Origin of the sequence: Antarcticirhabdus aurantiaca, assembly GCF_009765365.1 — a bacterium.
GTDB lineage: Bacteria > Pseudomonadota > Alphaproteobacteria > Rhizobiales > Rhizobiaceae > Antarcticirhabdus > Antarcticirhabdus aurantiaca.
Genome location: NZ_VTOM01000004.1, coordinates 223,051 through 324,607, shown reverse-complemented (window position 1 = coordinate 324,607; position 101,557 = coordinate 223,051). Strand labels below are relative to the sequence as shown.

Sequence of the window (101,557 nt, the reverse complement as noted above, 5' to 3'; positions counted from 1 at the left end):
CGACGGCGGGCGGGGCTCACCAGTTTCCCGATGCAGCCTCCTTCAGGATCAGCTTCTCGAGCGTCAGATCCGAGACCGCCTTGCGCAGCCGCTCGTTCTCCTTCTCCAGCTCCTTCAGCCGCTTCACTTGGTCGACCTTCAGCCCGCCATACTCCTTGCGCCAGCGATAATAGGTGAAGCTCGTCGCGCCGATCGTGCGCACCGCTTCGGCAACAGGTCGACCTTGCGACACGAGAACGTCCACCTGTCGCAGCTTGGCGACGATCTCTTCCGGGCTCGGCTTCTTCCTCGGCATTCTCGGCATCCTCCAAAGGCTCAAAAGCCTACTTCAGGGAGGGCCACTTTTCAGGGGGCAGACCAATGTTCTCCAAGCACATCGAGCAGGCCGACAAGGGCTGCGACTTCGACTTTCTGCGCGCCGACTACGGCGGCCCAACGCCCGAGCCGGCGATCAACTGAAGGACACGCTCATGACGACGATGAACCAAGCGACCCGCGAGAAGCTAATGGGCGTCTCGGTCGCAACCTTGTGTTCGGCGCTCTACAAGCGCGGCCTGCGCAACCAGACGATCCAGGACGTGCGGCCCGTGGCGCCCAAAGGCCGCAACATGGTCGGTCCGGCCTTCACGCTGCGCTACATGCCGGCACGCGAGGACCGCAATCCGATGAGCGTGTTCCGCGACCCCAAGCACCCGCAGCGCCTCGCCATCGAGACCTGCCCCGAGGGCTGCGTCCTCGTCATGGACAGCCGCAAGGACCCGCGCGCGGCGAGCGCCGGCGACATCCTGATCACGCGCCTTATGGTGCGCGGGGGCGCCGGCGTAGTCACCGACGGCGGCTTCCGCGACGCGGGCACGATCGGCGAGCTCGACATTCCCGCCTATCACCATCGCCCCTCCAGCCCGACCAACCTGACGCTCCATGAGGCGATCGACATCAACGTTCCAATCGGCTGCGGCGACGTTGCCGTGTTCCCCGGCGACGTGGTCGTCGGCGACGAGGACAGCGTCATCGTGATCCCGGCGGCGATCGCCGACGAGATCGCCGACGAGGCCGTCGAGATGACGGCCTACGAGGACTTTGTGGTGGAGCGCGTCAAAGCGGGGCATACGATCATCGGGCTCTACCCTGCGACCGACGAGACCAACCTGTCCCTGTTCGCCGACTGGCGTTTGAAGGCGGGACGATGATCGGAGCCACCGCTCGCTCGATGACTGTCCGCTGTTTTTGATTAGCGCTCCGAAGCAGACCGACCGCTAACCACCCGCAGCCCCTTTCGGTGTGGATGTAGAGCGCTCGGGCGCACAGCGGGTTTTGGCTTCCCGGCTCCATGCTGCCATTGGCGACCGAACAGCGTTCAAGCTTCAGCTCGCGGTGGCCAATGTTGACGCCAGCGGATGATGGCGCCCCGCTTCTTCGACAGGCCCTGGACCCTCGAAGGGCGCGCGTGAGATCGAGAGCCAGCCGTTCGCCTTCGACCGTCCTGCCATTCACAGTTCTGGCGCACACAAACGATCAGGACGAGCCTGCGCGCCAGCGGTCGACGCGCTGCGGTCCGCGGCTGAGAATGTTGTGCGCACCAGCGCAACCGGTCGCGATACTAGAGTTCTGCATGCAGATTTGCCGAAAGTTGCATGCCAAAACCCTGCGTCGCTGACATGTCTGGATCATGAGGTGCTTCTTCTGGCAACTGCGTGATGCTATGCGCGAGGCCTGATCGGGCAATGGCGTCGGCTTGGAGGGCGAGATCGTGGACATGCAGGTGGAGCATGGCGACCGAGCGTCCGCGATCTGCCGCGCCATTCGCCGCGCGATCCTGGAGCGGGCGCTTATGCCCGGCGACAAATTACCGGAGGACCAACTCGGCGAGCGCTTCGGCGTCAGTCGCACTATCGCCCGCCACGCCCTCGGCCAGCTCGCTTCGGAAGGCTTGGTCGAGCTGCGGCGCAATCGCATCGCCGTTGTCGCGACGCCGTCCTTTGAGGAAGCGCGCGACGAGTTCGACATCCGCATTGAGCTGGAGCGCCTCGTGGTTCGGGCTCTGTGCGGCCGGCTGTCGCAGCGCCAGATCGAGGAACTAAGAGCGCATGCGCTCGAGGAGGAGAAGGCGCGCGATGGCTCCGAGGTCGTGTCGCTGCGTCTCGCCACCGAGTTCCACGTCCGACTTGCTGAGATGACCGGCAAGCCGACGCTGCTGCGCTACGTCCGTGAGACAGCCTATCGATCCTGCCTATCGCTCGCGACCTTCGGCCGTCCGCATTCCAGCGACTGCGCCATCGCTGAGCACCGGGAGGTGATCGACGCCCTGGTCGCCGGCGACGAGACGCGCGCCATGAGCGTCATGGCTGGACATCTGGATGAGGTGGCGCGGCGCGCGCTTCTCCAGACGCCAGAGCCGCGCGGCGACCTGATGGACATACTCGCCCCTTACGCTGCCGTCGACGCGCCCATCCCGGCTCCAAAGCGCCGCAAGCGCAGCGTTTGAAGGGAAAAGTGGGGCTGCTCGCCCTTCCCACTTTCTCAGCGTTTCTCCACGCCGCCTCCCGCAGTTGCCCCCACCTTTCCACTTCGCCATCCCGGCTCAAAGCGGGACGACGATTCTTGCGGGAAGAGGAATTGGACCGAGTTAAGCCGGAACAAGCCGGGTAGGCGTGAACTGGGTAGTGCGGGGAGCCAGCCCGGAGCAGCCCGACGGATTTGTTCGTTCGCCTGTTTTTTTGCTTCCAAAGTCCGACTTTCCGTCATACTTCTTGTGCAAGGAAGTGCATGCAGTTGTTGTGTGCATTTTCTGGGCAGCTACGCCTGTTCCTTCATCAGCCCGCGCGCCCTTTCGCCACGCCGGCAAGGCAACCGTCTTCACGCTACAGGAGCCGACATGATCCGCATGAAACTGGCCGCTCTCGCCGTCGCGGCTTTCTCCCTTTCGGCTAGCGGGGCATCGGCTGAGATGCTGACGGTGGGCGCCAACGTCGGTAACCTGCCCTGGGAGTTCCAGGACCAGAGCGGCGAGATCGTCGGCTTCGAGGTCGACCTCGCGACGGAAGTCGCCAAGCGCCTCGGCTATGACGGCGTCGACATCCAGAACATCCCGTTCAACGGCCTGTTCTCGGCCGTCCAGTCCGGTCGCATCGACGCCGCGATCTCCTCGATCACCATCACGCAGGAGCGCCTGAAGTCGGTCTCCTTCGCTCAGCCCTATTACGACAGTGACCAGTCGCTCTCGACCCGGACCGACTCCGAGGTGAAGGGCCTCGACACGCTCAAGGGAAAGACCGTCGGCGTCGACACAGGCTCGACCGGCGACATCTGGGCGACGGCCCACCAGGCCGAATACGGCATCGGTGAGATCCGCCGCTACGAGGGCCTTCAGCCCGCCATGCTCGACCTGGCGGGCGGACGTCTCGACGGCTACATTTCCGACATCCCGGCCGTCGCCTACTACATCAAGGACAAGCCGGAGCTCGCCGTCGTCGCCCGCATCCCGACCGGCGAGCAGTATTCCATGATGTTTGCCAAGGACAGCGAGCTGACCTCGAAGGCCAGCGAGGCGATCACGGCCCTGAAGAACGAGGGCTTCGTCGCGCAGATCCACGAGAAGTGGTTTGGCTCCAAGCCCGATGCCGGCACCTCTTCGGCCGATGTCCGCGAGACGCCCAAGCTCCAGTAGTTCGCCGCTCGCCGCCGGGCTGGCGCGCCTGACGGTGCGCGTCGGCCCGGCAATCCTCGCGGCGATGCGGACGGGCCTTCATGAACATCGTCAATACCTTCTTCAATCTGGACGTCCTTGTCCGGTCGCTGCCACTGCTTATTCAGGGGCTCTGGCGCACGATCCTTCTCGGTGCTCTGTCGATCGCGCTCGGGCTCGTCGGCGGCTTGGCGCTCGCGCTCGTGCGGCTCTATGCGCCGCGATGGCTGCGCTGGCTGGCGGTCGCCTATATCGACGTGTTCCGGGCGCTTCCCGTTCTCGTCTGGCTGGTGATCGTCTACTACGCCTTTCCCTTCGTCGGGATCAGCCTCTCGCCCTTTGCCTCGGCCTGCCTCGCCCTCTCGACCGTGTCGAGCGCCTACACCGCTGAAATCTACCGCGCCGGCATCGAGGCGATCCCGCGCGGCCAGTTCGAGGCGGCGCAGTCGGTCGGCCTCAGGGCCTTCGACGTGATGCGTGACGTGGTGCTTCCCCAAGCGATCCGCATCGTCATTCCGCCGCTCACCAACAACTCGATCAACGTCATGAAGGACACGGCGCTCGCATCCGTGGTGGCGCTTCCCGACCTCCTGAAGCAGGCGACGCAGGCCCAGGCGCTTGCCGCCAATCCGACGCCGCTGATCGGTGCGGCCGTGCTCTATCTCCTGATTCTGCTGCCGCTGGTGCGGCTCGTCGCCCGCTTCGAGAAGCGCTATCAGGGGCGCGCCCGATGAGCACGATCCCCGATCCCATCATCCGCATGCGCGGCGTCGGCCGGCGCTTCGGCACGTTCGAGGCGCTGCGGAACGTCGACCTCGATGTCGCGGCCGGCGAGGTCGTCGTGCTCCTCGGCCCCTCGGGCTCGGGCAAGTCGACGCTGATCCGCTGCATCAACCACCTGGAGGAATACGACTCCGGCGACGTCTTCGTTGGGGGCGTCAGGGTCGAGCGCGGGCCGAACCTCCTCAAGGTCCGCCAGCAGACGGGCATGGTCTTCCAGTCCTTCAACCTCTTTCCCAACCATACCGTCCTCGACAACGTCGCGCTAGGGCCCGTCCGGGTGAAGGGGCTCACCTGGGAGGCGGCGCGCACCAAGGCGCGGGCCCTCCTCGACCGGGTCGGCATCGGCAGCCAGGCTGAGAAGTATCCGGGCCAGCTCTCGGGCGGGCAGCAGCAGCGCGTCGGCATCGCCCGCGCGCTCGCCATGGAGCCGCGCATCCTCCTCTTCGACGAGCCGACCTCGGCGCTCGATCCGGAAATGGTCGGCGAGGTGCTGCAGGTCATCCGCTCGCTCGCCCATTCCGGCGTCACCATGGTGCTCGTCACCCATGAGATGGGTTTCGCCCGCCAGGTTGCCGACCGCATCGTCTTCATGGAGGCCGGCGAGATCCGCGAGGTGTCGACGCCGGCCGCCTTCTTCTCCGGCACGGCGAACGAGCGCGCCCGCGCCTTCCTCGACGCCGTCCTCAACCATTGATCTCCCGGCGCCGCCGCGCCGATACTCCAGGGCATCCCCATGAGCACCGACCTCGACCTCGACTTCGTCCGCGCGCAGTTTCCCGGCCTGAAGAGCGACTGGGCCTTCATGGACAATGCCGGTGGCTCGCAGGTGCTGGAGAGCGTCGCTGATCGCGTCCGCGACTACCTCCTCCACACCAATGTCCAGACCGGCGCGAGCTACGAGCCGAGCCAGGTCTCGATGCGCCGCGTCGCCGCCTCGCGCGAGGCCTTTTCCCGCTTCATGAACTGCGATCCCGGCGAGATCGTCGAGGGCGCCTCGACGACGGCGTTGCTTCGCTACCTCTCGGAAGCCATGACCGGCCTTCTCCAGCCGGGCGACGAGATCGTCCTGACGAATGTCGACCACGAGGCGAATATCGGCCCCTGGCTGCGCCACGCCGAGCGCGGGATCGTTGTCAGGTGGTGGCGCTGTGATCCCCAGACGTTCGAACTGGACCTGGAGGCGCTGAAGGGCTTGATGAACGAGCGTACCAAGCTCGTCTGCGTCACCCACGCCTCCAACATCCTCGGCACGATCAACCCGATCCGCGAGATCGCCGACATCGTCCATGCCGCGGGCGCCGAACTGTGCGTCGACGCTGTCGCCTACGCGCCGCACCGGGCGATCGACACGCGCGCGCTCGACGCCGATTACTACGTCTTCTCAGCCTACAAGGTCTTCGGACCGCACCACGCCGTGATGTTCGGCAAGCGCGACAAGCTCCTCGCGCTCGACAACATCTACCACTATTTCTTCGACAAGAGCCGCGTGCCCCACAAGCTGGAGCCCGGCAACATCAACTACGAGGCCGCTTGGGGCTCGATCGGCGCCGTCGACTACGTCGAGGCGCTGGGTGCGCGCGCCGGCGCGGCGGGCGGTCGCGCGGCAATCGTGGCGGGCTTCTCCGCCATCGCGCGCCAGGAGGAAGCGCTTACCGGGCGCCTCCTCGATTTCCTTTCGAGTCGCAACGGCGTGCGGATCATCGGCCGGGCCAACGCGGCGCAGGACGAGCGCGTCTCGACCATCTCCTTCACTGCCGAGAACCGCTCTTCGCGCGAGGTCGTGGAAGCCGTCGACGCCGCCAAGGTCGGCATCCGCTACGGCGACTTCTACGCCAAGCGCATCGTCGAGGAGCATGGGCTGACGGCGAGCGAAGGGGTCGTGCGCGTCTCCATGGTCCATTACAACACGGAAGCCGAGGTCGACCGGCTGATCGCAGCGCTGGAGCCGAGCCTTTGAGCGAGGCCTTCGACCTCGTCATCCACGGAGGCACGCTTGCTACCGCCTCGGACGTCTTTCCCGCCGACATCGGCGTGCGTGACGGACGCATCGTGCAGATCGGCGAGAACTTGCTCGGAGCCGCGCGCACGATTGACGCCACCGGCCGCTACGTCCTGCCCGGCGGGATCGACAGCCACGTCCACCTCGCCCAGCCCTCGGGCGAGGGCATTGTCATGGCCGACGATTTCGAGAGCGGCACGCGCTCGGCCCTCGTCGGCGGCAACACCACCGTCCTGCCCTTCTGCCTGCAGGAGAAGGGGCAGTCGCTGCGCGAGGCGCTGACCCGCTACCACGCGCTCGCGGAAGGGTGCTGCTACACCGATGTCTCCTTCCACCTCATCGTCTCAGACCCGACGCCCTCCGTCCTCGGCCAGGAGCTGCCGGCCCTCGTCGCCGACGGCTACACCTCGTTCAAGGTCTTCATGACCTACGAGGACCTGCGCCTGAACGACGCTGAGATCCTGGACACGATGGAGGTCGCCCGGCGCACCGGCGCCCTCGTGATGGTCCATTGCGAGAACGAGGATGCGATCCGCTACCTCATCAATCGCCACGAGGCGGAGGGAAACGTCGCCCCGCGAGCCCATGCCACGTCGCGGCCCGTCGCCGCCGAGCGCGAGGCGACGCACCGCGCGCTCTCGCTCGCTGAGATCGTCGACGTCCCCGTCGTCATCGTCCACGTGTCCAACGGCGCGGCGATGGCGGAGATCGCCCGCGCCCGCTCGCGCGGACGGCCCATCGTCGGCGAGACCTGCCCGCAATACCTGATGCTGACCGCCGCGGACCTCGATGGCATGGACTGGGAGGGCGCGAAGTTCGTCTGCTCGCCGCCGCCCCGAACCGAGGCCGAGCAGGAGGCCTGCTGGCGTGGGATCGAGACCGGTGTCTTCGACCTCTTCTCATCCGACCACTGCCCGTTTCGCTACGATGATCCCGCCGGCAAGCTGAACCCGAAGGGGCGCCAAAGCTTTCGCCACATCCCGAACGGCATCCCGGGCGTGGAAGTGCGACTGCCGATCCTGTTCTCGGAAGGGGTGATGAAGGGCCGCATCGACCTTCCCCGCTTCGTCGCCCTCACCGCAACCAACCACGCCAAGGTCTATGGGCTGGAGCGAAAGGGGCGCCTTGCCGTCGGCATGGACGCTGACATCGCGATCTGGGACCCGAACGAGCGGCGCACGATCCGCCATGCCGACCTTCACGACGGTGCCGACTACAGCCCCTATGAAGGCATCCATGTGCAGGGCTGGCCGACGACCGTCATTCTTGGCGGCGAGGTCATGGTGGAGGGCGGTCGCCTCGTCGCACCGGCTCCCGCCGGCCGCTATCGGTCCCGCTCCCTCTCGGCACTCGCCCGCCGTTAGCGGTTTCCAGACGGGGCGAGCAAGGGTGCGCGGCCCCACCCGTGAACGTGCGACCATCCGGCATCGTTGCCGAACTGCGCGCGGCATCCGGAGATCGGGGCAGCCGCGAGGCGCCGTCTGATAGGAACCGGAGCCTGTGGATGCTCAGCGCGCCGCCGCGATAGCTGGTGCCTCGTCGCGGGGGTGAACGTCACGCACGATGTCGCGGAAGAGGCGGCCGGGCGCCGAAAGGGGGCGGCTGCGCTCGTAGTTCAGGAAGAAGGGTGACTGATAGGCGAGGTGATCGGCCGCCTCGACCTCGTCGAGCGGGCAGAAGGGCGCGATCAGCGTCGCGTAGTGCGTCGGCAGGAGGCCGACGTGTTGACCGCCCGCGACGAGGGCCGCCACGGCTTCGAGGCCGAGCGCCTCGGAGCGTCGCGCCTCGGGCAGGAGGGCGGCCAGCCGCTCGCTGTGCGGCTCGCTCAGGCGCGTGACGATGCCGTAGCCCGCCGCGACGAGGTCGGGCAGGCGGGCGCTGGGCACGTCGTGTCGTCGCCGCGCATAAAGGCGGAATTCCTCCTGGAAGAGTGGGTGGCGGACGAAGTCCTCTTCCCGCTGCAGGGCGCCGTTGATGCAGAGGTGAAGCTGCCGGGCGGCGAGCTCGCGCGCCAGATCCGCGGGCGGATGAACCACGAGATGGATGCGCACGTTGGGCGCCGCCTTGCTGAGCCGCGCCAAGGCCTCGCTGATCCGGCAGGCCGGGTTGCTCAGGCAGTTGTCGGCGATGCCGACGTGGAGGTCGCCGGTGAGGACGTTACGGGCGCGGTTGAGGTCGTCGCGCACCCTGTCGAGCATGTCGCAGGCCGCGACCGCTGCCGCCAGCACCGTGTCGCCGAAGTCGGTCAGCTCGAAACCGGAGGGGCCGCGCAGGCACAGACATCCGCCGAGCCGATGCTCCAGCGCCTTGATGTGCCGGCTGATGGTCGAGCGCTCCATGTTGAGCCGCAGCTCAGCCGCGGTCAGGCCACCGCTTTCGGCGACCACGCGAAAGATCCGCATCAGCCGAAGATCGTTCTCGCTCAAGGTGGAGATCGGCGCATGCTTGAAGAGGTCCATGTTGCGGATCCTACAAGCATCGTTTCCATAATTGCAATTGAGGCTGATGATTTTACCGGGCATCATCTAGAAATGATCATGGATTGACCATCGATAGGTCACTTCATGAGCAATTTGTTCGATCGATGATCAGGTGCAGCGATGGCCATGCCGCTCACGATTGCTCCCCATGCGGGGCATTCGACCTTTCTCTACGCGCCCTACCAGCCCGACCTCGACGCGCTGGACGCCCACGTCGCCTTCCTCGGCATGCCCTTCGGCAACGCCTATACGCCGGATGCCGTCGCCAACGACCAGATCCGCGCGCCCGACGCCGTGCGCGCGGTGACCGACCGCATCTCGCGTGGGCTGGAGCGCTACGACTTCGACGTCGGCGGACCGATCTACGACAACCGGCCTGTGAAGGCGGTGGACGTCGGCAACGTCGCCTTCGACATCCACGACCATCACGGTCACTTCGCCCGGGCCGAGGTGGCGGTGCGCAAGATCCTCGCCGCCGGTGCCATGCCGGTGACGGTCGGCGGCGATCACGGCATTCCGATCCCGATCTTCCGGGCCCTGGAGGACGCGCCGGGCGAGGGGCCGATCACGCTGATCCAGGTCGACGCGCACATCGACTGGCGCGACCACGTCAACGGCGTCACCGACGGCTTGTCGAGCCCGATCCGGCGGGCTTCCGAGATGGCCCATATCGGCGACATCTTCCAGATCGGCATCCGATCGCAGGGCAGCGCCCGGCCGGAGGAAGTCGAGGCGGCGCTCGCCTACGGCGCCAACATCATCCCGGCCTTCGAGGTGCATGACGGCGGCATCGACGCCGTTCTCGCCCGCATCCCGGACGGCGGCCGCTACTACATCACCATCGACGCGGACGGGCTCGACCCTTCCGTGATGCCCGCCGTGGAAGGGCCGGCGCCGGGCGGCCTCACCTTCCATCAGGTGCGCCGCCTGATCCACGGCCTCGTCGCCAAGGGCCGTGTGCTCGGCATGGACATCGTCGAGATCACCCCCTCCACCGACCTCCACGGCATCACCGCGATCACCGCCGGCCGGCTGATCGTCAACCTCGTCGGGGCGGCCGTGCGCGCCGGCTACTTCGACGCCGCCGACGCCTGAACCCTCCCACCGCCTCCAACCGCAGGAGACATCCATGCCGCATGACGTGACACGCAGGCAGTTCGCGCTTCTCGCCGCCGGCGCGGCCCTCGCCGGTCTCCTGCCGGCGCGCCTCGCCTTCGCCGAGACGACGCTGGAGAAGATCCGCCGCACCGGCAAGGTGACGGTCGGCACCGAAGCCGCCTTCCCGCCCTTCGAATTCGTCGAGGACGGCAAGATCGTCGGCTATGGCAGCGACATCCTCGCCGAGGTGGTGAAGGCGCTCGGCGTCGAGGTCGAGCAACTGGACCTGCCCTGGCAGGGCATTCTGCCCGGCGTCCTCGCCGGCAAGTTCGACTTCGTCGCGACCACCGTCGGCATCAACGAGGAGCGCGCCAAGCGCTACGCCTACACGCTGCCGATCGCCGACGGCCAGCCCTACGCCGCCAAGCGCAAGGGCGACGCGATGACGGCCGCCGCCGACCTCAACGGCAAGGTCGTCGCGACCCAGCTCGCCTCCTCCACCGAGCCGGTCGCCAAGGCCTATGACGAGAAGCTCAAGGCGGAGGGCGGCGAGGGATTTTCCGAGCTGAAGCTCTTCACCGCCTTTACCGAGGCCTACGTCGCGCTCGCCAACGGCGAGGTCGATGCCGTCATCCAGTCGCTTCCGGCCCTCGCGGTGCTCGCCAAGGACCAGCCGGACACGTTCGAACTCCTGGGGCCGGTCGAGCTTCCCGGCGCCTTCACCTATCTCGCTTGGGTCACCCGGCCCGAGGACACCGATCTTCGCGACTTCATCTCCGGCGTCATCCGCGACATGCGCGGCGACGGGCGGCTCTACGCCCTGCAGGAGAAGTGGTTCGGCTTCCGGATGGAGATTCCCGACGAGGGCTACCTGCCGCCCGGCGCGGTCTGAGCCTTGCAGTCCGGCGGAGAGCGGCCCGACTCATGACCTTCCAGTTCGCGACGCTTCTCTCCGTCATGCCGGCGCTGAGCCAGGCGGCGCTCGTCAACCTGCGCCTCGCGGCGATCATCGTGGTGCTCGCCGTTCTCGGCGGCACACTCCTCACCATCCTCAGGGCGATGAAGATCCGTCCGGTCAACGCCGCGATCGCCGTCCTGATCTCCTTCATCCGCGGCACGCCGCTCCTGATCCAGATCTTCCTGTTCTTCTACGTCGCGCCCGCCTTCGGGCTCGACCTCGGCCCGGAGACGGCGGGGGTGACGGCCATCGCGCTCAACAGCTCGATCTTCATCACCGAGATGATGCGCGGCGGCCTCCAGTCGATCCCGCCGGGCCAGATCGAGGCGGGGTGCGCGCTGGCGCTTCCGCGCCGCGTGATCTGGCGGAGCATCGTCCTGCCGCAGCTCTTCCGGCGCATCCTGCCCGCCCTCGTTGGCGAGATCACCATCGTCGTGAAAGGCACGGCGCTCCTGTCCGTCATCACCGTCGTCGACGTTCTGCGCACCGCCCAGCAGATCGCGAGCTCGACCTACCGGCCCTTCGAGACGCTCGTCGGTGCCGCCCTGTGCTTCCTCGCGATCAACCTCGCGGTGATGGCCGCCGGCCGGCTGATCGAGAGCCGCGGCGCGGACGCCCGGAGCTGAACCGCCGTGACCTTTGACCCCGCCATTCTCGCCGACTACTGGCCGCTCTTCCTACAGGGCGCTTGGCTCACCGTCCGCATCTGCGCCGTCGCCTTCATCGTCGGCTACTCGATCGGCATCCTCGTCGCGCTCGCCGCGCTCGTGCCGAGCCGGATCGTCCGGGCGCTCGTCGGCGCCTATGTCGGCCTGCTGCGCTCGGTGCCCTTCATCATCATTCTGTTCCTGGTCTATTACGGCCTGCCCTTCGCCGGCATCCGCTTCCCCGCCTATGTGACCGGAACCCTCGCGCTCGCGCTCTTCGCCAGCGCCTATTACGCCGAGATCGTGCGCGGCGCGATCCTCTCCCTGCCGCGCGGGCAATTCGAGTCGGCGCGAACCGTCGGCATGTCGCCGCTCCAGGCCATGCGCCATGTCGTCTTCCCGCAGATCCTGCGCGGCCTCGTTCCCCCATCCGTCAACATGACGCTGACGATGATCAAGGAATCGGCGGTGCTCTCCTCGATCACCGTCGCCGAGCTCACCTATCAGAGCCTCGTCGTGCAGGGGAACACCTTCGCCCCCTTCGAGGCCTTCGCCGCGGTGACCCTGATCTATTGGGCGATCACCGTCGTCGTCGCCCGGCTCGCGGCGATCCTCGAAGCGCGCACCGGCACGGCCGAGCGCGAGGACGTGGAGCGCAACGCGCTCGCCGCGAGCTTCCTGACGCTGGAGGCCCCGAAGCGCCGATGACCCCAACACCCCCCGCCACTCCGCTCCTGTCCGTTTCGGCTCTGCGCAAATCCTTCCGCGGCACGCCGGTTCTAAAGGACGTCTACCTCGACGTCGCCAAGGGCGAGGTCGTGGCGCTGATCGGCCCCTCCGGCTGCGGCAAGTCCACGCTTCTGCGCTGCCTCACCTGGCTCGACCCGCCCGACGACGGCTTCATCCTCATCGACGGGCAGCCCTTCGGCCGCGCGCTCGTCGGCGACACCGTGCGGCGCCAGGGCCGGCGCGAGATCGACCGGCTCCGCCCGAAGATCGGAATGGTGTTCCAGCAGCTCCACCTCTGGCCGCACCTCTCGGCACTGGAGAACGTCGTGCGCCCGCAGGTGGTCGTCCTGAAGCGCCCGCGCGAGGAGGCCGTCGCCCGCGCGCAAGACCTGCTTGCCGGGCTCGGCCTCGGCGGGCTGGAGGACCGCTTCCCCTATGCGCTCTCCGGCGGGCAGAAGCAGCGCGCGGCGATCGCCCGCGCGCTCGCCATGGATCCGGCGCTGATGCTCTTCGACGAGCCGACCTCGGCGCTCGATCCCGAGCTCGTCGGCGGCGTCCTCCAACTGCTGCGGCGCCTCGCGGGGGAGGGGATGACCATGGTCGTCGTCACCCACGAGATCGGCTTCGCCGCCCACGTCGCCGACCGCATCGCCTTCATGGACGGCGGGCGCATCGTCGAGGACGGACCGGCGCGGCAGGTGATGGAGGCGCCCGCCGATCCCCGCCTCGCCGCCTTCCTCGACCTCATCCGCTCCGGCCGCCCCGCTGCCTGACCGCACATCCGGACGCCCAGCCATGACCCGCATCGACCGCCCCTTCACGGGCATCCCGTCCTTTCTGCGCGCGCCGGTCTGCACGGACCTTTCGGCCCTGACAGCGCCGATCGTCGTCTACGGCGTGCCCTTCGACGAGGGCTCGCCCTTCCTGCCCGGCAGCCGCATGGGGCCGCGCTCGATCCGCGAGCATTCGCTTCGCTTTGCCGCCGGCCTCTACGATCCCGCGACGCGCCGCGACCTCCTCGGTCCCGAGATGGCGCACAAGCTGATCGCCGATGTCGGCGACGTCGACATCGCGCCCACCCACGTCGAGAAGAGCTTCGCCAACATCACGGACACGGTGCGGGCGATCCTCGCGGCCGGCGCCCTGCCGGTCGGGCTCGGCGGCGACCATTCCATCAGCTATCCCATCTTCCGCGCCTTCGAGCGCCCGCTCCATATCCTCCACTTCGACGCGCACATGGATTACGCGGCCGAGGAGGACGGCATGCGCTTCACCAACGGTCACGCCTTCCGCCACATGGCCGGCCTCGACACCGCGCTCTCGCTCACCCAGGTCGGCATCCGCTCGCTGCGCTCCGACCGGCGCCAGCACGAGGCGATCGAGGCGGCGGGCAACCGCGTCGTGCCGATGCCCGAGCTGCGCCGCCTCGGTGCCGAGGGCATCGCCGCGCTCCTACCGGAGGGCGCGCCCGTTTACGTCTCGATCGACATCGACGCGCTTGATCTCTCGCTCGTGCCGGGCTGCGTTTCGGGCGAGCCGGACGGCATGACCTACTCCGAGCTGCGCGACGCGCTGGCCGCCGTGGCGCAGCGCTGCGAAGTCGCCGGCTTCGACCTCGTCGAGGTCAATCCGCCGCTCGACGTCGGGACCGGGGCCACCGCCTATCTCGCCGCGACGCTCGTGATCGGCTTTCTTGCCGAGATCTGCGCCCAGCCGCGCTGGCGCGACGCCCATCCCATCGCCTGAACCCCAGGGAGGACCGAACGCATCATGACCGACGAGATCCACACCATCCCCGCCCGCCGCGGAAAGGCGCATCGCGTCGCCAAGGGGCAGACCGTCCGGGTGATCAACACCCACGGCGACCAGGTGGTCGACACCTGGGCCTTTAACGCCGCGGACCTCCACGAATTCATGTCGATGGAGCACAGCCGGGCGCACATCATGAAGATCATCCCGGTGGTCGGCGACACCATGCTGACCAACAAGCGCCGGCCGATCCTCACATTCGTCGAGGACACGTCGGGCGGCATCCACGACACGATCATCGCGGCCTGCGACTGCCACCGCTACAAGTTCCTCGGTGTCGAGGGCTACCACGACAACTGCACCGACAACCTCCATGCCGGCATGGCCGAGTTGGGGCTTCAGGCGCCGGAGGTGCCCAGCCCGCTCAACCTCTTCATGAACATTCCCGTCAAGCCCGACCGCACGATTTCCTTCGAGGCGCCGGTCTCGACGCCCGGCAGCTACGTGGCGCTGAAGGCCGAGATGGACCTCGTCATCGCGTTCTCCGCCTGTCCTCAAGATATTCTGCCGATCAACGGCGTCGGCCACCCGCCGACCGAGGCGCACTACACGGTGACGGGATGACGCCCGTTCCCGCGTCCCCCTGTGGCTGCCCGCGGCTCGCCTTCGCCGCCACGGCCTGCGACGACACCGTGCCCGGCGGCTTCGGGCACGGCTTCGAGGCGGGCGCCGGGCAGTTCGTCACGCTGATCGACCTCTTCGGCCGGCAGGCCGGCGACTTCGTCGCGCTGAACCGGCACAACCTCAAGGAGGTGCTCTCGCCCGTCCACACGCGGCGGCACCTCATGTCGCTGTTCTTCGAGGTGGGGGACTGCCTCATGTCCTCGCGCGGCCGACCGATGTTCCGCGTCGTCGCCGACACCGTCGGCATCCACGACTCCAACGTCCCGGCCTGCGATCCGACGCGCTACGCCGTCGACTTCGGCGTGCCGGGCCATCGCAACTGCCTGGAGAACATGCACGAGCCGCTCGCGGCCTACGGCCTCGACCTTCTCGATGTTCCCGAGCCCTTCAACTTCTTCCAGAACGGCCCGGTGACGCCAGACGGGCGCATGGCGGTCACCGATCCGATCAGCCGGCCCGGCGACCATCTCGTCCTCGAAGCCCTGATGGATGTCGTCTGTGCGCTCTCGCCCTGCCCGCAGGACATCATCCCGGGCAACGGCCTCGTCGTCACCGACATGCGCGTCGTCGTCTCCGACACGCCGCCATCGAGTCAGGAGAACTGAGCCGGCCATGCCCTTTCTGATGAAATCGCCCGTCCCCGTCCCCGTCCCCGTCCCCGTCCCCGTCCCCGGCCCAGAGCCCGAAGAGGCCATGCGCGAGGTCGCGCACGGCACGGCCGCGCTGCTGCCCGTCGCGGCCGGCCAGCTCCTGACGATCACCGATGTCGGCGGCGACCGCGCCGCCCAGCTCTTCGCCTTCACGAAGGCCGACCTCGCCGAGTTCCTGTCGCCGCACCACACGCGCGTCTTCAGCAATTCCTACCGCCTGACCCTCGGCATGCGCCTCGTCACCAATCGCCGCCGCCCGATCATGGTCCTCGGCCGCGACGGCGGCGCGGGGCACGACCTCCTGATGCCCGGCGCGACGCGGGACAGCCTTATAAAGGCCGGCTTATCAAGCGAGCTCGGCCTCTCAGACCTTCTCGTCGACAGCCTCGCCGCGCACGGCCTCGCTCCGCCCAAGCTGCCCGACCCGGTGAACCTTTTCCTCGACGTCGCGGTGGAAGAAACCGGCCGGCTCGTGCCGCGGCAGGCCGCGCCCTTGCCCGGCCGGGCGATCACCTGCCGCGTGCTCATCGATGCCCACCTCGTCGTCGCGGCCGGCGCAAGCGACCTCGGCATCGCGACCGGTCGCGGGCACCTCCGCGTCGAGGTCCGCAACCATCTCCATCCAGCAGCGCAGGACACCGCGGCATGAGCGAAAGCCTCCAGACCATTCCCGCCGGCCGCGGCCGCGCCCTGCGCCTCTCGGCCGGCGAGACCGTGCGGCTGATCAACACCCACGGCACGCAGGTCGTCGACTGCTGGGCCTGGAACGCCGCCGATCTCTCCGAGCACATGTCCATGGAGGCGAGCCGGGTCTGGACGCAGCGCCTCAACCCGATCGTCGGTGACACGTTCGTGACGACCCGCCGGCGGCCGATCCTGACGCTGGTGGAGGACACCTCGCCGGGGGTCCACGACACCTTCATGGCCGCCTGCGACTGCCACCGCTACCGCCTTCTCGGCGTCGAGGGCTATCACCGCAACTGCCTCGACAACATGCACGAGGCGCTGGCCGAGCTCGGCCTCGACGCGCCGGCCCCGATCCTCGCCTCGTTCAACGTCTTCATGAACATCGCCGTCCAGCCGGACGGGCGCAGCCTCCTGACCGGCCCGACGCCCTGCCGCCCCGGCGACAGCGTCTGCCTGCGCGCCGAGATGGACTGCGTCGTCGCCTTCTCGGCCTGCCCACAAGACATCGTCCCGATCCAGGGCGGCACTGCCAACACGCCGCGCGAGGCGCACTTCATGGTGTTGCGGACGAACTTCCCGCACGTCCCCGTGCGCGCAGCTTGGGTGCCCGTCGCCGTCTGACGCCGACGGGGCCGGGTTCGGTCGTGGCCTCGGAAGAACGCCTCAACGGGCGACAGGCTGGTCGCCTGCTGTGCATGGAGCATTGCTCGACTCGGGGAAGGAGCCACGCATCGCGCGGAAATGCTTCCATTGGCGTCTACACCCCCGTCACGACGAGAAATGATGGCAAAGCGGATGCATACAGCGTTTCGCTCGGGACAGGCTTGAGTGGCGGGCGGTTCGCAGCCGCATCCCCACGAACCTCGCGGCGGCGGGTAGACTTACCCATGAGGCTCGGCCCCTCTACCGCGCTATGGGAGTCGTGTTCGGCCTCGTCTGCGCTCCCGCGAGGGCGCGGGTGCTCGCCTCGTCGTACCGGCGCCCAAGCAAGAAGGGAGCTTTGCGGCCCCTTCGCGATATGGTCGGGCTCTGCGATCTCCTGCGCCCGCCGCTCCAGGCGATGGCGGTCGCTCCGACCCGATCAAGCCGCTGACTCAGGTGACGTCAGCGACGAAGGCCGGCATCCGCCATGTCGGCCAGGCGTTCTGAGCCGTCATGATCGCGGCCTGCCGGGCGGGCGCCTGCCAGGCCGCGAGGCCGGTCGAGACGAGAACCGAGGCAAGGCCCGCGCGTCGCGCGCCGAGGATGTCGTGCTCGATGCTGTCGCCGACGCAGACGACGCGCTCCCGGTCGGGATCGCCGCACAGGCGCAGAGCGTGCTCGTAGATCTCGGGAAAGGGCTTGCCGAGGCGCATCACCGTGCCGCCCAAGCGCTCGTAGAGGTCGGCGATGGCGCCGGCGCTCGGCACGCTGCGGCCCTGCCAGAGCTTGTGCTGATCCGGATTGAGGCAGAGGCAGGGAGCGGCGCGTGCCACGGCGGGCCGCAGGAGATCGGCATAGGCGTCCATCGAGATGCGTTCGGCCTCGCTGCCGGAGATCACCACGAGGTCGGCCTCCGCGCCCGACGCGGCCTCCGCCATGCCGAGGCTCGCGCCGAAGCCCGGCGCGCCGGCGCCGGCGATCGTCAGGCACCGCCCGCCGGCCCTGGCCGGCGAGCCGGGCCACCGGAGCACGGCGAGACCGACGTCGCCGGAGGTGACGAAATGGTCGAAGCACTCGCGCGGCAGGCCGAGCGCGGCGATGCGCTCGGCGTTGAAGGCACCCTCGCGCCCGGAATTGGACAGGATGGCGACGGTCTTTCCCGCCGCCTTCAGCGCCCGGAGCGCATCTGTCGCGCCCTCGTAGAGCCCCTCGTCGTCGCGAAGGACGCCGAACTGGTCGAGGAAGAAAATGTCGTAGCGTTCCATCAGACCGGACAGGTCGATCGGGGGCGCATCGCTCATTCCGACGCCTCCAGGCGGGACAGGACAAGGGCGGCGGTGCCGACTGCGGCCTCGACGGAGCGGGCCGGCAGGAAGGGCACGCCGAGTGCCCGCTCGCGCATCCGAGTCCACACCGGGTTGCGCGCGCCCCCGCCGACGGTGCGCAGCGAAACGGGGGACGGGGCGCCGAGTTCGGCGAGGCGGCGATAGGCGAGCGCCTCGATGCCGGCGAGGCCTTCCAGCACCGCCTGGAAGAAGACGGCATCGTCCGCCGGGCGCGGCTCCAGGCGCGGGGCGAAGTTCGGGTCGGACACGGGAAAGCGCTCGCCGGGCTTCAGCAGGGGATAGTAGTCGAGGCCGGTCGGGCGGTCGGGGTCGAGCCGGGCGGTCAGCGCGTCGAGGCGCTCGTCGCCGAACAGCGCGCGGATCACCGCGCCGCCGGAATTCGAGGCGCCGCCCGCCAGCCAGGCATCGCCGACGCGGTGGCTGTAGATGCCGTAGGCCGGGGCGTTGACGGGGCGGGCCGAGGCGAGCTTGACGACGAGCGTCGAGCCGAGCGCCGTCACCGCCTCACCCGGCCGCGCCGCGCCGGTCGCCAGAAACGACGCGCAGCCGTCCGTGGTGCCGGCATGGAGGCGGCAGGCCTCGGGCAGGCCGAGCGCGCGCCCCTGGGAGCCGGCGAGCCCGAGCGGCGCACCGGCCCGCACGACCTGCGGCAGCCGGGCGCGGTCGAGCCCCGCCGCCTCGATCCACTCCGGCCAGGCTTCCGCGTCGAGGTCGTAGCCGGTCTTGAGAGCGTTGTTCTCGTCCGTCAAGGGCGCCGCGCCGGACAGGCGCATCAGGATCCAGTCGGCCTGGTGGAGAACCCGCGCGGCGCCGGGCGCGCGCGACAGATGGACGGCGCGGGCAAGGCCCGAACTCGCCCCCCGTGCCGGGCTCGACCCCGGCGCCGCGGCGTCGACGGCCGCCACCACCGCCGCGTCGGGACAGGGGTCGTTGTACATCAGGACGTCGCCCACGGGTGCGTCGGCCTCGTCCACCGCGAGCACCGTGCCGGAGGTGCCGTCGACGGCAAGGCCCCGCACAGCGGCGAGCGGACAGGCGGCCGCGAGGTCCGCGAGGCAGGCGGAGACGCCCCGCCACCAGGCCGCGGGGCTCCGCGTCTCGGCGGCGTCGGCGAAGGGCGCGGCGGCGAAGCCGACGAGGTCGCCGGCGGCGTCCAGCGCCGCGGCCCGCACGCCGCTCGTGCCGAGGTCGAGCCCGACCGCGACGGCAGTCCCACTCATCGCGCCGCGGCCTGCGGGGCGGCGCGATCCAGCGTCTGGCGGTACTGCTCGGCCTCCCAGTTCAGGAGGGCGTGGAGGTCGGCGGGCCCGAGCGGCACGAGCGGCGCTTCGGCGGGGACGCGCCGTGCCACCTCGGCGAGGCAGCGCACCATGGCCGCGCCGCCGAGGGTGAGGGTGCGGGACTGAAGCACGCCGCGGCCGGGCACGAGCACGAGGCGCGACGGCTCGGCCTCGGCCGCAAGACGGTCGAGGCCGGCGCGGTCCTCGGCCACTCTCACTCGCTCGCCGAGAAAGATGACGTGGTCGGGATAGAAAGCGCCGGCGGTGGCGAAGCGCAGGGCCGCGGGCACGAGCGCCGGGGCGTGGGCCGCATCCTCCTCGGCCGGCTGCCAAGGCGAGCCTGCCGCGAGCGCCTCCAGGGCCGCGCGGTCCGGCGCGGGCGCCGGCGCGGGCGGAACGGCGAGCGCCGCCGTCACCGCCTCGATGCGCGCGGCCACCTCCTCGACGCTCTCGCCGCAGACGACGAGGCCGTGGTTGAACAGGACCAGGACGTCCGGCCGCTCGCCCATGCGCTCGTCGATGGCCCGCGCGAGCGGCGTTCCCGGCCGGCGATAGGGCACGCTCGTCCAGGCGAGCCCGGGAAGGGCGTCCAGGCGCTCGGCGATCAGCGCCTCGCGGTCGGTGCGCACGGCGAGCGCGATCGTGTCGACGCAATGGAAATGAGCGACGACCCGCTGCGGCAGGACGGCGTGGAAGCTCGTCTCGATCGAGGGGCGCAGTCCCGCCGCGTTGCCTTCGGCGAGCACGAAATCCACCGCCGTCTCGGCCCGCGGATCGTTCTCGCGCAGCGCCCGGGCGAGCGGATCGAGGCGCACCGGAACGGTGATCGGGCGCGCCTCCGCCTCCGCGAGCCAGGTGCCGGAGGCCTTCACCCACATCACCCCATCCTGCTTGATCGAGGTGTTGCCGCCGGCTCCCTGCGTCCGGCGGATGTCGCGGCCGAGACGGGCGGAGAGACCCAGGAAGGCGGCGAAATCCTCGGGCGGCGGCACGGCGTCCGGCAAGGGCATGTCACGGTCCTCCCTGGATCTCGCTCGGACCTCGTGGATGAGCGATATCGAGCAAACAACTAGGCGAAATGATCATCATGCGTCAATGCTGCAGCTGCGAAGGGGCGAACGCTTGCAAATCAGCTCGACAGATGATTATTCTCGCTCATCGACGCGCAAGAGGCAGGGAGGCAATCTTGAGCGATCACGAGCGCCATCGCCTGATCACCGAGTTCCTGCGCGAGCAGCCCTTCGCCTCGGTGCGCGACCTTCAGCTCCATCTCGGCGTTTCCGCCGCGACCGTGCGGCGCGACATCGACAAGCTCCACAGCTTCGGGGTGGCGCGGAAGGTCTATGGCGGCATTTCCGCCGCCGAGACGCCCGGCGCCGGCCGGCTTTCCGCACGCCCCTACGACGAGAACCGCGACATGGCGGTGGAGGCCAAGCGCGCCATCGCCGCCTTCGCCGAGACCCTGGTGCGCGACGGCGATTCGATCATCGTCCATGCCGGCACGACCTGCTTCGAGCTCGGCATCCGGGTCGCCCGGCGGCCGGTCAGCCTGTTCACCAACTCCATGCCGCTCGCCGCCGCGCTCGGAGCGGGCGGCACCTGCCACCTGACGGTCGCCGGCGGCATCCTCTACCGCGAGCCCGGCATCATCCACGATCCGACGGCCGGCGCGCCCGACGTCTTCGCCTCGCGCTTCTTTCTCGGCGCACAGGGGATCGGGCCGGAGGGCGTGCTCGAATCGCATCCGCTCCTCGTCAAGGTGATCGGCGAACTCTCCTCCTGCGCCGACGAGATCGTGCTCCTCGCCGACAGCCGCAAGTTCGCGATCCAGCCCCGCAACGTCGCCCTGCCCTTGTCGCGTATCTCGACGCTCGTCACCGACGAGAACCTCGCCGATGCCGACGCGCAGGTCATGGAAGCCGCGGGCATCTCCGTCGTCACCGTTCCCGCCGGTTCCGCCGGTTCCGCCGGTTCCGCCAGCGCGGGAGAGGCGGCATGAGCGCGGCGCGGGATCCGGTCGCCGTCGTCGACCTCGGCAAGACGAACTCCAAGCTCTTCGTGGTCTCGGCCGAAGGCGCGATCCTGTCGGAGGCGCGCACCCGGCCGGTCTGGCGCATGGCCGACGGCTTCTGCGTCCTCGACGACGCCCACCTTCACGGCTGGATCCTCGAAAGCCTCGGCGAGGCGGCGGAAGCTCACGGCGCGCGCCGGGTCATCGTGTCCGGCCACGGCTGCACCTTCGCGCTCACCGACGGCGACGACCTTGCTCATCCCGTTCTCGACTACGAGCAGGAGCCCCCGGCGGGCATCGCCGCCGAGATCGACGCGCTGGCCCCGCCCTTCGCCGAGACCTTCTCGCCGGCCCTCCCGCTCGGCTTCAACTACGGCCGGCACATGCTCTGGCTGGAGGCCGCGCGCCCGCAAGCCTTCGCGCGGGCCGACGCGATCCTGTCCTATCCGCAGTTCTGGTCCTGGCGCCTGTCGGGCGAGAAGGTCTCCGAGGTGTCCTATCTCGGCTGCCACTCGCATCTCTGGGCGCCGCTCGGACACGACTATTCGAGCCTCGTCGACATAAGGGGCTGGCGCGCCAAGATGCCGCCGCTTGTTCCCGCCGGCCAGGAGATCGGCGCGCTGGAGATCGGCCTCCCCTCCGGCGGCTCGGCGCGGATCGCCGTCCACAACGGCGTCCACGACAGCAACGCCTCGCTCGCCTTCCACCGCGCGCAGCGCGAAGGGAGCTTCACCCTCGTTTCCACCGGCACCTGGGTCATCGTCTTCAACCCGGACTGCCCGCTGGAGCGCCTCGACGAGCGGCGCGACATGCTCGCCAACGTCGCCGTCGACGGGCAGCCGGTGCCGACCATCCGCTTCATGGGCGGGCGCGAGTTCGATCTCGCCTCCGGCGGCTGGCAGGGGCCGATCGGCCTCGATGCGGTGGCGTCGGTCCTTTCGTCGGGCGCGATGGCGCTGCCGTCCTTCGCGCCCGGCGGGCCGATGCCGGGCCATGCCGGGCGCTTCGACGGTCCCCCGGTCGAGGGGGAGGCCCGCGCGGCCGCGGCGCTCCTCTACGTCGCGCTGATGACGGACCTCTCGCTCGACCTCATCGGGTCCGCGAACCCGATCGTGGTCGACGGGGGCCTCGCCCGCTCCGACCTGTTCCCGGCGCTCCTCGCGGCTCTGCGCCCCGGCCAGCCGGTGCTCGCCAGCGCCAACGCGGAAGGCAGCGCGCTCGGCGCCGCCCGCCTCGTCTTCGACGCGATCGGCGTGCCCGCCACCCGCGATCCCGGCCGCCGCGTCGCGCCGGCCGGGCTGCCGGGCCTTGCCAATTACCGTGCCCGCTGGCGGGCGCTCGCCGACGCGATGGGAGACCCGCGATGACCGCCGCCCCCGCGCCCGTTTCACCCGCCGCCCCGCGCCTCCTGGAGATGCGCGGCATCACCAAGACCTTCGGCGCGGCGCGGGCGCTGTCGGGCGTATCCTTCGACGTCGCCGCCGGCGAGGTCCACGCCCTCATGGGCGAGAACGGCGCCGGCAAGTCGACGCTGATGAAGATCCTGTCCGGCGCCTACCGGGCCGATCCCGGCGGCGAGATCCTCATCGACGGGCGCCCCGCGCCGATGGGCGATCCGATCGCCTCGCGCGCCGCCGGCATCGCGGTGATCTACCAGGAGCTGTCGCTCAGCCCGAACCTGTCCGTCGCCCAGAACATGTTTCTCGGCGCCGAGCCACGCCGCTTCGGCCTCGTCGACCGGGCCGGCATGCGGCGCCTCGCCGAGCCGATCCTCAGGCGCCTCGGCATCGGCTTCTCGCCCGACACGCAGGTGTCTTCGCTCTCGCTCGGCGAGCGGCAGATGGTCGAGATCGCCCGGGCGCTCACCACTCGCGCCCGCATCATCGTCATGGACGAGCCGACGACCTCGCTGACCTCGCGTGAGACCGAGCGCCTCTTCGACGTCATCGCCGGCCTCAAGGCGGATGGAATCGCCACCGTCTACATCAGCCACCGCATGGAGGAGGTCTATCGCCTCGCCGACCGCGTCAGCGTGCTGCGCGACGGCGCCTCGGTCGGAACCCTCGACCGGAGCGAGCTGTCGGCCCAGCGCCTCGTCTCGATGATGGTCGGACGCGACCTGTCCTCGTTCTACAAGAAGGAGCACCGGCCGCCCTCGGCGACGCGGCGCGCGGTCCTGTCGGTGCGCGGCCTGTCCGACGGCCGGCGCGTCCACGACTGCTCCCTCGACGTCCATGCCGGCGAGGTGCTGGGCATCGCCGGCCTCGTCGGGGCGGGCCGCACGGAGCTCGCCCGCCTGATCTTCGGCGCGGACGCGAGAACCGCCGGCACGGTCTCGCTCGACGGGCGGGAGCTCGCGATCCGATCCCCGCGCGACGCGCTCGACGCCGGCATCGCCTACCTCACCGAGGACCGCAAAGGGCTCGGCCTCTTCCTCGACATGTCGATCTCCGACAACGTCAACATCGGCGTCCTCGGCAAGGACGCCAAGCCCGGCGGTGTCCTCGACTTCGCCAAAGCCAGGGCCCGGGCCGACAAGGCGATCCACGACCTGTCGGTCCGCACCCGCTCGGCCGCCCTCAACGTCGGCGCGCTGTCGGGCGGCAACCAGCAGAAGGTGCTGCTCGCCCGCCTCCTCGAGACCGAGCCGAAGGTCGTCATCCTCGACGAGCCGACGCGCGGCGTCGACGTCGGCGCCAAGTCCGAGATCTACCGCATCGTCGACGCGCTCGCCGCGCGCGGCATCGCGATCCTCGCCATCTCCAGCGACCTGCCGGAGATCATCGGCATCGCCGACCGCGTCCTCGTGATGCGCGAGGGACGGATCGCCGGCGAGGTGTCGGCCGCGCCGGGACGGCCCATCGACCAGGAAACCATCATGGCGCTCTCGACGGGCGGCGTGCCCGAGGCCGGCGCGCGGCCGGAGCTCGGGCCAATCGGAGGAACCCCATGACCGCCACCGACAGCGCCGCCTCCGCCGCGCGCATGGACAAGGCCCGCTTCCGCTCGGCGATGACCGCGCTCGGCATGCTGCCCGTGCTCGTGATCCTGGCGGTCGGCTTCCACCTCCTGTCCGGCCGGTTCCTGACCGTCAACAACCTGTCGATCGTCACCCAGCAGGCCTCGATCAACACCGTGCTCGCCGCCGGCATGACCTTCGTCATCCTCACCGGCGGCATCGACCTGTCGGTCGGCTCGATCCTCGCCGTCGCCGCCATGGTCGGCGTCATCGTCTCGCTCTGGCCCGACTTGGGGCTGCTCGGCATCCCGGCCGCGATCCTCGTCGGCCTCGCCTGCGGCCTCGCCAACGGCGTCGTCATCGCCTTCCTGAAGCTGCCGCCCTTCATCGTGACGCTGGGCTCGCTCACCGCCGTGCGCGGCCTGGCGCGGCTGCTGGGCGGCGACACCACCGTCTTCAACGCGGATCTCCCCTTCGCCTTCATCGGCAACGGCACGCTCTTCGGCGTGCCCTGGCTGGCGATCATCGCGCTGGCGACGATCCTCGTGTCCTGGTTCATCCTGAAGCGGACCGTGCTCGGCACCTGGATCTACGCGGTCGGCGGCAACGTCGAGGCGGCGCGGCTGACCGGCATCAAGGTCTCGCTCGTCCTCCTCTTCGTCTACGCCATGTCCGGGCTGCTGGCGGGCCTCGGCGGCGCGATGTCGGCCGCCCGCCTCTACGCCGCCAACGGCCTCCAGCTCGGCCAGGCCTACGAGCTCGACGCCATCGCCGCCGTGATCCTCGGGGGCACGAGCTTCGTCGGCGGCGTCGGCTCGATCTGGGGCACGCTGATCGGCGCCCTCATCATCGCGGTCCTGTCCAACGGCCTGATCCTCGTCGGGGTGTCCGACATCTGGCAGTACATCATCAAGGGCCTCGTCATCATCGTCGCCGTGGCGCTCGACCGCTACCGGCTGGGGGGCCTCGGCCGCACCTGAAGCCCCCCGCATCACCCGCTTTCCGCGCCGCTTGGGCGCCGGAGAAACCCTGACGCGCCGCCAACAACCGGCCGCAGATCCACCTGGGAGGAGACCTGAAACCCATGCGCATCCTGAAGACACTCGCCGCCGGCGCCGCCCTTCTGGCCCTGGCCGCCGCCACCCCGGCTTCCGCCAAGGAGCTCCAGAAGATCGGCATCTCCGTCGGCCTTCTCGGCAACCCCTTCTTCGTCGCCACCATCAAGGGCATCGAGGACCGCGCCAAGGAGATCAACCCGAACGTCGAGGTGATCTCGGTCTCGGCCGACTACGACCTCAACAAGCAGGTCTCGCAGATCGACAGCTTCGTCGCCGCCGGCGTCGACATCATCATGCTGAACGCGGTGGACGCGCAGGCCATCGCCCCGGCGGTGAAGAAGGCGCAGGACGCCGGCGTCATCGTCGCGGCCTTCGACGTCTCGGCGCCGGGCGCCGACGTCACCGTCATGACCAACAACGTCAAGGCCGGCGAAGAGGCCTGCCAGTACCTCGTCGACAATCTCGGCGGAAAGGGCGACGTCGTCATCATCAACGGCCCGGCCTCCTCCTCGATCATCGACCGTGTCCAGGGCTGCAAGAACGTCCTCTCGCAGCATCCCGACATGAAGATCCTGTCCGACGACCAGAACGCGCAAGGCTCGCGCGACGGCGGCCTCGCTGTCATGCAGGGGCTCCTGACCCGCTTCGACAAGATCGACGGCGTCTTCGCCATCAACGATCCGACGGCGATCGGCGCCGAGCTCGCGGCCAAGCAGCTCGGCCGCAACGAGTTCATCATCACCGCCGTCGACGGCGCGCCGGACATCGAGAAGGCGCTGGAGGGCGGCAGCTCGCTGATCAAGGCCTCGGCCTCGCAGGACCCCTACGTCATGGCCGGCCAGTCGCTGCAGATGGCCGTCGAAGTGCTGAACGGCAACAAGCCGGCCGAGGCGACGGTGCTGCTCGACCCGCAGCTCATCACCTCGGAGAATCTCAAGGACTACAAGGGCTGGACCGCCGCCCGCTGACATCGAAGGGAGCCGCCCCGGGCGGGCGGCTCCCATTCCAGCATCATTCCTCGAAGGCGAGGCTTTCCATGACCAAGATCGGCGTGCACTCCTTCGTCTGGAGCGCCGGCTCCTCGCGCGAGGCGCTCGACGCGGTGCTGACCCGCAGCCACGAGCTCGGCTTCGACCTCGTCGAATTCTCCTATATCGACCCCAAACAGGTCGAGGTCTCCTGGCTCGCCGGGCGCCTGCGCGAGCTGAACCTCGGCGTCGCGATCTCCATGGGCCTGCCCCCGGAGGGCGACGTGTCGAGCGAGGATCCGGCCGTCGTGACGAACGGCGAGGCGATCCTCGACGCGGCGGTCGCGCTCACCCGCGACCTCGGCGGCACCAAGCTCGCCGGCATCCTGTCCTCCTCGCACGGCAAGCAGGAGCAGGCGGTGACGAAGCGCGGCTGGGACACGAGCGTCGCCGCCGTCTCGCGCGCTGCAAACCGCGCAAAGCAGGCCGGTGTCACGCTGAACCTCGAGATCGTCAACCGCTTCGAGAGCAACATGCTCAACACGGCGGCGCAGGGCCTCGCCTTCATTGAGGCGACCGGCGCCTCCAACGTCCTTCTGCACCTCGACACGTTCCACATGAACATCGAGGAGGCCGATGTCGGTCTTGCCATCCGCCATGCGGGCGACAAGATCGGCTACGTCCACATCGGCGAGAGCCATCGCGGCTATCTCGGCACGGGCTCGATCGACTTTCCCAAGATCTTCGACGCGCTGGTCGCGATCGGCTGGGACGACGTCGTGACCTTCGAATCCTTCTCCTCGGCGATCGTCGACCGGGACCTGTCGCTGAAGACCGCGATCTGGCGCGATCTCTGGAGCGACAATGTCGCGCTGGCGGAGCATGCGCGCCGCTTCATCACGCTCGGCATGGAGACCGCCCGCCTCAAGGCCGACCTCGTGCGCCAGGCCCATCTACCCTCGTCTTGACCGCCTGCCGATCGGCCAGCTTCGCCATCGGCATGGCTCGTCGATGGAGGATGCGCCGCCCGCTCCAAGCTTGTCGGGGTGATACTCGCCGAGCGCATCGGCTTGGCGACGGAGGGCGCGCTTGAGCCGTTCGCTTCGCCCTCCTGCTGCGATTGCCGATCAGGCCGCTGGCGCCTGCCGCCGTGCCGGCAGCGTCATGGCGACGACGCTGACGATGACGAAGGCGAGGCCGATCCAGGCGGTGGGCTGCGGCGTCTCGCCGAGGAAGAGGATGCCGATGCCGACGCCGATCGGCACCCGGAGATAGGCCTGCGCCGTGGTGCCGACCGAGCCGAGGCGCTTCAGCAGCGTGAAGTAGATCACGAAGGCGAGCGCCGTCGAGAAGACCGCGAGGGCGATCAGCGCCAGCACCGAGGCGGAGGAGGGCTGCAGCGTCCAGGGTCGGTCGAGGATGAGGCTGACGGGGATGAGGACCGCCGCGCCCCAGATCAAGGAGCCCGCCGCCGGCATCATCGGGTCGAGGTTGCGAAAGGTGCGTCCGAAGGTGACGGCCGCGCCGTAGAGGGCGGCGGCGAGGACGATGGCGAGCTGTGCCGTCAGCTCCGTGCCGAAGCCGGCGAGCGCCGAGGGGCCGATCACCAGGCAGATGCCGAGAAGCCCGGCGGCGACGCCGAAGATCTTCGGGCCTGTGACCGCCTCGTGGCGGGTGATGCCGGCATTGATCAGGAAGGCGAAGACGGGAGTGAGCGAGTTGAGGATCACCGCCAGCCCCGCGTCGACATACTGCTCGCCCCAGGCGACGAGCGTGAAGGGCAGGACAGAGTTGAGCCCGGCCTGGATGAGGAAGCGCTTCGTATTGCGCGCGTCGGTCGGGAGCCTGAGGCCCCGAAGCCGCAGGATCAGGAGGAGAAGCGAGCCGGCGATCAGCGTTCGCGCGGCGATCAGCGTCACCGGCGGGATCGTCTCGACGCCGAGCTTGATGAAGGAATAGGAGGCGCCCCAGAGCGTCGCGAGCGCGAGCAGCATCGCGAGGCTGACGAGAAGGCGCGGCTGCGTGTCCGCCATGAGGAGCATGCTTTCGGGTGAGACGGGATCGGTGGCTCGGGTCTACCCGCTCGCGGGCGCCGGATGCTTCGCTCTTGGCCGAAGCGTTCCGGCCTGACAAGCACGAGGGCCGCGCCTATCCTCGCGCCATGACCGATCTTCGCACCGGCGGCGGCATCGCCGCCACCGCCTTCCTGATGGGCGATCCCGCCCGGGCCGCGATGCTGGCCGCGCTCCTCGGCGGCCAGGCGCTGACGGCGGGCGAGCTCGCGGCCGAGGCCGGCATCACCGCCCAGACCGCGAGCAGCCATCTCGTGCGGCTGGTCGAGGGCGGCCTCGTCGCCGTCGAGCGCCAGGGCCGGCACCGCTACGTGCGCCTCGCATCGCCCGCGGTCGCCGAGGCGCTGGAGGGGCTGATGGCGCTGGCGTCTCCGGCAGTGACGACGACCGCGACACGGCGACCGCGCGGCCCAAGGGACGCGGCCATGCGGCTCGCCCGCACCTGCTACGACCACATGGCCGGTCGCCTCGGCGTCGCGCTCGCGGATGCCCTGGAGCGCGACGGGCGGCTGCGGCTGGACAGCGGCGCGGGGCTCGTCACGCCGGCGGGCGAGGCCGTCTTCCCCGCGTTCGGGATCGACCTCGCCGGGCCGGCCACCGCGCGCCGGCCCCTCTGCCGGACCTGCCTCGACTGGAGCGAGCGGCGCCCGCATCTGGCCGGCCGCCTCGGCGCCGCGCTGCTCGCGCGCTCGCTCGAACTCGGCTGGGTCGCCCGCGCGCCGAAGAGCCGGACGCTGGCGATCACCCCGGCCGGCGAGCGAGGCTTCGTGGACGTCTTCCGCTGCGAGCCGGTCTGGCACGCGCCCGATGCGGCCGAGGCAAGACGCGCAGTGGAGCGGCAGCACTGAACGAGACGCGGAAGCGACGCTGTGGTGGGCCCCATGGATCGTGGGGAGGCGCTTCCGCTCTCCGGCCAACCGATCCCGATGCAAACGCCGTTTGCGGGATGGATGCTAGGTATGACGATCGCGTTCGAAGCTGTCATGCCGGGCACCATCCCCCTCGCGGCGGCCTGACGGGCCACGTCCTCTGCACGGGCATCTGGCATGCAGGCGAGCGAGGACGGCGCGTCCTGGCCGGTCACTGCTCCCGGATCGGGGCCTCCGAGCCCGCCGTTCCACATCTGAGAGCGAGGGGCGCACTGCACATCTTGGCATGACGCCTGTTCTTGCAGTGGTTGTCAGCCGTGAGCGACGCCGAGACGGCCGGCTTCATGGGTCAAAGCGGGCGCATCAGCCCATCGATGATCGCGCATCGAGCCAGCTCATGCGGGCCGGTGTCTGCCGATCGCCGTTTTCAGCCTGGCGATCCGCTCCTCCGTCGCGGCGCCGATGCCGAACAGGAGCCCCGGGCGCGGCGAACTGATATGGAACGGCGACAAGGCCATCGGACCGAGCCCTTGTGCGTGAAGAGCTCGGGCCCACGCGTCGTCGTCGTCGGCTTGGTCGCGGAACCAGATCGGCAGTTGCAAGCCGCCGCTGCCGGAGCCGACCTCGAACAGGCCGCCGCCCACGTCCCGCAAGGCGTCGCGCGTGGCCCGCATGCGTTCCTCGTAGACGGCGTGCATGCGCCGGATGTGGGCGCGCAGGTGCCCCTCGTTCAGGAAGTCGGCGAGCGCGGCCTGCACGTGGATCGGGACCGATCCGCCCTCCCGTCGCAGGACGGCGCGCACGGGGCCGACGAGGCGCGGCGGCAGCACCGCATAGGCGACGCGCAAGGCCGGCGCCAGGACCTTCGAAAAGGTGCCGACATAGGCGACGCAGCCCGCCCGGTCGATGCCTTGAAGGGCCGCCAGCGGGCGCGAGGCGTAATGGAACTCGCTGTCGTAGTCGTCCTCGATCACGACGGCCCCGACCGAGGCCGCGAACTCCAGAAGCTTCAGCCGGCGCGGCAGGCTCATGGACACGCCGGTCGGATACTGGTGCGAGGGCGTGACGTAGACGAGGCAGGGCGGCGGCCCGTGACCCTCGGCACGGCCGATCGCGATGCCCTCCTCGTCGCACGGAACGGGCACGAGCGCGGCCCCCGCCGCGCGGAAGGTTTCGCGCGCGATCCCGTAAGCTGGCTCCTCCAGCCAGACCGGGCGGTCAGGCCCGACCCGCTCGACGCGCGAGAGCATCGACAGAATGGACGCCGCGGAGGGCATGACCACGACCTGCTCGGGATCGGCCAGGACGGCGCGGGCCCGCACCACGTGCCGGAGGATGGCGTGCCGCAGCTCGGCCAAGCCGTTCTCCTCGCCATAGCCGAGATCGTGGATGCGCGGGGCGCGGGCCCGCGCGGCCAGGCAGCGCGCCCAGGTCGCGTGCGGAAAGCTGTCGAGATCGGGCAGGCCGGGGCGAAAGGGGAGAAAGCGTTCCGGCTCGTCGGGGACGTGGGCACGGGCGGAGCCGCTCTGGGTCTCCGCGCGGGCCTCGACCCGGGCACCCGCCGGAGGCGCGGACAGGTCGGCGACGCGCATGGCCGATCCGGGATGCCCTCGCACGAAGCCTTCCGCCCGCAGGCGCTCGAAGCCGCCGACGACCGTGGAGCGCGCGAGCCCGAGCGATCGCGCCAGGGCGCGCGAGGACGGCAGGCGCTCGCCCGGCCGCAGACGGCCGTCGAGGATGCGATCGCGGATCGCCGCGTGGATCTGCTGCTCGAGCTTGCCCGCGGCGCGGTCCAGGGGAAGCCAGGCGCTGGCAGGTGGAAGGATCGGGGCCGGCATGACGACCAGTGAACTGGACTGGACACAATCGCGCAAGTGGCCGGCGCGAGGCGTCCGGTTTCGGGTCATGACCTTCCAGCATCCAGCCCGAGGACGCCGCCATGCCCCGTTCCGCCCAACCCACCGACGGTTCGACCTACCCGGTCACCGCGCGCAGCCGCGCCCGGCGCCTCCACAAGCGCGTCGCTTACGAGCGGGACGCGGTCCACGCCGTCCTCGACGCCGCCCCGATCTGCCATGTCGGCTACGTCATCGACGGCCAGCCCTATGTCACGCCGACGATCCACTGGCGCGAGGGGGAGCGCGTCTATTGGCACGGCTCGGCGGCGAGCCGCTTCCTGCGCCAAGTCGAGGGCGAGCGCGTCTGCCTGACCGTCAGCCTGATGGACGGCTACGTGCTGGCGCGCTCGGCCTTCAACCATTCGGTCAACTACCGCTCCGCCATGGTGTTCGGCCGGGCTCGGCTTCTGGAGGAGCCCGACGCCGTCGCCGAGGCCCTTCGCCGCTTCACCGACGGGCTCTTTCCCGGCCGCTGGGAGAGGCTGCGCCCGATGACGCCCCAGGAGCTGAAGGCGACGAGCGTCCTCTTTCTCGACATCGAGGAGGCCACCGCCAAGACGCGCGACGCCCCGCCGGGCGACGGCGACGAGGCCGATCATCCGGTCTGGGCGGGCGTCCTGCCGCTCGAAACACGCTTCGCCCCGGCTTGCCCCGCGCCGGACCTTTCCGCCGGACTGGACCTCCCGGAGGAACTCGTACACCTCATGAGCTCGGGCCGGCTTCGATGACGCTGAACGGCGATCCCGGGATGGATCCAAGCGTCGTCCCGAGGCAGCGATTTCGAACGCCGAGAGGGGCTGAATGTCATCCGATCTGGAACGGGAGAAAGCGATGACCACGACGGCAGAGAAGCGAACGGCCTTTCGAAAACTGCACGAGAGCGGCTTCTTCGTCCTTCCCAATGCTTGGGACGCCGGCAGCGCGGCGCGCCTGACCAAGCTGGGCTTCAAGGCGATCGCCTCCACGAGTTCGGGCGCGGCGTGGGGCGCGGGCCGGGACGACGGGGAACTCGGGCTCGAGGCGACGCTCGCCAACCTTCGCACGCTCGTCGCGGCCACTCCCCTGCCGGTCAATGCCGACTTCGAGAACGGCTTTGCCGACGATCCGAAAGACGTGGCGGTGAACGTCGCGCGGGCGCTCGACACGGGCGTCGCGGCGCTGTCGATCGAGGACTGGTCGGGCAGCTTCATGTACGAGCAGGGCCTCGCCGTCGAGCGCATCGCCGCCGCCCGCGCCGCCATCGACGCGGTGGACCCGAGCGCCATGCTGGTCGGGCGCAACGAGAACTACCAGGTGCCCGATATGCCGGTGAGCGAGAGCATCGCCCGGGCCGTCGCCTATGCCGAGGCCGGGGCCGACTGCCTGTTCGTGCCGCTCGTCCTCGATCCGGGCGCGGTGGCCGAGCTCGTCGCGGCCGTCGCGCCCAAGCCCGTCAACGTGGTCGTCCACGACTACGACGACAGCATCCAGCGCTTGGCCGCGATCGGCGTCCGCCGCTGCAGCGTCGGCGGCAGCCTCGCCAAACGAGCCTGGGCCGCCTTCGACGCCGCGGCCGACACGCTGCGTCGGTGCGAGGCCTCCGCTTCGCGTTCGGCGTAGGCGGTAAGCCCGGCACTTGGAGGATCGCCGTGGTGGCCGCTCGGACACCGGGCGGCCTGTGAAAAGCGCGAGCATGCGGAGCAAGGTGGAAACCGGGCCGAAATCCGTCCGGCGGCGTCCAGCTGTTCGCTTGAACAGCGCTTGATCGGCTCGGCCGGCTGGGCATGTGACGTCAGCTCCGAAACCGAGCGTCGACGATCTGCCGTCCGCCCCTGAGGCGCCGGTCAGGCACCGTGGCGTTCCGATCCGTCGTCCCCGAACGTCTCGACCAGGAAATCCACGAAGCAGCGCACCTTCGGCGCGGTGAAGCGGCGCGAAGGGTAGACGGCGTAGAGGACCGTCTCGTTCGGGGTCCATTCGGTCAGCAGCGGCACCAGGCGCCCGGCCGCGATGTCGGGCTCGACATAGGCGCGGGGAATGAGGTGGATGCCGAAGCCGGCGAGGAGCGCGTCGCGCACCGCGAGGCTGGAGCCGGCCACGTAGCGCCCTTCGATCGCGATCCTCTGGCTCTGCCCGTCCTTCGTGAACTCCCAGACGTCGGCGTGGCCCGACAGGCTGAAGCGGACGCATTCGTGCGCGCGCAGGTCCGCCGGGGCAGCGGGGCGTCCCGCGGCGGCGAGATAGTCGGGCGAGGCGCAAAGGACGTGCCGCATGGTCGCGAGGCGCCGCGCGACGAGGCTGGAGTCCTCCAGGCGATCGCTGCCGCGGATCGCGAGGTCGAAGCCCTCGCGCACGAGATCCACGCGTCGGTCGTCCAGGTGAAGATCGAGCCTGAGCGCCGGGTGCTTCGCCAGGAAGCCCGGAATGGCGTGCGACAGCCAGGTCAGCGTGACCGTCAGCGGCGCGCTGACCCGCAAAAGGCCGCTCGGCTCGCCGCCTTCCGGCGACACGGCCTGCCCGGCCTCCTCTAGAGCGTCGAGGGCAGAGGACACGGCCTCCAGATAAAGGCGGCCCTCCTCCGTCAGCGCCATGCGCCGCGTCGTCCGTTGGATCAGCCGCACGCCGAGGTCGGCCTCGAGCTCGGCGAGGTTCTTGCTCACCGCCGAGGCGGACAGCGACAGCCGGCGCCCGGCTTCGACGAAGCTGCCGCGCTCGGCGATCGCCCGGAACACGCGAAGGGCGGTGTAGCGGTCCATGCGATCCGTTCGTCCGAGTGGATGAAGTCGTGACTATGAAGCCCATTATCCTCAAGGCGCCGCGAGGTACAGGATCGCCGACATGAGCGCCCGCGCGACCGACATCGTCCTCACCGCCCTGGCGCCCATGATCTGGGGCAGCACCTATCTCGTCACGACCAGCTTCCTCGCCGGATTCCCGCCGCTGACGGTGGCGATGCTGCGGGCTCTCCCGGCGGGGCTCCTGCTCCTCCTGATCGTGCGCCGATTGCCCTGGGGGCCGTGGTGGACGCGCTGCTTCGTGCTCGGCGCGCTGAACTTCTCGCTCTTCTGGTTCTTCCTGTTCGTCGCCGCCTACCGCCTGCCGGGCGGCGTCGCCGCGACGGTCGGCGCCGTGCAGCCCCTAATCGTGATCCTGATGGCGCGCGTCGCGCTGGCGACGCCGATCCGGGCCTCGGCCCTTCTGGCGGCCGCGATCGGGCTTCTGGGCGTCGCGCTCCTCGTCCTGTCGCCGGCGGCCGCGCTCGATCCGGTGGGCGTGGCGGCGGCGCTGATCGGGACGACCTGCATGGCGGCGGGCACGGTCCTGACGCGGCGCTGGCAGCCGCCGGTGCCGCTCGTGACGTTCACCGCCTGGCAGCTCGCCGCCGGCGGGCTCCTCCTCTTGCCGCCCGTCCTGTTCCTGGAGCCGATCCCGGCCGCCTTCGACAGGGCGAACGCCCTCGCGCTCGCGTGGATCGGCCTCGTCGGGGCGGCGATGACCTATATCCTCTGGTTCAGGGGGATCGCCCGGCTGGAGCCGTCGGTGGTCTCCTCGCTGGGCTTCCTGAGCCCGGTGACGGCGATTCTTCTCGGCTGGCTCGTCCTCGGCGAGACCCTGTCGCTCCCGCAGATCCTCGGCATCGGGATGGTGATCGCCAGCATCTGGTTCGGTCAGCGGGCGGCGCGCGCGCGATCATAGCCGCCGCGCCATCGCGCGCGTTCGAAGCGCGACGATGGGGGCCGCCCGTATGCCGGCGGTCGTGCCTCCGCCGAGGGAAACCCGGGGCCGGGCACGAAATGGTCTCAAACGGGAAGGCCTTTCGCGTCAACCGAGAGGCCGGAAGGGCGCCAGAAGCGGAAAGCCGTTGTGTTCCGACGCGCGGGGCCGCACAGCGGAGCCATGACGAAGGGGCGGTTGCATCATCTGAGCTGGCTGCACGGCGTCGAGGTCTTCGAGGCCGATCTGCGCTCGCAGACCTTCGGCCGCCATTCGCACGAGGGCTTCGCCATCGGCGCGATCTCGGCCGGCGTGGGCGGCTACAGGCTCCGGGGCGCGGACGTCCTCCTGCCCCAAGGCTCGTTGTCCCTGATGAATCCGGACGAGGCCCATACCGGCCACGCCGCGTCCGGCGCGCTGCGCTACGACATGCTCTATGCAAGCGAGGACGCGGTTCGCGCGCTCCTCGGGCTGCGCGACCTCGCCGGCTTCTCGGACGTCGCGCCGCAGGATCGCGGCGGAGAGCTGGCCCGGCGGCTGTGCCGTCTCGCTGCTGCGCTGAACGCCGATCGACGTGCGGATCGCCGCCTCGCCGTCGAGGAGGGCGTGCAGTCCGTTCTCGGCGCCGCCTTCGTTCGTCATGGCCGCGCCGAGCTTCGAGCGCCGGGACGGGAGACGCGCGCCGTGACGGAGCTGCGCGAGCGAATCGCGGCCGCCGTCGAGGACGGCCGATCGCTGTCGCTCGGCGAGCTCGCGGCCGGCGTCGGTCTCCACCCGTCCTATCTCGTGCGCAGCGTGCGCCGGAGCACGGGTCTCACGCCGCACGCGCTGGTGATCCAGCGACGGGTCGGGCGGGCGCGCGACCTTCTCGTGCAGGGCATGCCGGCGGCGCAGGCCGCGGCCGCCGCGGGCTTCAGCGACCAGACGCACATGATCCGCCTGTTCCGCCGGCACTTCGGGGTGACGCCGGGCGCGATGATCCGGCACTGAAGGTCAATTTCCTTCAATCCGGACACGCGAGGCGAGGCGCATGAGCGGGGAATAAGGAGTCTTGCCCATGTCCATCAAGCCCGTCATCGTCCTCGCCGAAACCCTGCCCGTCGGCCTGAAGGCCAACTACGCCGCCGTGCTCGCCATGAGCCTGGGCAAGCTCATGCCCGACCTCGTCGGCGCCGACACGCCGACCGCGGACGGCGTCGCGCTCCCCGGCATCACCACCGTCGCGCTTCCGGTCCTCGGCGCGCCGGCCGCCGACCTCCTCCCGCTGTTCGTCGCAGCGGACGGCCTGCCGGTGCGGCTCGCCTACATGCGATCCGCCTTCGAGGCCCGAACTTATGAGGACTACGCCGGCCGGATCGCCGCTGCGCCCCTCGCGCGGCACGAGCCCCAGGCGCTGCTTCTCGCAGGACCGCGCCGCGCCGTCGACCGCCTCTGCGGCCGCCTGCCTCCTGCGCTGAGCGTGCCGGTCGGGACGGGGGTCGCCATGTCCGTGTTCGCCCCGACCGCTTCGGCGACGCTTGGCCTCATGAACCTCGTCGGCTCGATGTGCTGCGGGCGAGGCGGATGGAAGGGAGACTGGCGGCTCAGGGTATCGTAAGAGCAGAGGCCGCCATGCCATGCAGTCCACGAGGCCCCATGTCCGAACTCCGTTCCCTCTACCCGTCCGTCGAACCCTACGAGACAGGCACGCTGGATGTCGGCGATGGACACGTCGTCTACTTCGAGAGGGTCGGGACACCGGGTGCCAAGCCGGCTGTTTTTCTTCACGGTGGGCCGGGCGGGGGCATCTCGGCGGCTCAGCGACGCTTGTTCGATCCCTCGCGCTATGACGTTCTCCTCTTCGACCAGCGCGGCTGCGGTCGCTCGACGCCTCATGCAAGCATAGAAGCCAATACAACCTGGCACCTCGTGGCCGACATCGAGCGTCTTCGCGATCATGTCGGCGTCGAGAAGTGGATGGTCTTTGGCGGGTCGTGGGGATCGACGTTAGCTCTGGCTTATTCGCAGACCTATCCCGACCGGGTCAGCGAATTGGTGCTGCGGGGCGTTTATACGCTCACGAAGGCGGAGATCGACTGGTACTATCAGTTCGGCGTGTCGGAGATGTTTCCGGACAAGTGGGCGCGTTTCCAAGCCCCGATCCCGGAAAACGAACGTCACGATATGGTCCAAGCCTATCATCGGCGCCTCGTCGGCGACGATCCCGTCGCGCAGATCGAGGCGGCGAAAGCCTGGACGATCTGGGAAGGCGAGACGATCACTCTTCTTCCCGACCCGGAGTTCTCGGCTCCATTCCGCGATGGTCACTATGCTCTGGCGTTCGCGCGCCTCGAGAACCACTACTTCGTTCATCGGGCATGGTTGGACGAGGGTCAGCTTCTGAGGGACGCTCACCGCCTCCGCGGCATCCCTGGTGTCATCGTCCATGGGCGCTACGACATGCCATGCCCGGCGCGCTATGCCTTCGCGCTCCACCAGGAATGGCCGGAGGCCGAGTTCCATCTCATCGAAGGAGCCGGTCATGCCTGGACCGAGCCGGGCATACTCGACCGCCTCATCCGCGCAGCGGATCGCTTCGCGGTGTGAAATTTTCACGACCGCCCTCCGACCTGACAAGGAACACGAACAGCTCAGGACTTGAGTTTCGGCCACGTCAGCTTCCGAGATCGCTTCGGGTCAACTGCGCGGTTCAAACGGATCGGTTGCGAAATGTCCGCTAACCGTCTCGGTATTGTAGGAAGCGGACACCCGATCGACGTATCGCCATCAAGTCCGCGGCAGCAGCGCTTCCGACAGGAGGCGCGTGCCGAGAGCGCCCATCACGGCCCCGGCGGCACGGTCGACCCAGGTCTTCGAGCGCAGGTAGGCCGAGCGCGGCCGTCGCGCCGAGAAGGCCGAGGCGACGACGGCGTACCATGATGCTTCCAGCGCCAGGACCTGCAGGGGCAGGGACAGGACCAGCCATGCCGGAGCCGGGGCCGGCAGGAGGGCGGCGAAGATACTGGCATAGACGATCGCCGTCTTCGGATTGCTGAGCTGCGTGACCAGACCGATTCCGAAGGACCGCAGCGCGGTCGAGGGGCGGGGCGCGTCGAGGTTCGAGACGTCGAGCGGCTCGGATGCTCCGCGCCAGATGCGGATGCCGAGATAGAGGAGGTAGAGGCCGCCGAGGACGCGCAGCGTCAGGTGCAGCCAGTCCACCTGGAGAAGGAGGGTGACGAGGCCGAGCAGCGCCAGCGTCGCGAAGACCGCGCCGCCGACGCCCATGCCAAGCGCCGCGGCCAGCCCGTCCCGCCGGGACGCGGTGACGGCGATGCGCGACACGAGGACGAAGCTCGGGCCGGGACTGACGGCCCCGACGAGGAGGGCTCCGAGAATGCCGAGAAGGGCGATGGACGCGGACATGGGGCAGGCTCCTTGGGAAAAGTGGAGTGCCCAGGCGAGCGGCGTCGCGAACGATCCGCGCTCCCCGATGGTGATCCATCCGTTCTCGCCAGTCACGCGGATCGACTCACTATGGGCCGAGCCGCCGGGTCGCGCAACAGGCCGGGGTCGAAGCTGTCTCGACCGCTCGCGTCTCAGCGCCTCCGGCCGGCGCCGTCACGGCCGCAGGAGTGCTTCCCGCTCTCGGCGCGAGCCCGCCATGCGCGCCTTCGCCGCCTCGACGACCGCGCCCGATGCGGTCGCGGGCAGGCCGGCGTCGAAGGGCGGGGCGGGGGCATATTCCAGGGCGAGCTGGATCGTCTCGGCTTCCTCGCGGCCGAGAAGTTCGGCGACCACCGTCAGCCCGAAGTCGATGCCCGACGTCACGCCGCCCGCGGTGATGAGCGATCCGTCCTGCACGACGCGCTCGGAGACCGGGATCGCACCGAAGGCGGGCAGGAAGTCCATCGCGTTCCAATGTGTGGCCGCGCGCTTGCCGGCAAGGAGCCCGGCCTGCCCCAGGACGAGGGCGCCGGTGCAGACGGAGGTGACGAAGCGCGCCGTCGCCGCCTTGGTCCGGATGAAGGCGAGCACCGTCTCGTCGGTGAGGAGCGCGTTCACGCCGCTGCCGCCGGGGATGCAGAGGACGTCGAAGTCCGGCGCTTCGGCAAAGGTCGTGTCGGGCGTCAGCATCAGTCCCGTCGCCGAGCGGACCGGCCGGAGGTCCTTCCAGACGAGGTGGACGGCCGCGCCCCTGGCCGAGGCGAAGACCTCGTAGGGGCCGGTGAGATCGAGCTGCTGCACGCCGGGAAAGCAGAGGATGCCGAAGCGAAGGGTCATGGGTGCGCTCCTGTCTTGACGGGAGGAGCCTAGCGCGGGACGACTTGGCCGTTGCGCCAATCATCGCTCGTTTCATGCCAACACGTCCTTCGCCTCCCCACCGCGTCGAGATCCTCGCCTTCGCCGACGCGCAGATCCTGGACGTGACCGGGCCGGCGCAGGTCTTCGCTACCGCCAACGACCTGTCGCCGCCCGGCGCACCGAGGCCCTACGAGGTCGCCCTCGTTTCGCTCGACGTCGAGATCGCCACGAGTTCCGGCCTCACGCTGAAGGCCGAGCCGGCGGCAGAGCGCAACGGCGCGCTCGGGACGCTGATCGTGTCGGGCGGCTACGGGGTGGATGCGGCGCGCCGCGACCGGGCGCTGATCGACTGGGTCCGGCGGCGATCGGCGTCGGCCGGGCGGACGGCCTCCGTGTGCAGCGGCGCCCTCATCCTCGCCGAGGCCGGCCTGCTCGACGGGCGCCGGGCGGTGACGCACTGGCAGCGCTGCGCGGAGTTCCGCACCCGCTATCCCTCGGTGCTGCTCGACCCGGACCCCATATTCATCCGGGACGGAACCGTCTGGACCTCGGCCGGCGTCACGGCGGGCATCGATCTGGCGCTTGCCATGGTGGAGGCGGATCACGGCCGGCGGCTGGCGCTCGCCGTGGCACGGCAACTCGTCGTCTTTCTCAAGCGGCCGGGCGGTCAGGCGCAGTTCAGCGCCACGCTGGCGCTTCAGTCGGCGGACGAGACCTTCGAGGAACTGCACGGATGGATCGCGGCCCATCTCGATCGCGACCTCTCGCTGGCGACCTTGGCAAGCCAAGCCGGCATGAGTCTTCGTACCTTCTCCCGCCGCTACAAAAGCGGAACGGGGCGCACGCCTGCCGAAGGCGTCGAGATGATCCGGCTGGACGGCGCCCGCCAGCTTCTGGAGGAGGGCGCCAGCGTGACCCGAACCGCCGCCCGATGCGGCTTCGGCTCGACGGAGACTGCGGTTAAGCATGGAAGAAGGACCCGGCTGACGGGCTGATCGGCGCCCAAAAGGGACCCACCCCCGGCACAATGGATGCATGCTCCCGCCGATCCAAGAAGGTGGGAGCCAGCCGGGATGATGATCGTGGAAACCATCGCCAAGATACGACGTCTGGCCAACGTCGAACGCATGACCATCCGTGAGATCTCGCGAGAGCTGCGTTTGTCTCGCAAGGTCGTTCGTAAGGCGCTGCGCCCAGACGTCACCGCCTTCACCTACAAGCGCAAGCGTCAGCCCCGCCCTCAGCTCGACACCCACATCGGGCAGCTCGAAGCGCTGCTGGCCGAGGAGCTGCCCAAGCCCAAGCGACAGCGCCTGAGCTACACGCGCTTGTTCGAGATGCTGCGCGAGAACGGTTATGCCGGCGGCTATGACAGCGTGCGCCGCTATGCTCAGCGTTGGTTCAAGGAGCGCGCCGTGTCAGCGCAAGGCGTCTTCGTGCCGCTCGCCTTCGCGCCCGGCGAGGCCTATCAGTTCGACTGGAGCCACGAGACCGCAATCATCGACGGCACCACCACGCAGATCAAGGTCGCACACGTTCGGCTTTGTCACAGCCGCTTCTTCCTGGTGCGCGCCTATCCTCGCGAGACGCAGGAGATGGTCTTCGACGCCCACGAACAGGCATTCCGCTTCTTCGGTGGCGCCTGCCGGCGCGGCATCTACGACAACATGCGCACGGCCGTTGCCACGATCTTCATAGGCCGCCAGCGCATCTTCAACCGGCGCTTCGAGCAGTTCTGCTCCCACCATCTCGTCGAGCCCACCGCCTGCAACCCAGGTGCGGGCTGGGAGAAGGGTCAGGTGGAGAACCAGGTGCGCACCGCCCGCAACCGCTTCTTCAAGCCGCCGCCTCGGTGCGGCTCGCTGGCAGAGCTGAACGAGTGGCTCGAGGCACGCTGCCTGACCTGGGCGCGAACGGCCGCTCACCCTGTCCAGCGCGATCGAACGGTGATGGAGGTCTTCACCCGCGAGGATCAGCCCGCGCTCGTGCCGCTGCGCCTTCCCTTCGATGGCTTCCACGAGGTCGAAGCGGTCGCGTCTTCGACCTGCCTCGTGCGCTTCGATCACAACCGCTACTCCGTGGCGGCTCGCGCCGCCGGGCGTCAGGTGCAGCTTCGTGCCTATGCCGAACGCATCGCCATCTTCCTGAACGGCGAGATCGTTGCCCAGCATCCACGCTCGTTCGCTCGCCACGCGACGGTCTACGATCCCTGGCACTACCTGCCCGTCCTCGCCCGCAAGCCCGGCGCCTTGCGCAACGGCGAGCCCTTCCGTGACTGGGACCTGCCCGATGCTCTTCGCCGGATCCGCCAACGCTTGGCTGTGCATCCAGATGGCGACAGGCAGTTCGTCACGATCCTCTCGGCCGTGCCGGAAGCCGGCCTTGAGGCCGTGGAAGCAGCCTGCACAAGTGCTCTGGAGGCTCGCTTGAACAGCGCCGATGCGGTTCTGAACTGCTTGGCTCGTGCCCGCGATCCAGAACCGCCAGCCCCCATCCTCACGCCGGCATCCCTGACGCTGGGCCTTTTGCCCGAGGCTGACTGTGCCCGCTACGACTCTCTTCGTGCCGCGGTGAGGGCGTGATGGAGCGTCCGGCCATTCTCGAGATGATGGTCAAGCTGAAGCTGCGCGGCATGCGGACGGCCTATGACGAGGTGATGACGCTCGCTGCCAAGCGCCATCACTCGCCCGAGCACGTCGTGGGCGAGCTTCTCGCGGCGCAACTGGCCGAAACCCAGACGCGGGCGACCGCCCATCGGCTGGCCAATGCGCGCTTTCCCGTGATGAAGACGCTAGGCGAGTTCGACTTCGCCGGCTCACCCGTGGGCGAGCCCATTGTGCGGGAGCTGCACAAGGGAGCCTTTCTGGCCGAAAGCCGCAACGCGGTGCTGATCGGGGGCACGGGATCTGGCAAGACGCATCTGGCGATTGCGATCGGCGCCAACTGCGTGCGCGAGCGTGAGGCGCGTGTGCGCTTCTTCAACACGGTCGATCTCGTCAACCAGTTGGACGCGGAGAGCCGGGCGGGCAAGACGGGCCGGCTGGCCGCACAGCTCGGCCGAACCGACCTCGTGATCCTGGACGAACTCGGCTACCTGCCGTTCCCGCGTGCGGGCGGTCAGATGCTGTTCCACCTGATCAGCCGCCTCTACGAGCGCACCTCGGTGATCGTGACGACCAATCTTCCCTTTGCCGAGTGGCCGAGCGTGTTCGGCGACGCCAAGATGACCACGGCGCTTCTCGACCGGCTGACGCACCACTGCGAGATCCTGGAAACCGGCAACGCGAGCTGGCGGCTCAAGACACGCGCTTGAGGAGCAGGCGGCGGTCTGGAGACGAGGTCGGCGCCGCTGCGCTGATTGGGAGGCTCCGCGTCGCCGACCTCTACGGAGCGGCTGGATCAGCGTTGAAGGTGGGTCCCTTTTGGACGCCGATCCTGGGTCCCTTTTGGATGCCGATTGACAACGGAGACCATGCGGCGCGTCTTCCTGCGCCATCTCGGGATCGGTCCGAGCGCTTATCGCGACCGCTTCCACGGGTGAGTCGAACGCCGGCCGGCACCGGACGCCGGCCGCTGCGCCGCCCATAACGCAGCGTCAGGTGGTCTGCTCTTGGAGCCGGGAACCGGCGGCTTCGAGGAGAAGCTCTGTGAAGGCCCCCGCTGCGGCGGTGATCTTGGGCGAGCGATGCAGCACGAGCTCGATCGATCCGAGATCGGGGAGATGCCTGGCGGACGGGCCGAACGCGCGCAGATCGGGCGGGATCATGTCCGCGCACCGCGCCGTGATCCCGAGGCCTGCCCGGACGGCCGCCCAGACCCCAACGAGGCTCGACGTCGCGAAGACGTGCCGCCACGGCAGGCCCGCCGCTTCCAAGGCGTCCGTCGCGCGGCGGCGGAAGGCGCAAGGGTCGTCGAAGGCGACGAGCGCGACCGGCTCTCCCTCGGTCGCGCGATAATCCTCCGCGGCGATCCAGGCGAGGCGCACGTCGGCAACGGTCTCGCAAGTCGGCCTGCCCAGCGTCCCCCAGGTCAAAGCGAGGTCGAGGGCGCCAGCACTCACCGCGTCGGCCATCGACGCACCGCGATCGACGCGCGCCTCCACGCGCACCTGGGGGTAGGCCCGCTGGAAGCGCGCGAGGAGAGGGGGCAGCCAGGTCTCGGCGAAGTCCTGCGGAACGCCGACGCGCACCCAGCCGTCCAGACCGGCCAGGCCGCCGAGCGCCAGGCGCGCCTCGTCGTTGAGCTCAAGGATGCGGCGCGCATAGGCCATCAGCGTCTCGCCGGCCTCGGTCAGCGCGAGTCCTCGGCCCTGCTTGCGCATGAGCGGTTGGCCGACCTGGCTCTCCAGCTTGCGCAGGTGCAGGCTGACGGCTGAGGGCGAGCGCCCGAGCCGGTCGGCGGCCTTGGCGAAGCTGCCGAGATCCACGCCGGTGACGAAGGTGCGCAGGACGTCCATGTCGAGGTTGAGCCGGGCCACAACCATTCAGCTTTCCTCGATCATGGCTTTTGAACTTCGCGATTTTCGCGACGATCGTGGCGCGGCATGATCATCCCGTCAACCAAGATCGGGAGCCGCCCTCATGCCTTTCGTCCATATCCGCGTCGCAGGCCTCGACCTCGCGCCGCCCCAGGTCGAAACCCTCCAAAGGGAGGCGACCCGGCTCATGGCGGACGCGATGGGCAAGAAGGCCGAGCTGACCGCCGTCCTCGTCGAGATTCATGATGCGGCGCGCTGGAGCATCGGCGGCCGGCCGGTTCCGGCGGCGGCCCATCTCGACGTCAGGGTGACGGAGGGCACCAACAGCGAGGACGAGAAGGCCGAGTTCATTCGGCAGGCCCATGGCCTGCTCGCCAGGGTCGTCGGCCCCGATCTTCCGCTCGCGACCTACGTCGTCGTCGACGAGGTGCCGGCCGATGCCTGGGGTTATGGTGGATCAACGCAGGCCATGCGCCGGGCGGCCGCCGCCTGAGCGTCGCACCAGGGATAGCTTCGGTCGGCGGCCGGCATGTCGCCTCGGCGACCGATCTTCCGCCCTCGACATCGCGCGTGCGGGCGGTCGACCTCAGTACGGTCGACGAGGCGCGGATGCAGCATTCCATCGATACGATGCGCGACCTTTTCGGTTGGAGCGAGATCAAGGTCTCGGACGGTTGTTCCGACACCTTCCTCACCCCAATCGAGGAGCGCATGGTGACGAGCCCCTGAGCCGCCGCGCGACGGGTCGCGTGAGGCGGCGAAACATCCATGCGCTGGACGTTCCGCCGCCTGCGTGCTGAAACGCTTGAGACAGAGCGGGGGAGAGATGCGCGAACGATCGCCCCGACCGTTCGAGCGGAACGGCTTGGTCCGCCGTCGACACCCAACCGGCCGGAAGGCGACACGACTTGGACAGCATCGCAAGGGCACCGACGCGCCCGAAGGTCTTCCTGGGCATTCTTTTCGCGCTCGGCGCCTCGCACCTCCTCAACGACACGGTCCAGTCGCTGATCCCGGCCGTCTATCCGATCCTGCGCGAGGAGTTCACCCTCGACCTCGCCCAGATCGGGATGATCACCCTGACCTTCCAACTCGCGGGCTCGATGCTCCAGCCGCTGGTCGGCTTCACCACCGATCGGCATCCGCTGCCCTATTCGACCGTCCTCGGGCTCGCCTTCAGCCTCGGCGGCGTGGTCTGGCTGGCGCAGGCACAGAGCTACGCGCAGATCCTCGTCGCCGTCGCGCTGATCGGCATCGGCTCCTCGGTCTTCCACCCGGAAGCGACGCGCTCGGCGCGCCACGCATCCGGCGGCCGGCAGGGTCTGGCGCAGGGCATCTTCCAGGTCGGCGGCCAGCTCGGCGGCGCGCTCGGGCCGCTCTTCGCCGCCCTCGTCATCGTGCCCCAGGGACGGCCGAGCCTTGCATGGTTCGCCGCCCTCGTGCTTCTCGCCATGGCTCTGATGGGCTGGACGGCCCGCCACCACGAAACGCTTCGGTCGCACGTCATGGACGCGAGCGCCGGCGGCGCGGCCGGCAGCCGCGGACCCCCCGCCCACGCGCCGCGCGTCGTCGGGCTCGGCCTCGTGGTGCTGACGATCCTGATGTTCTCGAAGATCGCCTATCTCGAGAGCTTCCGCTCCTTCTATACCTTCTACCTCATCGACCGCTTCGGCGTGTCGATCCCCCAGTCGCAGATGATGCTCTTCGTCTTCTTCGTCGCCTCGGCTGCCGGCGTGCTGATCGGCGGCATTCTCGGGGACCGGATCGGGCGCTACCGTATCATCTGGATCTCGGTGCTCGGCCCGCTGCCTCTCACGCTCCTTCTTCCCTACGCGGACCTCGCCTGGACGGGCGTCCTGACCGTGGCGATCAACCTCGTCATGGCGAGCGCCTTCGCCTCGATCATGATCTACGCCATGGAGCTGGTGCCGCATCGGATCGGTCTCATCGGCGGCCTGTTCTACGGTCTCAACTTCGGCCTGAGCGGCATCGCGGCCGCCCTGCTCGGCGGCTGGGCGGACAGCGTCGGGATCGAGGCCGTTTATACCGCCTGTTCCTTCCTGCCGGTGGCGGGCCTTCTGACCATCTTCCTGCCGAAACTGGAGACGCGACGGTGACGAGTTCGATGCATTCCGATGGAGGATCCATGCCCGTCGCGCTCTACGACCTCGTCGGCTCCGACACGTCGCGGCCCTTCTCCCCGCATTGCTGGAAGGTGCGGATGGCGCTCCTCCACAAGGGCTTGGCGTTCGAGTCGATCCCGACGACCTTCACGGCCATCCCCGCGATCGAGAACGGTGCCTCGAGCATCGTTCCGGTGATCCGGGACGGGGATGCGGTGGTGTCCGATTCCTTCGCCATCGCCGAATATCTCGAGCGCGCTTACCCGGATCGTCCCACCCTGTTCGGCGGCGAGGGCGGACAAGCATCCGCGCGCTTCGTGGAAGCCTATGCGAACGGGATGCTGCATCCTTTGATCGCCGCCTGCGCGGTTCCGGACATCCACGACATGCTGGGCCCGGCCGACCAGGCCTATTGTCGGCAGAGTCGCGAGAAGCGCTTCGGCCAACGGTTGGAAGCGCTGCGGGACGGACGGGCGGAGGCGCGCGAGGCGCTCGGGGCGCGGCTCGGGGTCGTGCGGGACGTCTTGAAGCGCCAGCCCTTCCTCGGGGGCGAGGCGCCGCTGTTCGCCGACTACATCGTCTTCTCCGCGCTGCAATGGGCGCGCGTCACCACCTCCTTCAAGATCCTGGCTGTCGACGACCCCGTTCTCGCCTGGTTCGAACGATGCTTGGACCTGCATGGCGGCGCGGGCCGAAGCGTCAGCGAAGCGCCCGATCGGGAGGCGGCTTAGTTTTCATCGGCTTCGCCTGCTGGTCCGCTTCGGATCGACCGGCTCGACAGGCGCCGCGCCGAGCGGGGTTGAAGCTGGCCGCCGGTCGAGGCGGTCATGCGGGCTGAACGGTCGGGATCCTCAGCCGCTCATGCGCACGAAGCCGGCCTCGTCGCGGCCGCCATCGGAGTCCAGCGCGGCGCCGCGCGCAGGATCGGCGGGGCGGCGCGCCGGTTGGAAGTTCACTGCCCGTGCCTGAAGCGCGCGAACGTCCTGCCGGGGCGCAGCGCCGGCGCGCAGCGGAGCGTCCGGGCGACGGGCCGGAGCTCCTGGCGCCATGACCGAGCCCATGCCGCGGGCCGTGTCGAGCTTGAAGAAGGCGGCGCGCTCGTTGAGGGAGACGGCCTCGCCCGACAGCGCCTCGGCGGTCGCCGTCATCTCGTTGGCAGCCCCTGCGTTCGCCTGCGTCACCTGGTCGAGCTGAACCACGGCCTGGTTGATCTGCTCGATGCCGATCGACTGCTCGCGGCAGGCGGCCGAAATCTCCGAGATCAGTTCGGCGGTCCGGCGGATGTCGGGAAGCAGGCGGTCGAATTCGCGCCCGGCTTCCTCCGAAATCTGCAGCGTCGAGATCGACATCTCGCCGATCTCGGCCGCCGCCTGTTGGCTGCGCTCGGCGAGCTTTCGCACTTCCGAAGCCACGACGGCGAAGCCCTTGCCATGGGCGCCGGCACGCGCGGCCTCGATCGCCGCGTTCAGGGCCAGAAGGTCGGTCTGGCGCGCGATCTCCTGGACGACGCGGACGCGCTCGGCGATCGAGCGCATGGCTTCCAGCGAGCCGGTGATGGCCGCCTGGCTCTTCTCGGCGCTGGTGGCGGACTGGGCGGCGATCGTCTCCGCCTGGGCCGCGTTCTCGGCGTTCTGGCGCACGTTCGCCGTCATCTCCTCGACGGCCGCCGAGGTTTCCTCGGAAGCCGCGGCCTGCTCGGTCGAGCCCGACGAGAGCTGCTCGGCCGTCGCCGCCGACTGACGGGAGCCGGACGCCACCTGAGCGGCCGAGCCGAGGACGTCGCCGACGATCTCCGACAGCTTGGCGCTCATCGTGTTCATCGAGCGCAGGAGGTCGCCGAGCTCGTCGGCGCTCGTGGCTGCGGCGCGCTGCGACACGTCGCCCGCGCCGATGGCATCCGCCAGGCGCACGGCCCGGGCGACCGGCCGGCGCACCACGCGATCGATGATCAGCGCCAGCAGAACGAGCGTCGAGATGAGAATGGCGATGCCGCCGGCGACCATCGTCCAGATCTGGTCCCGAACGGGTCCGGTAGCGACCGACAAGGGAACATCGACGGCGACGACCCAGCGCGCATTGAGGCCCGGCAGGTCGAACGGAAGGAACGTGCGCTCTGCGGCCTCCGACAGCGTGTCGAACATGCCTTCGGCCGTGTGGGGCTTTCCATCCGACAAGGCTGCAGCCAGTGCTTCCGCCCCAGCTTCGCTGCCGTAAGGCTTGGTCAAGCGCGTGGCGTCGGGATGAGCAATCCAGCTGCCATCGCCCGACAAGAGTGTGACGCGCCCGCTGCCGAAGGGTCTGACATCGGCAAGCTTCTCCGAAATCTTGCCGAGACCGATATCGATGCCGGAAACGCCCAGAAACGTATCCCCCGACATCACGGGAAACACGACGCTGAACATGAGCTGCGGCTGCTCGGCGGACGTATCCAGATAAGGCGGTGTTGCGGCTCCCTTCCGCGTCTCGGCCGGCAACCTCCAGAAGGAGTCCTGGTAGGTGTTGTCGTAGGCTCCGTAGGCGACCGCTCCGTCCGGCGTGCGCGTCCAGATCGGGTTGAAGTAGCCGTCCTTGTCCGCGCCGAGTTCCGCGACGTCGGTGATGGTCTGGCCGTCGAAGGGGCGATCGTCCGCCTCCATGAACCAGCTGCCGACCGAAAGCGGGTGATCCACGAGGTTGGGACGCAGGCTCAAACCCAGCGCCTTGCGATCTCGATCGCCGAACGCATGGCGCTCGCCGATGGAATTGGCCATGGAGCGCGCCGCCCCGGCGAGCTCGACGACCGGCGTCGTTATGATGCCCGCCATTGCTTGGGCTTCGGAATGGGTGGCCGTGGCGACCATCTCCCCGGCCTGGCCGATCGCCTCGTAGGCGATGAAGCTCATCGTTGCGCCGACCGTGAGGGTGATGCTGGCGGCGGCGGCGACGAGGATCTTGGTGGTCACGGTCAGGCGCATGGAGGCTCCGGGCGATCGAGCGGACCGCCTTCATCAGCAATGGACGTCATCGGGGAGCAGGCGATGATCCGCTTCATTCGGCGGAGGTCGAGCTCACATTCATGTCCGAGCTCTCCTCGAAATCAGCCGCGCCCCTCTCCCCAGGGCGCGATCACCGTGATTGAATATGGATAAAAACAGCTTAAAATCTTGCCTAGTCGACCGTTCTAAAGATTGGCTGGCGCTCAAAATCGACGGTGTCGTCGTATCGGCGTCCTCGATATTGTCGATATACTACCAAAAGGTGTAGTGGCGACGATCCGAAAGCTTCCAGGGCGCTGACGGCCATCGGCGCGCCGCCGCGGCGCGAAGCCGAGGGCGGCGGCCTTCGGCACCAAGGCTGAACACCTTCTCGCAGGCGCGGTCGGAGCATTCGAACCGCCAGCGGCTCATCTCGCAGCAGCGCGGCGTCCCGCATTCGGTCAAGGTCGACCCGAGGCCAGCGCGTGACGTTCGACACGCCGCCCAGGCCGCACGGAAAAGGCCCGGAGGCATTGAGCATCCGCCGGCCTGAGGGATCCGGATATCGTGCCGCCTCTGCGGACCCGCAGGCGACACCGCGAAGTGTCGCCTTGCCTCGAAGCCGTTGCGCCTGGCGTGTCCTTCACAAGACGGAAGGAGACGAGGCGAGATGGTCGTTCGGAGCGTTACCGCTTTCGTGCCTGCCGTGCGGCATAGCGTTCGTCGCGCTTCGCCTTGCGCGCGGCCTCGTCCTCGACGGCCTGTGCGATCAGCTTGTCCGTCGCGGACTTCTTCGCATTCTCCGCGGCCTCGTCATCGGCGGCCTTCTGAGCAAGAAGGGCAGCCTGTCGCTCCGCCTTCCTGGCCTCCGCCTCCGCGCGCTTGGCGGCCTCGCGCTCCGTCCGGGCGGCCGCCACGGCGGCACGCTCGCTGCGGCGAGCCTCAAGCGCGGGATCACTCTGACGAGCCTTCGCCTTCTCCAACAGCGCCGCCTTGGCGTTCTTCGCAACCTCGCGCCGCTCGGCGAAATCGTCGTTCCTGTGCTTCAAAACTGGTCCTCATGATAGCAGTCAACGGGCCTCGAAGGTGCCGCCAGTGACCTGGCGGCAGCTGCCTCAGCAGCGAGATAGCCCAAACACCTAATTCGCGTCATCCGCTTTGTCGGCAGGCGCGTCCCTGTCCTTCTTGGCGGCCTTGGCCTCGGCCTTGGCGTCCTTCTTCGCGGCCTTGGCCTTGTCGCGTTCCTGACGCTCGAAGTTGTAGTTCGGCTTTTTTGGCATCTGGCCTCCTCATGGCGACAATGGTGCGGAACACAGCATATAGGAACAAAAGTCGCCCGCATCGATGCTATAGCCGAGAGGCATCCCCATGCGCATGATCCCCGCCGCGCTTCTCCTCGCCGTGCCGGCGCTGCAGCCGGTCGTCGCCGAGAACGCCCCGTCGCGGCCGGACGTCGGCCAGTCCCGCAGCTTCAACGACTGGATCGTGGGCTGCGACAACCTGCGGGCCTGCACGGCGATCGGCACGACCGCCGACGGCGCGGCCGCGATCGCCTACATCAAAGTGCATCGTCAGGCCGGCCCCGAGGCGCGCCCGCAGGTGTCCGTCGTTTTCCTGCCGCAGGTGGACACGGCCGAGGCCGTCCTCGATCTCGAACTCGCCGGCACGGACGCGACGCTCGCCGTCGAGCACCTAAACGCGAGAGCTTCGGACAGCTATCTCGCCGCGCCCATCGGTGCGGCGGATGTCGGCCCGTTCCTCGACGCGCTCCTGACGGGCGATGCGCTTCGCGTCGGCGATGGGACGAAGGGGGAGACGGCGCCGGTTTCGCTGCGCGGCATGAGCGCCGCGCTGCGCTACATGGATGCCGAGCAGGGCCGCGCCGGGGGCGTCACGGCGATCGTGGCGAAGGGCGCCGCGCCCGCCGACGCGGTTGCCAAGCCCGCGGCATCCGCACCGGCGCGCGCGCTCAAGCTGGTGGCGCTCGACCCCGCTCCTCCGCTGCCGCAAGGCATTCCCGCGCCGAGCGACGAGTGTCCCGACGGCATCGAACCGGAAGCCTACGAGGCGTCGAACGGGACGCGCATCTTCGGCTCCTGCAGCTTTTCCGGCGCCTATAATTTCGGCGTCGACTACTGGCTGTCCGACGCGACGGGCGTGCGGCCTCTCGACTTCCGGATCCCTGGCCAACCGGGCTCCGACGCCTTTGCCGGGCTGGTGAATGCCGGGCTCGACGAGCACGGCCTCACCCTGATCGACTTTTCCAAGGGCTGGGGGATCGGCGATTGCGGCTCGACGAGCAGTTGGAGCTTCGACGGCGAGACCTTCCAGCTCGTCGGCCTGTCCAGCATGGGCGAGTGCCGCGGCGTGTCCGCGAGCGACTGGCCGGTGCTCTACACGCGCGCCATCTCGGCGGAGGAGTAGAGCACCGGCGATCGCAGACAGGATCCGGAGGGCGCGTCTTGATAAGCCGGCGAAGCGTCGCGCTCCTCTGCCTTCTCGTTGTCGGCCTCGCGGCGGGCGGCGCGTGGCGCTACCTCGAGGTCATGCCGGTCGGCACCGGCGAGACGCGCGCCTCGCCCGACGGGCGCTTCACCACCTCGGTCACCGACTGGTCGGAGCGCTCCTTCCTGACCGGCACGCCCCGCCGCTGGTTCGAATACCGGCTCGAGGGGCCGGGCGTGCGGCACGCGTTGATCGGCACTCCCGTCCCCGGCCCCTTCTTCGGCTCGCGCTCCGCGCACCGGGTGATCCGCTGGAGCGAGGACGGAAGCTTCGTGGAGTTCGTGTTCCCGGATACGACCCTGCGGATCACCACCGGCACCGGCACCGGCACCGGCAGCGGTTGCCCGCCCGCCGATCTCGCCGGCTACGAGACGGAGCGGACGGCAAGCGGCTTCCGGCTCCGTCCCCTGGGCTGGCGGACGCAGCGCGCGGTCCGCGAGATGACGGTCTCGCTTCATCCGCCCGGCGAGGCGACGCCCGGTCTCGGGCAGCGGCGCCGCGTCGGCGCCGACATCGTGCGCTACGCTCTCGCCCGCGAGAGCGGCGGCTCGGGAGGCGACGAGATCACCCTGCGGGCGGAGCGGGCGACAGCGACGGGGATCCTTCGGTTCGAATGGCGCGGCCAGGCCGAAGACGGCGGCGAGCCGGACCTGAGCGAGGCCTGGGACCTGATGGCGTCGGTGGACTGCGGGACGTAGATGGGAGGCGAGGATGGGTTGGGACAGAGCCTGTGCGACGACCTGCGCTGGGCCCGTCGATTCCGCCAGGTCCGGCGTCTTCCCGTTCCCTGGCGCTCCCCGACGCCGCAGGAGCGCCGTTCGATCTGCGCCCATCCGACCTTCGGTCGCTTCGCCGACGACGCCGTGGCGCTCGCCGACTGGGGGGAGCGGCGCTGGATCGTCATGGAACGGACCTGGAGCGGCTGGCCCGACCCGCCGACCTACGCCCTGTTCGTCCTGGAAGGGGAGGCGATATGGCTGGCGCGGGACTTCGACGGCTGGCCCTCCGCCTGGCGCGAACCTTGGTTCGATGGAGCCGAGGGGGAGGAGCGCAGGCGGATGATCGAGGAGCGGCGCGCCGCCCGATCGCGCCCCCTTCGCGAAGCCCTCCTGCTGCTTGCCGGCGCGCCGCTGGCCCTCGCCGGCTGGTGGGTCGGTGTGGTGTTCGCGAGCGGGTCCGGGCAGGGGCTCGATCGAACGTGGCTGCCGGAGGCGGGCTCGATGCTGTTCTTCGGCGCCGTGTTCGCGCTGGCGGCCGCCCTGCGCTTGTTCGGTCGGCCGGCGCGGGCCCGATGGCGCCGCTCGGCCGCCCTTTGGCGCGGCCGGGCGCGCCGCCGCTGGGGACGGGGCCGCGAGCGCGGCGAGTTCGCACGCGTCTACCGATCCGCGCTCTGGAGCGGCGGTCTCGCGACCGCGGTGCTCGCGGCGGCGATCCTGGCCGGCATCGGCATCGACGGTCTCGACCAGTCGCTCGCCCTGATCATGGCGCTGGCGACGGCGTCCTTTGCCGGCCTTGCCCTGCAGGTTTTCGCCTGGGCCGGGTTTCGCGCCGTCCTCTGCCTCCCGCTCTGCCTGGCGGCCGGCATCCTTGCGAGCATCCTCGGACCGCGATGAGCCGCGACCTCATCCCGGGCGGTCGGGGCGATCGAGGATGCCGCACGTTCCCCCGATGCTCGGCGCGTCGGGTCCGACGCCGCTTCAGGCGCGCTCCCGGGGCGGTCCGTCCGTACCCCGCGCGTTCCGGCACCGCCACCAGAGCCAGAGGGCACGCAGGGCGAAGACGCCGGGCACGCTGAACATGGAGACGAGGCCGCCGATCACCGCCGCCCAGGTCCAGCGATACCGAAACTCGATGAACTCCGCCGCCCCGTTGTCCTCGTAATAGGGATCCGCGTTCAAGGCGGCGAAGGCCAGGGCGTAGCTGGCGAGAAGCGTCAGAAGCAGCAGGAGCGGGCCGCCGCGGGCGGCCTTCCACGTCCCCGTCCGGTGCCGCGACAGGAGAAGCAGCACCGCGGCGCCGAGAACGGCCATCGGGAACAGAAGAATCAACACCATCGCATTCTCCGTCGCCGCGCCGGAGCCATTCCGGCCCGCATTTCAGGGCCAGGTCGCTGCCGCCGGAAGGAATGGTGCCAGTACCGCGCGGCTCGCGGCAAGCGCCGCCGCGTTCTTCGACCCAGCCGACGAGGCGAGGCGGGCCCCTCGTCTCGGCGCAAGGTGCCGACGGCTCCTTCGTGACGCCGGACGCGTTGATCGAGCGGTCATCGACATGCCGCCATTTTGCGAGCAGTCTCCGAGCCTGTTGATCGAAGCCGGACCGAGACGATCGACTGTCGGGCCGGGGTGATCGGAGGCTCCCGTGGAGGCAGCATTCCCGCATGGAACCGTCCACGAAGCGCAGGACGATCTTCAGGTCGCGCTGCGATCGGATCCGGTGGTCTATGCGCTCTGGCAGCGCCTGACGCCGCTCGGCCGGAACGAATTCATCTGCTGGGTTGAGGATGCGAAGCAGCCGGCGACGCGTGAGCGCCGCATCCGGCGGACCCTCGAAGAACTCTCGGAGGGAAAACGGCGGCCTTGCTGCTGGGCGGGCTGCATCCACCGGACGGACAAAGCGCCAGGCCGGTGGCAGCAGGCGGTCTTGATCGACGGAAAGGGAAGGGGCGGCGCCTGAGATGGCGCGGAGGAGCGGCCGACCGACGGCCCCGAGCCGACATGGCCTTGCCGCAAGCCCGGCCGAGCCCCGCCATGTCGGCTGTGTGCACACCGGCGGCCGGAACGGTCTTGCCGCCGATCACGACGATCGCGCGCTTGGTCATGTGATGGACGCCGCCGTTCGGTGATAGCGAGGATGGCTGGGGATGCCCGACGACGCGCGACCCTTCAAGGGACGCTCAGGCTTCGGTGTGGCGCAGGGCGTCGACCAAGGCCCGCAAGGCCGGCGGCATCTGCCGGCGGCTCGAATGATAGAGCCGGCATCCCGGGAAGACGGGGCAGTAATCGGTCAAGGCCTGGACGAGGCGGCCCGCGGCGACATCATCGGCGACCTCGTGCTCCATCATGTAGCCGAGGCCTGCGCCGGCGCGCACGGCCGCCGCCACGAGAGGGCCGTCATTGGTGATCAGCTGACCGCTGGGGCGGACATTGATGTCGCGTCTCCCGGACTCGAACTCCCATGGCAGAAGTCCGCCGCTCGTCCGCAGGCGGTAGTTGATGCAAACGTGCCGGCGCAGGTCGTCCGGTGTCTCGGGGATCGGATGGCGCTTGAAATAGTCCGGCGTGCCGACGACGGCCGTGCGAAGGTCGGGACCGACCTTGACGGCGATCATGTCCTTCGGAACCGTTTCGTTGAAGCGGATGCCGGCATCGAAGCCGGCCTCGACGATATCGGTCAGCGCGTCGTTGACGTCGATCTCGACGTTGACGTTTGGATTGGCGAGCAGGAAGGCCGGAAGCTTCGGGCGCAGGATGGTCTCGGCGGCATAGGAGAAGGTGGTCAGCCTCACCGTGCCGGACGGCATCTCGCGCCAGTCGGCAAGGCTCGTCAGACCGTTCTCGATCTCGGCAAGAGCCGGCGTCAGAGAGCGCAGCAGGTGCTCGCCCGCTTCCGTCGGCGAAACGCTGCGCGTCGTTCGCGCGAGCAGGCGCACGCCCAAGCGAGCTTCGAGCCCGCGCATGGCATGACTGAGCGCTGACGCCGACATGCCGAGGCGAGCCGCCGCGCGGGTGAAGCTGCGCTCGCGAGCAATCGCCTCGAACGCCATGAGATCGTTGAGTTCGGTTCGCTGCATTCCTGCATGCTGCTCACAAGATCATGCGGGCAGCAACCGCTAATCACGACGGGCGACGCCATCTATCTCTTCGAGCGAGCACAACTCGCACGGAGCCGATCGATGGATCTGACACATTACCGCACGCTTGGCCGCTCAGGTCTTCTCGTCAGCCCGCTGGCCTTGGGAACGATGACATTCGGCGCCGAGCGTTGGGGTTCGGGACGCGAACAATCACGCGCCGTGTTCGACGCCTATGTCGAGGCCGGCGGCAACTTCATCGATACGGCCGATATCTACGCGGGCGGGCGCAGCGAGGAGATGGTCGGTGCGTTCGTCCGCGAGACGGGCGCGCGCGACCGCACGGTGATCGCCACCAAGGCCGGGTTCGCCCGCAGTCAGGACGGCAATCCGCACAGTGGCGGCAACGGCGCGAAGGCCATCCGCGCCGGCCTCGACGGGTCGCTGCGCCGTCTCGGCACCGACTACATCGACCTGTACTGGGTTCATGTCTGGGACCGCATCACGCCCGCGGAGGAGGTTCTTCAGACGCTGGCCGGTGCCGTCAAGGCCGGCAAGATCCTGTATTACGGCTTCTCGAACGCGCCGGGCTGGTACGTCGCCAAGATCGCAACCTTGGCCGAGGCCCATGGCCTGCCCGTTCCGATCGGGCTTCAGTACCAGTACTCGCTGCTTGATCGCGGCGTGGAGCTCGACATCCTGCCCGTCGGGCACGAGTTCGGCCTCGGCTTGATGCCCTGGAGCCCGCTCGGCGGCGGCATGCTGACCGGCAAGTACGGGCGCGAGATGCTGAGCGAGGCCGGCCGCTCATCGAGCCTCCCCGACAAGGGAGCGCCGAGCCAAGGCGAGGCGGAGCAGGGTCGCGAACGACTGAAGGGCGACAACCCGTTCGGCGGCATGCTGTTCACGGCGCGCAACTTCGACGTGGTGGACACGCTTCGAGCCGTTGCCGGCGAGATCGGTCGCTCGATGGCCGAGGTCGCGCTGGCTTGGACTGTCACGCGTCGCGGGGTTTCCTCCGTGCTGATCGGTGCGAGCCGTGCCGAGCAGATCGCCCAGAACATCGCCTCGCTCGACATCACCTTGACGGAGGATCAGGAACGACGCCTCGACCAGATCAGCGCCGTGCCGATGCTCAACCCCTACTTCATCTTCCAGCTTCCGCCCGCGATGCGCTTCGGCGTCGCCTCGGCAAAGGGTTGGCGATAGGCGCGAAGCACCTGTTGCAAGTCGGGGCCGATGGCCGCGTGCCGCCCGCCGAGCCGGAGCGGCGGATCCGTGGCGCGGGTCTGCCAAACCGGTCCGGCGGGAGGCACGCGACTGTCAGGGCCGTCGGCGCAGAACCATGCCGCCGTGGTGGAGGGTGTTCGCGTCGACGAAGTCGCCGTCGGCGGTGAAGCCGGTATCGTCCCAGTATTCGATGTGGGTCCCGGTCACCTCGTAGCGCCCGCGATAAGCGCTCTCGCGCGTGCCCCGCGCCTCGTCGTAGCGCCCGTTCGGCAGGAGCGCGTGGCGCACATGGCCGTCGTCGGTCACCCAAAGGCCGACATAGGGATGGTCCGTTGCGGACATGGTGGTCTCCTCCGCCGTCGACGGGTCGATCGAGGCCGCCGCGAGAGCGAGGCCGATGAGGGCGAGCCGGCGCATCAATGGGCCGACCGAAGCGGGCGCACGACGATCTCGTTGACGTCGACGTCCTCGGGCTGCTCCAGCGCGAACCGGACGGCCCGGCCGATCGCGTCCGGCTTGAGGGCGATCGAGCGATAAGTTTCCATCAGCTCGGCCGCCTGCCGGTCGGTGATGGTGGAGGCCAGCTCGCTTTCCACCACGCCCGGATGGATGCAGGTGACGCGGATGTCCTGCCGCTCCTGGCGCAATCCGTCCGAGATCGCCCGCACCGCGAACTTCGTCGCGCAGTAGACGGCGGCCGTCGGGGAGACGGCGAGCGCGCCGATCGAGGCGATGTTGACGACGTGGCCGGAGCCGCGCGCCGTCATCTCCGGCAGAACGGCGGCGATGCCGTAGAGAACGCCCTTCACGTTGACGTCGATCATCTGGTCCCACTCGTCCACCTTGAGCGAGGCCATGGGGGACAGGGGCATGACGCCGGCATTGTTGACGATCGCGTCGACGCGCCCGAAGGCCTCGCGCGCGGCGTTCGCGAAGGCGGACACGTCGGCGCGGTCGGTGACGTCGAGCCTGCGCGTGGCGACGGCGGCGCCGTTCTGGCGGAGTTCGTCGGCCAGGGCGTCGAGCCGGTCGGTGCGACGGGCGCCGAGCATGAGGGTGGCGCCGGCCGCGGCGAGCTCGCGGGCGATGCCCACGCCGATGCCAGAGGACGCGCCGGTGATGAGAACGACCTTGTCGAGTGCCATGGGAAGTCTCCTTGGTGGTCTGGTTGTTCGCTGGCCCGTCGCGGGAGCGATCGATGACGCTCCGCAGCGGTTGCCGTGGATGTAGACCTGCGCCATTGTCGTCGGAAGACGCCTCATGCTTGACAGGCTGGAAAGCAGAACTAACCGATGCGCGCCGATCTCAACGCCCTCGCCGTGTTCGCCGTCGTGGCCGAGGAGACGAGCTTTCGCGGCGCCGCCGACCGCCTGGGCGTGACGCGCTCGGCGGTCAGCCAGACCTTGCGGCGCCTGGAGGAGGAGCTCGGCGTGACGCTCGTGCGGCGCACGACCCGCAGCATGAGCCTCACCGAGGAGGGGGCACGGCTGCGCGAGTAGATCGCGCCGGCCATCGCCGAGATGCGGGCGGCGCTGGACGGCGCCCGCGCCCATCGGGCCGAGGTGCGAGGGCAGCTGCGGCTGGCCGTGTCGTCGATCGCCGAGAGCATCCTGTCCGGCACGCTTCTCGCCGAGTTCTGCCTGGCCTGCCCCGACGTGCAGCTCGACGTGCTCGTGACGGACGAGGAGTTCGACATCGTGGCCCACGGCTTCGATGCCGGCGTGCGGCTCGGCGAGGTGATCGAGCAGGACATGATCGCCGTGCCCGTCTCGGCCGACCAGCGCCAGGCTGCCGTCTGCGCGCCGTCCTATCTGGCGCGCGCGGGCGCGCCGTCCCATCCGCGCGATCTGGCGTCGCACCGCTGCATCGGCTGGCGGCCGGCGCCTCGCGCCGCGCCCTATCGATGGGAGTTCACGGACGATGGCCGCGACTTCGCGGTGGCGGTCGAGCCGGAGGTCACGACGAACGACATGCATCTGATGGTGAAGCTGGCGCGGGCCGGGGCGGGCATCACCTTCGGCATGGAGGACACCTTCCGGCCCGACCTCGAAAGCGGTGCTCTCGTCTCCGTGCTCGATGCCTACTGCCCGCCCTTTCCCGGCTTCTTCCTTTACTATCCGAGCCGCCGGAACATGCCCTCGAGACTGCGCGCCTTCGTGGACCATGTCAGGAGACACCGCCCGGAACGATCCTGAGCGGCGGCTCCGCCCCGGCGGATGCAACGCGCCTTCAGGCTCCGACTCCGAAGATGAGCGGGCACGACGATCCTCTGAAGCCCGGCATCGGCGGTCAGGCCGCTTGGAAAGCGCAGCGACGCCGGTACGCTGCGCTTCGGCCTCACCGCGGCAGCCGGCTGCGCGTGAGCGCGGTCGCGTCCAGTTCGCCGACGCTGTTGATGCCGAGGAGCGCCATGTTTCGGTGGATCTCCTCCTTGAGGATGGCCCCGGCGCGGTCCGCCCCGGCTCGGCCGAAGGCGGCGGCGGCGTAAAGGAAGGGGCGGCCGACGAAGACGAAGTCGGCGCCGAGGGCGAGGGCCTTCAGGACGTCGCTGCCGCGCCGCACGCCGCCGTCGATCATGACGGCTGCGTGTCCGGAGACGGCATCGGCGACGGCGGGAAGCGCGTCGAGAGGCGCCATCGTGCCGTCGAGCTGGCGCCCGCCATGGTTCGACACGACGATGCCGTCGACGCCCCGCTCGACGGCGGCGACGGCGTCCTCGGCGCTGATGATGCCCTTCACGACCAGCTTGCCCGGCCAGCGTCGGCGGATCTGCTCGAGATGGCGCCAGTCGAGATGGTCGCGCTTCCCGAAATCGCGCATCACCGAGCGGGCGAGGATCGGCGCGCCGCGCGTGGCATAGGAATTCTCGAAGTGCGGAACGCCGTGGCGCGCGATCGTTCGCAGGAAGGTGAGGGCCGTCCAGCGGGGGTGCGAGACGCCCTGCCAGGCGAGCGCGAGGCTCGGGCGCAGCGGCGTCGAGAAGCCGGCCCGCACGTTGTTCTCGCGGTTGGCGAGCGTCGCCGTGTCGACGGTGAGGACGAGCGTTTCGAAGCCAGCGACGGCCACCCGGTCGACGAGCGCGTCGATGCGGTCGGGCTCGCCGGGAAGATAGGCCTGGAACCAGGCCGAGGGTGCGGCCGCCGCGACCTCCTCCAGGGGGATCAGGGAGGAGCCGCTCATGATCATCGGGATGCCCGCGGCCTCGGCCGCCTCGGCGAGAACGAGGTCGCCGCGATAGGCCATGAGCGCGCTGATCCCCATCGGCGCGATGCCGAAGGGGGCGTCGTAGTCGCGGCCGAGGAGGCGCGTGCGCTGGCTGCGCTTCGACACGTTCGTGAGGACGCGCGGGCGAAAGGCGTGTCGCTTGAACGAGGTGGCGTTCTCCCGCAGCGAAGCGCCCGTCTCGCTGGCGCCCGCGATGTAGCCGAACAAGGGCCGCGGCAGCATCCGTCGGGCATGCGGCTCAAAGTCCTCGAGGCACAGCACATCCCGCAAGCGCCCGGGCAACCGCTTCCCGGCTCGCGGAAGGACCTCCCGGCGCGTCTCGACGAAGGTGCTCGGCCCGCCAGGCGTGCTCGTCGTCATTCCTCATGCTCCTTCATCGTTCCGGGCGCCGAAGCGTCCCGTCTCGCATGCGGCGGCCTGCGGGCATCGGGCACCCCCCGCAGGCCGCGTCGTTCGAAGCGGGCGGCGCGCCCGCCCCGCCGGATCAGTTCTCGCTTTCCTCGAAGGCGACCTTCCGGCTCTTCCGGATCGAGGGCAGCACCAGCATCAGGAGCATGACCGCGGTCACGGCGAGGAGGATGCCGCTGATCGGACGCTCGACGAAGACCAGGGGGTCGCCCTGCGAGAGGAGGAGCGCGCGGCGCAGGTTCGTTTCCAGGAGGGGCCCGAGCACGAAGCCCAGAAGCAGCGGGCCGGGCTCGCACTTGGCTTTCCGCAGGACGTAGCCGAGGACGCCGAACAGGATCACCAGGGCCACGTCGAAGCCGCGATTGCTGACGGAATAAACCCCGATGCAGCAGAACATCAGGATCGCCGGATACATCAGCCGGTAGGGCACCTTCAGGAGCCGGACCCAGAGGCCGATCAGCGGCAGGTTGATGACGAGCAGCATCGCGTTGCCGAGCCACATCGAGGCGACGAGGCCCCAGAAGAGCTCGGGCTGGTTCTGGATGACGCCCGGCCCCGGCGTGATGCCGTGGATGGTCATGGCGCCGAGCATCATGGCCATGATCGAGTTCGACGGAATGCCGAGGGTGAGGAGCGGGATGAACGAGGACTGGGCGCCCGCATTGTTCGCCGCCTCGGGACCGGCGACGCCGGCGATCGCCCCGTGGCCGAACTTCTCGGGCGTGCGCGAGATCTTCTTCTCCACCGAATAGGCGGAGAAGGCCGAGAGCGTCGCCCCGCCGCCCGGCAGGACGCCGAGGATGGTGCCGACGCCGGTGCCGCGCAGGACGGCCGCCCAGCTCTCCTTGAACTCCTGTTTGGTCGGCCAGAGCCGGCCGATGGTGCTCTGGAGGATGCCGCGCTGCTCCTTGGATTCGAGGTTCACCGCGATCTCGGCGACGCCGAAGAGGCCGACGGCGATCACCACGAACTCGATGCCGTCGTAGAGCTCGGTCGAGCCGAAGGTCAGGCGCGTCGAGCCGGAATTGACGTCGATGCCGACCATGCCGAGGAGGAGGCCGAGGCAGACCATGCCGATCGCCTTGATCACCGAGCCGTGGGCGAGGATCGTCGCGGCGAGCAGGCCGAAGATGCAGAGCGCGACGTATTCCGCCGGCCCGAAGGACAGGGCGAAGGAGGAGAGCGTCGGCCCCGCGACGGCGAGCGCGATCGTCGCGACCGTGCCGGCGAAGAAGGAGCCGAGCGCGGCGACGGCGAGGGCGGCCCCCGCCCGGCCTTTCCGCGCCATCTGGTAGCCGTCGATGGCGGTGACCACCGCCGAGGCCTCGCCGGGCAGGTTGACGAGGATCGCCGTCGTCGAGCCGCCGTACTGCGCGCCGTAGAAGATGCCCGACAGCATGATGAGCGCGGCGAGCGGCGGCAGAAAGAAGGTGATCGGCAGGAGGATCGCCACCGTCGCCGTCGGGCCGATGCCCGGCAGGACGCCGATCAGGGTGCCGAGAAGCGCGCCGATGAAGCAGAAGAGAAGGTTCGTCGGCGTGAACGCCTCCGAGAACCCCAGCATGAGGAGGTCGAGGAACTGCATGGGTTCGAATCCGGTCGGTGGCGGAAGAGGGCTGTCAGAACGGCCAGATCGGCATCTGGACGCCGAGGCCCTCGATGAAGACCAGCGCGCCGGCGACCGTGAGGAGCGCCGTCGAGATGGCGATCTCCTTCCATCGCGACTCCTGGTCGGCGAGGCTGCCGATGACGAGGAGCCAGACGGTCGCCACCACGAAGCCGAGCGTTTCGGAGGCGAAGGCGAAACCGGCGATGGCGACGACGAGGATCGCGAGCGGCTTCATGTTGAGGAGGCCGAGCCCCTCGGCCGGCTTGGCGATGCCCTTGAGGAGGACGAAGCCGCCGATCAGGATCAGGAGGCCGCACATCACCCCCGGCAGGAAGCCGGGACCCATCATCGCGGGCGTGCCGAAGGCCAGGCTGCGCCCGGCCCAAAGGCCGAGCGCGCCGATGCCGACCATGAGGCCGCCGGCGAGAATGTCGGGACGGTCGCGCTTTCCCGTCGCTCCCGCCGCGCGCATCACTGCACCCAGGGCGTCGCCGCCCAGATCTTGCGGAACTCCTCGAGGCGGGCGGGCATCTGCGCCTCCCACTCGGCGCCCGGCAGGTAGGCGAGCGGCAAGGCGAGCTGCTCGGCCTGCTTCTGAAACTCGGGATCGTCGAGCGTCGCCTTCACGGCGTCGGCGAACTTCGCGGAGATGTCGTCCGGCGTCGCGCGCGGAGCGGCGATGCCGCGCTCGGAGGTCATGAAGACCTCGTAGCCCTGCTCGGCCGCGGTCGGCACGTCGGGAAGCTGCGCCGAGCGCTCGCGGCCGAAATGGGCGACCATCCTGAGGCCCGAGGTGTCGTTGCCGCCGAACTCGCTGACGTTGAGGCCGCCGGCGGTGATCTGCGAGCCGAGGATCGCAGTCCGCGTCTCGCCCGCGCCGCTGAAGGGGATGTGGGTGAACGTCGCGCCGGCCTGCGCGCCGAGAAGGATGATCGCGAGGTGGTCGTCGGTGCCGACGCCCGAGGTGCCGAAGGAGACCGAGCCCGGAGCGGCCTTGGCCGCCTCGACGAAGTCCTTCAGCGTCTGGATCTCGGAGCCCGCCGGCACCACGACCGCCGAGGGATCGTCGACGATGCGCGCGATCGGCTTGATGTCCTGCGGATCGTAGCCGAGCTCGCGCTGGACCTGCATGGACAGGAAGCCGGGCGTGTTGATGAAGGAGAAGGTGTAGCCGTCGGGATCGGCCTTGGCGAGCGCGGTATAGGCGATCTCGCCGGACGCGCCGGGGCGGTTCTCGATGACGATGTCGGCGCCGAGCCGCTTCTCGAGATAGGGCTCCATGGCGCGGGCCATGACGTCCGTCGAGCCGCCGGGGGCGAAGGCGACGATCATCTGGATCGGACGGTCGTTCGGCCATTCGGCGCGGGCGGCGCCCGCGGCGGTGGCGAGCATGGTGGCGGCGAGCAGCGCCGTCTTCATCAAGGTCTTCATGCATGTCCTCCCAGACAGGGGTGGATGCGGCGCCCCGGCGCGCCGCTATTCGGTTTCCGGGCTTGCTCCCATGGCCGCCGACAGCTTGGCGGCGCCTTCGAGGAGAATGGGCAGGTGGCTCGCGACCGCTTCCTCGGTGAAGCGGCTCGGCGGGCCGGTGAGGGCGAGCGAGCCGAACAGGTCGCGCCCGTCGCGGAAGACGGGCGCTGCGAGGCTGGCGACCTGCGGGTCGCGCTCGCCGTGCGTGCAGTGCCAGCCGCGGGCGCGGATCTCCTCGGCCTGCGGATCCGGCTCGCCCGCGAAGACGAGGATCACGCGGCCGGGGGCGCCCCGGTCGAGCGGAAACGTGTCGCCGACCCGCGCCGAATGGCGGATCGATTGGCTGGAATCGTGCCGGAACAGGCAGACGCGCTTGTCGCCCTCGCGGGCGTAGAGGGCGGCGCTCTCGCCGGTGCGCTCGCTCAGGTCCGCCAGCAGCGGCTCGACGATGGCGGCCGGCTGGAAGGTCGACTGGTAGATCGCGCCGAGCCGCATGAGCTTGGGCCCGAGGCGCCAGCTCGCATCCTCGTTGCGCACGAGCATGCTGGATTTCGCCAGCGAGCGCGCGATGCGCAGCACCGTCGCCTTGTCGAGCTCGACGCGGCGCGAAAGCTCGCCGAGCGACAGCGACGCGTCGCGCTCGGTGAATGCCTCCAGAAGCGAGACCGCGCGCTCCACCGCGGCGACCCCATTCGCGTTTCCCGGCATGTTGACCTCCCAAGGTGATGTACGCTGTACTGAGTACAACATCTTTTCAGCTAGTACAATAGCTGTTATCCGGTACGCGTCAACCCGAGGGAGGAGGTCGCGTGCGGATGGTCGAAGCTTGTCAGGACGAAGGGCGCGGAGAAACGGGCGCGTTCACCGTGCTCGTCACCGGCGCCGAACTGGTGGAGGAGGCGCGCGCGCTTCTGGCCGACAACGGCGTCCGCGCGGTCTACGCGAACGGCTACGCCTCGCCGGCGGACCTAGCCGCGCTCGCCCGCGCCGAGGCCATCGACGGGCTCCTGGTGCGCCAGGGCAGGATCGACGCCGGCGTGATCGGCGCCTCGCCGCGCCTCAAGGTGATCGCCAAGCACGGCAGCGGTGTCGACAACATCGACCTCGCCGCCGCCAGCGCCCTCGGCATTCCGGTTCTTCGCGCGCTCGCCGCCAACGCCCAGTCGGTCGCTGAACTGGCGATCACCCTGTCCGTCGCCCTCATGAAGGACATCCGTCCCCTCGACGCGGCGGTGAAGGGCGGCACGTGGCCGAAGACGACCTATGTCGGCCGCGACCTCGGCGACGCCGTCTTCGGCATCGTCGGCTTCGGCGAGATCGGCCGACGCGCGGCCGCCCTTGCCCGGGGCCTCGGCATGCGCCCGCTTGCCTACGACCCCGTCGCGGCGCCGGGAACGGCGGCCGACGGCACGCCGGTTCTGGGCGACTTGCCCGAGCTGCTGCGTCAGGCGGACGTCGTCAGCCTCCACTGCCCGCTGACGGACGAGACGCGCCACCTGATGAACGCGGAGCGCCTCGCGCTGATGAAGCGCAACGCCTTTCTCGTGAACACGGCGCGCGGCGCCGTCGTCGACGAGGCGGCGCTGGTCGCGGCGCTACGGGAGGGCACCATCGCCGGCGCCGGGCTCGACAGCTTCGAGGAGGAGCCGCCCCGCGCCGATCATCCGCTCTGGTCGCTGCCCAACGTCCTCGCCACGCCCCACGTCGCCGGCGCCAGCCGCTCGGCCCTGCGCAACATGGCCGTCGGGAGTGCCGGCGCGATCATCGGGGTGCTCCAAGGCCGCGGCTTCGATGCGCGCGCCTGCGCCAACGAGCCGCGGGCCGCCGGCTGAGCGGGCCGGCACCGCCGAAAGATCACCCAAGGGAGAATGGATATGATCGGTTTCCGGGTACTGCCCGTTCGTCGCCGCGTCGACGCCGCCTGGGTCGCGAAGTTCCGCGACCTGCCCGTCGCCAACCTCAGCGACGTGATGTCCCGCATGACGGCGGGCGGCGCCTCGCTCCACGCCATGCATCGCGGCGGCCGGATGATCGGCCCGGCCGTGACGGTGAAGACGCGGCCGGGCGACAACCTCATGGTCCACAAGGCCCTCGACATCGCCGCGCCCGGCGACGTCGTGGTGGTGGACGCGGGGGGCGACCTCACCAACGCGATCATCGGCGAGCTGATGGTCGCCCATGCCGAGACGCGCGGCCTCGCGGGCATCGTGATCTTCGGCGCGATCCGCGACAGCGAGGAAATCGCCCAGGGCTCCTTCCCCGTCTTCGCCGCCGGCGTCACGCATCGCGGCCCCTACAAGGACGGTCCCGGCGAGGTGAACGTGCCCATCGCCATCGACGGCATGGTGATCGAGCCCGGCGACCTCGTCTGCGGCGACGGCGACGGCCTCCTCGTCGTGCCCTTCGACCACGTCGCCACGATCCATGCCGCGGCCTCGGCCAAGCACGAGGCCGAGACGCGCCAGATGGAGGCGATCAGGGCCGGTCGCAACGACCGCGCCTGGGTGGACGCCGCCCTGCAGAAGCTCGGCTGCGCCGTCGAAGGCTGAAACGCGGTCCGACCGTCCGGGCGAAGGGGTCTTCGCCCGGACGCAGGAGTGACCCCGCGGCCAAGCTGCCCCCATCGTCTCCAAGCGTCCGCTTCCCACGATGTCGTGTCCGGAAAGCTGCCGGGCCGCTTAACACCCGTCCAGCGATCGGAACGGCCGCGACGGCATCTCGCAAGCGGTCCCGCATTCGCGATCAGGACCGCAGGTGCCCGGCCTTTCCGCGCGAGGGCGTTCTGAGATGCTGCGGGCGAGCTTCGCGCACGTCCCCGTGCCCGCCGGCGGCTGATGCCGGGCAGGGCGGGTCCGGTCAGTCATGGAGCCGGAGGAATGTTTCGACGCGCGACAGGCAGGCCTCCTTCTCCTCGACGTGGGGCATGTGGCTGGACTGCGGGAAGACCTCGGATTCGACCTTCGGAATACGATCGATGAAGGGCTGGACGCACTCGGCCGTCGCCTCGTCATAGGCGCCGCGAAACACCAGGGTCGGGGCCTCGATCCGGTCCAGACGATCGATCACCGTCCAGTCGCGCATGGTGCCGACGACGTGGAACTCGTTCGGACCGTTCATCGTGTGGTAGACGGTCGGGTCGCTCTCGACGGCCAGGAAGGTGCGGGCGACCTCCTCCGGCCAGGGCGTCACCCGGCAGACGTGGCGGTCGTAGAAGACGCGGGAGGCCGTCAGATATTCCGGGTCCTGCGTCGTGCCCGCCGCCTCGTGGCGGTCGAGGGCCTCCTGAACCGCCTCGGGCAGTTCCGAGCGCAGCTTGTTGCAGCCCCGAACCCAGAGCTCCATCGAGGCGAGCGAGTTGGCGAGGATCAGCGCCTTCAGGCCCGCGCGCCGGCGCACCGCGTGCTCGGCGGCGAGCATGCCGCCCCAGGACTGGCCGAGAAGCGCGTAGCGGTCCTGGATCCCGAGATGGGCGAGGAGGTTGTCGAGCTCGCCCAGGAAGAAGTCAACCGTCCAGAAGTCGCCGCCCTTGTCGGGCAGGTGGGTCGAGCGGCCGTTGCCGATCTGGTCGTAATGGATCACCGCCCGGCCGTGTCCCGCCAGCTCCTTGAAGCTGTCGACGTAGTCGTGCGTGCAGCCCGGCCCGCCATGGGCGACGACGAGGGGCAGGCGCGGCGAGGCGAGATCCCCCGTCACGCGGTACCAGGTCTGGTAGGAACCGTGCGGCGCGAAGCCTTCGGTCGCGGACGGCGTGGCGGCGGTTGCAGCGGCGGCGGACATGGCAGGGCCTCCCTCGAATGGTCCTGCGAGCTTTAAGCACCGAGCCGGTTCGCCGACAGCTATCGAAAAGAAGAGGGGTGAGCCTCGCGCGGCCGGCTCTTCTGCCCGTTATCTGGGCGCGCATAATTGACGGGCAGGCGGGAAGGTGCCAGCATCCCCGTCATGCCGCCTGTCCTCGAAGCCTCATGCCACACCTGCCCGATATCCAGACTCGCCTGACGCCCGGCATGGGCTTCGACGCCGCGCTCGACGCCGCCCTCGGGCTCGTCGGGGATGCGGGCTTCACCGCCGTCATCTACGACTACACGCCCGTGCCGCGCACCCATGACGGGGTTCTGATCACGCCGAACATCCTGGAGGCGCGGCGCGTGCCGGCCGACATGATGCAGCTCTGGCGCTCCGGCTTCTATCAGCTCGATCCGGTGCAGGACGCCGCGCTCGCCACCGCCGCGCCCTTCGTCTGGTCCGGCCTCGGGCGGCAGAGCCGGGTGATGGAGACCGTGCTGTGCCGGCGCCACGATCCCGTGCTCGGCTACATGCGCGACATGCGCTTCTCCTGCGGCGTGACGGTCCCGATCCACCATCCCGGCGGGGACCTCGCAACCTTCACCGCCATCTGCATCGATCCGGACACCGACTTCTCGGAGCGCGCGGGCGCCCTCGCGCCCCTCGTCGGCGTGATCGGCCAGAGCTTCCACGAGATCGCGCGCGCCGGCTTCTCGGGGGAAACGCGCCGCTCGCGCCACATGCGCCTGTCGCCGCGCGAGGCGCAGTGCCTCAGCCTCTGCGCCGAGGGCCTGACGGCCAAGGAGATCGCGCGAAAGCTCGACCGCTCGGTGCCGACCGTCACCCTCCACCTCAACAGCGCCGGCCGGAAGCTCGGCGCGAAGAACCGCTTCCAGGCCGTCGCGCGCGCCGCGCATTACCGCCTGCTCGACGCGGCGCTCTGACCCTATCGCTTTTGATAGCTAGCTCGAACGCCCTGCCGGATTAAAGCTTCGGAACCGATCCGGGCCGCGCTCCGCCGCCAGGACGTCCGCGCCACCAGGAGACACGCCCGATGCACCGGCTGAGACTTCGAGCCCTTGCCGCCGCCCTGGCGGGCGGTGCCGTCCTCTTCGGCGTGGCCATCGCGCCCGCGAGCGCGCAGGAGAAGGGCGGCTCGCTGCGCCTGCTCGCCCGCGCGGCCTCCGGCACGATCGACCCGCACATCAACTACACGCTGCAGCAGTGGCAGGTCTTCTACATCGCCTATGACGGCCTCGTGACCTTCCGGAAGGTCGGCGACGAGACGGGCTTCGAGGTCGTGGCGGATCTCGCCGAGGCGCTGCCCGAGGCGACGAACGAGGGCAAGACCTACACCTTCAAGCTCCGTCCGGGCATCAAGTTCTCGAACGGGCAGGACCTGACGACGGACGACGTCGTCGCCTCGCTCCAGCGCATCTTCAAGGTCTCCGGCCCGACCGCGGGCACCTTCTACAACGGCATCGTCGGCGCCGACAAATGCCTCTCGGCGCCCGCCGACTGCACGCTGGAGGGCGGCGTCGTCGCCGACAAGGCGGCGGGCACGGTCACGATCAACCTGACCGCCCCGGACGGCGAGTTCCTCCAGAAGCTCGCCGTGCCCCACGCCTACATCCTGCCGGCCGCGACGCCGGCCAGCGACCAGGGCACGACCCCGATCCCCGGCACCGGCGCCTATGCCGTCCAGTCCTACGACCCCAACGCCTCGCTGAAGCTCGTGCGCAACCCTCAGTTCAAGGAATGGAGCGCCGATGCCCAGCCCGAGGGCTTCGTCGACGACATCTCGTACGATTTCGGCCTGACCGAGGAGGCGGCCGTCACCGCCATCCAGAACGGCGACGCCGACTGGATGTTCGACCCGCCCCCGCCCGACCGCCTCGCCGAGATCGGCACGCAGTACGAGAGCCAGGTGTCGCTGCACCCGCTCTCGGCCATGTGGTACGCGCCGATGAACACGAACCTTGCGCCCTTCGACAATCCGAAGGTGCGCCAAGCCGTGAACTTCGCCATCGACCGCGACGCCATCGTCAAGCTCTTCGGCGGCGCCAACCTCGCCCAGCCGGCCTGCCAGATCCTGCCGCCGGGCTTTCCCGGCTATGAGCCCTACTGCCCCTACACGGCCAATCCCGGCACGACCTGGAGCGCGCCGGACATGGAGAAGGCGAAGGCCCTCGTCGCCGAATCCGGGACGGCGGGCCAGGAGGTGAAGATCATCGCCGAGGACACGGTGGTGTCGCGCGCCATCGGCGTCTACCTCCAGGACGTCCTGACCGAGCTCGGCTACAAGGCGAGCGTCCAGCCGATCTCGCAGAACCTCCAGTTCACCTACATCCAGAACACCAACAACAAGGTGCAGATCTCGATCTCGCAGTGGTTCCAGGACTATCCCTCGCCCTCGAACTTCCTGAACGTCCTGTTCTCCTGCGGCTCCTTCCACCCGGGCTCGGACGCCTCGGTCAACATCGCCGGCTTCTGCGACGAGGCCGTCGAGGCCAAGATGAAGGAGGCTTTCGCCGCCGCCGTGACGGATCCGGCCTCGGCCCTGCCGATCTGGACGGAGGTCGACAGACAAGTCACGGACGCGGCGCCCGCCGCCGTGCTCTTCACCCCGAAGCGCGTCGACTTCGTCTCCTCGCGGGTCCAGAACTTCACCTTCAGCCCGCAATTCTACGCGATCTTCTCCAAGCTCGCGGTCCAGTAAGCTTTTGGCAGCGAGCGCGGGCGGTCTTCGTCCCCGCGCTTGCCGCCGCCACAGGAACACGGCGCCTCGTGACCGACCGCATCCTCGACCCGTCCGCTCTGCCCGCCGCCGCTCCGCTGCCGGACCCCGCTCTTGGGGGTGCGAAGGAGGCGTCGTTTGGTCCCTGGGCGACGGCCTGGCGGCGGCTGAGGCGCGACCGGGGCGCCATGGTGGCGCTCGCCATTCTCTGCCTCGTCGCGCTCGCCTGCGCCGCGGCGCCCCTCTACGCCTCGGCCGTTTCCGGCACCAACCCCTTCGCCACCAACCTCAACGGCGAGGTGACGATCGACGGCACGGCGCAGCCCGTGCTCGCGCCCTCGACCACCGGCCTCGGCCTCGGCGTCACGCCGATCGGCCCGACCTGGGCGCTCGGCCCCTACATGCTCGGCGCCGACAACCAGGGCCGGGACGTGGCCGCGCGCATGCTCTATGGCGGGCGCAATTCGCTGCTCATCGCCGGCGCGGCGACGGTGCTGACGCTCGTCTTCGCGGTCGCGATCGGCCTTCTCTGCGGCTTCTTCGGCGGCATCGTCGACGGGGTGCTCAACCGCGTCCTCGACGTCCTCTGGGCCTTCCCGATCTATCTTCTCGCGATCTCGCTCTCGATCGTCCTCATCGCGGAAGGCCTGACGATCGGCCCGATCGACATCCGCGCCGGCAGCCTCTGGCTGCCCATCGCCATCATCGGCGTGGTCTACGTTCCCTACGTCGCCCGGCCGATCCGCGGACAGACGCTGAGCCTCATGCGCTCGGAGTTCATCGCCGCCGCCATCGCGCTGGGCGTCCCGCCCTGGCGCATCTTCGTCAAGGACCTCCTGCCCAACATCATGCCGCGGGTCATCGTCCTCGTGCCGATCCTTCTCGCGCTGAACATGATCACGGAGTCCTCGCTCTCCTTCCTGTCGATCGGCGTCCAGCCGCCGGACGCCTCCTGGGGCACGATCATCCAGGACGGGCAGGGGCTCCTTTATTCGCGGCCCATCGTGGCGCTGGCGCCGGGCCTCGCCGTGGCGCTGACCGTCCTCTGCCTCAACATCCTCGGCGACGGCGTGCGCGATGCCTTCGATCCCCGCGCCAAGGTCAGGATCGCCTGATGCTCGTCGCGATCCTGTCCCGCCTCGGCCGGCTCGTCTTCGTGATGTTCGGCATCAGCGTCGTCGTCTTCCTGATCTTCTTCGCGACCCCCGGCAGCGACCCCGCCGCGCGCATCGCCGGCCGCAACGCCTCGCCCGAGACGCTCGCCCAGGTGCGCCAGAGCTTCGGCCTCGACCAGCCGCTGCCGGTCCAATACGCGGTCATGATGAAGCGCCTCTTCGTGACCCAGGACCTCACCTCCTTCGTGAACCGGGGTCAGAAGGTCGTGCCGGCGGTGATCAAGGCGATCCCCGTCACGCTCTCCCTCGTTCTCGGCGCCGCGGTGCTCTGGGTGATCGGCGGGCTGATCGTCGGCGTCGCGGCGGCCGCGACGCGCGGCGGCTGGACCGATCGCGGGCTGATGGCGCTCAGCCTCGTCGGCGTCTCGATGCCGGTCTTCTGGGTGGGCGAGGTGATGAACCTCCTCAGCCAGAGCCGGCTGCACCACACCTTTCTGTTCTCCTGGGTCCCGCCGCTCGGCTACAAGCCGCTCCTCACCGACCCCGCCGGCTGGTTCAAGGCGCTCGTCATTCCCTGGGTGACGCTCGCGATCCTCTATATCGGGCTCTACGGCCGGATCCTGCGCGCCGACCTCATCGAGACCATGCAGGAGGACTTCGTGCGCACCGCCCGCGCCAAGGGCCTGCCCGAGAGCCGCATCCTCCTGCGCCACGGGGTCCGCTCCTCGCTGATCGCCTTCGTCACCATGTTCGGCCTCGACTTCGGGGCTCTCATCGGAGGCGGGGCGCTCCTCACCGAGGTGGTCTTCGGCCTGCGCGGCGTCGGCAAGCTGACCTACGACGCGCTCCAGACGCTCGACCTGCCGGTGATCCTGACGACCGTGCTCTACGCCTCCTTCTTCGTCGTCGCGGCCAACGCGCTCGTCGACGCGCTCTATGCCGTGATCGATCCGAGGGTGCGCCGTGCCGGCTGAGCCGCTTCTCCAGATCCGCGACCTGTCCGTCGCCTTCCGCACCGAGCGCGGGCTGGTCCAGGCCGTCGAGGGCGTTTCCCTCGAGGTCGAAGCCGGCCGGGTCCTCGGCCTCGTCGGCGAATCCGGCTCGGGCAAGACGCAGACGCTGCTCTCCATCCTCGGCCTGATCCTCGATCCGAACGCGGTTCTCTCCGGCTCGGTGCGGCTCGACGGGGAGGAACTCGTCGGCATGCCGAACCGGCGCCTGCGCCGCATCCGCGGCGCCAAGGCGGCGATGATCTTCCAGGACCCGATGACGGCGCTCACCCCCGTCCACACGGTGGGCTGGCAGATCGTCGAGCAGATCCGCGCCCATTCCTCGCTTTCAAACCGCGCGGCCCGCGACAAGGCCGTGGCGCTTTTGGCCGAATGCGGCATTCCCGATCCGGCCCGCGTCGTCGAGCGCTATCCCCACGAATTGTCCGGCGGCATGCGACAGCGCGTCGTGATCGCCATGGCCGTGTCCTGCGAGCCCAAGCTCATCGTCGCCGACGAGCCGACGACGGCGCTCGACGTGACGGTTCAGGCGCAGATCCTGGCGCTTCTCGACCGGCTGCGCCGCGACCACGGCACGGGAATCGTCTTCGTCACCCACGATCTCGGCGTGGTCTCCGAGATCGCCGACACGGTCGCGGTCATGTATGCCGGCCGGATCGTCGAGAGCGGGCCGGTGCAGGCGCTGTTCGCGGCGCCCCGCCACCCCTACACCCACGGCCTGTTCAACTCGATCCCGCCCCTGCGCGGCCCCCGGCCGGCGCGGCTCACCGGCATTCCCGGCCTGCCGCCCTCGCGCGGCGCCCCGGAAACGGGCTGCGCCTTCGCGCCCCGCTGCGCCTACGCCTTCGCCCCGTGCGCGGCGCGCCCGCCGCTCGCTCCCGAGGGCGCGCAGCGCGTCGCCTGCTTCCTGCCGGGCGAGACCAAGCAGGGCTTCCGCCGCGCCGGGGATCTCGCCGCGTGACCGCGATGCCCGCCCTCGGCCCCCTCGCTCCCGCCGCTGTCGCTGCCGAACCGCGCCCGCTGGTGCGCGCGAGCGGCCTCACCAAGCGCTTCGTGACCGGCGGCTCCTGGTTCCCGTCCCGGCGCCGCGTGCTGACGGCGGTCGACGACGTGTCCTTCGCCGTCATGCCCGGCGAAACGCTCGGGCTCGTCGGCGAGTCCGGCTGCGGCAAGTCCACCCTCGGGCGCTGCCTGACGCGGCTCCACGACCTGTCCGGCGGCCGGCTGGAGTTCGACGGCCGGGACATCGGCGCGCTGCCCATGCGCCAAATGCGCCCGCTGCGCGCCGAGCTGCAGATGGTCTTCCAGGACCCCTACGCTTCGCTGAACCCGCGCCGGCGGATCGGCGACCTTCTGGCCGAGCCCTTGCGCGTCCACCGTCTCGCCGCCTCGTCCGAGATCGAAGGCCGCGTCGCCGAGCTTCTGGCCAGCGTCGAGCTGCCGGCGGACTTTTCCCGGCGCTATCCCCACGAGCTCTCCGGCGGCCAGCGTCAGCGCATCGGCATCGCGCGCGCCCTCGCGCTGCGGCCGAAGCTCATCGTCGCGGACGAGCCGGTCTCCGCGCTCGACGTCTCGGTCCAGGCGCAGATCGTCAACCTCTTCTGCGATCTGCGCGACCGCTTCAACCTTACCTACGTCTTCATCGCCCACGACCTCGCGGTGGTGCGGCAGATCTCGACGCGGGTGGCGGTCATGTATCTCGGCGCGATCGTCGAGATCGGCGATGTCGACGCCATCTTCGAGGCGCCGCGCCATCCCTATACGGCGGCGCTCCTCGACGCGATCCCGGAGCCGCACCTCGGCATCCGCAAGGCGCGCGGCGCCCGCCTGCCCGCCAAGGAGCCGCCGAGCCCGACGAAGATCTCCGCCGGCTGCCGCTTCGAGCCGCGCTGCCCGCGCGCGCGGGATCGCTGCCGCACCGAGCGCCCGCGCCTGGAGGCCAAGGACGGCGGCACCCTCGCCGCCTGCCACTTCCCGCTGTGAGGTCGTCCGCCGCCGAGGCCGGCGATCGTGTTCCCGAAACTCCAGGAAAAGGCCGGTCCTGACCCGGTGGGCCGGGTCGCTCCCGTCACCTTTCACTTCGTCGAGAAATGGTTTCGTGAGATGGTTTAAGCGGGTCGATCGATGAAACATCCGGGCCGCGCCAGGAGTTCTCGCATCCGCCCGGAACGACCATGCATGAGGTGCCTCGATGACCGTCTTTTCTGCATGTATCGCCCAATGCGGCCTCGGCATCGACGAAGCCGCCCGCATCCTGGGCCAGAGCCGGGAGGAGGTGGAGGAGAAGGCATCGGGCGTTCGCGACATGGTTCAGGCCGACGCGGCGGAACTGGGGCGCCTTTACCGCCTCATCCATCTCGGGCACGTGGCGGGGCTTCCGCAAGGCGTCCGCGACGCGGCAGCCGCCTTGCGCCTGCTGCGCGGCGCGGAGATCATAACGCCCGCTGAGACGGAGGAATGAGGCGGCAGCCTTGCAGGTCGCTGGCTCGTCACCGATGCCCTTGATCGTCGGCGTCGCAGGCTGGTCGATCCCGGCGTCCTCCAAGGAGGATTTCCCAAGCGCGGGAAGCCATCTCGAGCGCTACGGCGCTCGCCTCCCGGCCGTCGAGATCAACAGCAGCTTCTATCGACCGCATCGCCGCTCGACCTACGAGCGGTGGGCGGCCAGCGTGCCGGATCACTTCAGGTTCGCGGTCAAGCTTCCCGGCGCCATCACCCACGAGCGCCGCTTCAAGGACTGCGAACCGCTCCTGCAGGCCTTCGCGGACGAGACCGCCGGCCTCGGCATGAAGCGCGGCCCGGTTCTCGTGCAGCTGCCTCCGAGCTTCACCTATCCCGGCGGCCTCGCGACCGAGTTCCTGGAGGCGTTCCGGTCGATCGTCGGAGGGCAGGCCGTCCTGGAGCCCCGACATGCGAGCTGGTTCACGCCGGATATCGACCATCTCCTGCAGCGGCACGGCGTGGCGCGGGTCGCGGCCGATCCAGCCCTCTCGGCGGATGCGGCCCAGCCCGGAGGCTGGGCGGGGATCGTCTACTTCCGTCTGCACGGCTCGCCGCGGATCTACGACTCGCCGTATGACCGGCGCCGGATCGAGAGCCACGCGGAGGCCGTCGCGGCGCTCGGCGCAGGTGGAGCGGAGGTGTGGACCATCTACGACAACACCATGCACGGGGCCGCCACCCAGAACGCCCTGGAGCTTCTGCAGATGCTGCGATCTCCGGGTCGCGGGGACTGAGCACCCTCGTCCAGCCGCCGGCTCGAGGGTGTATGGGCAGCAGCGGCCGTCGCCACGGTCCTCTCGGCCGGATCGGCCTTGACGGAGAGGAAGATCGGGCGAGCGCCCCCCGGAAAATCGATGGAGCCGACACGTCGTCCGGGACGTGTCCGCGAGCCGGAGCGCGGCCGAGGCTGCGGGCTCCCGCTCGCATTGCCAGCTGTCGCGCCAAACGTTACAGGAAGCGATGAACACTGTGGAACCAAGGGAGTGGGTCGGCCGGGCGGCGCATCCGGGAACCCTGCTGCGCCGTCACGTCCTGCCGGTTCTGAGCCTCTCGGTGACCCAGGCCTCGCGCGACCTCGGCGTCACCCGCCAGACCCTCCACCGGATCCTGAGCGGGCAGGCGGGTATCTCGCCGGACATGGCCCTGCGCCTCCAGCGCTTCTGCGGCGTGCCTGGACGCGTCTGGCTCATGCGCCAGAATGAACATGACCTCGACCGGTTGGACCCGGCCGCGGTCGAGACGACCGATTATCCCATTCATACGCTTCCGCCCGAGATGCTGAAGTTGATCGGAGGCTTTGGTGACTAGCGACGGCTTGCGGCCCATGGCCAGGACGGGCGTTCCCGGTCTCGACGACATTCTGTCGGGAGGCTTGTCGCAGGGCCACGTCTTCCTGCTCGAGGGAAGCCCGGGCACGGGCAAGACCACCATCGCGCTCCGCTTCCTCCTGACCGGCGCCGAGGACGGCGAGACGGGCCTCTACATCACGCTCTCGGAAACCGAGCAGGAGCTTCGGGAAACCGCCGCCTCGCACGGCTGGACGATCGACGACAACGTCGAGGTCTTCGAGCTGATCCCGCCCGACGCCCTGCTCGATACTGATCGCGAGCAGAGCCTCCTCTACTCGTCCGACCTGGAGCTGGGCGAAGCCACGAGGGCGATCTTCCAGGCCTTCGAGCGAGTCAAGCCCGCCCGCGTCGTTCTCGACAGCCTGTCGGAGATCCGTCTCCTCGCCCAAAGCTCCCTGCGCTACCGCCGCCAGATCCTGTCCATCAAGCACTACTTCGCCCGCCAGGGCGCGACCGTGCTCCTTCTCGACGATCTCACGTCGGAGTCGATGGACAAGACGGTGCACAGCGTCGCGCACGGAGTGGTCAAGCTGGAGGAGCTCGCGCCCGACTACGGTGCCGAGCGCCGGCGCCTGCGCGTCATGAAGTACCGCGGCCAGCGCTTCCGGGGCGGCTATCACGACTTCGCCATCCGGCGCGGCGGCGTCGCCGTGTTTCCGCGCCTGGTGTCGGCCGAGCACAGGACGCACTTCGATCGCACCCAGAACACGAGCGACATCCCGGAACTCGATGCTCTTCTGGGCGGCGGCATCGAGCAGGGCTCGAGCACGCTGGTTCTCGGTCCGGCGGGGACGGGGAAGAGCACCTTCAGCTTCCAGTTCGTCGCCGCCGCGATCGCGCGCGGCGAGCGGGCGGCCATTTTCGTGTTCGACGAGGAGCTGGGACTGCTTCTCGACCGCACGCGAGCTCTCGGCTTCGACTTCGAAGCCATGCGAGCCGCCGGCCTCCTGCACATCGAGCAGGTCGACGCCGCCGAACTCTCGCCGGGGGAGTTCGCCCAGCGCGTTCGCGATTACGTCGACAAGGCGCAGGCGAAGACCGTCGTGATCGACAGCCTCAACGGCTATCAGGCTTCCATGCCGCAGGAGAACGCGCTCGTCCTCCACATCCACGAGCTCCTGCAGTACCTGAACCGGCAGGGTGCGACGACCTTCCTGACGCTGGCCCAGCACGGCCTCGTCGGCGACATGAAGACGCCCGTCGACGTGACCTATCTCGCCGACACGGTGATCCTCCTGCGCTATTTCGAGGCGCTGGGGACGGTCCGGCGCGCGGTGTCGGTGATCAAGAAACGGTCCGGGCGACACGAGGACACCATCCGGGAATATCGCATCAACGAGGGCGGGCTCAGCCTCGGAGCGCCGATCACGGGCTTCCAGGGCGTCCTGCGCGGCGTGCCGACGCTCGTCGAGACCGCGCCCGTGACCTCCGCGCTCATCGCGCCCGAGGCCGACATCTAAGGTGAGCGAGCCGCACGTCCTGATCCTCGCTCCCAAAGGGCGTGATGCCGAACTCGCGGCGGCCATCCTGCGGGAGGCCGGGCTCGAAGCCGACATTTGCGGCGATCTGCCCGGTCTCGAGAACCGCATCGACGACAGCGCGTGCTTCGCCATCGTCACCGAGGAGACCCTGCGCTCGGCCGACCTGCGCGGTCTGACGGCGCGATTGACGGCGCAGCCCGCCTGGTCCGACTTCCAGTTCATCGTCCTCACCCAGCGCGGCGGCGGGCCGGAGCGCAATCCCAGCGCCGCCCGGTTGGCGGAGGTGCTGCGCAACGTTTCGTTTCTCGAACGCCCCTTTCATCCGACGTCCTTTATCAGCCTGGCCAGGACCGCCGCGCGCGGGCGCCAGCGCCAGCTCGAAGCGCGCACGCGCATGGAGGAGCTGCACGAAGGCGAGCAGCGGCTGCGAACCGCGCTTCTTGCCGGACGGCTCGGTTCCTGGGAACTCGATCTCACGACCTGGGAGCTGACGGCCTCGGCCACCTGCAAGGCCATCTTCGGCTACGCGCCGGAGGAGACCTTCGGCTATTCCGAGCTCCTGGGCAGCATCCATCCCGACGACGAGGCGCGAATGCGATCGGCCGTGGGCGACAGCGTCGAGACGGGCGCCGACTACACCATCGAGTACCGGACCCTTTGGCGCGACGGCTCGACCCACTGGGCGGCGATCAACGGCCGGGTCGTCCACGACCGCGACGGACGCAAGGTCAGGCTCGTCGGCGTGTCGGCCGACATCACCGAGCGCCGGACGGCGGAAGAGAGCCTGCGTCGCTTGAACGAGACGCTGGAAGCGCGGGTCGCTGCGCGCACGGCCGAGCTCGAGGCGGCGCACCGGGTCGTCATGTCGGAGGTCGATCAGCGCGAGCGCACGGAAACGCTGCTTCGCCAGAGCCAGAAGATGGAGGCGATCGGGCAGCTGACGGGCGGGGTCGCGCACGACTTCAACAACCTCCTGATGGCCGTTCTCGGCAACCTCGACCTCCTGCGCAAGCATCTGGGCGACGACCCGCGCGCGGCGCGCCTGATCGACGGCGCCTTGAAGGGTGCGCAGCGCGGCGCTGCGCTGACCCAGCGCCTCCTTGCCTTCGCGCGGCGCCAGGAGCTCGTGGTCGAGCCGCGGAACCTGTCCGAGCTTCTCGGCGGCATGACCGACCTTCTCGAACGTTCGCTCGGGAGCTCCGTCGAATTCCGGCTCGACCTTCCCGCCACGGCACCGATCGCGATGGTCGACGCGAACCAGCTGGAGCTCGCGGTCCTCAACCTCGCCGTCAACGCCCGCGACGCCATGCCGAACGGCGGCGAGCTGGTGATCGAGGTCGAGCCCGCTCCCGCCGACGGCGATCTGGTGCCCGGCGACTACGTGCGGCTCACCGTGTCCGACACGGGCCAGGGCATGGACGCGGACACGCTGAAGAAGGCGACGGAGCCCTTCTTCTCCACCAAGGGGGTGGGCAAGGGCACCGGGCTCGGGCTGTCCATGATCCACGGCCTCGCCGTCCAGCTCCACGGTGCCCTGCGCTTGTCGAGCGAGCCGGGACAGGGCACGCGCGCCGAGCTCTGGCTGCCGGCCGCCGAGGCGGCGGCCGTGTCGGACGCGGTCGTCCCGGCGCCGCCGCCGGCGGCGCCGAAGGAGCCGGCCGATCCGATCCGGGCGCGCATCCTGGCGGTGGACGACGACATGCTGATCGCGATGAGCACGCTCGACATGCTGGAGGATCTCGGCCACGAGGTCGTCGAGGCGAACTCCGGCCCGCAGGCTCTCGAGATCCTGCGCAGCGACGGCCCCTTCGACCTGATGATCACCGACTTCTCCATGCCCCGCATGAACGGCGCGGAATTGGCCGAGGCGGCGCTCGCCCTGTGCCCCGGCATGCCGATCCTCCTGGCGACCGGCTATGCCGAGCTTCCGTCGGGTGCGCGCCTGGAACTGCCGAGGCTCGGCAAGCCCTATAGCCAGGACCAGCTGGCCGCCGAGATCCGGAAACTGCTGGCTCGCTGAAGCGCGTCTTGCGAATCCGCGATCACGAAACGCGCCTTCGGGGGCACGACTGTCGGGCCGTTCGGATCCAGGGTGACGCGTGTTCGTCGCGGCGTTTGTAACGACGCCGGTCGGTCCCACCTATGCCGGGAGGTTCATCCGTCCCGTCGGCTGATCGCTCTTCGTTCGAAGGAGACGACCCATGTCGAAGCGCATCCTGATCGTCGAGGACGACATCTTCACGCGCATGGAGCTGGAGATGATTCTGGAGCAGGCCGGGTACGCGGTGGCGGGATCGGTATCGGGCATCGACGAAGCGTTGGAGCTTGCCGGCCGCGTCGGCGTCGATGCCGCCATCGTCGACCTCGGACTGATCGACGGCGAAAAGGGTCTGACGCTCGCGCGCGTGCTGCGCGAGCGTCACGATGTTCCAAGTCTCTTGATCAGCGGCCGCGTCGAAGCCTCGATCCAGAACGAGATGGCGGCCATCCGGCCTCTCGGCATCGTCGGCAAACCGTTCGACAAGCGCTTCATCCTGACGGCCCTTGGAAGCACGGACCGAAGCTGACGCTTCGCGCCGGCCGGCCCTTCAGGGATTGCGCTCTTCGCTCAGCTTGAGCCGGTCCGCGATCTGGCCATCGGTCCAGCCGCGAACCCATTCCCGGGCTCGGCCCGAGCCCAAAGGGTGTTCGCAAGATGAGGTCGGTTGTTCTTGCTGAAATGCAGCAAGACCGCGGTCGTAGGGTATGTTCGACGCCATGAATAGTCTCCTGATCCTCAATGTAAGTGATTGAAACTCAGGATGGTTCCGAGCCGCTTATGTGCGCATCGGCCACGTGCGACATCGGAAGGGTCGTGGCCGAACGGGGCCATGTCGACGACGGCGTTCGATCGGCGATCAGACAAGCGTTCCGATCAACCGGATCAGTTCGCGCCGTTGAGGATCATCGCCGCCGGAACACAGAAACGGCCCGACCTCCACGCAGCTTTCGGTGCCGCCGGATGCCTCGTTGGCGCGATGTCGAACGAACACCTGCCGGCTTTGATCATCGCGCTCGAGGCTCCACTCGTCTCCGTTGGAGCTGCGGTAGAGATGCCTGACGAAATGGTTCTGATTGGCCGGAGGCCGATCGTCCCGTTCGGCCGGGACCGCGTCCCGGTCCAGCATGGCAAGGATCGCATCCACGGACTGCGACACGCGAACCGATGCCGAGGCTCCTGCCGTGTTGGCGCCCAGCGAATGGATCTCCGTCGTGCCGTCGTGGCCTTCATCCAGCCGCCAGACGTTGATCATGTTGATCGCGATGGACGACCCGGAGGGATGGGCCGTGAGGCGGAGCCACGATCCTGTCGTCATTGCACGCCTCCGAAGCCAGGATCGAAGCGTTGCACGAAGCGCGCGTCGTTCTGCTCGGCATCCCGATAGCCGCCGATCCACATCACGGCCGGGATCGTGTCTCGCCGGTAGGGGCAGTCGATTTCCTCGACATGTCCGCCCCGATAGGCGGCCCTGCCTTCGTCGTACGCCTCGTTGATCGTCCACATAGCGGGCCTCCGTGATCGACGCTCGGCGGCTGGGCTCCGCGTATCGTGGTGGGAGCACCAATCAGCACCAGCCTCGCGGATGTAAGTGGTGCGCAAACGCGTCAGGCAAGGCATCCACGTCGCCGACCACCTGGCATCGGCACTCGTCGGCTCATCCGCGACGGCAGGGATATCGTCGAAGCACGAGATCGCGGGAGATTGTTCCCTGAAGCGCCCGGAGCATGTCAGGCACCAGATGAGATCGTAGTTTTCATGAATGGGCGAGAGGCATTCGCCGCGAAAACAGGCTGACGAATCCGGTCTGGATCCATATCGCCACCAGCAGTCCTTGCAATTTCGATCCGCATCGTCCATATAGACATTATCGAACACGGCCGGATCAGTTGGCCTCTCGTCCTTTCGGGCGTCTGATCATCTTGCTTCATTCCATATTTCGATCGTTAACGGTTCGCAGATCGTGCGAGCCGATGGACTTTTATTCTTAGAGAGGTGTCCCATGTCTCAGGGAACCGTCAAGTGGTTTAGCCACGACAAGGGCTTCGGCTTCATCGAGCAGAGCGACGGCAGCAAGGATGCCTTCGTGCATGTCAGCGCCCTCGAGCGCGCCGGCATCAGCGATCTGCGCGAAGGCCAAAAGATTACGTTCGACCTCGTGTCGGACCGCAAGACCGGCAAGATGTCGGCGGACAATCTCGAACTCGCGAGCTAAGCGAGCTTCGGAGCTCCACTCGAACGATGCCGCATGCGCGCTCAACGCGCCTGACCACGGATGTACTGGCAGGTCGTTGAGCGCTACGCATCGTCGTTCGACGCGATCGGAGAGGCCCTGGCTTCGGAATGGAGGCCGGGGCCTTTTTGCATGCCGCATCGACCTTCAATCAGCGAGGATCACGATCATGGGCAAGGGAAGCCGCGAGACGAGAAAGCCGAAGAAGGTCGTCGAGAAGACGAACGCCTCCAATCCCAGCCTCAAGGGCGGGACGGGAACGACGTCCAAGTCCGGCTCGTCCAAGTAGCCGCACGCGCATCGCAGCATCATCAAGGATCCCGGAGTGGTCCTTCAAAGGACGCAGGTGGAACCCGATGACTGAAGTTTTGAAGCAGCGCATGGCGCGCGCCATCGCGGCGGCGATCTACTCGTCCCAGCACGATGTCGAGAGCGCGTCCGGCCATTCGGTCATGGCGGAGCGGCGCCGAAAGGCCGAGGATGCCGCTGATGCCGCGCTGGCCGTCATCGAACCCGGCGACGACCTCGGACGGGGCATGGCAGCCGCGCTTGTCCGCGAAGGCGAGGTGACCGCATGAGCCGAGAGCCCCTGTTCGACAGCTACTCCGGCGACCATGTCGACGAAGTGCTTCGCCAGATCGAAGATCGCAACATGGGAGAGGCGCGACGGGAGGCCGACAGCGAGTTCCTGCGCGGCGAGCGGTCGGCCATCGCGGAAATCCGCCAGATCCTGGCGGCCGCGACCTATGCGCCTCGCGTGGGGGCGGGGTCCGGACACGCGTCCGACCGCCATGCTCATTCGGAATTCGAGAACGCGCCAGTGTGTCCCGCCGCGCCGAGGATGCCGTGACGGTGGCCGACGACCGGCGCCTGGCCGAGGTTCTCAGGATCATGATTCCCAGCGATCATCTCATTGCCCCCGGCTTTCTCAGCGTCGGGCGCGAGCGCGCGCTCGCGCAGGCGGAAGCCGCCTTTCGCCGCCTCAACGGGGTTGGCCGTCATGACCGATGATCCCGCATGGCCGCCGGTCCTGCATCTGAAGCTGTCGGACGGCACGCTCTGCGAGATCGTCGAGCTGTTCGATCTGGACGGCGACGAAACGGACGATCCGGAGATGGCGTTCTCCGTGGTCGCCCGCCATCCCGACGGGACCTGGCTCGCGCACGCGGTCGAGCCCGTCACCTGGGACGAGGACAGCGCGCTCAACTGACCGGATGGCGGGAGCGCGGCCTCCGCGCCGTCCGCCGGGACGCGGCGCGCTGAAAAACTTGAACAAGGGAGAACGGGATTGCGCATCCGCATCGGCAGCGAACTGACCTTCGAGTTTCCGCAGCCAACGCCCGTGATCGCGCTCCTGGCCGTTCACTTCTCGCGCGCCTCGGACTTGGAGACGCCGGACCTCCTGATGGTCTCGCCCTCGGTTCCCGTCGAAGGATACCGGGACGGCTACGGCAACTGGTGCAGCCGCTTCCTGGCGCCCGCCGGCCTGGTGTCGCTGCGCACGCAGGCGATCATCCGCGACGCCGGCCGGTGGGACAGCGAGGAGGCCGACATGTTTGCCGGCCAGACCATGGTTCACGAGCTTCCGGCGGAAACGCTCCAGTTCCTCCTGGGAAGCCGCTACTGCGAAACGGATCTCCTGTCGGAAACGGCCTGGAAGCTGTTCGGGCATCAGCCGCTCGGCTGGGCGCGCGTCCAGGCCATCGTCGATTTCGTTCACGCCCACCTGACGTTCGGATACGAGCATTCGCGCCCGACGCGAACGGCCTGGGAGGCCTTCAACGAAAGACGGGGCGTTTGCCGCGACTTCGCGCATCTCGCCTTGGCGTTCTGCCGCTGCCTCAACATTCCCGCGCGCTACTGCACGGGCTATGTGAGCGATATCGGGCTGCCGCCGCCCTATGCGCCGCAGGACTTCGCCGCCTGGATCGAGGTCTTCCTCGCAGGGCGCTGGCACATGTTCGACCCGCGCAACAACAGCCCGCGCGTCGGTCGCGTCCTCGTGGCGCGCGGACGCGACGCCGCCGATGTTCCTTTGACGCTGACCTTCGGCCCCGGCGAGCTCAAGCGGTTCGTCGTGACGACGGAGGAAGTCGCGGGAGCCGCGACGCAAGCGGGCGCGAGCTTTGCCTGACCGCCATTCCGCCGACATCCCGCAGCGTGGAGCGAGGCGCTGCGTCACCATTCTTCATCCGCGGCGACGAGCCGCCAACACGGAGCCATCCCATGGCCAGACCTGAACTCGGCACCAAGCGCGTCGATCCGGAAAACGGGCGCAAGTTCTACGATCTCGGCAAGAACCCCATCGTGTCGCCCTATACGGGAACCTCCTACGCCCTGTCCTTCTTCGACCCTCCGGCGAGCGCGCCCTCGCGGCGGGCCGCGCCGCAGTACACCCATCGCGAGGAACAGGCCGTTGAAGCGGTCGAGACCGATGAGGATGACGCCGAGGACGAAGAGATCTCGCTGACCAACATCGAAGACGACGAGAACGACGCGGCGAAGCTGCCGAGCGACGACGTCGACGGTGACGGGGACGACGAGGCGAGCGACGACGACGATGACGGGGACGACGGCCGGATCCTGGCGATCGACGAGGATGACGACGCGGACCTGAGTGACATCGCTCGGCCGCGCGACGAGGAATAACCGCCGCGCCGCACGGCATGCGCTTCGATGCCGGCTTCTCGATCGCCGCGGCAAACGCGGCGGTCGAGGGCGCATCGCACCCGAGCGATGCGTCGCACGGCCGGCCTCGGCGACGATCGCACCGCCGTCAGGGGTCCGCGAAGTCGACATCATCGGGTGAGGCTTCGTACTGGCAGCGCTCGGCGGCCTCCAAAGCGTCGTGCGCGACGCGGCTCCGGGCGTTCTCGGAGTCGGCCCGGATCCGCCGCCACTCCTCGATGGCGTCCTGGCAGCCGGTGGCAAGCTTCTGGGCCTCGTCGACGGGCTCGTCCGGCGCCCGCGACCACCAGAGATAGCCCAGCCCCAGGATGAGCACGGCGGCGACGGCGATCGCGATCAGACGCTTCATGAACAACCCGCCTCCTTCGATCTGACGCTCGTGACCGCGGGCGAGAACGCGCCGTCAGCCATGCCCGTCGGCGAGTGCCGGCTTGCCCAAGCCGACGCGTCCCTGGCTGAATCCGTCCAGCCACGCGCCGCGCAGTTCACGCTGGTCATGCAGGTAGGGACAGTCGCGGGCCGACTGGCGCAGGTCGGATCCCGCCAGCGCCCCTTTCGCGTGCGCCAAGTCCAACGTGTCGGCAGGCTTCGAAGGGGGCATGGACGCGGCTCCGTCTGGCGAAACCGTCGATATGGAGCGCTCATCGACGGGCGTGGTCGTTCAGCCCGCGCGAACTTCATAGGCGCCTACCTCAAGCTCGCGATTTGAGCCGGCCTGACCGGGACGCCGCTCCTCCCTGGTTTTCCCCGGCGTCTGCACCCCGCTCGTCCTGATCCTCGGCATGGGGCCGACGGCGCTTCCGCCCTCGACGATCGGTGCCGCGATGGACCGCCTGTCCCTGAGCGGCATGGCCTCGCCGACAGGCGGCTTTCCCTGAAGTCGGCGTTCGCGCGTGCGGAGGATGCGAGGAAATGTCGAGGACGGGGCGCGTCCGGAAAAGATCGTCGCCAGGCCGAAACTTGTCGCTCTCGTGGGGTCTAGCTACGCGTTCTGCAACAAGTCGCAGCTCGACGTTTGGTGCATAGCTACCAATTGCCTGTGATCAGCCGCGCCGCTTCCATCCTGGAAAGATCAGCGGTTGCTTCGGAGGCATCCATGCCGACCCCTTCCAAAGTTCATCGCCAAACGATGCCACAAGAGGAGCCGGCTCTCGTCGCGGTGCTCCTGTCGCTGTCGCGTTCGTGCCGGCAGTTGATGCAGATAAAGCTCGTCGAAATCGACGTCATGGTCGGACAGGACCAGTTCCTCGACGTCCTGACGGCCGAGCGGGGGATCCCTGTCAGCCTCTTGGCACAGAGGCTCAACGTGCGTCCGTCGACGACTTCGAAGATGGCCGACAGGTTGGTCGCTCAAGGATGGGTGCTGCGCGAGGTCGATGATGAGGACGGCAGACGGACCCGGCTACGACTGACCCCCGTCGGCCTGGAGGTTCAAACCGAGGTCCGCAGGATCTGGGAACAGACAGATGCCGAACTGGCATCGGCCCTCGCGGGGGCGAGCGAACAAGCAAGCGTGACAACGATTCTTGCGCAGATGTCCGCGGCTCTGGATGGGCGCTTGCAGCGCCTCCGCTAGCCTGCGCATCATCAGGCCACCGGGAGCGAGCCCACGCGCCGCGGCGGAACGCGTCGTCGTTCAGTCCAGGGCGAACGGATCCATGTTCTTGGCGATCGCGCGTCCTGCATGAAGCAGCACGGCCTCGATGAGACAGCCAAGCATGGGATCGGATGTCAGCTGAGCGAACTTATGGGCCTCCAGGAGTTTGTCGATCACCGCGATGTCGGCGGGCACAGGAGGGTGCATGATGTCGGTCAGAATGCCCGAGAGGTGGGTGACCCGACCCGCTTCGTCCATGAAGGCACGCCCGGTCGCCTGGACCCAACGAAAACCGCCGTTCTCCGTTTTCAGCCGGTAGCGGTAGCTGTAGGGACCGCGATTCTTGATCGTCTCGTCCAGGCAGCGTGAGGCTCGGGCCCGGTCGTCCGGATGGATGCGCGGAACGAGACGGTCCTGCTCCAGCCCTGCGGCGCCTTCGGCGGCGTCGACACCGAACAGGCCGCTCATCGACGGATCGAGTTTCGACCGCAGCGTCGAGACGTCGACGCTCCAGAAGCCAAGCGGCTTGTATTCGGGCACGCGGTCTGACCGCCAAGACTGACTTCCCAAAAAATATCTCCGCCGACCTAGACGTGACGATCCCTGCACCCTCTGATTGGAACTGTTGAGCGCAACGAAATATTCAAGTGCGAGTGGCTTTGAGCGAAGGATATCTTGATCTAAAATAATCATTAACCGCCTGATTAATGAAGCTTGGATGATTGTTCGTCATTATGGATGAATCGACCATTGGAAAGAACCCTATCGATGCAGCGCTCGGCGAACGACTTAGGGGGCTTCGTGAAACCCGCCGGCTGAGTCTGGCAGACCTCGGACGCGCGATCGGCACATCCTATCAGCAGGTGCGCAACTACGAGGCTGGACAGAACCGCATCAGCGCCGCCACGCTTTATCGTCTGTCCCAGACCCTGGATGTCGAGATAAGCTACTTCTTTAAAGACCTGCCCACGAACGCGGCCCTCGGGTCCCGGGTTCCGAGCGCCAACGAGGCGACTCGCTGGGTTTCGCTCGAGCAAATCGACAATCCCGAGGTGCGACGCCACATGCTGGGCCTCCTCGACGCACTCGCCCGTAGGGACTGACGCCGCAGAGTCGGCGTTGCATCACATGCGGCGAAGAGCTTGCATCGCTCGTCCGGGTCGTTCGACCGACAAGCTATGGGTTCGTTCCATCCCCGCCGCGGCATGGGTTTCGTTGTTCGGGGCGCCGCAGTTGCTCTCGCAGACGCTTCCGCGACAGGTTCGCCGCCCGACCTGAGTTGATGGTGCCGGGCGGGTGTTCCTCGCCATCCATTCGCTTGGCCGGGAAGCCCACATTCGACCTTTCGGCGTTTATTTGCAGGAGAAAAACAAGCCGGCTCCTGCGTCAGCGGGCCGCAGGCAGGCACGCCGACCGGTCGCGCATGATCTCTGCCCGGCCTCGCCCGATCCTCGCCGGTGCGAGGCTCTTCGCGTTCTGACCACGTATGCCAGCCCAAGCAAGATGGCGTTGCGTTCGCCATCATAAGCTCGTTGAACAAGCGGATCAGGCTTGGAGTCGAGGTCCGTCATGCTGTCGCGCTGGCTACGCGAATTCGTGAAGAGCATTCCCGTGCACAAGTCCTGGCGTGCCGCCAACGACAATGCGGGAAGCGCGAGCCTCTTGGATTATTGGTTCGAACCTTGCGGTATCGACGAGATCATCTGGTGCCATCATGTGGCTGACGATCATTCCGTCATTCGTCTCGGTTCTTCTGTGCCCGGAAGGGCATGACTGTCGCGGAGCAAATTCGCCGAGCAAGATCAGGGCGGGCGTCGATCAAATCTCGGGGCTTCAAGAGAAGAATCGTCGCTTCTCGGGGTCTGTCGTGCAGGCGATGATCTGCGAACCCGCGATGTCGGATCCGACATAGCTTCTCAGCAGTGCAAACCCGAGCTGGCGACGTGCTTTGGAGCGCGTACCTTTCATTTCAGCTTGCTCTGTTGAAACGCTCATGGAGCTTCCTGGGCGAGGAGCATGAGGTTGTGGGAGATGACGCGCAGAAGGAGTTCGCGGGTCTGCGAAGCAGGCTTGCGGGCGGTCAGGGCTGGATCGAGGCGGCGCTTATGCTGGCTGAAGCCGCTCTCGACATGCCAACGCTGGTTGTAGAGGGATTTTGGGAAACGATGGCGCATGGCCCGCCGATAGGGCGTTTTGGGCCAGTACCGCCCTGTGTTGCGGCGGCTGAGGCGGATCAGCGTGCGGGCAACGCCCAACTCCTCGCGGCAGAGGCGGTAGTTGTGCTCGGCGTCGTAGCCGGCATCGCCGAGCACAGTGTGCAAAGGGACGTGCTCGGCGGCCTGACGCATGGCGGGGATGAAGTCGGGCGAGTCCTGGCTGGGGCCAAGGCCCGACACGGCTGCAAGGATGAAGTGGGATTGGGTATGCAGGACGACGGTGAGCTTGGGCCAGAGGCGCTGGCGATGGCCTTTGCGCTTTCGCCCCTGGCCTCGCCGATGGCCGACGTGGGCGCTGACGTGCCGCGTTTCCAATGCGGTCGCATCAACCGCGGCCACGGGCGCGGGATCCATCAGGCCAAAGGCGCGGGCTCGTTCGACAGCCGCCGCCTGGATGTCACCGAAAGCCCCTTTTTATCGGCCCCCGCCAGAATGCGGCGCGAGGCGTAGGCCAGCGACGAATAGTGCGGCACCTTGGACAGGCCGAGGGTTTGTCGCAGCTCGCTCCACTCGCCCACCAGCGTCACCACGCCTCGATAGTCCGTGCGTAGAAGCTGGCGCAGGACAAAACGGGCGAAGAGCTGCGGTTGAGTGTAATCCTTGCGCGAGTATCGGCAGCCGTAGACCGGCAGCGCGGACCGGCCCACCATCAAGGCCTCCCGCGCCACTCGAACCGCGGACAGGGAACGAAACCATCCAGCCGAGTTAGGGTTTCAACAGAGCAATTTCAGCTCGAAGCCGGCGGCTCTAAGAGTTTCTAACAAAACCACTTCGCGACGAAGCGCCAAGCGATGAGGGCGGCTGCGAGGGTAGTGAGTGCGAGGTGGATGTCGGCTCGGCGCTCGTAGCGGCTGGCGAGGCGCCGGAACTGGGCCAGCTAGGCGAGGCTGCGCTCGACCACCCACCTGTGGCGTCCCCGGCGCTGGCTGCTCTCGATACCGCGCCGGGCGTACGATGCGGGATTTGGCGCTTGGTCAGTGCCTGCCGGCAGCGGTGGTGGTCGCAACCTATCCTCTCACCGGCCCCTACTGTTGGAGACCAGGATAGGCCCAAAGGCCCGATACACGCATCAAGTCGCGGTAGACCACAAGGCGTTCGTCGGCCGAGACGTTCACCGCCTCGTCCATGCTGGGGGCATCAAGCGCCACCACCGGAACGACAAGAGCAGAGATACCCGTTTGCGACAGGGCTTCTTCCAGCACCACACGAGCACGACGCATATGGCTGGAGCTGGTGACGAGAATAACATTGTCTGCCGTATGCCGACGAAGCAGGTTGGCGACGTTCAGCATGTTGCCGACCGTGTCCTTGGATTTGTCCTCGATCATGATCCGGTCGCGGTCGATCCCGCGTTCCACCAGCCACCGCATCATGACATCGCCTTCGGTGACGCCGGCTTGCGGCTGCCCACCCGTGACCATCACCCGTGCGGCCGGGTTGGCCTGTGCGACCTTCAGCGCGACATTGAGCCGGTCGAGAAGAGGCTTCTCCGCCGTGCCGTCCTTGGCAAGCGCGTAACCCAGAACCACGATCGAGGTCTTGCCTGGGATGGTTGCGATATCGGCATTCGGCTTCTCCGCCATAATCTGCTCGACACGACCAAACAGGCGCCGGTAGGTTTCGGCCCGTTCGGCGTCGAGGCCAGCCAGGGACTGATGCGTCAGGGAAGCAAGCGTTTCGTTGTTCCTGATCCGCGCCAGCGCTTCGAGCCAAGCCTGCGCTTCAAACGAGTTCGGATCCTTGGCGAGGATGGAGCGGTAGGTCGCGGCAGCCTGGTCGGTCTTCTTCTGGAGAATCTGCGAGGATGCAACCGCAAACAGGAAATCGAGGCGTTCGGGGGCAAGCTTCGCAGCCTCAGCGAATGACTGTTCCACCACATCGTAGCGTCCGTGCAGGGTGATCCCTTTGAACACCTCGGCCTCGGCTTTCTTCACGTCGCCGCCGGTCCAGTAGTACCGCATCCCGGTATCCACCAGCGTCTTGATGCGATCAGCGTCGGCGGGGTCGAAAGCAAGGGCGCTGGTGGCCGTGATGGCTGTCAGGACGAGGACACCGGTGGCGGCAAGAAACGGGCGGATCATGGGATCTCTCTTCGCTGGATGCTCGGTCAATCTGCCGCTGAGATGAAACGATGGCTTTTGGCCACCCAACCTCCATCGGAGCGGCTGGTGTCGAAGCGATGTTTGGTCTTCGGCATTCTCTCCCGTCCGGTTGGTGAACCGGGGCGAGACATGACGACGAAGGGGTTGGGCGTCTCGAGTTCAAAACCGACTAATCACGCTCGGGTTACAGGGATATGTCCTCGGCAGCTCAAAGCTCGGCGAAGAGGTAGAACCCGCTTTGCCCGGCGACCGTGTGAATGGCAGGACGGTCGAAGGCGAACGGCTGGCTCTCGATCTCACGCGGTGCCCTTCGAGGGTTCAGGGCCTGTCGAAGAAGCGGGGCGCCATCATCCGCTGGCGTCAACATTGGCCACGCGGGAAGCAGCCCGCCGAGATGATCGCCCGCGAGCTGAAGCTTGAACGCTGTTCGGCCGCCAATGGCAGCATGGAGCCGGGAAGCCAAAACCCGCTGTGCGCCCGAGCGCTCTACATCCACACCGAAAGGGGCTGCGGGTGGGAAGGTGACCGTCTGCTGTTTGACGGAGGGGGGATGGAAGCTGACATCAGGGTTCGCAGGATTGGAGGACGGCATGACGACCCAAACCGACGGCAAGGCGGCCTTCGAGGAAGCGATCGACCACGCCAAGCAATCGGGTATGGTGGTGGACGGGTTTGTTCCAGGCGATGACACAGACATTGCAGCATTGGAGATCCGCCTCGGCGTCCGGCTTCCACCCTCGTACAAGGCCGTGGTCCGCTGATACGGGACCGTCGATTTCGAAAACCTCGAGATCTACGACCTGACGAAGCCGAGCGGCCTCAACGCCAAGGGTGTGCCCTACGTCGTGTTCGCCACGGAGGATGCACGCTGCCGGGGTCTCATCACAGCCGGAATGATCTTCTTCATGGCCTTGGGCTACGGACCTGCTTACCTTTTGGATTGCGACGAGGCGGACGAGTTGGGCGAAGCTCCGGTCTACGAGTTCCCCGCCGGAGGCGTCCCCTACGGCAGGGACAGGGTCGCTTCGAGCTTCGGGCACTTCGTCCTCAATGACGTGAGGAGCCTCACCGGAAGCTAAGTGTCGGCTTCCGGTGGCAATGATGGCATTCGTGAACGACGTAGAAGGGGTCGTTTGAGAAGGTCTGGTTCCGAGCGTCCGCTTCTTCACGTTGATCGGCTCGACTGGGTGGAAAGGCGACAATCGGCTTTGCGGGCGGCGCTGCGCTAAGCTGCCATCCATGTCGATGATAAGGCTGAACCTGTCTTTGGGTTGCCGGCGATCGAGAATGGTCGTCCTCAGGCCACTCGCAAGCCAAAACCCACGTCATAGTCCCGAAACCAGAAATAATTGACGCCTAACAGTCTCAGCCGCTAACAGCTAGGACGGTACCGTCCCGGAGCCGTCCTTGGTCAAGCTGAACAATCTCCAGAATCTTCGGGTGTTCGACGCGGTCGCGCGGGCGGGAAGTCTGACGAACGCCTCGCGTGAACTCGGCGTCTCGCTGACGTTGGTCTCGAAACGCTTGAAGGAGCTCGAGGGCGAGCTCGGGCTGCGGCTCGTCCAGCGCTCCACTCGCAAGCTCGCGTTGACGGAGGAGGGCGAGGCCTTCCTGGAGCGCTGCCGCGACGTGCTCGACGCCGTGGCGGCGGCCGAGGACGTGCGCCTTCGCCAGACCGAACGCGGCACGATCCGCCTGTCGGCCGGCGTCGCCTTCGCCCAGCGCCAGATCGCCCCGCGCCTGCCGGCCTTCCTGGATCGCCATCCCGACGTGACGATCCAGCTCATGGCCAGCAACGAGATGGACGATCTGATCCAGCATCGCCTGGACTTCGCCATCCGGCAGCTCGACCTGACGGACAGCGCCCTCGTCATGCGGCGGCTCGCCCCCGATGCGCGGATCCTCTGCGCCTCTCCGGCCTATCTCGCCCGGCACGGCACGCCGCGCCACCCCCGCGATCTCCAGGATCATCGCTGCCTCGCGATCGGCCTTCCGCCGCCGCGCCGCTGGCCGCTGTGGCAGGGCGAGGACGCCGTGGAGATCGAGATCGCCAGCACCGTCACGGGCACCAGCGGCGAGATCGCCCATGCCGCCGCGCTGGCCGATGGCGGCATCACGCTGAAGTCCGTCTGGGATCTCTTCCCCGACATCCGCAGCGGCCGGCTGGTGCGGGTCCTGCCGGAATGGTCGGGCGGCAGAGGGCGCTGGCTCCACCTCGTCTATCCGGCCCGCCGGCACCAGCCGCGTCGCGTACGCGCCTTGATGGACTTCCTTCAAGAGGAACTGGCCCAGGTGGTGCAGGAGAACGCCGATCTCGGCCTGCTCGAGACGTCCTGATCGAACCGCCTCGCCCGGTGCGTCGCGGCCCCGGGGCGCAGACTTGCCGATCCCGCAACAATCCATTGCCGGTGACGGAAGGAACTGTACTTAGCTAATAATCGTCGTCTCCGCGCCCCCCGCCTCAATCCGACGAGGCCGAAAGCAGCACGGAGCACGACCCCGACATGACGACTACCATCGGAGCCGCCATCCGCAGCATGGCCCTGGCAGGCACTGCCGCGATCCTTCTCACCCCCTCCCTGAACGGACCGGCCTCCGCCCAGGACGCTGCACCGGCACCGGTCGAGTTCCACGCGACGATCTCGGTGAAGCCGGAGGCGATGGACGGTTTCCTCGCGGTGATGCGCGAGAACGCGCGCGCCTCCCGCGCGGAGGAAGGCAACGTCTCCTTCGACGTCTACGGGCGCGAGGAAGGCGGCAACGAGCTGTTTCTGATGGAGCGCTGGGCCGACCGGGCCGCCGTCGAAGCCCATGGCAGGACGCCGCATCTCCAGGCCGTCGTCGCGCGCGTCGACGGCGACCTCGCCGCCGCCCCGCAGGAGCAGCCCCTGGTGCGCCTGTCGCCGATGGCACCGGAAAAGCCGATCGCGAACCCCGCCGCCACGCGCAACGTCGCCGTCACCATTCACGTCAAGCCCGAGATGCGCGAGCGGTTCCAGGCGACGCTCCTCGACGTGGTCGAGCCGTCCCGCGCCGCGCCGGGGAACCTCGCCTTCGACGTCTACCACCACGCGGACGACGAGAACGCCTTCTTCATCATGGAGCGGTGGACGAGCGTCGCGGAACACGAGGCGCATCTGGAGCAGCCCTACAACGAACCGCTCAACGCGATCTTCGAAGAGTCCCTCGCGCAGCCGCTCGGCGAAGGCCGCCGCCTGTTGAAGGATCTCGCACCGAGCTGAGGCTCCCGACGCGGGGCAGCTCCCCAGGGGAGCCGCCCCGCGCAACCGTCATGCCGACCCTCTCCGCCGCGCCGGATCCGCCGGGTCGGCGCGTTCCCTCGTCCCCTCCCTGCGAGCTTTCCGATGACCCTCCTTCGCCGCGACTTCCTTCTTTCCGGTGCGGCCGCTCTCGCGGCGACGGCGCTGTCGGCGCGCCCCGGCCTCGCGCAGCCGGCGCCAAGCGGCGCCGGCTCCTCCGAGGTGATCCTGTCGGGCGGATACGTCGTCAGCATGGACCCGTCGATCGGTGATCTTGCCCGCGGCGACGTCCATGTGCGCGACGGCGCGATCGTGGCGGTCGCCGCCGCCATCGAGGCGCCCGGCGTCGCGCGCCGCGACATGAGCGGCTGCGTCGTCATGCCGGGCTTCGTCGACACCCACTGGCACATGTGGAACTCGCTGGCGCGCGGCCTGCCGCAGAGCCGGCTCGGCCCCTTCGGCAAGACCATGGCGCCGCTCGCCCGCGCCTGGACGCCGGAGGCGAGCGCGCTCGGCGTGCGCCTCGCCGCCGCGGAAGCGATCCATGCTGGCATCACCACGGTCCACAACTGGGCGCACAACGTGAAGGGACCGGACTTCGCCGAAGCCGAGCGCGAGGCGCTCGTCGCCTCCGGCCTGCGCGGACGCTTCGCCTACGGCTACCCGCAGGCGCTCGGCGAGGAGGAGGTGATGGACCTTTCGGACCTGGAGCGCATGCGCGACCGGCACTTCGCCGGCGGGAGCGCGGGCCTCGTCTCGCTCGGCATCTGCGCGCGCGGCCCGGACCGCTCGGCCTCGCCGGTCTGGCGCCGCGAATGGGAAGCGGCGCGCTCGCTCGGCCTGCCGATCACCGCCCATGTCGCCTCGGACCGGGCGGCCGCCGCCATGGGCAACATCGCCGTCATGCACCGCGACGCGCTGCTCGGGCCGGACGTCCAGCTCGTCCACGCGACCCATGCAACGAAGGACGACCTGCGCAGGGTCGCCGAGAGCGGCTCGCCGATCTCGATCAGCCCCTGGACGGAGCTCGAGGTCGGCTACGGCCTGCCCGTCATCGCCGACATGGCCGATGCCGGCGTCGAGATGGGGCTCTCGGTCGACAACATGGTGCTGGCGGGCCACGCCGACATGTTCGGCGTCATGCGCATCACCGCCGACTTGGCGAGCGGCATGCGCGAGGACCAAGGCGCGCTGTCCGACCGGCGCGTCCTCGAATGGGCGACCCTCGGCGGCGCGCGGGGGCTGGGGATCGCGCAGACCACCGGATCCCTGACGCCGGGAAAGCGGGCCGACGTGATCGCGGTGCGCCGCGACGCGATCAACACCGCGCCTGTCGGCACGGTCGACTTCATGCTCACCCATGCGGCCCAGCCGACCAATGTCGACTTCGTCTTGGTCGACGGCGTCGTGCACAAGGAGAACGGGCGCCATACCCGCGTCGACCAGGAGGCCCTCATCGCGCAGGCGCAGGAAACCATCGCGCGCCTGCGGCAAGAGGCCGGGATCTGAGACAGGCCTCAACCCAATCGCGCCGCGCCGCCACCCAGCTAAGACGTGCCGGGCAGGCTGCGCGGAGCGAAGGAGGGTGTCAGAAGCGCAGGGCGGGACCGAGAGGCAGATCGCCGAGCCGCTCGGGCAAGGCCATGGCGACGGTCTCGGAAGGCGGCGAAGTGGCATCCCTTCCGCCCTTCACGGGGGCCAGGAGTTCGAGCGGCCGAGACCTCCAGGGGCATCGGGCCGCACCGGAAGTCTCAGGCGTCGAAGGCTCATCCTCTTCTGTCTCGGGATCAAAGAGGATCGTTACAGGGCTGTGACGAAGGTGATCGCCCCCAGCGCCACGCCCGGGCAGTTGCCGATCGCGACCGGCCAATCACGGCGTAAAGCGCCGTAGATGGACCACAGGCCGCAATTCAGGACGGTCGCCAGCGGCATGACGATCGAACCAGGCTGGCCCGCGAGGTTGAGCCTGATCTGGTCGATATAGGACAGGAACATGGTCATCGCCGTCAGCGTCGCGGCCCAACCGAGCCAACGCACGAAAACGGATGTTCGGATCGGGCCGGTCGTCTTGGCGCTCGATGCATCCGGCGGGGAACGGCGGGTCGGAGAACTCATGTGGGACTTCCTTCTCTGTCGGGCACCCCCGACGGACTTCGGTCGGGGGTGCACAAGGGCGGGGCAACGACGACGGGAAAGGTTAGGTGGTCGGGTTCGTCCGGCGGTCGTCCCTGCAGGCGACAAGCCAGATCGCCAAACCCCCGAGGGAAAGAACCGCACCGACGAGGCCCGCGGAGGGGAAGCCATAGCCGAGAGCGATGGGAATCCCGCCGAGCCAGGGCCCGATCGCATTCGCCATGTTGAAGGCGCTGTGATTGAGCACCGCCGCCGTGGTTTGCGCGCGACCCGCCACGTCCATCAGCCGCGTCTGCAGGACGCCGCCGGTGGCGCTGAAGAAGCTGACCGCAAGCATGGCGAGCCCGATGCCCCACGCGCTTTCTGCCGTCAGGGCGAACGCGACGAGGGCGAGCGCGCTGGCGCACAGGAAGATCGCTGGAGTCGACATCAGCGCGCGGTCGGCACACCATCCGGCCGCGACGGTTCCTCCCGTCATGCCGATGCCGTAGAGGGCGATCATGAAGGGAACCCAATGACGTTCCAGCCCCGTGACGCCGATAAGGGTCGAGGCCGTATAGGCATAGACGGCGAAGAAGCCGGCAAAGCCGATCGCCCCCGTCAGCAGCGTCAGCCAGATCTGCCGGTTGCCCAACCCCTTCAACTCGGACAGGGCGCTCGCGCCGAGGTCGGGAACGTCGCGCGGAAGCTGCCAGACGCATAAGGCCATGACGATCATCGCCAGCGATCCGGGCAGCGCGAACGCCCATCGCCAGCCGAGAGCCTGACCGAGAGCGGTGACGGCAAAGACGCCGAGGATCATGGACAGCGTCAGACCGAGCATGACCCGCGCGACCGCGCTCGCACGCCTGCGGCGCTCGATCAGCGAAGCGGCCATGAGAGCCGCGACGCCGAGATAGGCGCCGTGCGGTAGGCCGCTCACGAAGCGGAAAACGAGCAGCGCCTCGAAGGACGGGGCCACCGTGCTCAGCGCGTTGCCGATCGCGAAGAGCCCCATGCAGCCGATCAGGAGCCGCCGACGCGACGTGCGCGACAGGGAAACGGCGATCAGGGGCGCCCCGATGACGACACCCAGCGCGTAGGCGCTCACGACGCTGGCGGCGACGGGTTCCGCGAGGCGGAAATCGGCCGCGATCTCCGGCAGGAGGCTCATGGCCGTGAACTCGGCCGTCCCGAAGGCGAAGGCACCGAGGGCAAGGGCGAGGAGGACCAGGGAAACACTGATACGGGAACGTTCGGCGTTCGGAATGAACGCCATCGTTCCGGCGGGAACGTGGATGTCGGACATAAGCAGGCCTGTCGATGTTTGCGCATGCCTGCGGCGACGCCCTCCTCGCACGGCCGAGAGCCCGGATAGTCCGGGTCGGGGCGGTACGAACGGTGAGACGAGGTGGCGCCGACGCGAGGGCGTGAGGATGGGCGTATCAAAGACCGACGATCGCGCCGCGCAGGTCGACTGCGTCGAAGCGTTGATGGTCGGAGCTCGTCGAGGGTCAGGACCCGGCAACCGGGTCTGCACCGATCAGCGCAGGCGGTTGGCGGGCCCAGGATGGCTTGGTGTGCTCACGGAGCCAATCCTTCTTGAGTGTTTCAGATCAACGCCCCGCGCATCCGCCCGGGAAGGGCGGGCGATCACGGAAAGGATCGATGCGGGCGATCCAGGGCGGGTGTGGGCTTCGTGCGTCCTGCCGGTTGCACGCCGCCATAGCTTGGAGGCGTCTAACCTTTCGACAAGGGATACGAGCGAAAAAGTACCCGGCTCTGCCGGACACGATCCGGCTTCCCCGGCGAATAGCAAGCGTCACGTCTCGCTTCGCGCCGCCCGTTTCAGGAGTGCCGAAACAGGCTGCGTCGAGCAAACAGGAGGTTCAGAAGCGCAAGGCGGAACCGAGCGGCAGATCGCCGAGCCTTTCGGGCAGGGCAATGGCGAAGGTCTCGAAGGGCGGAGTGGTGGCGTCCTTTCCGCCGTTCATGGGCGCCAAGAGTTCGAGTTGCGGTGCGGGGATGAGCAGGCGGCGGTCGGAAGTGATGAACATCGCATCGGGAGAAACGAGCCGTTCGTCCGCGACCAGAACCGCTTCCCGACCGGAACTCGAGCGCACGACGACCCGCCGGCGCTCGATATCCGCAAGGTAGACGTTGCCGAGATCGTCCATCGCCGTTCCATGAACCGTCGGCATCTCGAAGGCGGTCTCGATCCGATCGGCGAGATCGGCATCAGTGAGACCCGGATCGTTCAGGGCCGAGGTCGCGATCCGCCGCATCGGACCGGACGGGGCCGCGAAGTAGAGCCAGGCGCCGTCCGGGCTGACCTCGATCAGGTCGCTGTGAACGGCCGACGTTTCGCCGGCCTCGTCGACCAGGAGCCTGCCGCCGAAGCCTTTCTGGGGACGGCCCGCCGTTTCCTTCAGCAGGGGATGGCCGGACAGCCGCCGCACCGTGCGCCCGCTCGATCGATCGTGGACGAGGATGCCGCCGAGACCGGAGTCCGTGACGTAGACGACGTCGCCGTGCAGGCGGAGATCGTTCATTCGCGCGCCCGGCGGCAGGAGACCGGCGTCGAAGCGCAGGACCTCGATCGGTTCCCCGCCGTCCGGAGCGAATCGGACGATCTTCTGGGCGCCGGCAGGCGGCTCGCCGTCGCCGTTCGTTCCCTGGTCGATCAGCCAGAGCGAGTCGTCCCCGGCGACGCGGCATGCGTTGACGCAGACCAATGCATCGCGGCCGTCGCCGCCGGGTGTCCACGCATTCCATGCGTTGCCGGGGAACGGTGCGACGCTGCCGTCCACGCCGACCCGCAGAAGCGAGGGCGTCCGTCCATGGCCGGGCATGCGCGGAGCGTTCAGGATGATCGTCCCGTCGCCGAGGGCAGCCGCTCCGTTGGTCAGGACAGGCGATCTCGCGACGATTTCGAGGCTCGCTTCCTGCGCCATCGCGCCGAAAGGGCGGCCGATCGCGGCGGCTGAGACTGCGGCGCCGAGGCCCAGCATCGCTTCGCGGCGGGTCATGGCGCAAACCGCGCAGCAGCTTCGAAGGCGAAGGATCTCACGAGCCGCTCTCCGGTTCGGGGATGAAGCGTTCCTTCGTCGCGCCCGAAACGTACGTCATCGGCGACGGCAGGTGAATGAGTTCGATCAGGCTGCCCCAGGGCGTGCGGCAGAACCAGAGCTGATTGCCGGGGCCGCTCTCCTCCTGAAAGCAGTCCTGCGGACCGTCGAGCATGCTGCCGCCGGCCGCCACCACCGCTTGGCCCGCGGCCGCGATGTCGTCGACATAGATGGAGAAGTGTGTGGGCCCGAGCGTCGAGATGCCGGCCGGCTTGCCCTTCGGATGATCGACCTCGAACAGTTCGAGATTGGCGCCCGTGCCGATGCGCAGCATGGAGATGGCGCGCTGCGCGTTGCCCGGTTCGAGGCCGTTGACGGGGCCGATATCCTCGCCCGTCTGGGCAGGCCGCGACTTCGGCAGAACGCGGTAGAGAACCTCTGCGCCGAAGGCCTTGGCGAAGAAGGCCTCGCCCTCCTCGATCGTCGGCACGGTCATGCCGACATGCTCGATGCCGCGTGCGAAGCTCATGATACGCTTCTCCTTCATGCCAGGTGGTTGCCGCCGGTGACGCCGAGCGTCTCGCCGGTGACGTAGCTCGACTCGCCGGAAGCGAAGTAGACGTAGGCGGGCGCCACCTCCGCCGGTTGGCCCGGACGCCCGATCGGCACGGACGCGCCGAAGCTCGACAGTTCGTCGATGGGCGTGCCGCCGGAGGGCTGGAGGGGCGTCCAGACCGGGCCCGGGCAGACGACGTTCACCCGGACGCCCTTTGAGGCGACCTGCTTGGCGAGGCCGCGCGAGAAGTTGATGATCGCCGCCTTGGTGGATGCGTAGTCGAGAAGGCCGGGCGAGGGCTGGTAGCCCTGGATGGAGCCGGTGGTGATGATGGAGCCGCCCTTCGGCAGCACCGCCACCGCCGCCTTGCAGATCCAGAACATGGCCGTGACGTTGACCCGGAAGGTCGCCTCGAAGTCCTCCGTCGCGAGATCGGCGATGTCGTCGACGTTCACCTGCCGGCCCGCGATCAGCGCCACCGTGTCGAGCCCGCCGAGCTCCCGCAGCGCCGTCTGGACGAGCGAGGTCGCGAAGGCCTCGTCGGAAATGTCTCCGGGCGCGAGGACGGCTCGGCGCCCCGCCGCCTCGACCAGCCGCGCGACCTCTGCCGCATCCTCCTCCTCGGCGGGGAGATAGGAGAGGACGATGTCGGCTCCCTCCCGCGCGAAGGCGATGGCGGTGGCACGGCCGATGCCGGAATCCGCACCGGTGATCAGGGCGCGCCGCCCCGCGAGCCGCCCGGCGCCGACATAGGTGTCCTCGCCGTGGTCCGGGCGCGGATCCATCGGCCCCGTCAGGCCGGGGGCCGGCTGTTCGCGCTGGCGCGGAAAGTCCGGGCGCGGATAGCGCGTTAGCGGATCGACGAGGCTGTGTTGGGTGAGGCGTGTCATGAAGGAAGGCTCTCGTTCTGAAGAATGGTCCTGCACGGCGGCGGAGCAGCGGTACAGGGAGCGTGGATCGCCGTCGGCGAGATCGATCCAGCCGTTGGCTGCAAGGACCGAAACCGGGAACTCAGCGATCCTGGCGATGCGCTGCTGATGGTCGGGGCCGTCACGGGCCCTCGGGTCAAACCCGGAAGGCTTGCGCGGCGCGTTCGGCGAGCTGCTGCTCGGTGTCTTCCGTATGTCCGCTCACCGAGACGGCGCCCACGAAGTCGCTCTCGTTCGGCTCGCCGGTCCAGAGCGGAACGGCGCCGCCGAGCGGGATCAGCCCGGGCAGGTTGCCGAGCCAGGACTGGTGCTCGGCCATCTTGCCGAACTGCGCCAGGGGCGTGCGGAAGCCGGCGCAACTCCTCGCCTTGCCGATGCTCGCCTCGATGCTGCCGGGATAGGCTCCGTCCATGCGGCGGAAGGCGACGAGATGACCGCCATGGTCGACGACGGCGATGGACACGCGGGCGCCGATCTCGCGGGCGCCATCCTCGGCGACCTCGATCAGCCGCGTCGCGGTCTGCGCATCGATGCTGCGCTCGGTCAGCAGGCTTTGATTGCCGGTCATTGCGATGGATCCTCGTTGCCGTCTGTCTGTCTTGCTGCAATGCGAAGACGACAGCCGCGCTCCATCGCGAACCGGACAGGGACTGTTGCTCGATCGTGAAGAAGCACTCGCGCGACCATCGACGCAGAAGCGTTGCTGGCGCGCGGCAGTAGGTGATGAACAGGGGTTCGATCCCGCCAAGTGCGATTCGCGTGACCGGAAGCGAGCCGCTGAAGATCAGCATTCCCGTCAGCCCGTTCAGCCACGCGCTCGATGAACGGATGGTCATGGCGTCACGATCCCCGCTCGTATCGCCTCATAGGTCTGCATGTGAGCGAGGCTGATCCGAAGCAGCGGAGCCGAGACGCCCAGCGATCGTGCGCGCGCCAGCATGTCCCCGATGATGTGATCATGTTCGGTCTGCCCTCCGCGCGCGATGTCGCGGAACATGGAGGCGGTTCCCGTCGATCCGCGCTGCGTCAGCTCAGCGACCATTCGGCTCGATGCAGCCCCGCGCGGGGCATGGCCGATGGCCGCGGCCGTCGCCACGCACTTGGCAAGTATCTCGCGCAGGATGGCCTCCCTTTCGTCTGCCATGAGAATAGCGCCGATCGGCCCCCGCATCAGCGTGGTCATGCCGGCATAGATGGCGAGAAACGAGAACTTCTCCCCTATCTCCTGCATGATGTCGTGGCTCAAGATCGGCTCGAATCCGCCTTGGAGGAGGATGCGATGCAAGGCCTCAACGGCGTCGGCCTGCTCCGGTATTCTGGCACCGAGAACGAACTGCTGCGCCGTATTCAGATGTCAGATCGCACCGAGATCATCGAGGGTGACGCCGATATGGCAGAGCCCGCCGAGGATTCGCGTGCGTCCAAAGAGCGCATCCAGACCTTGGTTGACCTTGGCCGCCATACTCCTTGCGCCACCGATAATAGGTCACTTCGGTCACGCCGATCGAGCGCACCGCGCCCGCTACCGTGCGGCCCTGCGATACCAGAACGTCAACCTGCCGCAGCTTTGCAACAATCTCTTCGGGCTTGGGTCGTCTTGCCATGGCCGTCCTCCTTCAGGCTCCAAAAGCCGTACTTCAGGGCCGACCATTTCGATGGGGTAGATCAGACGTCCTGTTCCGCCGCGACTGGTCCTGGCCGACCGAAGCGGACGCGACAGCGGTGCTCGAAGTATCGAAATACCTCGTCGCTTCCAAGGCG

General features: G+C 68.7%; 109 protein-coding genes, 4 pseudogenes and 1 riboswitch (1 of these 114 cut by a window edge). Of the genes and pseudogenes, 71 read left to right on the top strand and 42 right to left on the bottom strand.

The window, feature by feature from the left end:
• Nucleotides 1-295, bottom strand: a pseudogene (locus FZN60_RS07060) (transposase); the annotation flags it as partial.
• Between the two features lie 184 nt (nt 296-479).
• On the opposite strand from FZN60_RS07060, the gene FZN60_RS07055 reads away from it, so the two are divergent.
• The 7 genes from FZN60_RS07055 to hydA all read left to right on the top strand — a co-directional run bounded on the left by FZN60_RS07055 (nt 480) and on the right by hydA (nt 7,831).
• Complete coding sequence (locus FZN60_RS07055) at nt 480-1,190, top strand: ribonuclease activity regulator RraA (protein ID WP_158872562.1); 711 nt, start codon at nt 480-482, stop codon at nt 1,188-1,190.
• 566 nt (nt 1,191-1,756) lie between these two features.
• Nucleotides 1,757-2,485 carry a GntR family transcriptional regulator gene (locus FZN60_RS07050; RefSeq protein WP_158872560.1) on the top strand — a complete coding sequence of 243 codons (729 nt, stop codon included), beginning with the start codon at nt 1,757-1,759 and terminating at the stop codon, nt 2,483-2,485.
• A gap of 399 nt (nt 2,486-2,884) precedes the next feature.
• Nucleotides 2,885-3,667 (top strand): transporter substrate-binding domain-containing protein, encoded by a 783-nt coding sequence (locus tag FZN60_RS07045; RefSeq protein WP_422570318.1) that lies wholly within the window; start codon nt 2,885-2,887, stop codon nt 3,665-3,667.
• Nucleotides 3,668-3,747: 80 nt separating this feature from the next.
• Nucleotides 3,748-4,419, top strand: coding sequence for an amino acid ABC transporter permease (locus FZN60_RS07040; RefSeq protein WP_158872498.1), 672 nt, complete (start codon nt 3,748-3,750; stop codon nt 4,417-4,419).
• Nucleotides 4,416-5,162 carry an amino acid ABC transporter ATP-binding protein gene (locus tag FZN60_RS07035; protein ID WP_158872496.1) on the top strand — a complete coding sequence of 249 codons (747 nt, stop codon included), beginning with the start codon at nt 4,416-4,418 and terminating at the stop codon, nt 5,160-5,162. Before FZN60_RS07040 ends, FZN60_RS07035 begins: the two co-directional genes overlap by 4 nt.
• A gap of 39 nt (nt 5,163-5,201) precedes the next feature.
• A complete protein-coding gene (locus FZN60_RS07030; RefSeq protein WP_158872494.1) occupies nt 5,202-6,425 on the top strand; it encodes a cysteine desulfurase-like protein in 1,224 nt (407 codons plus the stop codon).
• Nucleotides 6,422-7,831: a dihydropyrimidinase gene (gene hydA / locus FZN60_RS07025; protein WP_158872492.1), complete on the top strand. Its 1,410-nt coding sequence runs from the start codon at nt 6,422-6,424 to the stop codon at nt 7,829-7,831. The genes FZN60_RS07030 and hydA overlap by 4 nt, the downstream gene beginning before the upstream one ends.
• A 144-nt stretch (nt 7,832-7,975) precedes the next feature.
• On the opposite strand, the gene FZN60_RS07020 is transcribed toward hydA, so the two are convergent.
• The gene (locus tag FZN60_RS07020; RefSeq protein WP_158872489.1) at nt 7,976-8,926 is read right to left on the bottom strand and encodes a LysR family transcriptional regulator; all 951 of its coding nucleotides are present in this window, start codon (nt 8,924-8,926) and stop codon (nt 7,976-7,978) included.
• A gap of 141 nt (nt 8,927-9,067) precedes the next feature.
• On the opposite strand from FZN60_RS07020, the gene FZN60_RS07015 reads away from it, so the two are divergent.
• From FZN60_RS07015 to FZN60_RS06970, 10 genes are all read left to right on the top strand, one after another.
• Nucleotides 9,068-10,042 (top strand): agmatinase, encoded by a 975-nt coding sequence (locus tag FZN60_RS07015; RefSeq protein WP_158872487.1) that lies wholly within the window; start codon nt 9,068-9,070, stop codon nt 10,040-10,042.
• 34 nt (nt 10,043-10,076) lie between these two features.
• Nucleotides 10,077-10,937 (top strand): transporter substrate-binding domain-containing protein, encoded by an 861-nt coding sequence (locus FZN60_RS07010; RefSeq protein ID WP_199266505.1) that lies wholly within the window; start codon nt 10,077-10,079, stop codon nt 10,935-10,937.
• 32 nt (nt 10,938-10,969) lie between these two features.
• Nucleotides 10,970-11,629 (top strand): amino acid ABC transporter permease, encoded by a 660-nt coding sequence (locus FZN60_RS07005; protein ID WP_158872485.1) that lies wholly within the window; start codon nt 10,970-10,972, stop codon nt 11,627-11,629.
• A 6-nt stretch (nt 11,630-11,635) separates the two neighbouring features.
• On the top strand, nt 11,636-12,358 hold the full coding sequence (locus tag FZN60_RS07000; protein WP_158872482.1) for an amino acid ABC transporter permease: 723 nt from the start codon (nt 11,636-11,638) through the stop codon (nt 12,356-12,358).
• A complete protein-coding gene (locus FZN60_RS06995; RefSeq protein WP_158872480.1) occupies nt 12,355-13,152 on the top strand; it encodes an amino acid ABC transporter ATP-binding protein in 798 nt (265 codons plus the stop codon). Before FZN60_RS07000 ends, FZN60_RS06995 begins: the two co-directional genes overlap by 4 nt.
• A gap of 22 nt (nt 13,153-13,174) precedes the next feature.
• Nucleotides 13,175-14,125 (top strand): arginase family protein, encoded by a 951-nt coding sequence (locus FZN60_RS06990; protein ID WP_158872478.1) that lies wholly within the window; start codon nt 13,175-13,177, stop codon nt 14,123-14,125.
• 24 nt (nt 14,126-14,149) lie between these two features.
• Nucleotides 14,150-14,752, top strand: coding sequence for a DUF1989 domain-containing protein (locus FZN60_RS06985; RefSeq protein WP_158872476.1), 603 nt, complete (start codon nt 14,150-14,152; stop codon nt 14,750-14,752).
• A complete protein-coding gene (locus tag FZN60_RS06980) occupies nt 14,749-15,417 on the top strand; it encodes a DUF1989 domain-containing protein (protein WP_158872473.1) in 669 nt (222 codons plus the stop codon). Before FZN60_RS06985 ends, FZN60_RS06980 begins: the two co-directional genes overlap by 4 nt.
• A gap of 88 nt (nt 15,418-15,505) precedes the next feature.
• Nucleotides 15,506-16,111 (top strand): urea carboxylase-associated family protein, encoded by a 606-nt coding sequence (locus FZN60_RS06975; RefSeq protein WP_158872471.1) that lies wholly within the window; start codon nt 15,506-15,508, stop codon nt 16,109-16,111.
• Nucleotides 16,108-16,770: a DUF1989 domain-containing protein gene (locus tag FZN60_RS06970; RefSeq protein ID WP_158872469.1), complete on the top strand. Its 663-nt coding sequence runs from the start codon at nt 16,108-16,110 to the stop codon at nt 16,768-16,770. Before FZN60_RS06975 ends, FZN60_RS06970 begins: the two co-directional genes overlap by 4 nt.
• 473 nt (nt 16,771-17,243) lie before the next feature.
• Here the strand turns inward: FZN60_RS06970 and FZN60_RS06965 are convergent, their stop codons facing one another.
• The 3 genes from FZN60_RS06965 to FZN60_RS06955 are packed head-to-tail and all read right to left on the bottom strand — an operon-like array spanning nt 17,244 to nt 20,427.
• Nucleotides 17,244-18,092, bottom strand: coding sequence for a TIGR01459 family HAD-type hydrolase (locus FZN60_RS06965; RefSeq protein WP_158872467.1), 849 nt, complete (start codon nt 18,090-18,092; stop codon nt 17,244-17,246).
• On the bottom strand, nt 18,089-19,357 hold the full coding sequence (locus FZN60_RS06960; RefSeq protein WP_158872465.1) for an FGGY-family carbohydrate kinase: 1,269 nt from the start codon (nt 19,355-19,357) through the stop codon (nt 18,089-18,091). Before FZN60_RS06960 ends, FZN60_RS06965 begins: the two co-directional genes overlap by 4 nt.
• Nucleotides 19,354-20,427, bottom strand: a complete 1,074-nt coding sequence (locus tag FZN60_RS06955) for a class II aldolase/adducin family protein (protein ID WP_158872463.1) — start codon at nt 20,425-20,427, stop codon at nt 19,354-19,356. Before FZN60_RS06955 ends, FZN60_RS06960 begins: the two co-directional genes overlap by 4 nt.
• A 176-nt stretch (nt 20,428-20,603) precedes the next feature.
• On the opposite strand from FZN60_RS06955, the gene FZN60_RS06950 reads away from it, so the two are divergent.
• From FZN60_RS06950 to FZN60_RS06925, 6 genes are all read left to right on the top strand, one after another.
• Nucleotides 20,604-21,416: a DeoR/GlpR family DNA-binding transcription regulator gene (locus tag FZN60_RS06950; protein ID WP_158872461.1), complete on the top strand. Its 813-nt coding sequence runs from the start codon at nt 20,604-20,606 to the stop codon at nt 21,414-21,416.
• Nucleotides 21,413-22,795: an FGGY-family carbohydrate kinase gene (locus tag FZN60_RS06945; protein ID WP_158872459.1), complete on the top strand. Its 1,383-nt coding sequence runs from the start codon at nt 21,413-21,415 to the stop codon at nt 22,793-22,795. The genes FZN60_RS06950 and FZN60_RS06945 overlap by 4 nt, the downstream gene beginning before the upstream one ends.
• Entirely contained in the window at nt 22,792-24,381 is a 1,590-nt protein-coding gene (locus tag FZN60_RS06940; RefSeq protein WP_158872457.1) for a sugar ABC transporter ATP-binding protein, read from the top strand. Before FZN60_RS06945 ends, FZN60_RS06940 begins: the two co-directional genes overlap by 4 nt.
• Nucleotides 24,378-25,367: an ABC transporter permease subunit gene (locus tag FZN60_RS06935; RefSeq protein ID WP_158872455.1), complete on the top strand. Its 990-nt coding sequence runs from the start codon at nt 24,378-24,380 to the stop codon at nt 25,365-25,367. Before FZN60_RS06940 ends, FZN60_RS06935 begins: the two co-directional genes overlap by 4 nt.
• Nucleotides 25,368-25,471: 104 nt before the next feature.
• Nucleotides 25,472-26,413, top strand: a complete 942-nt coding sequence (locus FZN60_RS06930; RefSeq protein ID WP_158872453.1) for an ABC transporter substrate-binding protein — start codon at nt 25,472-25,474, stop codon at nt 26,411-26,413.
• A 68-nt stretch (nt 26,414-26,481) separates the two neighbouring features.
• Complete coding sequence (locus tag FZN60_RS06925) at nt 26,482-27,381, top strand: sugar phosphate isomerase/epimerase family protein (RefSeq protein ID WP_158872451.1); 900 nt, start codon at nt 26,482-26,484, stop codon at nt 27,379-27,381.
• A 159-nt stretch (nt 27,382-27,540) separates the two neighbouring features.
• On the opposite strand, the gene FZN60_RS06920 is transcribed toward FZN60_RS06925, so the two are convergent.
• On the bottom strand, nt 27,541-28,446 hold the full coding sequence (locus tag FZN60_RS06920; RefSeq protein WP_158872449.1) for a DMT family transporter: 906 nt from the start codon (nt 28,444-28,446) through the stop codon (nt 27,541-27,543).
• Nucleotides 28,447-28,574: 128 nt separating this feature from the next.
• Here FZN60_RS06920 and FZN60_RS06915 point away from each other — a divergent pair, with 128 nt between their 5' ends.
• Nucleotides 28,575-29,333: an ArsR/SmtB family transcription factor gene (locus FZN60_RS06915; protein ID WP_158872555.1), complete on the top strand. Its 759-nt coding sequence runs from the start codon at nt 28,575-28,577 to the stop codon at nt 29,331-29,333.
• Between the two features lie 416 nt (nt 29,334-29,749).
• Here the strand turns inward: FZN60_RS06915 and pdxR are convergent, their stop codons facing one another.
• Nucleotides 29,750-31,192, bottom strand: a complete 1,443-nt coding sequence (gene pdxR, locus FZN60_RS06910) for a MocR-like pyridoxine biosynthesis transcription factor PdxR (protein ID WP_158872447.1) — start codon at nt 31,190-31,192, stop codon at nt 29,750-29,752.
• 101 nt (nt 31,193-31,293) lie between these two features.
• Here pdxR and FZN60_RS06905 point away from each other — a divergent pair, with 101 nt between their 5' ends.
• A complete protein-coding gene (locus tag FZN60_RS06905) occupies nt 31,294-31,980 on the top strand; it encodes a pyridoxamine 5'-phosphate oxidase family protein (protein WP_158872445.1) in 687 nt (228 codons plus the stop codon).
• Nucleotides 31,981-32,083: 103 nt separating this feature from the next.
• Nucleotides 32,084-32,851, top strand: a complete 768-nt coding sequence (locus tag FZN60_RS06900; protein ID WP_158872443.1) for an isocitrate lyase/PEP mutase family protein — start codon at nt 32,084-32,086, stop codon at nt 32,849-32,851.
• A gap of 224 nt (nt 32,852-33,075) precedes the next feature.
• Here FZN60_RS06900 and FZN60_RS06895 read toward each other — a convergent pair whose 3' ends face one another.
• Complete coding sequence (locus tag FZN60_RS06895; RefSeq protein WP_158872441.1) at nt 33,076-33,987, bottom strand: LysR family transcriptional regulator; 912 nt, start codon at nt 33,985-33,987, stop codon at nt 33,076-33,078.
• An 82-nt stretch (nt 33,988-34,069) separates the two neighbouring features.
• Here FZN60_RS06895 and FZN60_RS06890 point away from each other — a divergent pair, with 82 nt between their 5' ends.
• The 4 genes from FZN60_RS06890 (at nt 34,070) to pip (ending at nt 37,531) form a co-directional block, all read left to right on the top strand.
• Nucleotides 34,070-34,927 carry an EamA family transporter gene (locus FZN60_RS06890; protein WP_158872439.1) on the top strand — a complete coding sequence of 286 codons (858 nt, stop codon included), beginning with the start codon at nt 34,070-34,072 and terminating at the stop codon, nt 34,925-34,927.
• A gap of 216 nt (nt 34,928-35,143) precedes the next feature.
• Nucleotides 35,144-35,935: an AraC family transcriptional regulator gene (locus FZN60_RS06885; protein ID WP_199266504.1), complete on the top strand. Its 792-nt coding sequence runs from the start codon at nt 35,144-35,146 to the stop codon at nt 35,933-35,935.
• A gap of 67 nt (nt 35,936-36,002) precedes the next feature.
• Nucleotides 36,003-36,542, top strand: a complete 540-nt coding sequence (locus tag FZN60_RS06880) for a DUF2000 domain-containing protein (RefSeq protein WP_158872435.1) — start codon at nt 36,003-36,005, stop codon at nt 36,540-36,542.
• Between the two features lie 38 nt (nt 36,543-36,580).
• On the top strand, nt 36,581-37,531 hold the full coding sequence (pip, locus tag FZN60_RS06875; protein ID WP_158872552.1) for a prolyl aminopeptidase: 951 nt from the start codon (nt 36,581-36,583) through the stop codon (nt 37,529-37,531).
• Nucleotides 37,532-37,711: 180 nt separating this feature from the next.
• Here the strand turns inward: pip and FZN60_RS06870 are convergent, their stop codons facing one another.
• Both FZN60_RS06870 and FZN60_RS06865 read right to left on the bottom strand, forming a co-directional pair.
• Nucleotides 37,712-38,350 carry a LysE family translocator gene (locus tag FZN60_RS06870; RefSeq protein ID WP_158872433.1) on the bottom strand — a complete coding sequence of 213 codons (639 nt, stop codon included), beginning with the start codon at nt 38,348-38,350 and terminating at the stop codon, nt 37,712-37,714.
• A 21-nt stretch (nt 38,351-38,371) separates the two neighbouring features.
• A riboswitch (ZMP/ZTP riboswitch) is annotated at nt 38,372-38,456 on the bottom strand.
• 89 nt (nt 38,457-38,545) lie between these two features.
• Nucleotides 38,546-39,208, bottom strand: coding sequence for a DJ-1/PfpI family protein (locus FZN60_RS06865; protein ID WP_158872431.1), 663 nt, complete (start codon nt 39,206-39,208; stop codon nt 38,546-38,548).
• A 74-nt stretch (nt 39,209-39,282) separates the two neighbouring features.
• Between FZN60_RS06865 and FZN60_RS06860 the strand changes: the two genes are divergently transcribed.
• The 3 genes from FZN60_RS06860 (at nt 39,283) to istB (ending at nt 42,542) form a co-directional block, all read left to right on the top strand.
• Entirely contained in the window at nt 39,283-40,224 is a 942-nt protein-coding gene (locus FZN60_RS06860) for a GlxA family transcriptional regulator (protein ID WP_158872429.1), read from the top strand.
• Between the two features lie 78 nt (nt 40,225-40,302).
• The gene (istA, locus tag FZN60_RS06855) at nt 40,303-41,811 is read left to right on the top strand and encodes an IS21 family transposase (protein WP_158872427.1); all 1,509 of its coding nucleotides are present in this window, start codon (nt 40,303-40,305) and stop codon (nt 41,809-41,811) included.
• Nucleotides 41,811-42,542 (top strand): IS21-like element helper ATPase IstB, encoded by a 732-nt coding sequence (gene istB, locus FZN60_RS06850; RefSeq protein WP_158872425.1) that lies wholly within the window; start codon nt 41,811-41,813, stop codon nt 42,540-42,542. Before istA ends, istB begins: the two co-directional genes overlap by 1 nt.
• Before the next feature lie 282 nt (nt 42,543-42,824).
• Here istB and FZN60_RS06845 read toward each other — a convergent pair whose 3' ends face one another.
• Nucleotides 42,825-43,712: a LysR substrate-binding domain-containing protein gene (locus tag FZN60_RS06845; protein WP_246726625.1), complete on the bottom strand. Its 888-nt coding sequence runs from the start codon at nt 43,710-43,712 to the stop codon at nt 42,825-42,827.
• 97 nt (nt 43,713-43,809) lie between these two features.
• Here FZN60_RS06845 and FZN60_RS06840 point away from each other — a divergent pair, with 97 nt between their 5' ends.
• From FZN60_RS06840 to FZN60_RS06830, 3 genes are all read left to right on the top strand, one after another.
• Complete coding sequence (locus tag FZN60_RS06840) at nt 43,810-44,199, top strand: tautomerase family protein (protein WP_158872423.1); 390 nt, start codon at nt 43,810-43,812, stop codon at nt 44,197-44,199.
• Nucleotides 44,200-44,614: 415 nt separating this feature from the next.
• The gene (locus FZN60_RS06835) at nt 44,615-45,823 is read left to right on the top strand and encodes an MFS transporter (RefSeq protein WP_158872421.1); all 1,209 of its coding nucleotides are present in this window, start codon (nt 44,615-44,617) and stop codon (nt 45,821-45,823) included.
• 29 nt (nt 45,824-45,852) lie between these two features.
• Nucleotides 45,853-46,560, top strand: coding sequence for a glutathione S-transferase family protein (locus tag FZN60_RS06830; RefSeq protein WP_158872419.1), 708 nt, complete (start codon nt 45,853-45,855; stop codon nt 46,558-46,560).
• A 120-nt stretch (nt 46,561-46,680) separates the two neighbouring features.
• Here the strand turns inward: FZN60_RS06830 and FZN60_RS06825 are convergent, their stop codons facing one another.
• From FZN60_RS06825 to FZN60_RS28600, 3 genes are all read right to left on the bottom strand, one after another.
• Nucleotides 46,681-48,783, bottom strand: a complete 2,103-nt coding sequence (locus FZN60_RS06825) for a methyl-accepting chemotaxis protein (protein ID WP_158872417.1) — start codon at nt 48,781-48,783, stop codon at nt 46,681-46,683.
• A 686-nt stretch (nt 48,784-49,469) separates the two neighbouring features.
• Nucleotides 49,470-49,832 (bottom strand): DUF6481 family protein, encoded by a 363-nt coding sequence (locus FZN60_RS06820; protein WP_158872415.1) that lies wholly within the window; start codon nt 49,830-49,832, stop codon nt 49,470-49,472.
• 90 nt (nt 49,833-49,922) lie between these two features.
• The gene (locus FZN60_RS28600) at nt 49,923-50,063 is read right to left on the bottom strand and encodes a hypothetical protein (RefSeq protein ID WP_199266503.1); all 141 of its coding nucleotides are present in this window, start codon (nt 50,061-50,063) and stop codon (nt 49,923-49,925) included.
• A gap of 88 nt (nt 50,064-50,151) precedes the next feature.
• On the opposite strand from FZN60_RS28600, the gene FZN60_RS06815 reads away from it, so the two are divergent.
• From FZN60_RS06815 to FZN60_RS28595, 3 genes are read left to right on the top strand one after another with little or no spacing between them, the layout of a single operon-like run.
• Nucleotides 50,152-51,207 carry a DUF1176 domain-containing protein gene (locus tag FZN60_RS06815; protein WP_158872413.1) on the top strand — a complete coding sequence of 352 codons (1,056 nt, stop codon included), beginning with the start codon at nt 50,152-50,154 and terminating at the stop codon, nt 51,205-51,207.
• 38 nt (nt 51,208-51,245) lie between these two features.
• Nucleotides 51,246-51,986 carry a Tsi3 family protein gene (locus tag FZN60_RS28745; protein ID WP_246726623.1) on the top strand — a complete coding sequence of 247 codons (741 nt, stop codon included), beginning with the start codon at nt 51,246-51,248 and terminating at the stop codon, nt 51,984-51,986.
• Nucleotides 51,987-52,004: 18 nt separating this feature from the next.
• Nucleotides 52,005-52,901: a hypothetical protein gene (locus FZN60_RS28595; RefSeq protein WP_199266502.1), complete on the top strand. Its 897-nt coding sequence runs from the start codon at nt 52,005-52,007 to the stop codon at nt 52,899-52,901.
• An 84-nt stretch (nt 52,902-52,985) separates the two neighbouring features.
• On the opposite strand, the gene FZN60_RS06800 is transcribed toward FZN60_RS28595, so the two are convergent.
• The gene (locus tag FZN60_RS06800) at nt 52,986-53,342 is read right to left on the bottom strand and encodes a hypothetical protein (protein WP_158872411.1); all 357 of its coding nucleotides are present in this window, start codon (nt 53,340-53,342) and stop codon (nt 52,986-52,988) included.
• A gap of 304 nt (nt 53,343-53,646) precedes the next feature.
• Between FZN60_RS06800 and FZN60_RS06795 the strand changes: the two genes are divergently transcribed.
• On the top strand, nt 53,647-53,961 hold the full coding sequence (locus FZN60_RS06795) for a YdeI/OmpD-associated family protein (RefSeq protein ID WP_158872409.1): 315 nt from the start codon (nt 53,647-53,649) through the stop codon (nt 53,959-53,961).
• A gap of 220 nt (nt 53,962-54,181) precedes the next feature.
• Here the strand turns inward: FZN60_RS06795 and FZN60_RS06790 are convergent, their stop codons facing one another.
• Nucleotides 54,182-55,078 (bottom strand): LysR family transcriptional regulator, encoded by an 897-nt coding sequence (locus tag FZN60_RS06790; RefSeq protein ID WP_158872407.1) that lies wholly within the window; start codon nt 55,076-55,078, stop codon nt 54,182-54,184.
• A gap of 102 nt (nt 55,079-55,180) precedes the next feature.
• On the opposite strand from FZN60_RS06790, the gene FZN60_RS06785 reads away from it, so the two are divergent.
• On the top strand, nt 55,181-56,287 hold the full coding sequence (locus FZN60_RS06785; RefSeq protein WP_158872405.1) for an aldo/keto reductase: 1,107 nt from the start codon (nt 55,181-55,183) through the stop codon (nt 56,285-56,287).
• 114 nt (nt 56,288-56,401) lie between these two features.
• Here the strand turns inward: FZN60_RS06785 and FZN60_RS06780 are convergent, their stop codons facing one another.
• Together FZN60_RS06780 and FZN60_RS06775 are read right to left on the bottom strand one after the other, a co-directional pair.
• Nucleotides 56,402-56,725 carry an Atu4866 domain-containing protein gene (locus FZN60_RS06780; protein WP_158872403.1) on the bottom strand — a complete coding sequence of 108 codons (324 nt, stop codon included), beginning with the start codon at nt 56,723-56,725 and terminating at the stop codon, nt 56,402-56,404.
• Nucleotides 56,725-57,453: an SDR family oxidoreductase gene (locus tag FZN60_RS06775; protein WP_158872401.1), complete on the bottom strand. Its 729-nt coding sequence runs from the start codon at nt 57,451-57,453 to the stop codon at nt 56,725-56,727. Before FZN60_RS06775 ends, FZN60_RS06780 begins: the two co-directional genes overlap by 1 nt.
• A gap of 147 nt (nt 57,454-57,600) precedes the next feature.
• Here FZN60_RS06775 and FZN60_RS06770 point away from each other — a divergent pair.
• A pseudogene (locus FZN60_RS06770) lies at nt 57,601-58,503 on the top strand (LysR family transcriptional regulator).
• 142 nt (nt 58,504-58,645) lie between these two features.
• Here the strand turns inward: FZN60_RS06770 and FZN60_RS06765 are convergent.
• From FZN60_RS06765 to FZN60_RS06745, 5 genes are all read right to left on the bottom strand, one after another.
• Nucleotides 58,646-59,755, bottom strand: coding sequence for an alpha-hydroxy acid oxidase (locus tag FZN60_RS06765; protein WP_246726628.1), 1,110 nt, complete (start codon nt 59,753-59,755; stop codon nt 58,646-58,648).
• A gap of 262 nt (nt 59,756-60,017) precedes the next feature.
• A complete protein-coding gene (locus tag FZN60_RS06760; protein ID WP_158872397.1) occupies nt 60,018-61,526 on the bottom strand; it encodes a tripartite tricarboxylate transporter permease in 1,509 nt (502 codons plus the stop codon).
• Nucleotides 61,527-61,560: 34 nt separating this feature from the next.
• Nucleotides 61,561-62,022, bottom strand: a complete 462-nt coding sequence (locus FZN60_RS06755; RefSeq protein WP_158872395.1) for a tripartite tricarboxylate transporter TctB family protein — start codon at nt 62,020-62,022, stop codon at nt 61,561-61,563.
• Nucleotides 62,022-62,981, bottom strand: a complete 960-nt coding sequence (locus tag FZN60_RS06750) for a tripartite tricarboxylate transporter substrate binding protein (protein ID WP_158872393.1) — start codon at nt 62,979-62,981, stop codon at nt 62,022-62,024. Before FZN60_RS06750 ends, FZN60_RS06755 begins: the two co-directional genes overlap by 1 nt.
• Before the next feature lie 45 nt (nt 62,982-63,026).
• Nucleotides 63,027-63,728, bottom strand: a complete 702-nt coding sequence (locus tag FZN60_RS06745; RefSeq protein WP_158872391.1) for an IclR family transcriptional regulator — start codon at nt 63,726-63,728, stop codon at nt 63,027-63,029.
• Between the two features lie 107 nt (nt 63,729-63,835).
• On the opposite strand from FZN60_RS06745, the gene FZN60_RS06740 reads away from it, so the two are divergent.
• Both FZN60_RS06740 and FZN60_RS06735 read left to right on the top strand, forming a co-directional pair.
• On the top strand, nt 63,836-64,852 hold the full coding sequence (locus FZN60_RS06740; protein WP_158872389.1) for a hydroxyacid dehydrogenase: 1,017 nt from the start codon (nt 63,836-63,838) through the stop codon (nt 64,850-64,852).
• A gap of 42 nt (nt 64,853-64,894) precedes the next feature.
• The gene (locus tag FZN60_RS06735; RefSeq protein ID WP_158872387.1) at nt 64,895-65,569 is read left to right on the top strand and encodes an RraA family protein; all 675 of its coding nucleotides are present in this window, start codon (nt 64,895-64,897) and stop codon (nt 65,567-65,569) included.
• Between the two features lie 307 nt (nt 65,570-65,876).
• On the opposite strand, the gene FZN60_RS06730 is transcribed toward FZN60_RS06735, so the two are convergent.
• Nucleotides 65,877-66,797, bottom strand: a complete 921-nt coding sequence (locus FZN60_RS06730) for a proline iminopeptidase-family hydrolase (protein WP_158872385.1) — start codon at nt 66,795-66,797, stop codon at nt 65,877-65,879.
• A gap of 185 nt (nt 66,798-66,982) precedes the next feature.
• Between FZN60_RS06730 and FZN60_RS06725 the strand changes: the two genes are divergently transcribed.
• The 12 genes from FZN60_RS06725 (at nt 66,983) to FZN60_RS06670 (ending at nt 79,564) form a co-directional block, all read left to right on the top strand.
• On the top strand, nt 66,983-67,747 hold the full coding sequence (locus tag FZN60_RS06725; protein ID WP_158872383.1) for a helix-turn-helix transcriptional regulator: 765 nt from the start codon (nt 66,983-66,985) through the stop codon (nt 67,745-67,747).
• Nucleotides 67,748-67,857: 110 nt separating this feature from the next.
• A complete protein-coding gene (locus FZN60_RS06720; protein ID WP_158872381.1) occupies nt 67,858-69,522 on the top strand; it encodes an ABC transporter substrate-binding protein in 1,665 nt (554 codons plus the stop codon).
• Nucleotides 69,523-69,590: 68 nt separating this feature from the next.
• Nucleotides 69,591-70,655 carry an ABC transporter permease gene (locus FZN60_RS06715; RefSeq protein WP_246726622.1) on the top strand — a complete coding sequence of 355 codons (1,065 nt, stop codon included), beginning with the start codon at nt 69,591-69,593 and terminating at the stop codon, nt 70,653-70,655.
• On the top strand, nt 70,655-71,629 hold the full coding sequence (locus FZN60_RS06710; protein WP_158872379.1) for an ABC transporter permease: 975 nt from the start codon (nt 70,655-70,657) through the stop codon (nt 71,627-71,629). Before FZN60_RS06715 ends, FZN60_RS06710 begins: the two co-directional genes overlap by 1 nt.
• Nucleotides 71,619-72,626, top strand: a complete 1,008-nt coding sequence (locus tag FZN60_RS06705; RefSeq protein ID WP_158872377.1) for an ABC transporter ATP-binding protein — start codon at nt 71,619-71,621, stop codon at nt 72,624-72,626. The genes FZN60_RS06710 and FZN60_RS06705 overlap by 11 nt, the downstream gene beginning before the upstream one ends.
• Before the next feature lie 5 nt (nt 72,627-72,631).
• On the top strand, nt 72,632-73,648 hold the full coding sequence (locus FZN60_RS06700) for an ABC transporter ATP-binding protein (RefSeq protein ID WP_158872540.1): 1,017 nt from the start codon (nt 72,632-72,634) through the stop codon (nt 73,646-73,648).
• 208 nt (nt 73,649-73,856) lie between these two features.
• Nucleotides 73,857-74,126, top strand: a complete 270-nt coding sequence (locus tag FZN60_RS06695) for a hypothetical protein (RefSeq protein ID WP_158872375.1) — start codon at nt 73,857-73,859, stop codon at nt 74,124-74,126.
• A 34-nt stretch (nt 74,127-74,160) separates the two neighbouring features.
• A complete protein-coding gene (locus tag FZN60_RS06690; RefSeq protein ID WP_158872373.1) occupies nt 74,161-74,901 on the top strand; it encodes a DUF72 domain-containing protein in 741 nt (246 codons plus the stop codon).
• Nucleotides 74,902-75,127: 226 nt separating this feature from the next.
• Nucleotides 75,128-75,475, top strand: coding sequence for a HigA family addiction module antitoxin (locus FZN60_RS06685; protein ID WP_158872370.1), 348 nt, complete (start codon nt 75,128-75,130; stop codon nt 75,473-75,475).
• A 16-nt stretch (nt 75,476-75,491) separates the two neighbouring features.
• Nucleotides 75,492-76,976 (top strand): ATPase domain-containing protein, encoded by a 1,485-nt coding sequence (locus FZN60_RS06680; protein WP_158872368.1) that lies wholly within the window; start codon nt 75,492-75,494, stop codon nt 76,974-76,976.
• 1 nt (nt 76,977) lies between these two features.
• Entirely contained in the window at nt 76,978-79,017 is a 2,040-nt protein-coding gene (locus tag FZN60_RS06675; protein WP_246726621.1) for a PAS domain-containing hybrid sensor histidine kinase/response regulator family protein, read from the top strand.
• Nucleotides 79,018-79,198: 181 nt separating this feature from the next.
• A complete protein-coding gene (locus FZN60_RS06670; protein WP_255475894.1) occupies nt 79,199-79,564 on the top strand; it encodes a response regulator in 366 nt (121 codons plus the stop codon).
• 330 nt (nt 79,565-79,894) lie between these two features.
• Here the strand turns inward: FZN60_RS06670 and FZN60_RS28590 are convergent, their stop codons facing one another.
• Together FZN60_RS28590 and FZN60_RS06660 are read right to left on the bottom strand one after the other, a co-directional pair.
• Nucleotides 79,895-80,353, bottom strand: coding sequence for a hypothetical protein (locus tag FZN60_RS28590; RefSeq protein ID WP_199266501.1), 459 nt, complete (start codon nt 80,351-80,353; stop codon nt 79,895-79,897).
• Nucleotides 80,350-80,541, bottom strand: coding sequence for a ribosome modulation factor (locus FZN60_RS06660; RefSeq protein WP_158872364.1), 192 nt, complete (start codon nt 80,539-80,541; stop codon nt 80,350-80,352). The genes FZN60_RS28590 and FZN60_RS06660 overlap by 4 nt, the downstream gene beginning before the upstream one ends.
• A gap of 496 nt (nt 80,542-81,037) precedes the next feature.
• Between FZN60_RS06660 and FZN60_RS06655 the strand changes: the two genes are divergently transcribed.
• The 7 genes from FZN60_RS06655 to FZN60_RS06625 all read left to right on the top strand — a co-directional run bounded on the left by FZN60_RS06655 (nt 81,038) and on the right by FZN60_RS06625 (nt 83,917).
• Nucleotides 81,038-81,250, top strand: coding sequence for a cold-shock protein (locus tag FZN60_RS06655; protein ID WP_158872362.1), 213 nt, complete (start codon nt 81,038-81,040; stop codon nt 81,248-81,250).
• A 398-nt stretch (nt 81,251-81,648) separates the two neighbouring features.
• On the top strand, nt 81,649-81,846 hold the full coding sequence (locus FZN60_RS06650; RefSeq protein ID WP_158872360.1) for a hypothetical protein: 198 nt from the start codon (nt 81,649-81,651) through the stop codon (nt 81,844-81,846).
• On the top strand, nt 81,843-82,118 hold the full coding sequence (locus FZN60_RS06645; RefSeq protein WP_158872358.1) for a hypothetical protein: 276 nt from the start codon (nt 81,843-81,845) through the stop codon (nt 82,116-82,118). The genes FZN60_RS06650 and FZN60_RS06645 overlap by 4 nt, the downstream gene beginning before the upstream one ends.
• Nucleotides 82,115-82,279 carry a hypothetical protein gene (locus FZN60_RS06640; protein ID WP_158872356.1) on the top strand — a complete coding sequence of 55 codons (165 nt, stop codon included), beginning with the start codon at nt 82,115-82,117 and terminating at the stop codon, nt 82,277-82,279. The genes FZN60_RS06645 and FZN60_RS06640 overlap by 4 nt, the downstream gene beginning before the upstream one ends.
• On the top strand, nt 82,269-82,478 hold the full coding sequence (locus FZN60_RS06635; RefSeq protein ID WP_158872354.1) for a hypothetical protein: 210 nt from the start codon (nt 82,269-82,271) through the stop codon (nt 82,476-82,478). The genes FZN60_RS06640 and FZN60_RS06635 overlap by 11 nt, the downstream gene beginning before the upstream one ends.
• 78 nt (nt 82,479-82,556) lie before the next feature.
• Nucleotides 82,557-83,402: a transglutaminase-like domain-containing protein gene (locus FZN60_RS06630; RefSeq protein ID WP_158872352.1), complete on the top strand. Its 846-nt coding sequence runs from the start codon at nt 82,557-82,559 to the stop codon at nt 83,400-83,402.
• A gap of 92 nt (nt 83,403-83,494) precedes the next feature.
• The gene (locus FZN60_RS06625; protein WP_158872350.1) at nt 83,495-83,917 is read left to right on the top strand and encodes a TIGR02300 family protein; all 423 of its coding nucleotides are present in this window, start codon (nt 83,495-83,497) and stop codon (nt 83,915-83,917) included.
• Between the two features lie 127 nt (nt 83,918-84,044).
• Here the strand turns inward: FZN60_RS06625 and FZN60_RS06620 are convergent, their stop codons facing one another.
• Both FZN60_RS06620 and FZN60_RS06615 read right to left on the bottom strand, forming a co-directional pair.
• A complete protein-coding gene (locus tag FZN60_RS06620) occupies nt 84,045-84,305 on the bottom strand; it encodes a hypothetical protein (protein WP_158872348.1) in 261 nt (86 codons plus the stop codon).
• 54 nt (nt 84,306-84,359) lie between these two features.
• Nucleotides 84,360-84,557, bottom strand: a complete 198-nt coding sequence (locus tag FZN60_RS06615; RefSeq protein WP_158872346.1) for an Rmf/CrpP family protein — start codon at nt 84,555-84,557, stop codon at nt 84,360-84,362.
• 495 nt (nt 84,558-85,052) lie between these two features.
• Between FZN60_RS06615 and FZN60_RS06610 the strand changes: the two genes are divergently transcribed.
• Nucleotides 85,053-85,532 (top strand): MarR family winged helix-turn-helix transcriptional regulator, encoded by a 480-nt coding sequence (locus FZN60_RS06610; RefSeq protein ID WP_158872344.1) that lies wholly within the window; start codon nt 85,053-85,055, stop codon nt 85,530-85,532.
• A 60-nt stretch (nt 85,533-85,592) separates the two neighbouring features.
• Here the strand turns inward: FZN60_RS06610 and FZN60_RS06605 are convergent, their stop codons facing one another.
• Nucleotides 85,593-86,093 carry a PAS domain-containing protein gene (locus FZN60_RS06605; protein WP_158872342.1) on the bottom strand — a complete coding sequence of 167 codons (501 nt, stop codon included), beginning with the start codon at nt 86,091-86,093 and terminating at the stop codon, nt 85,593-85,595.
• Between the two features lie 182 nt (nt 86,094-86,275).
• On the opposite strand from FZN60_RS06605, the gene FZN60_RS06600 reads away from it, so the two are divergent.
• Together FZN60_RS06600 and FZN60_RS06595 are read left to right on the top strand one after the other, a co-directional pair.
• Nucleotides 86,276-86,656, top strand: coding sequence for a helix-turn-helix domain-containing protein (locus FZN60_RS06600; protein ID WP_158872340.1), 381 nt, complete (start codon nt 86,276-86,278; stop codon nt 86,654-86,656).
• Nucleotides 86,657-87,122: 466 nt separating this feature from the next.
• A complete protein-coding gene (locus FZN60_RS06595; protein WP_158872338.1) occupies nt 87,123-87,326 on the top strand; it encodes a hypothetical protein in 204 nt (67 codons plus the stop codon).
• A 60-nt stretch (nt 87,327-87,386) separates the two neighbouring features.
• On the opposite strand, the gene FZN60_RS06590 is transcribed toward FZN60_RS06595, so the two are convergent.
• From FZN60_RS06590 to FZN60_RS06570, 5 genes and pseudogenes are all read right to left on the bottom strand, one after another.
• On the bottom strand, nt 87,387-87,548 hold the full coding sequence (locus tag FZN60_RS06590) for a hypothetical protein (protein ID WP_158872336.1): 162 nt from the start codon (nt 87,546-87,548) through the stop codon (nt 87,387-87,389).
• Complete coding sequence (locus FZN60_RS06585) at nt 87,545-88,108, bottom strand: transposase (RefSeq protein WP_199266500.1); 564 nt, start codon at nt 88,106-88,108, stop codon at nt 87,545-87,547. Before FZN60_RS06585 ends, FZN60_RS06590 begins: the two co-directional genes overlap by 4 nt.
• Nucleotides 88,109-88,122: 14 nt before the next feature.
• A complete protein-coding gene (locus FZN60_RS06580) occupies nt 88,123-88,419 on the bottom strand; it encodes a hypothetical protein (protein ID WP_158872332.1) in 297 nt (98 codons plus the stop codon).
• 107 nt (nt 88,420-88,526) lie between these two features.
• A pseudogene (locus FZN60_RS06575) lies at nt 88,527-88,771 on the bottom strand (transposase); the annotation flags it as partial.
• Nucleotides 88,772-88,794: 23 nt separating this feature from the next.
• Nucleotides 88,795-89,850 (bottom strand): YdcF family protein, encoded by a 1,056-nt coding sequence (locus FZN60_RS06570; protein WP_158872330.1) that lies wholly within the window; start codon nt 89,848-89,850, stop codon nt 88,795-88,797.
• Between the two features lie 611 nt (nt 89,851-90,461).
• On the opposite strand from FZN60_RS06570, the gene FZN60_RS06565 reads away from it, so the two are divergent.
• From FZN60_RS06565 to FZN60_RS06550, 4 genes are all read left to right on the top strand, one after another.
• Nucleotides 90,462-90,632 (top strand): SMI1/KNR4 family protein, encoded by a 171-nt coding sequence (locus tag FZN60_RS06565; protein ID WP_158872328.1) that lies wholly within the window; start codon nt 90,462-90,464, stop codon nt 90,630-90,632.
• 646 nt (nt 90,633-91,278) lie between these two features.
• On the top strand, nt 91,279-92,208 hold the full coding sequence (locus FZN60_RS06560; protein WP_158872326.1) for a LysR family transcriptional regulator: 930 nt from the start codon (nt 91,279-91,281) through the stop codon (nt 92,206-92,208).
• A gap of 167 nt (nt 92,209-92,375) precedes the next feature.
• Nucleotides 92,376-93,113 (top strand): putative quinol monooxygenase, encoded by a 738-nt coding sequence (locus FZN60_RS06555; RefSeq protein ID WP_158872324.1) that lies wholly within the window; start codon nt 92,376-92,378, stop codon nt 93,111-93,113.
• Nucleotides 93,114-93,236: 123 nt separating this feature from the next.
• Complete coding sequence (locus FZN60_RS06550; protein WP_158872322.1) at nt 93,237-94,640, top strand: amidohydrolase family protein; 1,404 nt, start codon at nt 93,237-93,239, stop codon at nt 94,638-94,640.
• Between the two features lie 291 nt (nt 94,641-94,931).
• Here FZN60_RS06550 and FZN60_RS29125 read toward each other — a convergent pair whose 3' ends face one another.
• The 8 genes and pseudogenes from FZN60_RS29125 to FZN60_RS06510 form a co-directional block, all read right to left on the bottom strand.
• Nucleotides 94,932-95,246, bottom strand: a complete 315-nt coding sequence (locus FZN60_RS29125) for a SemiSWEET family transporter (protein ID WP_158872320.1) — start codon at nt 95,244-95,246, stop codon at nt 94,932-94,934.
• Between the two features lie 82 nt (nt 95,247-95,328).
• Complete coding sequence (locus tag FZN60_RS06540; protein ID WP_199266499.1) at nt 95,329-96,552, bottom strand: MFS transporter; 1,224 nt, start codon at nt 96,550-96,552, stop codon at nt 95,329-95,331.
• Between the two features lie 580 nt (nt 96,553-97,132).
• Nucleotides 97,133-98,272: an L-dopachrome tautomerase-related protein gene (locus FZN60_RS06535; protein WP_158872318.1), complete on the bottom strand. Its 1,140-nt coding sequence runs from the start codon at nt 98,270-98,272 to the stop codon at nt 97,133-97,135.
• Nucleotides 98,273-98,309: 37 nt separating this feature from the next.
• Nucleotides 98,310-98,840 (bottom strand): VOC family protein, encoded by a 531-nt coding sequence (locus FZN60_RS06530; RefSeq protein WP_158872316.1) that lies wholly within the window; start codon nt 98,838-98,840, stop codon nt 98,310-98,312.
• A gap of 14 nt (nt 98,841-98,854) precedes the next feature.
• A complete protein-coding gene (locus FZN60_RS06525; protein WP_158872314.1) occupies nt 98,855-99,757 on the bottom strand; it encodes an SDR family oxidoreductase in 903 nt (300 codons plus the stop codon).
• A 175-nt stretch (nt 99,758-99,932) separates the two neighbouring features.
• Entirely contained in the window at nt 99,933-100,364 is a 432-nt protein-coding gene (locus FZN60_RS06520; protein WP_158872312.1) for a GlcG/HbpS family heme-binding protein, read from the bottom strand.
• A gap of 264 nt (nt 100,365-100,628) precedes the next feature.
• The gene (locus FZN60_RS06515) at nt 100,629-101,042 is read right to left on the bottom strand and encodes a ketopantoate reductase C-terminal domain-containing protein (protein WP_199266498.1); all 414 of its coding nucleotides are present in this window, start codon (nt 101,040-101,042) and stop codon (nt 100,629-100,631) included.
• Nucleotides 101,043-101,250: 208 nt separating this feature from the next.
• Nucleotides 101,251-101,400 (bottom strand): annotated as a pseudogene (locus tag FZN60_RS06510) (transposase); the annotation flags it as partial.
• Here FZN60_RS06510 and FZN60_RS06505 point away from each other — a divergent pair.
• Nucleotides 101,399-101,557 carry the start of a hypothetical protein gene (locus FZN60_RS06505; RefSeq protein ID WP_158872310.1) on the top strand. 168 nt of this gene lie beyond the right edge of the window, so the window shows 159 of its 327 coding nt (coding positions 1-159); the start codon lies at nt 101,399-101,401; the stop codon falls past the right edge of the window. The pseudogene FZN60_RS06510 and the gene FZN60_RS06505 overlap by 2 nt on opposite strands.

Excerpts from the sequence above, each read along its gene's own strand:
- FZN60_RS06845 (WP_246726625.1), bottom strand. The coding sequence starts at position 43,712 with ATGGTTGTGGCCCGGCTCAACCTCGACATGGACGTCCTGCGCACCTTC.
- FZN60_RS06840 (WP_158872423.1), top strand. The coding sequence starts at position 43,810 with ATGCCTTTCGTCCATATCCGCGTCGCAGGCCTCGACCTCGCGCCGCCC.
- FZN60_RS06550 (WP_158872322.1), top strand. The coding sequence starts at position 93,237 with ATGACCCTCCTTCGCCGCGACTTCCTTCTTTCCGGTGCGGCCGCTCTC.
- FZN60_RS07050 (WP_158872560.1), top strand. The coding sequence starts at position 1,757 with ATGCAGGTGGAGCATGGCGACCGAGCGTCCGCGATCTGCCGCGCCATT.
- FZN60_RS06685 (WP_158872370.1), top strand. The coding sequence starts at position 75,128 with ATGAACACTGTGGAACCAAGGGAGTGGGTCGGCCGGGCGGCGCATCCG.
- FZN60_RS06930 (WP_158872453.1), top strand. The coding sequence starts at position 25,472 with ATGCGCATCCTGAAGACACTCGCCGCCGGCGCCGCCCTTCTGGCCCTG.
- FZN60_RS06900 (WP_158872443.1), top strand. The coding sequence starts at position 32,084 with ATGACCACGACGGCAGAGAAGCGAACGGCCTTTCGAAAACTGCACGAG.
- FZN60_RS29125 (WP_158872320.1), bottom strand. The coding sequence starts at position 95,246 with ATGAGTTCTCCGACCCGCCGTTCCCCGCCGGATGCATCGAGCGCCAAG.
- FZN60_RS06970 (WP_158872469.1), top strand. The coding sequence starts at position 16,108 with ATGAGCGAAAGCCTCCAGACCATTCCCGCCGGCCGCGGCCGCGCCCTG.
- FZN60_RS06965 (WP_158872467.1), bottom strand. The coding sequence starts at position 18,092 with ATGAGCGATGCGCCCCCGATCGACCTGTCCGGTCTGATGGAACGCTAC.
- FZN60_RS06790 (WP_158872407.1), bottom strand. The coding sequence starts at position 55,078 with ATGCAGCGAACCGAACTCAACGATCTCATGGCGTTCGAGGCGATTGCT.
- FZN60_RS06710 (WP_158872379.1), top strand. The coding sequence starts at position 70,655 with ATGCTCGTCGCGATCCTGTCCCGCCTCGGCCGGCTCGTCTTCGTGATG.
- FZN60_RS06625 (WP_158872350.1), top strand. The coding sequence starts at position 83,495 with ATGGCCAGACCTGAACTCGGCACCAAGCGCGTCGATCCGGAAAACGGG.
- FZN60_RS07035 (WP_158872496.1), top strand. The coding sequence starts at position 4,416 with ATGAGCACGATCCCCGATCCCATCATCCGCATGCGCGGCGTCGGCCGG.
- FZN60_RS07005 (WP_158872485.1), top strand. The coding sequence starts at position 10,970 with ATGACCTTCCAGTTCGCGACGCTTCTCTCCGTCATGCCGGCGCTGAGC.
- FZN60_RS06735 (WP_158872387.1), top strand. The coding sequence starts at position 64,895 with ATGATCGGTTTCCGGGTACTGCCCGTTCGTCGCCGCGTCGACGCCGCC.
- FZN60_RS06925 (WP_158872451.1), top strand. The coding sequence starts at position 26,482 with ATGACCAAGATCGGCGTGCACTCCTTCGTCTGGAGCGCCGGCTCCTCG.
- pip (WP_158872552.1), top strand. The coding sequence starts at position 36,581 with ATGTCCGAACTCCGTTCCCTCTACCCGTCCGTCGAACCCTACGAGACA.
- FZN60_RS06870 (WP_158872433.1), bottom strand. The coding sequence starts at position 38,350 with ATGTCCGCGTCCATCGCCCTTCTCGGCATTCTCGGAGCCCTCCTCGTC.
- FZN60_RS06700 (WP_158872540.1), top strand. The coding sequence starts at position 72,632 with ATGCCCGCCCTCGGCCCCCTCGCTCCCGCCGCTGTCGCTGCCGAACCG.
- FZN60_RS06740 (WP_158872389.1), top strand. The coding sequence starts at position 63,836 with ATGGTCGAAGCTTGTCAGGACGAAGGGCGCGGAGAAACGGGCGCGTTC.
- FZN60_RS07040 (WP_158872498.1), top strand. The coding sequence starts at position 3,748 with ATGAACATCGTCAATACCTTCTTCAATCTGGACGTCCTTGTCCGGTCG.
- FZN60_RS06960 (WP_158872465.1), bottom strand. The coding sequence starts at position 19,357 with ATGAGTGGGACTGCCGTCGCGGTCGGGCTCGACCTCGGCACGAGCGGC.
- FZN60_RS06565 (WP_158872328.1), top strand. The coding sequence starts at position 90,462 with ATGACGACCCAAACCGACGGCAAGGCGGCCTTCGAGGAAGCGATCGAC.
- FZN60_RS06730 (WP_158872385.1), bottom strand. The coding sequence starts at position 66,797 with ATGTCCGCCGCCGCTGCAACCGCCGCCACGCCGTCCGCGACCGAAGGC.
- FZN60_RS06680 (WP_158872368.1), top strand. The coding sequence starts at position 75,492 with ATGGCCAGGACGGGCGTTCCCGGTCTCGACGACATTCTGTCGGGAGGC.
- FZN60_RS06530 (WP_158872316.1), bottom strand. The coding sequence starts at position 98,840 with ATGAGCTTCGCACGCGGCATCGAGCATGTCGGCATGACCGTGCCGACG.
- FZN60_RS06695 (WP_158872375.1), top strand. The coding sequence starts at position 73,857 with ATGACCGTCTTTTCTGCATGTATCGCCCAATGCGGCCTCGGCATCGAC.
- FZN60_RS06540 (WP_199266499.1), bottom strand. The coding sequence starts at position 96,552 with ATGTCCGACATCCACGTTCCCGCCGGAACGATGGCGTTCATTCCGAAC.
- istB (WP_158872425.1), top strand. The coding sequence starts at position 41,811 with ATGGAGCGTCCGGCCATTCTCGAGATGATGGTCAAGCTGAAGCTGCGC.
- FZN60_RS06745 (WP_158872391.1), bottom strand. The coding sequence starts at position 63,728 with ATGCCGGGAAACGCGAATGGGGTCGCCGCGGTGGAGCGCGCGGTCTCG.
- FZN60_RS28590 (WP_199266501.1), bottom strand. The coding sequence starts at position 80,353 with ATGACGACAGGATCGTGGCTCCGCCTCACGGCCCATCCCTCCGGGTCG.
- FZN60_RS06990 (WP_158872478.1), top strand. The coding sequence starts at position 13,175 with ATGACCCGCATCGACCGCCCCTTCACGGGCATCCCGTCCTTTCTGCGC.
- FZN60_RS06980 (WP_158872473.1), top strand. The coding sequence starts at position 14,749 with ATGACGCCCGTTCCCGCGTCCCCCTGTGGCTGCCCGCGGCTCGCCTTC.
- FZN60_RS06580 (WP_158872332.1), bottom strand. The coding sequence starts at position 88,419 with ATGGTGGGCCGGTCCGCGCTGCCGGTCTACGGCTGCCGATACTCGCGC.
- FZN60_RS06915 (WP_158872555.1), top strand. The coding sequence starts at position 28,575 with ATGACCGATCTTCGCACCGGCGGCGGCATCGCCGCCACCGCCTTCCTG.
- FZN60_RS06920 (WP_158872449.1), bottom strand. The coding sequence starts at position 28,446 with ATGGCGGACACGCAGCCGCGCCTTCTCGTCAGCCTCGCGATGCTGCTC.
- FZN60_RS06905 (WP_158872445.1), top strand. The coding sequence starts at position 31,294 with ATGCCCCGTTCCGCCCAACCCACCGACGGTTCGACCTACCCGGTCACC.
- FZN60_RS06755 (WP_158872395.1), bottom strand. The coding sequence starts at position 62,022 with ATGCGCGCGGCGGGAGCGACGGGAAAGCGCGACCGTCCCGACATTCTC.
- FZN60_RS06750 (WP_158872393.1), bottom strand. The coding sequence starts at position 62,981 with ATGAAGACCTTGATGAAGACGGCGCTGCTCGCCGCCACCATGCTCGCC.
- FZN60_RS07015 (WP_158872487.1), top strand. The coding sequence starts at position 9,068 with ATGGCCATGCCGCTCACGATTGCTCCCCATGCGGGGCATTCGACCTTT.
- FZN60_RS06860 (WP_158872429.1), top strand. The coding sequence starts at position 39,283 with ATGCCAACACGTCCTTCGCCTCCCCACCGCGTCGAGATCCTCGCCTTC.
- FZN60_RS06595 (WP_158872338.1), top strand. The coding sequence starts at position 87,123 with ATGCTGTCGCGCTGGCTACGCGAATTCGTGAAGAGCATTCCCGTGCAC.
- FZN60_RS06890 (WP_158872439.1), top strand. The coding sequence starts at position 34,070 with ATGAGCGCCCGCGCGACCGACATCGTCCTCACCGCCCTGGCGCCCATG.
- FZN60_RS06525 (WP_158872314.1), bottom strand. The coding sequence starts at position 99,757 with ATGACACGCCTCACCCAACACAGCCTCGTCGATCCGCTAACGCGCTAT.
- FZN60_RS06570 (WP_158872330.1), bottom strand. The coding sequence starts at position 89,850 with ATGATCCGCCCGTTTCTTGCCGCCACCGGTGTCCTCGTCCTGACAGCC.
- FZN60_RS06660 (WP_158872364.1), bottom strand. The coding sequence starts at position 80,541 with ATGTGGACGATCAACGAGGCGTACGACGAAGGCAGGGCCGCCTATCGG.
- FZN60_RS06645 (WP_158872358.1), top strand. The coding sequence starts at position 81,843 with ATGAGCCGAGAGCCCCTGTTCGACAGCTACTCCGGCGACCATGTCGAC.
- FZN60_RS06590 (WP_158872336.1), bottom strand. The coding sequence starts at position 87,548 with ATGAGCGTTTCAACAGAGCAAGCTGAAATGAAAGGTACGCGCTCCAAA.
- FZN60_RS06830 (WP_158872419.1), top strand. The coding sequence starts at position 45,853 with ATGCCCGTCGCGCTCTACGACCTCGTCGGCTCCGACACGTCGCGGCCC.
- FZN60_RS07030 (WP_158872494.1), top strand. The coding sequence starts at position 5,202 with ATGAGCACCGACCTCGACCTCGACTTCGTCCGCGCGCAGTTTCCCGGC.
- pdxR (WP_158872447.1), bottom strand. The coding sequence starts at position 31,192 with ATGCCGGCCCCGATCCTTCCACCTGCCAGCGCCTGGCTTCCCCTGGAC.
- FZN60_RS06620 (WP_158872348.1), bottom strand. The coding sequence starts at position 84,305 with ATGAAGCGTCTGATCGCGATCGCCGTCGCCGCCGTGCTCATCCTGGGG.
- FZN60_RS06655 (WP_158872362.1), top strand. The coding sequence starts at position 81,038 with ATGTCTCAGGGAACCGTCAAGTGGTTTAGCCACGACAAGGGCTTCGGC.
- FZN60_RS06785 (WP_158872405.1), top strand. The coding sequence starts at position 55,181 with ATGGATCTGACACATTACCGCACGCTTGGCCGCTCAGGTCTTCTCGTC.
- FZN60_RS06865 (WP_158872431.1), bottom strand. The coding sequence starts at position 39,208 with ATGACCCTTCGCTTCGGCATCCTCTGCTTTCCCGGCGTGCAGCAGCTC.
- FZN60_RS06945 (WP_158872459.1), top strand. The coding sequence starts at position 21,413 with ATGAGCGCGGCGCGGGATCCGGTCGCCGTCGTCGACCTCGGCAAGACG.
- FZN60_RS06940 (WP_158872457.1), top strand. The coding sequence starts at position 22,792 with ATGACCGCCGCCCCCGCGCCCGTTTCACCCGCCGCCCCGCGCCTCCTG.
- FZN60_RS06520 (WP_158872312.1), bottom strand. The coding sequence starts at position 100,364 with ATGACCGGCAATCAAAGCCTGCTGACCGAGCGCAGCATCGATGCGCAG.
- istA (WP_158872427.1), top strand. The coding sequence starts at position 40,303 with ATGATGATCGTGGAAACCATCGCCAAGATACGACGTCTGGCCAACGTC.
- FZN60_RS06720 (WP_158872381.1), top strand. The coding sequence starts at position 67,858 with ATGCACCGGCTGAGACTTCGAGCCCTTGCCGCCGCCCTGGCGGGCGGT.
- FZN60_RS28600 (WP_199266503.1), bottom strand. The coding sequence starts at position 50,063 with ATGCCAAAAAAGCCGAACTACAACTTCGAGCGTCAGGAACGCGACAAG.
- FZN60_RS06635 (WP_158872354.1), top strand. The coding sequence starts at position 82,269 with ATGACCGATGATCCCGCATGGCCGCCGGTCCTGCATCTGAAGCTGTCG.
- FZN60_RS06995 (WP_158872480.1), top strand. The coding sequence starts at position 12,355 with ATGACCCCAACACCCCCCGCCACTCCGCTCCTGTCCGTTTCGGCTCTG.
- FZN60_RS06555 (WP_158872324.1), top strand. The coding sequence starts at position 92,376 with ATGACGACTACCATCGGAGCCGCCATCCGCAGCATGGCCCTGGCAGGC.
- FZN60_RS06760 (WP_158872397.1), bottom strand. The coding sequence starts at position 61,526 with ATGCAGTTCCTCGACCTCCTCATGCTGGGGTTCTCGGAGGCGTTCACG.
- FZN60_RS06610 (WP_158872344.1), top strand. The coding sequence starts at position 85,053 with ATGCCGACCCCTTCCAAAGTTCATCGCCAAACGATGCCACAAGAGGAG.
- FZN60_RS06815 (WP_158872413.1), top strand. The coding sequence starts at position 50,152 with ATGCGCATGATCCCCGCCGCGCTTCTCCTCGCCGTGCCGGCGCTGCAG.
- FZN60_RS06955 (WP_158872463.1), bottom strand. The coding sequence starts at position 20,427 with ATGCCCTTGCCGGACGCCGTGCCGCCGCCCGAGGATTTCGCCGCCTTC.
- FZN60_RS06780 (WP_158872403.1), bottom strand. The coding sequence starts at position 56,725 with ATGCGCCGGCTCGCCCTCATCGGCCTCGCTCTCGCGGCGGCCTCGATC.
- FZN60_RS06895 (WP_158872441.1), bottom strand. The coding sequence starts at position 33,987 with ATGGACCGCTACACCGCCCTTCGCGTGTTCCGGGCGATCGCCGAGCGC.
- FZN60_RS06880 (WP_158872435.1), top strand. The coding sequence starts at position 36,003 with ATGTCCATCAAGCCCGTCATCGTCCTCGCCGAAACCCTGCCCGTCGGC.
- FZN60_RS06975 (WP_158872471.1), top strand. The coding sequence starts at position 15,506 with ATGCGCGAGGTCGCGCACGGCACGGCCGCGCTGCTGCCCGTCGCGGCC.
- FZN60_RS06650 (WP_158872360.1), top strand. The coding sequence starts at position 81,649 with ATGGCGCGCGCCATCGCGGCGGCGATCTACTCGTCCCAGCACGATGTC.
- FZN60_RS06535 (WP_158872318.1), bottom strand. The coding sequence starts at position 98,272 with ATGACCCGCCGCGAAGCGATGCTGGGCCTCGGCGCCGCAGTCTCAGCC.
- FZN60_RS06690 (WP_158872373.1), top strand. The coding sequence starts at position 74,161 with ATGCCCTTGATCGTCGGCGTCGCAGGCTGGTCGATCCCGGCGTCCTCC.
- FZN60_RS06985 (WP_158872476.1), top strand. The coding sequence starts at position 14,150 with ATGACCGACGAGATCCACACCATCCCCGCCCGCCGCGGAAAGGCGCAT.
- FZN60_RS07045 (WP_422570318.1), top strand. The coding sequence starts at position 2,885 with ATGAAACTGGCCGCTCTCGCCGTCGCGGCTTTCTCCCTTTCGGCTAGC.
- FZN60_RS07055 (WP_158872562.1), top strand. The coding sequence starts at position 480 with ATGAACCAAGCGACCCGCGAGAAGCTAATGGGCGTCTCGGTCGCAACC.
- FZN60_RS06725 (WP_158872383.1), top strand. The coding sequence starts at position 66,983 with ATGCCACACCTGCCCGATATCCAGACTCGCCTGACGCCCGGCATGGGC.
- FZN60_RS06775 (WP_158872401.1), bottom strand. The coding sequence starts at position 57,453 with ATGGCACTCGACAAGGTCGTTCTCATCACCGGCGCGTCCTCTGGCATC.
- FZN60_RS06825 (WP_158872417.1), bottom strand. The coding sequence starts at position 48,783 with ATGCGCCTGACCGTGACCACCAAGATCCTCGTCGCCGCCGCCGCCAGC.
- FZN60_RS06800 (WP_158872411.1), bottom strand. The coding sequence starts at position 53,342 with ATGGTGTTGATTCTTCTGTTCCCGATGGCCGTTCTCGGCGCCGCGGTG.
- FZN60_RS06670 (WP_255475894.1), top strand. The coding sequence starts at position 79,199 with ATGTCGAAGCGCATCCTGATCGTCGAGGACGACATCTTCACGCGCATG.
- FZN60_RS06935 (WP_158872455.1), top strand. The coding sequence starts at position 24,378 with ATGACCGCCACCGACAGCGCCGCCTCCGCCGCGCGCATGGACAAGGCC.
- FZN60_RS07020 (WP_158872489.1), bottom strand. The coding sequence starts at position 8,926 with ATGGACCTCTTCAAGCATGCGCCGATCTCCACCTTGAGCGAGAACGAT.
- FZN60_RS07010 (WP_199266505.1), top strand. The coding sequence starts at position 10,077 with ATGCCGCATGACGTGACACGCAGGCAGTTCGCGCTTCTCGCCGCCGGC.
- FZN60_RS06615 (WP_158872346.1), bottom strand. The coding sequence starts at position 84,557 with ATGCCCCCTTCGAAGCCTGCCGACACGTTGGACTTGGCGCACGCGAAA.
- FZN60_RS06765 (WP_246726628.1), bottom strand. The coding sequence starts at position 59,755 with ATGCTGCCGCGGCCCTTGTTCGGCTACATCGCGGGCGCCAGCGAGACG.